Annotated in this window: 114 protein-coding genes, 4 tRNA genes, 3 pseudogenes and 1 riboswitch (2 of these 122 running past the window's edge); of the genes and pseudogenes, 32 read left to right on the forward strand and 89 right to left on the reverse strand. The window is 45.1% G+C overall.

Translation table 11 applies throughout. From position 1 onward, the window contains the following. Positions 1-1172, reverse strand: partial view of a molecular chaperone HtpG gene (htpG, locus tag AADZ70_RS14380; RefSeq protein WP_016937414.1) — the 5' portion only. The gene continues 709 nt to the left of window position 1, outside the view; the window shows 1172 of its 1881 coding nt (coding positions 1-1172); it begins with the start codon at positions 1170-1172; the stop codon falls past the left edge of the window. Between the two features lie 547 nt (positions 1173-1719). Here htpG and AADZ70_RS14385 point away from each other — a divergent pair. Then, positions 1720-2541 (forward strand): SDR family oxidoreductase, encoded by an 822-nt coding sequence (locus AADZ70_RS14385; protein WP_045925586.1) that lies wholly within the window; start codon positions 1720-1722, stop codon positions 2539-2541. Positions 2542-2593: 52 nt separating this feature from the next. On the opposite strand, the gene AADZ70_RS14390 is transcribed toward AADZ70_RS14385, so the two are convergent. The 4 genes from AADZ70_RS14390 to AADZ70_RS14405 all read right to left on the reverse strand — a co-directional run bounded on the left by AADZ70_RS14390 (position 2594) and on the right by AADZ70_RS14405 (position 6871). Beyond that, a complete protein-coding gene (locus AADZ70_RS14390; RefSeq protein WP_045925587.1) occupies positions 2594-3193 on the reverse strand; it encodes a response regulator transcription factor in 600 nt (199 codons plus the stop codon). Then, entirely contained in the window at positions 3190-4326 is a 1137-nt protein-coding gene (locus tag AADZ70_RS14395; protein ID WP_064779183.1) for a sensor histidine kinase, read from the reverse strand. The genes AADZ70_RS14390 and AADZ70_RS14395 overlap by 4 nt, the downstream gene beginning before the upstream one ends. 118 nt (positions 4327-4444) lie before the next feature. Further along, entirely contained in the window at positions 4445-5494 is a 1050-nt protein-coding gene (locus tag AADZ70_RS14400) for a fatty acid desaturase (RefSeq protein WP_016937409.1), read from the reverse strand. A gap of 219 nt (positions 5495-5713) precedes the next feature. Next, positions 5714-6871: a TetR family transcriptional regulator gene (locus tag AADZ70_RS14405; protein WP_342007247.1), complete on the reverse strand. Its 1158-nt coding sequence runs from the start codon at positions 6869-6871 to the stop codon at positions 5714-5716. A gap of 141 nt (positions 6872-7012) precedes the next feature. On the opposite strand from AADZ70_RS14405, the gene AADZ70_RS14410 reads away from it, so the two are divergent. After that, positions 7013-8350, forward strand: a complete 1338-nt coding sequence (locus tag AADZ70_RS14410) for an aldehyde dehydrogenase family protein (protein ID WP_188154240.1) — start codon at positions 7013-7015, stop codon at positions 8348-8350. A 37-nt stretch (positions 8351-8387) separates the two neighbouring features. Here AADZ70_RS14410 and AADZ70_RS14415 read toward each other — a convergent pair whose 3' ends face one another. Next, complete coding sequence (locus tag AADZ70_RS14415; protein ID WP_188154527.1) at positions 8388-9608, reverse strand: PQQ-binding-like beta-propeller repeat protein; 1221 nt, start codon at positions 9606-9608, stop codon at positions 8388-8390. Between the two features lie 130 nt (positions 9609-9738). After that, the gene (locus tag AADZ70_RS14420; RefSeq protein ID WP_016937405.1) at positions 9739-10161 is read right to left on the reverse strand and encodes a DUF5391 family protein; all 423 of its coding nucleotides are present in this window, start codon (positions 10159-10161) and stop codon (positions 9739-9741) included. Positions 10162-10303: 142 nt separating this feature from the next. Here AADZ70_RS14420 and AADZ70_RS14425 point away from each other — a divergent pair, with 142 nt between their 5' ends. The 3 genes from AADZ70_RS14425 to AADZ70_RS14435 all read left to right on the forward strand — a co-directional run bounded on the left by AADZ70_RS14425 (position 10304) and on the right by AADZ70_RS14435 (position 12385). After that, positions 10304-10615, forward strand: a complete 312-nt coding sequence (locus AADZ70_RS14425; protein WP_015240918.1) for a helix-turn-helix transcriptional regulator — start codon at positions 10304-10306, stop codon at positions 10613-10615. A 78-nt stretch (positions 10616-10693) separates the two neighbouring features. Next, positions 10694-11860 carry an MFS transporter gene (locus AADZ70_RS14430; protein ID WP_016937404.1) on the forward strand — a complete coding sequence of 389 codons (1167 nt, stop codon included), beginning with the start codon at positions 10694-10696 and terminating at the stop codon, positions 11858-11860. A 69-nt stretch (positions 11861-11929) separates the two neighbouring features. After that, positions 11930-12385, forward strand: a complete 456-nt coding sequence (locus AADZ70_RS14435; protein WP_188154239.1) for an RDD family protein — start codon at positions 11930-11932, stop codon at positions 12383-12385. 36 nt (positions 12386-12421) lie between these two features. Here AADZ70_RS14435 and AADZ70_RS14440 read toward each other — a convergent pair whose 3' ends face one another. Beyond that, positions 12422-13108 carry a VOC family protein gene (locus tag AADZ70_RS14440; protein WP_016937402.1) on the reverse strand — a complete coding sequence of 229 codons (687 nt, stop codon included), beginning with the start codon at positions 13106-13108 and terminating at the stop codon, positions 12422-12424. 299 nt (positions 13109-13407) lie between these two features. Here AADZ70_RS14440 and ahpC point away from each other — a divergent pair, with 299 nt between their 5' ends. Both ahpC and ahpF read left to right on the forward strand, forming a co-directional pair. Then, positions 13408-13971 (forward strand): alkyl hydroperoxide reductase subunit C, encoded by a 564-nt coding sequence (gene ahpC, locus AADZ70_RS14445; RefSeq protein WP_004393188.1) that lies wholly within the window; start codon positions 13408-13410, stop codon positions 13969-13971. 13 nt (positions 13972-13984) lie between these two features. After that, positions 13985-15514 carry an alkyl hydroperoxide reductase subunit F gene (ahpF, locus tag AADZ70_RS14450; RefSeq protein WP_342007248.1) on the forward strand — a complete coding sequence of 510 codons (1530 nt, stop codon included), beginning with the start codon at positions 13985-13987 and terminating at the stop codon, positions 15512-15514. Positions 15515-15990: 476 nt separating this feature from the next. Here the strand turns inward: ahpF and AADZ70_RS14455 are convergent, their stop codons facing one another. Next, on the reverse strand, positions 15991-17334 hold the full coding sequence (locus AADZ70_RS14455; RefSeq protein ID WP_342007249.1) for an amino acid permease: 1344 nt from the start codon (positions 17332-17334) through the stop codon (positions 15991-15993). A gap of 144 nt (positions 17335-17478) precedes the next feature. Beyond that, positions 17479-17559: riboswitch (glycine riboswitch) on the reverse strand. 292 nt (positions 17560-17851) lie between these two features. Between AADZ70_RS14455 and fbp the strand changes: the two genes are divergently transcribed. Next, positions 17852-19777 carry a fructose-1,6-bisphosphatase gene (fbp, locus tag AADZ70_RS14460; protein WP_342007250.1) on the forward strand — a complete coding sequence of 642 codons (1926 nt, stop codon included), beginning with the start codon at positions 17852-17854 and terminating at the stop codon, positions 19775-19777. A gap of 60 nt (positions 19778-19837) precedes the next feature. On the opposite strand, the gene AADZ70_RS14465 is transcribed toward fbp, so the two are convergent. The 6 genes from AADZ70_RS14465 to AADZ70_RS14490 form a co-directional block, all read right to left on the reverse strand. Next, positions 19838-20302 (reverse strand): (2Fe-2S)-binding protein, encoded by a 465-nt coding sequence (locus tag AADZ70_RS14465; protein ID WP_016937398.1) that lies wholly within the window; start codon positions 20300-20302, stop codon positions 19838-19840. Then, positions 20295-21137 (reverse strand): FAD binding domain-containing protein, encoded by an 843-nt coding sequence (locus AADZ70_RS14470; RefSeq protein ID WP_342007251.1) that lies wholly within the window; start codon positions 21135-21137, stop codon positions 20295-20297. The genes AADZ70_RS14465 and AADZ70_RS14470 overlap by 8 nt, the downstream gene beginning before the upstream one ends. Further along, on the reverse strand, positions 21124-23454 hold the full coding sequence (locus AADZ70_RS14475; protein ID WP_342007252.1) for a xanthine dehydrogenase family protein molybdopterin-binding subunit: 2331 nt from the start codon (positions 23452-23454) through the stop codon (positions 21124-21126). The genes AADZ70_RS14470 and AADZ70_RS14475 overlap by 14 nt, the downstream gene beginning before the upstream one ends. A gap of 5 nt (positions 23455-23459) precedes the next feature. Further along, complete coding sequence (locus AADZ70_RS14480; RefSeq protein WP_342007253.1) at positions 23460-24080, reverse strand: NTP transferase domain-containing protein; 621 nt, start codon at positions 24078-24080, stop codon at positions 23460-23462. Next, positions 24077-25090 (reverse strand): XdhC/CoxI family protein, encoded by a 1014-nt coding sequence (locus tag AADZ70_RS14485; protein ID WP_264819426.1) that lies wholly within the window; start codon positions 25088-25090, stop codon positions 24077-24079. Before AADZ70_RS14485 ends, AADZ70_RS14480 begins: the two co-directional genes overlap by 4 nt. Positions 25091-25151: 61 nt before the next feature. After that, the gene (locus tag AADZ70_RS14490) at positions 25152-26168 is read right to left on the reverse strand and encodes an FUSC family protein (RefSeq protein WP_327814935.1); all 1017 of its coding nucleotides are present in this window, start codon (positions 26166-26168) and stop codon (positions 25152-25154) included. Positions 26169-26512: 344 nt separating this feature from the next. Here AADZ70_RS14490 and AADZ70_RS14495 point away from each other — a divergent pair, with 344 nt between their 5' ends. After that, entirely contained in the window at positions 26513-26971 is a 459-nt protein-coding gene (locus tag AADZ70_RS14495; protein ID WP_342007254.1) for a hypothetical protein, read from the forward strand. Between the two features lie 141 nt (positions 26972-27112). Here the strand turns inward: AADZ70_RS14495 and radC are convergent. Continuing rightward, positions 27113-27561, reverse strand: a pseudogene (gene radC / locus AADZ70_RS14500) (DNA repair protein RadC). 183 nt (positions 27562-27744) lie between these two features. Here radC and AADZ70_RS14505 point away from each other — a divergent pair. Further along, the gene (locus AADZ70_RS14505) at positions 27745-28896 is read left to right on the forward strand and encodes a BstXI family restriction endonuclease (RefSeq protein WP_342007255.1); all 1152 of its coding nucleotides are present in this window, start codon (positions 27745-27747) and stop codon (positions 28894-28896) included. 43 nt (positions 28897-28939) lie between these two features. Here the strand turns inward: AADZ70_RS14505 and AADZ70_RS14510 are convergent, their stop codons facing one another. The 15 genes from AADZ70_RS14510 to AADZ70_RS14580 all read right to left on the reverse strand — a co-directional run bounded on the left by AADZ70_RS14510 (position 28940) and on the right by AADZ70_RS14580 (position 42463). Next, positions 28940-30118, reverse strand: coding sequence for a restriction endonuclease subunit S (locus AADZ70_RS14510; protein ID WP_342007256.1), 1179 nt, complete (start codon positions 30116-30118; stop codon positions 28940-28942). Next, entirely contained in the window at positions 30115-31641 is a 1527-nt protein-coding gene (locus AADZ70_RS14515; protein ID WP_342007257.1) for an N-6 DNA methylase, read from the reverse strand. Before AADZ70_RS14515 ends, AADZ70_RS14510 begins: the two co-directional genes overlap by 4 nt. A 227-nt stretch (positions 31642-31868) precedes the next feature. Continuing rightward, positions 31869-32348: a 23S rRNA (pseudouridine(1915)-N(3))-methyltransferase RlmH gene (gene rlmH / locus AADZ70_RS14520; protein ID WP_047477383.1), complete on the reverse strand. Its 480-nt coding sequence runs from the start codon at positions 32346-32348 to the stop codon at positions 31869-31871. An 80-nt stretch (positions 32349-32428) separates the two neighbouring features. After that, positions 32429-32599, reverse strand: coding sequence for a CxxH/CxxC protein (locus AADZ70_RS14525; RefSeq protein WP_004393147.1), 171 nt, complete (start codon positions 32597-32599; stop codon positions 32429-32431). Positions 32600-32752: 153 nt separating this feature from the next. Next, positions 32753-32923 (reverse strand): hypothetical protein, encoded by a 171-nt coding sequence (locus AADZ70_RS14530; protein ID WP_342007258.1) that lies wholly within the window; start codon positions 32921-32923, stop codon positions 32753-32755. Between the two features lie 320 nt (positions 32924-33243). Beyond that, on the reverse strand, positions 33244-34407 hold the full coding sequence (locus tag AADZ70_RS14535) for a hypothetical protein (protein WP_342007259.1): 1164 nt from the start codon (positions 34405-34407) through the stop codon (positions 33244-33246). Between the two features lie 10 nt (positions 34408-34417). Beyond that, on the reverse strand, positions 34418-35167 hold the full coding sequence (locus AADZ70_RS14540) for a hypothetical protein (protein ID WP_342007260.1): 750 nt from the start codon (positions 35165-35167) through the stop codon (positions 34418-34420). Between the two features lie 466 nt (positions 35168-35633). After that, positions 35634-36107: a GNAT family N-acetyltransferase gene (locus AADZ70_RS14545; RefSeq protein ID WP_016937383.1), complete on the reverse strand. Its 474-nt coding sequence runs from the start codon at positions 36105-36107 to the stop codon at positions 35634-35636. Between the two features lie 46 nt (positions 36108-36153). Then, positions 36154-36288 carry a hypothetical protein gene (locus tag AADZ70_RS14550; protein ID WP_007407881.1) on the reverse strand — a complete coding sequence of 45 codons (135 nt, stop codon included), beginning with the start codon at positions 36286-36288 and terminating at the stop codon, positions 36154-36156. Then, positions 36275-37390, reverse strand: coding sequence for an aspartate phosphatase (locus AADZ70_RS14555; RefSeq protein ID WP_342007261.1), 1116 nt, complete (start codon positions 37388-37390; stop codon positions 36275-36277). The genes AADZ70_RS14550 and AADZ70_RS14555 overlap by 14 nt, the downstream gene beginning before the upstream one ends. 130 nt (positions 37391-37520) lie before the next feature. Then, positions 37521-38411, reverse strand: a complete 891-nt coding sequence (gene rocF, locus AADZ70_RS14560) for an arginase (RefSeq protein ID WP_016937381.1) — start codon at positions 38409-38411, stop codon at positions 37521-37523. A 73-nt stretch (positions 38412-38484) separates the two neighbouring features. Further along, positions 38485-39885: an amino acid permease gene (locus AADZ70_RS14565; RefSeq protein WP_016937380.1), complete on the reverse strand. Its 1401-nt coding sequence runs from the start codon at positions 39883-39885 to the stop codon at positions 38485-38487. Positions 39886-40108: 223 nt separating this feature from the next. Beyond that, positions 40109-41314 (reverse strand): ornithine--oxo-acid transaminase, encoded by a 1206-nt coding sequence (locus AADZ70_RS14570; RefSeq protein WP_047477367.1) that lies wholly within the window; start codon positions 41312-41314, stop codon positions 40109-40111. Positions 41315-41543: 229 nt separating this feature from the next. Next, positions 41544-42179 (reverse strand): SdpI family protein, encoded by a 636-nt coding sequence (locus tag AADZ70_RS14575; protein ID WP_342007262.1) that lies wholly within the window; start codon positions 42177-42179, stop codon positions 41544-41546. Beyond that, complete coding sequence (locus AADZ70_RS14580; RefSeq protein WP_047477365.1) at positions 42176-42463, reverse strand: autorepressor SdpR family transcription factor; 288 nt, start codon at positions 42461-42463, stop codon at positions 42176-42178. The genes AADZ70_RS14575 and AADZ70_RS14580 overlap by 4 nt, the downstream gene beginning before the upstream one ends. Positions 42464-42667: 204 nt before the next feature. Here AADZ70_RS14580 and AADZ70_RS14585 point away from each other — a divergent pair, with 204 nt between their 5' ends. After that, entirely contained in the window at positions 42668-44053 is a 1386-nt protein-coding gene (locus AADZ70_RS14585) for a sigma-54-dependent Fis family transcriptional regulator (RefSeq protein ID WP_264820355.1), read from the forward strand. 92 nt (positions 44054-44145) lie between these two features. Here AADZ70_RS14585 and AADZ70_RS14590 read toward each other — a convergent pair. The 16 genes and pseudogenes from AADZ70_RS14590 to dnaB all read right to left on the reverse strand — a co-directional run. After that, positions 44146-44781: pseudogene (locus AADZ70_RS14590) on the reverse strand (MFS transporter); the annotation flags it as partial. A 160-nt stretch (positions 44782-44941) separates the two neighbouring features. Then, the gene (locus AADZ70_RS14595) at positions 44942-46366 is read right to left on the reverse strand and encodes a HAMP domain-containing sensor histidine kinase (RefSeq protein ID WP_342007263.1); all 1425 of its coding nucleotides are present in this window, start codon (positions 46364-46366) and stop codon (positions 44942-44944) included. Continuing rightward, positions 46363-46563, reverse strand: a complete 201-nt coding sequence (locus tag AADZ70_RS14600) for a hypothetical protein (RefSeq protein WP_342007264.1) — start codon at positions 46561-46563, stop codon at positions 46363-46365. Before AADZ70_RS14600 ends, AADZ70_RS14595 begins: the two co-directional genes overlap by 4 nt. 449 nt (positions 46564-47012) lie before the next feature. Continuing rightward, a complete protein-coding gene (locus tag AADZ70_RS14605; RefSeq protein ID WP_342007265.1) occupies positions 47013-48209 on the reverse strand; it encodes a S1C family serine protease in 1197 nt (398 codons plus the stop codon). 86 nt (positions 48210-48295) lie between these two features. Further along, complete coding sequence (locus AADZ70_RS14610; protein WP_016937374.1) at positions 48296-49090, reverse strand: MBL fold metallo-hydrolase; 795 nt, start codon at positions 49088-49090, stop codon at positions 48296-48298. Positions 49091-49104: 14 nt separating this feature from the next. Next, on the reverse strand, positions 49105-49944 hold the full coding sequence (gene yycI, locus AADZ70_RS14615) for a two-component system regulatory protein YycI (RefSeq protein ID WP_016937373.1): 840 nt from the start codon (positions 49942-49944) through the stop codon (positions 49105-49107). Beyond that, positions 49931-51289 (reverse strand): two-component system activity regulator YycH, encoded by a 1359-nt coding sequence (yycH, locus tag AADZ70_RS14620; protein ID WP_342007266.1) that lies wholly within the window; start codon positions 51287-51289, stop codon positions 49931-49933. The genes yycI and yycH overlap by 14 nt, the downstream gene beginning before the upstream one ends. Then, a complete protein-coding gene (gene walK / locus AADZ70_RS14625) occupies positions 51279-53114 on the reverse strand; it encodes a cell wall metabolism sensor histidine kinase WalK (RefSeq protein ID WP_016937371.1) in 1836 nt (611 codons plus the stop codon). Before walK ends, yycH begins: the two co-directional genes overlap by 11 nt. 6 nt (positions 53115-53120) lie before the next feature. Next, positions 53121-53828: a cell wall metabolism DNA-binding response regulator WalR gene (gene walR, locus AADZ70_RS14630; RefSeq protein WP_004393104.1), complete on the reverse strand. Its 708-nt coding sequence runs from the start codon at positions 53826-53828 to the stop codon at positions 53121-53123. Positions 53829-54164: 336 nt separating this feature from the next. After that, a tRNA-Phe gene (locus AADZ70_RS14635) sits at positions 54165-54237 on the reverse strand. 36 nt (positions 54238-54273) lie between these two features. Beyond that, positions 54274-54350, reverse strand: a tRNA-Asp gene (locus AADZ70_RS14640). 84 nt (positions 54351-54434) lie between these two features. After that, positions 54435-54506, reverse strand: a tRNA-Glu gene (locus AADZ70_RS14645). Positions 54507-54514: 8 nt separating this feature from the next. Continuing rightward, positions 54515-54590 (reverse strand) — tRNA-Lys (locus AADZ70_RS14650). Positions 54591-54792: 202 nt separating this feature from the next. After that, positions 54793-56085, reverse strand: coding sequence for an adenylosuccinate synthase (locus tag AADZ70_RS14655; protein WP_016937370.1), 1293 nt, complete (start codon positions 56083-56085; stop codon positions 54793-54795). A gap of 238 nt (positions 56086-56323) precedes the next feature. Then, on the reverse strand, positions 56324-56737 hold the full coding sequence (locus tag AADZ70_RS14660) for a VOC family protein (protein ID WP_342007267.1): 414 nt from the start codon (positions 56735-56737) through the stop codon (positions 56324-56326). A 117-nt stretch (positions 56738-56854) separates the two neighbouring features. After that, entirely contained in the window at positions 56855-58219 is a 1365-nt protein-coding gene (dnaB, locus tag AADZ70_RS14665; protein WP_016937368.1) for a replicative DNA helicase, read from the reverse strand. 170 nt (positions 58220-58389) lie between these two features. Between dnaB and AADZ70_RS14670 the strand changes: the two genes are divergently transcribed. Beyond that, on the forward strand, positions 58390-58587 hold the full coding sequence (locus tag AADZ70_RS14670) for a DUF2188 domain-containing protein (RefSeq protein ID WP_016937367.1): 198 nt from the start codon (positions 58390-58392) through the stop codon (positions 58585-58587). A gap of 30 nt (positions 58588-58617) precedes the next feature. Here the strand turns inward: AADZ70_RS14670 and AADZ70_RS14675 are convergent, their stop codons facing one another. After that, entirely contained in the window at positions 58618-58827 is a 210-nt protein-coding gene (locus tag AADZ70_RS14675) for a hypothetical protein (protein ID WP_016937366.1), read from the reverse strand. A 118-nt stretch (positions 58828-58945) separates the two neighbouring features. Here AADZ70_RS14675 and AADZ70_RS14680 point away from each other — a divergent pair, with 118 nt between their 5' ends. Then, positions 58946-59089: a YycC family protein gene (locus tag AADZ70_RS14680; RefSeq protein WP_016937365.1), complete on the forward strand. Its 144-nt coding sequence runs from the start codon at positions 58946-58948 to the stop codon at positions 59087-59089. Positions 59090-59239: 150 nt separating this feature from the next. Here AADZ70_RS14680 and AADZ70_RS14685 read toward each other — a convergent pair whose 3' ends face one another. The 10 genes from AADZ70_RS14685 to AADZ70_RS14730 form a co-directional block, all read right to left on the reverse strand. Beyond that, positions 59240-60535, reverse strand: a complete 1296-nt coding sequence (locus AADZ70_RS14685; protein WP_342007268.1) for a glycosyltransferase family 4 protein — start codon at positions 60533-60535, stop codon at positions 59240-59242. A 22-nt stretch (positions 60536-60557) separates the two neighbouring features. After that, complete coding sequence (locus AADZ70_RS14690; RefSeq protein WP_342007269.1) at positions 60558-61613, reverse strand: phosphotransferase; 1056 nt, start codon at positions 61611-61613, stop codon at positions 60558-60560. Beyond that, the gene (locus tag AADZ70_RS14695; protein WP_342007270.1) at positions 61606-62793 is read right to left on the reverse strand and encodes a carbamoyl-phosphate synthase; all 1188 of its coding nucleotides are present in this window, start codon (positions 62791-62793) and stop codon (positions 61606-61608) included. Before AADZ70_RS14695 ends, AADZ70_RS14690 begins: the two co-directional genes overlap by 8 nt. Further along, on the reverse strand, positions 62790-64118 hold the full coding sequence (locus AADZ70_RS14700; protein WP_342007271.1) for a glycosyltransferase family 4 protein: 1329 nt from the start codon (positions 64116-64118) through the stop codon (positions 62790-62792). Before AADZ70_RS14700 ends, AADZ70_RS14695 begins: the two co-directional genes overlap by 4 nt. Then, entirely contained in the window at positions 64115-64771 is a 657-nt protein-coding gene (locus AADZ70_RS14705; RefSeq protein WP_016937360.1) for a PIG-L deacetylase family protein, read from the reverse strand. Before AADZ70_RS14705 ends, AADZ70_RS14700 begins: the two co-directional genes overlap by 4 nt. Before the next feature lie 87 nt (positions 64772-64858). Continuing rightward, positions 64859-65422: an AarF/UbiB family protein gene (locus AADZ70_RS14710; protein ID WP_342007272.1), complete on the reverse strand. Its 564-nt coding sequence runs from the start codon at positions 65420-65422 to the stop codon at positions 64859-64861. 144 nt (positions 65423-65566) lie between these two features. Beyond that, positions 65567-66016, reverse strand: a complete 450-nt coding sequence (gene rplI / locus AADZ70_RS14715; protein WP_095241068.1) for a 50S ribosomal protein L9 — start codon at positions 66014-66016, stop codon at positions 65567-65569. Continuing rightward, complete coding sequence (locus tag AADZ70_RS14720; protein WP_045925622.1) at positions 66013-67992, reverse strand: DHH family phosphoesterase; 1980 nt, start codon at positions 67990-67992, stop codon at positions 66013-66015. The genes rplI and AADZ70_RS14720 overlap by 4 nt, the downstream gene beginning before the upstream one ends. Before the next feature lie 30 nt (positions 67993-68022). Beyond that, complete coding sequence (locus AADZ70_RS14725) at positions 68023-68958, reverse strand: YybS family protein (RefSeq protein WP_047477351.1); 936 nt, start codon at positions 68956-68958, stop codon at positions 68023-68025. 244 nt (positions 68959-69202) lie between these two features. Continuing rightward, positions 69203-69355 carry a hypothetical protein gene (locus AADZ70_RS14730; RefSeq protein WP_016937356.1) on the reverse strand — a complete coding sequence of 51 codons (153 nt, stop codon included), beginning with the start codon at positions 69353-69355 and terminating at the stop codon, positions 69203-69205. Between the two features lie 133 nt (positions 69356-69488). Here AADZ70_RS14730 and AADZ70_RS14735 point away from each other — a divergent pair, with 133 nt between their 5' ends. Further along, positions 69489-69974, forward strand: coding sequence for a spore coat protein (locus AADZ70_RS14735; protein WP_016937355.1), 486 nt, complete (start codon positions 69489-69491; stop codon positions 69972-69974). Between the two features lie 36 nt (positions 69975-70010). Here the strand turns inward: AADZ70_RS14735 and AADZ70_RS14740 are convergent, their stop codons facing one another. Further along, the gene (locus AADZ70_RS14740) at positions 70011-70382 is read right to left on the reverse strand and encodes a winged helix-turn-helix transcriptional regulator (protein ID WP_016937354.1); all 372 of its coding nucleotides are present in this window, start codon (positions 70380-70382) and stop codon (positions 70011-70013) included. A 206-nt stretch (positions 70383-70588) separates the two neighbouring features. Here AADZ70_RS14740 and AADZ70_RS14745 point away from each other — a divergent pair, with 206 nt between their 5' ends. From AADZ70_RS14745 to AADZ70_RS14765, 5 genes are all read left to right on the forward strand, one after another. Next, positions 70589-71518 carry a manganese-dependent inorganic pyrophosphatase gene (locus AADZ70_RS14745; RefSeq protein WP_004393053.1) on the forward strand — a complete coding sequence of 310 codons (930 nt, stop codon included), beginning with the start codon at positions 70589-70591 and terminating at the stop codon, positions 71516-71518. A 165-nt stretch (positions 71519-71683) separates the two neighbouring features. Then, positions 71684-72592 carry an EamA family transporter gene (locus AADZ70_RS14750; protein ID WP_342008066.1) on the forward strand — a complete coding sequence of 303 codons (909 nt, stop codon included), beginning with the start codon at positions 71684-71686 and terminating at the stop codon, positions 72590-72592. 347 nt (positions 72593-72939) lie between these two features. Beyond that, positions 72940-74361 carry a glycoside hydrolase family 68 protein gene (locus AADZ70_RS14755; protein ID WP_326352393.1) on the forward strand — a complete coding sequence of 474 codons (1422 nt, stop codon included), beginning with the start codon at positions 72940-72942 and terminating at the stop codon, positions 74359-74361. Between the two features lie 72 nt (positions 74362-74433). Continuing rightward, complete coding sequence (locus AADZ70_RS14760; RefSeq protein ID WP_342007273.1) at positions 74434-75978, forward strand: glycoside hydrolase family 32 protein; 1545 nt, start codon at positions 74434-74436, stop codon at positions 75976-75978. A 77-nt stretch (positions 75979-76055) separates the two neighbouring features. Then, complete coding sequence (locus AADZ70_RS14765) at positions 76056-76718, forward strand: GntR family transcriptional regulator (RefSeq protein WP_064779224.1); 663 nt, start codon at positions 76056-76058, stop codon at positions 76716-76718. 72 nt (positions 76719-76790) lie between these two features. Here AADZ70_RS14765 and AADZ70_RS14770 read toward each other — a convergent pair whose 3' ends face one another. Together AADZ70_RS14770 and AADZ70_RS14775 are read right to left on the reverse strand one after the other, a co-directional pair. Beyond that, complete coding sequence (locus AADZ70_RS14770; RefSeq protein ID WP_342007274.1) at positions 76791-77300, reverse strand: DinB family protein; 510 nt, start codon at positions 77298-77300, stop codon at positions 76791-76793. A 50-nt stretch (positions 77301-77350) separates the two neighbouring features. Then, entirely contained in the window at positions 77351-78562 is a 1212-nt protein-coding gene (locus AADZ70_RS14775) for an MFS transporter (protein ID WP_342007275.1), read from the reverse strand. Positions 78563-78849: 287 nt separating this feature from the next. On the opposite strand from AADZ70_RS14775, the gene AADZ70_RS14780 reads away from it, so the two are divergent. Continuing rightward, positions 78850-79725 (forward strand): LysR family transcriptional regulator, encoded by an 876-nt coding sequence (locus AADZ70_RS14780; RefSeq protein WP_342007276.1) that lies wholly within the window; start codon positions 78850-78852, stop codon positions 79723-79725. 115 nt (positions 79726-79840) lie between these two features. Here the strand turns inward: AADZ70_RS14780 and AADZ70_RS14785 are convergent, their stop codons facing one another. From AADZ70_RS14785 to AADZ70_RS14805, 5 genes are all read right to left on the reverse strand, one after another. Next, positions 79841-80209: a DUF1304 domain-containing protein gene (locus tag AADZ70_RS14785; protein ID WP_064778469.1), complete on the reverse strand. Its 369-nt coding sequence runs from the start codon at positions 80207-80209 to the stop codon at positions 79841-79843. A gap of 30 nt (positions 80210-80239) precedes the next feature. Beyond that, a complete protein-coding gene (locus tag AADZ70_RS14790) occupies positions 80240-80878 on the reverse strand; it encodes a nitroreductase family protein (protein WP_004393039.1) in 639 nt (212 codons plus the stop codon). A 13-nt stretch (positions 80879-80891) separates the two neighbouring features. Next, entirely contained in the window at positions 80892-81326 is a 435-nt protein-coding gene (locus tag AADZ70_RS14795; RefSeq protein WP_016937339.1) for a MarR family transcriptional regulator, read from the reverse strand. Between the two features lie 137 nt (positions 81327-81463). Then, on the reverse strand, positions 81464-82342 hold the full coding sequence (locus AADZ70_RS14800) for a YitT family protein (protein ID WP_095241059.1): 879 nt from the start codon (positions 82340-82342) through the stop codon (positions 81464-81466). Between the two features lie 184 nt (positions 82343-82526). Next, positions 82527-82979: a MarR family transcriptional regulator gene (locus tag AADZ70_RS14805; RefSeq protein ID WP_047477339.1), complete on the reverse strand. Its 453-nt coding sequence runs from the start codon at positions 82977-82979 to the stop codon at positions 82527-82529. A 120-nt stretch (positions 82980-83099) separates the two neighbouring features. On the opposite strand from AADZ70_RS14805, the gene AADZ70_RS14810 reads away from it, so the two are divergent. The 3 genes and pseudogenes from AADZ70_RS14810 (at position 83100) to AADZ70_RS14820 (ending at position 86129) form a co-directional block, all read left to right on the forward strand. After that, positions 83100-83534, forward strand: coding sequence for a GNAT family N-acetyltransferase (locus AADZ70_RS14810; RefSeq protein WP_342007277.1), 435 nt, complete (start codon positions 83100-83102; stop codon positions 83532-83534). Between the two features lie 128 nt (positions 83535-83662). Next, positions 83663-83926 (forward strand): annotated as a pseudogene (locus tag AADZ70_RS14815) (EamA family transporter); the annotation flags it as partial. Between the two features lie 133 nt (positions 83927-84059). Then, the gene (locus AADZ70_RS14820; protein WP_342007278.1) at positions 84060-86129 is read left to right on the forward strand and encodes a thioredoxin domain-containing protein; all 2070 of its coding nucleotides are present in this window, start codon (positions 84060-84062) and stop codon (positions 86127-86129) included. Here AADZ70_RS14820 and AADZ70_RS14825 read toward each other — a convergent pair. Continuing rightward, complete coding sequence (locus AADZ70_RS14825) at positions 86126-87022, reverse strand: type II CAAX endopeptidase family protein (protein WP_342007279.1); 897 nt, start codon at positions 87020-87022, stop codon at positions 86126-86128. The genes AADZ70_RS14820 and AADZ70_RS14825 overlap by 4 nt on opposite strands. 216 nt (positions 87023-87238) lie before the next feature. On the opposite strand from AADZ70_RS14825, the gene AADZ70_RS14830 reads away from it, so the two are divergent. Then, a complete protein-coding gene (locus AADZ70_RS14830) occupies positions 87239-88570 on the forward strand; it encodes an MFS transporter (RefSeq protein WP_045925741.1) in 1332 nt (443 codons plus the stop codon). Between the two features lie 32 nt (positions 88571-88602). On the opposite strand, the gene AADZ70_RS14835 is transcribed toward AADZ70_RS14830, so the two are convergent. The 12 genes from AADZ70_RS14835 to AADZ70_RS14890 all read right to left on the reverse strand — a co-directional run bounded on the left by AADZ70_RS14835 (position 88603) and on the right by AADZ70_RS14890 (position 97958). Then, complete coding sequence (locus AADZ70_RS14835; protein WP_045925740.1) at positions 88603-88983, reverse strand: VOC family protein; 381 nt, start codon at positions 88981-88983, stop codon at positions 88603-88605. A 56-nt stretch (positions 88984-89039) separates the two neighbouring features. Then, complete coding sequence (locus tag AADZ70_RS14840; protein WP_342007280.1) at positions 89040-89978, reverse strand: LacI family DNA-binding transcriptional regulator; 939 nt, start codon at positions 89976-89978, stop codon at positions 89040-89042. Positions 89979-90040: 62 nt separating this feature from the next. Beyond that, complete coding sequence (xth, locus tag AADZ70_RS14845) at positions 90041-90799, reverse strand: exodeoxyribonuclease III (protein WP_342007281.1); 759 nt, start codon at positions 90797-90799, stop codon at positions 90041-90043. A 46-nt stretch (positions 90800-90845) separates the two neighbouring features. Next, the gene (locus tag AADZ70_RS14850; protein WP_342007282.1) at positions 90846-91373 is read right to left on the reverse strand and encodes a methylated-DNA--[protein]-cysteine S-methyltransferase; all 528 of its coding nucleotides are present in this window, start codon (positions 91371-91373) and stop codon (positions 90846-90848) included. Beyond that, complete coding sequence (locus tag AADZ70_RS14855) at positions 91370-91951, reverse strand: bifunctional transcriptional activator/DNA repair enzyme AdaA (protein ID WP_342007283.1); 582 nt, start codon at positions 91949-91951, stop codon at positions 91370-91372. Before AADZ70_RS14855 ends, AADZ70_RS14850 begins: the two co-directional genes overlap by 4 nt. 192 nt (positions 91952-92143) lie before the next feature. Then, complete coding sequence (gene rpsR, locus AADZ70_RS14860; protein ID WP_004392983.1) at positions 92144-92383, reverse strand: 30S ribosomal protein S18; 240 nt, start codon at positions 92381-92383, stop codon at positions 92144-92146. 43 nt (positions 92384-92426) lie between these two features. After that, positions 92427-92945, reverse strand: coding sequence for a single-stranded DNA-binding protein SsbA (gene ssbA / locus AADZ70_RS14865; RefSeq protein WP_047477329.1), 519 nt, complete (start codon positions 92943-92945; stop codon positions 92427-92429). 39 nt (positions 92946-92984) lie between these two features. Next, positions 92985-93272 carry a 30S ribosomal protein S6 gene (gene rpsF / locus AADZ70_RS14870; RefSeq protein ID WP_004392977.1) on the reverse strand — a complete coding sequence of 96 codons (288 nt, stop codon included), beginning with the start codon at positions 93270-93272 and terminating at the stop codon, positions 92985-92987. Between the two features lie 111 nt (positions 93273-93383). Further along, complete coding sequence (ychF, locus tag AADZ70_RS14875; RefSeq protein ID WP_016937324.1) at positions 93384-94484, reverse strand: redox-regulated ATPase YchF; 1101 nt, start codon at positions 94482-94484, stop codon at positions 93384-93386. Positions 94485-94611: 127 nt separating this feature from the next. Continuing rightward, positions 94612-96615 carry a molybdopterin-dependent oxidoreductase gene (locus tag AADZ70_RS14880; RefSeq protein WP_342007284.1) on the reverse strand — a complete coding sequence of 668 codons (2004 nt, stop codon included), beginning with the start codon at positions 96613-96615 and terminating at the stop codon, positions 94612-94614. 46 nt (positions 96616-96661) lie between these two features. Further along, positions 96662-96868: a DUF951 domain-containing protein gene (locus AADZ70_RS14885; RefSeq protein WP_004392973.1), complete on the reverse strand. Its 207-nt coding sequence runs from the start codon at positions 96866-96868 to the stop codon at positions 96662-96664. 85 nt (positions 96869-96953) lie between these two features. After that, positions 96954-97958 (reverse strand): membrane protein, encoded by a 1005-nt coding sequence (locus AADZ70_RS14890; RefSeq protein ID WP_016937322.1) that lies wholly within the window; start codon positions 97956-97958, stop codon positions 96954-96956. Between the two features lie 163 nt (positions 97959-98121). On the opposite strand from AADZ70_RS14890, the gene AADZ70_RS14895 reads away from it, so the two are divergent. Both AADZ70_RS14895 and yyaC read left to right on the forward strand, forming a co-directional pair. Then, complete coding sequence (locus tag AADZ70_RS14895; RefSeq protein WP_064778480.1) at positions 98122-98625, forward strand: GNAT family N-acetyltransferase; 504 nt, start codon at positions 98122-98124, stop codon at positions 98623-98625. Between the two features lie 156 nt (positions 98626-98781). Next, positions 98782-99396, forward strand: coding sequence for a spore protease YyaC (yyaC, locus tag AADZ70_RS14900; protein WP_327814973.1), 615 nt, complete (start codon positions 98782-98784; stop codon positions 99394-99396). 29 nt (positions 99397-99425) lie between these two features. Here yyaC and AADZ70_RS14905 read toward each other — a convergent pair whose 3' ends face one another. The 10 genes from AADZ70_RS14905 to rpmH all read right to left on the reverse strand — a co-directional run bounded on the left by AADZ70_RS14905 (position 99426) and on the right by rpmH (position 108792). After that, a complete protein-coding gene (locus tag AADZ70_RS14905) occupies positions 99426-100277 on the reverse strand; it encodes a ParB/RepB/Spo0J family partition protein (RefSeq protein ID WP_016937319.1) in 852 nt (283 codons plus the stop codon). Further along, the gene (soj, locus tag AADZ70_RS14910; protein WP_007409899.1) at positions 100270-101031 is read right to left on the reverse strand and encodes a sporulation initiation inhibitor protein Soj; all 762 of its coding nucleotides are present in this window, start codon (positions 101029-101031) and stop codon (positions 100270-100272) included. The genes AADZ70_RS14905 and soj overlap by 8 nt, the downstream gene beginning before the upstream one ends. Before the next feature lie 297 nt (positions 101032-101328). Next, positions 101329-102180: a nucleoid occlusion protein gene (gene noc / locus AADZ70_RS14915; protein ID WP_016937318.1), complete on the reverse strand. Its 852-nt coding sequence runs from the start codon at positions 102178-102180 to the stop codon at positions 101329-101331. 121 nt (positions 102181-102301) lie between these two features. After that, a complete protein-coding gene (gene rsmG, locus AADZ70_RS14920) occupies positions 102302-103021 on the reverse strand; it encodes a 16S rRNA (guanine(527)-N(7))-methyltransferase RsmG (protein WP_016937317.1) in 720 nt (239 codons plus the stop codon). 13 nt (positions 103022-103034) lie between these two features. Beyond that, complete coding sequence (mnmG, locus tag AADZ70_RS14925) at positions 103035-104921, reverse strand: tRNA uridine-5-carboxymethylaminomethyl(34) synthesis enzyme MnmG (protein WP_016937316.1); 1887 nt, start codon at positions 104919-104921, stop codon at positions 103035-103037. Positions 104922-104937: 16 nt separating this feature from the next. Further along, positions 104938-106317 carry a tRNA uridine-5-carboxymethylaminomethyl(34) synthesis GTPase MnmE gene (gene mnmE / locus AADZ70_RS14930; protein WP_014419389.1) on the reverse strand — a complete coding sequence of 460 codons (1380 nt, stop codon included), beginning with the start codon at positions 106315-106317 and terminating at the stop codon, positions 104938-104940. Positions 106318-106605: 288 nt separating this feature from the next. Continuing rightward, a complete protein-coding gene (gene jag / locus AADZ70_RS14935) occupies positions 106606-107247 on the reverse strand; it encodes an RNA-binding cell elongation regulator Jag/EloR (protein WP_045925729.1) in 642 nt (213 codons plus the stop codon). After that, positions 107244-107993, reverse strand: a complete 750-nt coding sequence (spoIIIJ, locus tag AADZ70_RS14940) for a YidC family membrane integrase SpoIIIJ (RefSeq protein ID WP_014471334.1) — start codon at positions 107991-107993, stop codon at positions 107244-107246. Before spoIIIJ ends, jag begins: the two co-directional genes overlap by 4 nt. A 160-nt stretch (positions 107994-108153) precedes the next feature. Further along, positions 108154-108504, reverse strand: coding sequence for a ribonuclease P protein component (gene rnpA / locus AADZ70_RS14945; protein ID WP_016937314.1), 351 nt, complete (start codon positions 108502-108504; stop codon positions 108154-108156). A gap of 153 nt (positions 108505-108657) precedes the next feature. Then, on the reverse strand, positions 108658-108792 hold the full coding sequence (gene rpmH / locus AADZ70_RS14950; RefSeq protein WP_003178075.1) for a 50S ribosomal protein L34: 135 nt from the start codon (positions 108790-108792) through the stop codon (positions 108658-108660). A gap of 619 nt (positions 108793-109411) precedes the next feature. On the opposite strand from rpmH, the gene dnaA reads away from it, so the two are divergent. The 6 genes from dnaA to gyrB all read left to right on the forward strand — a co-directional run. Beyond that, a complete protein-coding gene (gene dnaA, locus AADZ70_RS14955) occupies positions 109412-110752 on the forward strand; it encodes a chromosomal replication initiator protein DnaA (RefSeq protein ID WP_016937312.1) in 1341 nt (446 codons plus the stop codon). Between the two features lie 184 nt (positions 110753-110936). Further along, on the forward strand, positions 110937-112073 hold the full coding sequence (gene dnaN, locus AADZ70_RS14960) for a DNA polymerase III subunit beta (protein WP_021494589.1): 1137 nt from the start codon (positions 110937-110939) through the stop codon (positions 112071-112073). Between the two features lie 135 nt (positions 112074-112208). Further along, the gene (rlbA, locus tag AADZ70_RS14965) at positions 112209-112424 is read left to right on the forward strand and encodes a ribosome maturation protein RlbA (protein ID WP_004392910.1); all 216 of its coding nucleotides are present in this window, start codon (positions 112209-112211) and stop codon (positions 112422-112424) included. Positions 112425-112439: 15 nt separating this feature from the next. Next, entirely contained in the window at positions 112440-113552 is a 1113-nt protein-coding gene (recF, locus tag AADZ70_RS14970; RefSeq protein WP_007409910.1) for a DNA replication/repair protein RecF, read from the forward strand. A gap of 17 nt (positions 113553-113569) precedes the next feature. Beyond that, positions 113570-113815: an extracellular matrix/biofilm biosynthesis regulator RemA family protein gene (locus tag AADZ70_RS14975; RefSeq protein ID WP_004392908.1), complete on the forward strand. Its 246-nt coding sequence runs from the start codon at positions 113570-113572 to the stop codon at positions 113813-113815. Positions 113816-113871: 56 nt separating this feature from the next. After that, positions 113872-115343, forward strand: the 5' portion of a protein-coding gene (gene gyrB, locus AADZ70_RS14980; RefSeq protein ID WP_029575274.1) for a DNA topoisomerase (ATP-hydrolyzing) subunit B. Its footprint extends 445 nt past the window's final position; only the first 1472 of its 1917 coding nucleotides appear in the window; the start codon lies at positions 113872-113874; its stop codon lies beyond the right edge, outside the window.

A 115343-nucleotide genomic window follows, 5' to 3' on the forward strand; every position in this document is an offset into this window, starting at 1 on the left:
ACGCCGAATTTCAGCTGTCTGCCGAAAGATTCATAGAAAGATTCGTATTTTTCCCTTTTGTTCTTCAGCAGGCTCTTCAGCTCGGCTTTGATTTTTTTATTGATGTTTTTCGCAATCAGCTTCAGCTGGCGGTCATGCTGCAGCATTTCTCTGGAAATGTTCAGCGACAGATCTTCAGAATCCACCATGCCTTTTACAAAGCTGAAATGATCCGGAAGCAGGTCCGCGCATTTGTTCATGATCAGCACGCCGTTGGAATACAGCTCCAATCCTTTTTCGAATTCCTTCGTATAATAGTCAAACGGCATGTTTTCCGGAATAAACAAAATCGAATTGTAGCGCACCGCTCCATCGACACTGATGTGCACGTGGGTCAGCGGTTTATCGAAGCCATAATGCTTCTCAGCGTAAAAAGCCTCGTAATCCTCATCCGTCAGCTCGCTTTTGTTTTTTCTCCAGATCGGCACCATGCTGTTGACCGTCTGTTCTTCCTGAACCTCTTCAAACTCGTTCTCGCTTCCCTCTTTCGGCTTGTTGACCGTCTCTTCCATTTTGATCGGGTAGCGGATAAAATCTGAGTACTTTTTCACGATCGCTTTGATGCGGTAGTTTTCTAAAAACTCATCATAGCTTTCATCTTCTGTGTTTTCTTTTATTTTCAGGGTGATTTCCGTACCGACGGTTTCCTTGTCACACGGCTCGATCGTGTAGCCGGCAGCCCCTTCCGACTCCCATACATACGCCTCGTCACTGCCGAGCGCTTTACTTTTCACCGTGACTTTATCAGCCACCATAAACGCCGCATAAAACCCGACGCCGAACTGGCCGATAATGTCATGGCCGTCTTTCGTGTCATTTTCTTGCTTGAAAGCGAGTGAACCGCTTTTCGCAATCGTTCCGAGATGCTGTTCAAGCTCGTCTTTTGTCATTCCGATACCGGTATCTGTGACAGTGAGCGTTCTTGCATCTTTGTCCGCCGTCACTTTTATGTAGTAATTGTCTTGATCAAACGTTAAAGAATCATCGGTTAGCGCCTTGTAATAGATTTTGTCAATCGCATCGCTCGCATTGGAAATTAACTCTCTGAGGAAAATTTCCTTCTGCGTATAAATGGAGTTAATCATCATATCCAGCAAACGCTTGGATTCTGCTTTAAACTTTTTTTTCCGCACTTCAGATCTCTCCTTTAATTATGCTTTGTTGGTATGTAAAATCTTTTCAGCATCTATTTATCATATGCGGTGACAATTGTCAACTGGATCAGCAGATGCATATATTGTAAATTTAACATGTTAATGGATTCATTTCACCCATTTTATCAATAAAAAAGAGAGAATGCTGATCATCCTCTCCTTTCTTCTTCTTTCCAGCGGCCGAATTCCTTCTTCATCCATATGTATGACGGGTAGAAAAACAAACTAAATAAGAGAAGAGATCCCATGTTTCGCAAAAACTCATGCAGAACATTTCTTACGGTGAGAGGAAATGTGATGTCATGAGAAAAAATAGCGATGACGATGGAGATAGCAAACCATATAGGGACAACGGTATAACAATAAAGCGCTATCTCCTTCTTATGCTGTATCTTCAAAATATGTAAGCCTCCCAATGATGTATATACATAATATTAACATATTTAATAGGTATTTAGAAATGAAGTTCTATATGTTTATCCCCCTAATCAGCGGGAACAGATATAGAAAAAGGAGGAATCGCAATATGGGAAGATTAACAGACAAAACCGCAATCATCACAGGGGCCGCGACAGGCATCGGACAAGCGACGGCACGGGTTTTCGCCGATGAAGGCGCCCGCGTGATCTGCGGTGACATCAATGAAAGCGAACTGAATGAAACCGTCAGCGCCATCAGAAAAAACGGCGGAGAAGCAGAGGCCTTTCATCTTGATGTATCAGACGAAGAAAACGTAAAGTCTTTTGCAGACGGCATTCAGCAAAAGTACGGAACAATTGATATTCTTTTTAACAATGCCGGTGTTGACCAAGAGGGCGGCAAAGTCCATGAATACCCGGTCGAGCTTTTTGACCGGATCATCGCCGTCGATCTGCGCGGCACATTTCTGTGCAGCAAATATCTCATTCCGCTTATGCTCGAAAAGGGAGGCTCTATCATTAACACCTCCTCCATGTCAGGCCGGGCCGCAGACCTTGACCGCTCCGGCTATAACGCCGCAAAAGGCGGAATCACGAACCTGACTAAAGCAATGGCCATTGATTACGCCAGAAGCGGAATCCGTGTCAATTCCTTATCGCCGGGCACGATTGAAACGCCGCTCATTGATAAATTGGCAGGCACGAAAGAAGACGAAATGGGCGAGGCGTTCCGTGAAGCCAACAAATGGATCACGCCGCTCGGCCGGCTCGGAAAACCGGAAGAAATGGCGGCTGTCGCGCTCTTCCTCGCTTCAGACGACAGTTCTTACGTCACAGGAGAAGACATCACCGCAGACGGCGGCATCATGGCATACACATGGCCGGGGAAAATGCTGATTGATAAGAAGTGGAAGGAAGAGACAGAGTGACGGCTAAAAAAATAAGCCAGTGCAAAAACACTGGCTGAACAAGGAGGGCTGGTTACTTAAACCAGCCCTTTTCCTTTGATCGGGTAATGGCCTCAATTCGATTTTTCACTTCTAATTTATCCAGAATCATCGAAACGTAATTGCGGACTGTACCGCTTTTGATGCTGAGGGCGTTTGCGATTTCTTTCGTATTTTTTCCGTCTGCGACGAGTTCGAGCACCGCTTTTTCCCGTTCAGTCAGCGGGTTTTCTTCACCATAGATGTCCTCCATTAATTCAGGGGCGTAGACGCGTCTTCCTTTCATAACACTGCGGATGGCGCTGACGAGCTCCTCACTCGGGCTGTCCTTGAGCATGTAACCGCTGACGCCCGCTTTTAGCGCCCGCTGAAAATAGCCGGAGCGGGCAAAGGTCGTCAAAATGATGATTTTCACATCCCTGTCCTTGAGCTTTTCCGCCGCCTCAAGACCTGATACCCCGGGCATTTCAATATCCATCAGACAGATATCAGGAGCGTGTTTTTCGACGAAATCGATGGCATCCTGGCCGCTTGTGCCTTGGCCGACAACCGTCATATCCTCTTCTAAATTCAACAGCGAACCGAGTGCGCCAAGCAGCATTTGCTGATCCTCGGCAATGAAGATGTTGATCATCTGCTACCATCCTTTTCTTTTGATTTTGAATCATTTGGGATTCTCATGGTCAGCTTTGTTCCGGCAGCTGTATCGATGGCTAAACTGCCATTCGCGAATTCAAGCCGTTCTCTCATTCCAAGCAGGCCGTTTCCCTGTGAAAAAAAGCGGTCTTCTCTGCATTGAAAGCTGCCGTCGTCTTCTACCGTAATGACAACCTCTTTCCAAAGCTGCTGAATGGTGATGCGGCATACTTTGGCGCCGCTGTGTTTCACGACATTGGTGACGGCTTCTTTAATGCACATGCTGACGATGTTTTCGTTCAGCAGAGAGATATGTTTTGGCGCTTCTTTTTCTTCATACACAAATTCAATTCCTGCCGCTTCAAGAATTTGCCGAACATTGCCGAGCTCATCCTTCAATCGGATGCCTTTCATCGACGAGACAATTTGTCTGACCTCATTTAAGGAGGTGCGGGCCGTCTGTTGAACGCTTTTCAGCTCAGTGCGGGCCTGTTCAGGGTCCTTGTAAATCAACTTCCGGGCAAGGTCGCTTTTCAGTCCGATTAAGGAGAGCTTTTGTCCAAGTGTATCGTGAAGGTCCCGGGCGATGCGCTGCCTTTCTTCCAGCTTCACAAGATCCGCGATTCGTTCATTTGCATATTCTAATTTCTCCTCGAGGCGCTCTCGTGCCTTTCTGCTTCGAATGCTGAGCGGGAGCAGGATGGCACTGATCAGAGTAATGACGATAAACGGGATTTGCGTCAAAAACCAGTCTTTTTTCAGAACAAGGCTGAAGTTGACGGCAATCGCCGCACTGATGATATGAATGTAATATAAGATGTAAAATGGAACTTTGTCCCGGATATGGCCGATGAAGTAGGCGATAAAGAAAGCGAAATAAATATAGCTGAACAGCATGACTGATCCGGTCGAAATGCCGATCAGAAGAAACGCCCATAAGTAAAGCGGCCAGCCTTTTGCAACAAATGCAAAGCGGTATGCGCCAAAGAAAACAAGCGTGAAAATGATGCCGGCCACGATGACAAAGGTAGAAGAGCTTTTAAAAATAAAATAAAAAGGCAAGATGAAAAAAATCGTCCATATATAAGGAGAAATCCCATTCAGTTTTTGAAATTTAAAATATTTCTTCATCCTTATTCCACCTTCTGCCGCTTGTGTCTACCATCACTTTACCAAAACGCCGCCTTTATTGCATCCTCACACATAAAGAGCAGGCCCTTTCTGATAACAGAAAGAGCCGCGCGCCATATCAGGCATTTTTCTTTAAAGGTTCTTTCGGCACCTGCTGGGGCGGCGGTGTTTTCCGCGCCTCCCGAAAGGTGACAAATTGCTTTTCATCCTCATCCCACAGACGGAATTTCATGGATTCAAGACTTGTTTTAAGCGTAATGGTCGGTACATTTTTTAAAGGCTCGTGCCCCTCGTGAGCCGCTTCCAGCTTGTAATTCGGCACTTTCGGGCTTAAGTGGTGGACATGATGGTAGCCGATATTGCCCGTCAGCCATTGCAAAAGCTTCGGAAGCTTGTAAAAGGAGCTTCCTTCTACCGCGGCCTGCACATAGTCCCAATGCTCATCGGCTTCAAAATAAGAATCCTCGAACGTATGCTGGACATAAAAGAGCCAGACGCCGATTGACCCCGAAATAAGGAAAATCGGACCCTGAACAAGCAAAAAGTTTTCCCAGCCGACAAGCAGGCACGTCGCAGCAGCCAATAAGACAATCGCCGCGTTCGTGAAATAGGTGTTCCAGCGTTCCTTGCGGCGGGCGCCTTTTACATTGAAACGGTTTTTAATCAGAAATACGTAAATCGGGCCGAGAATAAACATAATAAACGGATTGCGATAAAGTCTGTAGCGTACTTTTGTCCAGGCTGACGCTTCGTTGTATTCCTTGACGGTCATCATCCAAATATCGCCTGTTCCCCGTTTATCTAAGTTGCTGCTTGTCGCATGATGAATGGAGTGGCTGCGCTGCCATTGAGAGAACGGAAACAGTGTCAGCACACCTGAAATAAACCCAAACAGCCGGTTCAGCTTCTTTTGTTTGAAAAAGGATTGATGGCAGCAGTCGTGGAAAATAATAAAGATTCTTGTCAAAAATCCCGCTGCTATTACAGTAAAGGCGAGGGTCAGAAAATAGGAGACATCGAGGCTGAAGTAAGCAAGAAACCAAAGGGCAAAGAACGGCACAAACGTGTTGAGAAGCTGAATGACACTATGCTTTGTATCGGCACCGGAAAATGCGGCAACCTGCTTTTTTAAAGACGCTTGTTTTTGAGTTGCGGCGTGATTGATCATGAATGTCACGTCCCTTCTTTTTCATTATGATCCCAAGTATAACGGGGCGCCGGACGCTTTTGTAGTAGCAGCCATCATGCCTCGAATATGACATTTGTCATGTTTGGCAGCAGAATTTCTTTTTTTATAAGGGATAACGCCGGACACTTCATATCGGCACTTCTCAAAGAAAACAGAAAAAAAGAACTCCGCCTGTTTTGGAGTTCTTTTTCATCATCTTCACAGCAAAATCACCCGATACTTCTTCACATCCAAAAACTGCAGAAACTCCCGGGCCAGCATGTCCGGCGCGTGGTCTTGTCCTTCATGGAGGCGATATTGAATCAGACCGACGAGCATGGATGCGACATAGTATGCATAGAGCTTTTTGCCCGCCTGAATGTGCAAAGGCTGATGAAGATAAAACGATTGCAGCGCTCTGAACATTTCCGGGATGACGTCAGGCACTCCGGAACCCTCTCTCAGAAAATGGACGAGCGGCATGCCTTCCGACAGTGCGGAAAAGAGCCGGACGAGCGCAGTTTCCGCTTCTTCCATGGAGCAGTCAGCAGGATCTCCCTTTACCGTCAATAATCCGATCAGCTCCCGGCATGATTGATGGATGATCGTTTTCAGCAACGCTTCTTTGTTGGCGTAATGGTCATAAAAAGTGGCACGGCGCAGGTTGCTTTCACGGGCAATATCGGAAATCGTAATCGCCGCATAATCCTTTTTTTCTGCTGCTAAGCCGATCATAGCCTCTTGCAAGGCCTGCCTCGTCCGTGTCACCCGCCGGTCGGCGGGCTTTTTTTCTTCTTGTTCCGGCACCCGGCGGCCGAACAGCCAGTAAAACCGTTTTTGAGAAATCAAATCCCACACCTGCCCGCTGATCGCTTCCGGTGATGCCCCGGGCTCCTCATTCAGCCAGTACAACACAATGGCATACGTATATAAAGAGCGGTAATGAATGTACATATCCTGTTCGGTCGGTGAGAAATTTGCATTCACCGGTGACAAAAGCACATCATGCCGGAATACATCTTTAAAAAAAGCATGAAAGTGAAAATACGGCATTTTTTGACGATCCATCATCGTTTGGAAAAACGCCCGATGCCGGTCAACAAAAGACAGGGTCGGATGCACTTTTTGCCAGCCGCCATTTAAATGAAGCACATCTTTATGCTTCAGCGAATCATACAGCGCTTCACTCAGCCCGTCCTTCATTTCTTCCGTTATATCTTCTAAAATTGCATATTTATCCTCGTAATAAAGGTACAGTGTCCCCCGGCTCACGTGCGCCCGTTCGGCGATATCCTTCATGGTCACACGGCGGATATCCCGCTCCCCAAGCATAACCAAGAGCGCTTGTTTGATGTCAGTTGTCACAGAATCCGGCATAAGAGACACTCCTTTCATTAGACAGATCACCGCAATTTGTACGGTAACGTATAGATGCGTTTACGCTGTCTTTGCCGCAAAATCACATCACACTATAATAGGCCCTGAAGAAATAAAAAAGCAACCAGAGGAGGAAGACCGATGGATCAGCATATAAAAGCAGACATCAAACGCGTCTTTGAGCTTCAGAAAAAAAATCAAAAAACACTGCGTGCTTCAACAGCCGAGCAGCGCAAAGAAAAGCTTCAGCGCTTTTTAGATGCCGTCACCGCTCATGAAGAAGAAATCATCGAGGCGATCAGACGGGACGTCCGCAAGCCTTATCATGAGGTGAAAAGAGCGGAAACGCAGGGAACGATCAAGGCGATTAAAGATAATATGAACAATCTCGACACCTGGATGGCGCCGAAACGCGTCGGCTCATCCGTCAGCCCGGACGCTGACGGCGTATTAATGTACGAGCCAAAAGGCGTCACCTTAATTCTCGGCCCATGGAATTATCCGTTTATGCTGACGATGGCTCCGCTTGCCGCCGCCATTGCGGCCGGCAACAGCGCGATTGTGAAGCTGTCTGATTTTACGATGGAGACGAGCCATATTGCCGCGACAGTCATTCGTGAAGCATTTCATGAAAAAGAAGTCGCCATTTTTGAAGGTGAGGTTGATGTCGCGACAGAACTGCTCGATCAGCCGTTTGACCACATTTTCTTCACCGGCAGCACGAATGTCGGCAAAATCGTCATGACAGCAGCGGCGAAGCACTTGTCGTCCGTCACGCTTGAGCTTGGCGGAAAAAGCCCGACGATCATTGACAGCGACTATGATTTAATGGACGCAGCGAAAAAAATCGCCGTCGGCAAATTTGTCAATGCGGGACAAACATGTATCGCTCCTGACTATCTCCTTATGAAGGAAGATGTACAGGACACCTTTACAGATCTCCTGCAAACCATTGTCAATGCAGGTTTTATGGAGGATGATCATACGGTTGACCGCAATAAATTCACGCAGATTGTCAATGAGCGCAACTTTAACCGTGTCAAAGCTCTATATGATGATGCCATTGAAAAAGGGGCGAAAACGGCCTTCGGCGGCGTATTCGATGCGTATGACCGCACGATTTCTCCGACCGTGCTGACAAACGTCACGCCTGATATGAAGATCATGCAGGAGGAGATTTTCGCACCGATTCTGCCGATTATGAATTACGAAGATATCAGTGAAGCCGTTGATTACATCACTGACCGGGACAAGCCGCTTGCCTTATATGTATTCAGCCGTAATCAGGAGCTGATCGATTATGTCCTGCAGCACACGACGTCCGGCAACGCTTCTATCAATGATGTCGTCGTTCATTTCACTGACGTTAACCTTCCGTTCGGCGGCGTTAATACGAGCGGAATCGGTTCATATCACGGTGTGTACGGCTTTAAAGAATTTTCTCATGAAAAAGGCGTTTTTATTCAAGCCTCTAAATAAAAAAAGAATCCGCGCAGATGACGCGGATTCTTTTTTATTATTTTTTTGCCCCGAATGCGAGCAGTTTCGTATAAGTGCCGACGTAAAGCGTGCCGTCTTCAGCCAGAACCGGGGAGGAAATGACATTGCTGTCTGTTTGATAGCGCCATTTTTCATTACCGTCAGCGTCAACCGCATAGACGTTTTTATCGTCAGAGCCGAAGTACACATTGCCGTCTGCATCAATCAGCGGCGCCGTTCTCACAGGCCCGTCCGTATAGAAAGACCAGTTCATATTACCGGTTTTGCTGATGGAAAACAGCTCGCCGCTTCCCGAACCAATATACACATTGCCGTTATGGTCAATCGCTAATGAAGAGCTGGAGAAACCGTTTAACGGGAACGTCCATTTTACAGCGCCCGTTGATGTATAGGCGTATAAGCTGCCGTCCTGGTTTCCAGCGTAAACGGTGCCGTCTCTGTCAATAACCGGATAACCTTTAAACCCGTTGGACGTCGTTTTTGACCATTTCACTTGGCCCGTTCCGGAATTGATCGCGTAAAAGATATTATTGTACGTTGCCGTATACAGCGTGCCGTTTGATGCTAACACGGGAGCGGAGCCGACCACGCCGTTTGTTTTAAATTTCCACTTTTGCGTCCATGTCGAAGGCGACGTCGGTTTAATCGCATAGATATAGTTATCCAGCGTCGACACATACAGCGTGCCGTCAGAGCCGATAGCCGCATCGGAACTCGGCGCTGCGCTCAGCGGAACCGATGTTAAAATATTTCCGGTTTCTTTGTCGATGAAATACAGTTTTTTATCGTGAGAAGGAAGATAAATGACACCGTTTGTTCCGAGCACCGGAGTCAGCGTATAAGTTGTCCCGAGGTTTTCCGTCACCCATTTCACAGAACCGTCCGGATGATATGCCGTCAGCTTCCCGTCTTTTGATTGAATAAATACGGTGCCGTCTCCGTCAACCGCGGCTCCCGCACCGTTTTGAGGGTTGGCCGGGACATTCTTTTCCCATTTTAACGATCCGTCGGCAGTGCTTGTGAACCGGCTTTCCCTTGACCAGTTGAACATCGTCGGAGACATGGCCTGCGCGTCATACCGTCCCGTCAAGAAACCGGATGCCGCATGATTTTGTTTAAATACCGTTTCCGCAGCTTGAGCAGCCGCCGGATGCAGCCATTTTGCCCCCGGCAGATCAGAAACCGCTCCCACAGATAAAGCCGCAGCAACCGCAGCGCCGGCTGCCAATGTTTTCATTCGAAGTGAAGCTGTCTTTTTTTTCAATGTAAGTTCCTCCCGTTTCTATTAAAAACTGCTATACCGCTATAATCATACCATAATCATCCTATGAAATATTTGTATTTTCGGTAGATTTATAGAACAAATGTCACATAGACTGCTGCTGATGTTTCGGAGAGGAACGAAACGCGGCAATGTACCACACCACATTGACGATAAAAGCCGCGCCTGACCAAACGAGAAGACCGTAATAAAGAGACAGCTCCTGCCCTAAGGAAATGGCGGTCAATAACGCCACCAACAAGACAGCCGCGCAAATGATAAGCCCGATTCCGCAAAAAACGGCCATGATGATTTTCATGCCACGAACACCGAGAACATACATAATGAGCGGGACCGCATATATAACAAGGATCTGACCGACGGCGGCCCACATGCCCGCGGAGTTAAAACGATTCGCGTTCGGCCCCGTTTCTGCAAGCGGAGAAAGCGAGACGATGACCGGCAACAGACAAAACATCAGAGCGGACAGCAAGGTCACCGTGACCGTACCTTTTTTCTTTTGATTCATGTGAATATCCTCCTGACAAATACCCGGATTTTTTACCGGTAATCTGATAATATGTTATATTTTAACACGATATTTACTTAATTTGAGAATGTTTTACCAAAAACGAATTTACAAATCCAGAAAAATAGATATAATAAACGTTATGGAACCGATATTGATTCATAAAGCGCTATCTAACAAAACACGAAGTGATATTATGACATGGCTTAAACACCCGGAGGACCATTTTGATGAAAGGCCTTATCTTGAGCAGGGCCTCAGTTTCCGCACCGGAATTTGCGTCGGTGATATTCAGGCAAAGTCGGGGCTTGCGCAGTCCGTCATCTCCAGCTACCTGCTGACGATGCAAAAAGCCGGCCTGCTGGAATCTGAACGAATCGGAAAGTGGACCTATTACAGAAGGAATGAAAAACAAATTAAAGCCTTCGCTGACTATGTTCAGCACCAGCTATAACCATGAAAGGAGGGCTTTTTTTGTTCTAACATATCTATTTTTCTGTATATGTAGTTATAAAAGGAGGCATACATAACAATGAAAAAAAGCAGTTCCATCTTCATTCTATTTTTGGCACTAGGGGTTTTCGGGATTATCACGACCGAGATGGGCATTATCGGCGTTCTTCCGCAAGTGGCGGACAGATTTCAAATGGCCGCTTCAAAAGCGGGGTGGCTTGTCAGTATTTTCGCATTCATCGTCGCTGTGTCGGGACCGTTTTTGACCTTGCTTGCCTCAGGTATAAACCGGAAATACATTCTGCTTTTGGCGGTGCTGATGTTTGCCGTTTCTAATGCAGTCTACGCGTATACGGCGCATTTCAGTGTCATGCTTGCGTTTCGGATCATTCCGGCTTTATGCCACCCCGTGTTCTTTTCTGTAGCGCTTGCGGCCGCGGCCCGCCTTGTTCCCGCCGGCCAATCCGGAAAAGCCGTAACGAAAGTCTTTTCAGGCATCACCGCCGGCTTTGCGTTCGGCGTCCCTTTCACATCCTATCTGGCTGAGCGTCTCTCCCTTGAATCAGCCTTCCTATTCGGCGCGATCGTCAGTCTCATCGCGTTCATGGGCATTCTTCTCTTTTTGCCATCCATGCCGGTCACAGAAAAAATGTCTTTCAGAAGCCAGCTCGGCATCCTTCGCAAACCGGCCTTGTGGCTTAATATCGCTGCCGTTACCTGTCTCTTTGCGGCCATGTTTTCTGTCTACAGCTATTTTGCGGAGTACCTCGGACGGGTGTCCAATATGAACGGCACATGGGTCAGCTTCATGCTGATGAGCTTCGGGGTGATTATGATAGCCGGGAATTTCGTCTTCGGCGCTTTGTTATACAAAAATATGAAAAAGACCGTCATCCTGTTTCCGCTTCTTTATACAGCCGCCTACTTGCTCATATATGGGTTTGGGACGTCTTTCGCACCGATGGCCGTCCTTGTCTTCGTATGGGGCGCCGTTCATTCCGGCGGTCTCATTGTGAGTCAGACATGGCTTACTGCTGAAGCAAAGGAGGCCCCCGAATTCGGCAACAGCCTGTTTGTCTCCTTTTCCAACCTCGGCATCACCATCGGAACGGCGGCGGGCGGCTGGTTTATTTCACATTTGGGAATCCATCAGCTGATGTGGTGCGGCATCATGTTTGCCCTTCTGGCTTTCGGGCTGATCATGGGACGCTTAGCATGGGGAAAGAGGCCGCTCGCAGAAGCTTAAGCTCCGTTGCAAAATCCGGCATGATTACGTATAATATGGCAGATTAAAGCAAGGGAGAGAAAAAGATACATGGAAAGACCGGCAGGATTTTGGATTCGGTTTCTGGCGTATGTCATTGATCAGATCATTATAGGAATTCCGATTTTTATCATTCAATTTGCAGTCAGTTTTTTATTTGCGGCAGGCGTTGCGGCGGCTGACCCCTTCATGACCGAAAATCAGTTTAACATCTCTTTTCTGGTGTTCGGCGTCATCCCGATTCTTGTGAGCTCTTTTGTGATCAGCATCTTATATTTCAGCCTGCTCACAGCCTCAAAGATGCAGGGGACACTGGGAAAAGCATTGCTCGGCCTTAAGGTCGTCAATGAAGATGGCGGACGCGTTTCCATCGGCCAGGCCTTCGGACGCGCTTTCGCTTATATCATATCTAAGGTCATTCTTTATATCGGTTTCATTATGGGTGCCTTCGGAGAGAAAAAAGCGCTGCACGACATCATGTGCAGCACCCGGGTTGTTTATAAATAATGTCCTTAAGTCCGGGCCTTTTGAGCCCGGGCTTTTTTATGACGGCTGCGCCGGCTTGATGTCAATGCCGCCTTTTCCGTCAGCCTCAATGCGGATCGTCCCGTTCACAATGACAGACAGCGGATGAAACTCCGCATGCTGATCAGAAAAAATCCAGCGGCGCCCGTTCCGCCCTAAAAGCAAAAACGCCCCATCATTGTAATCACCCATAAAATGAAACCCGTTCTCCTTAAGAGGCGCGCCGTCTCTCACCGGTATACCGAAACGCTGCAGCTCCTTCCCGGTCGATACCACCTCGGCAGCCGTCAGATTCACCTCGCCGATATTCAGGACGGACTCAATCGAAAAACGTTCCGCGCTTGCCGGCGATGTGTCTCTCGCGATGAATTCCGCCAGATTGTTGGACGGATCTTTGAAATAAAAGGAACGCGCATGTATATGAGAGAAATACACCTCATCCTCCCCATCTTCCGTTTGAAAAACGACTTTATCCTTTATCCACGCCTTCGCCTCATCAAAACGATTATTCGGAATGTTAAACGCGAAATGATACGCCGGATGAGATTGAGAATCGGCGCGCCTGAATTCCAATTCACTTTCTCCCGCCTTGATTGTAAACGAATCATCGGACTCACCCGCTAAAGAAAAACCCAACACCCCTACGTAGAAGTCTTTCGTCTCCTCTAAAGCACAACTGTACAAAGTAATGTTATTTATTTGCATGATCATACCCCCTTTGGTTTATACTGCCATATAGAGGGGTTGAATCCCACTATTTCGTTTCACCAATTGAGAATCCCCCTTCCGCCCGGCGCTGAACATGATAAACAGCGCCAAACCGCTTATACCAAGCGATTTTTAACGTCTAAAGCAAAAAAAGCAGAAAATAATACCTCATATAGCTTGACAAAAAATAAATGTTATTTAATAATCTATATATAATTAGAATTATTATTGAAAGATAAAGTGAATGCTTTGTCTTTTTAATATATTTTAAAATCACATTTCAGGAGGAAGATATTATGTCTTTAATCGGAAAAGAAGTACTGCCATTCGAAGCAAAAGCTTTCAAAAACGGTGAATTCATCGATGTAACAAACGAAGATTTGAAAGGTCAATGGAGCGTTTTCTGCTTCTACCCAGCAGATTTCTCTTTCGTTTGCCCGACTGAACTTGAAGATCTTCAAGGACAATACGCTGCACTGAAAGAATTAGGTGTTGAAGTATACTCTGTTTCTACAGATACTCACTTCGTACACAAAGGCTGGCATGACAGCTCTGAAAAAATCGGCAAAATCACTTACGCAATGATCGGTGACCCATCTCAAACGATCTCCCGCAACTTCGACGTTCTTGACGAAGAAACTGGTCTTGCTGACCGCGGAACATTCATCATCGATCCTGATGGCGTCATCCAAACAGTTGAAATCAATGCTGGCGGTATCGGCCGTGACGCAAGCAACCTTGTAAACAAAGTAAAAGCAGCTCAATACGTTCGTCAAAACCCAGGTGAAGTCTGCCCGGCTAAATGGGAAGAAGGCGGCGAAACACTTACACCTAGCCTTGATTTGGTAGGTAAAATCTAAGGAGTGCATTCAATTGGTACTTGATGCAAATATCAAAGCACAATTAAATCAATACATGCAGCTAATTGAGAACGACATTGTTCTCAAAGTAAGCGCCGGTGATGATGACACTTCTAAGGACATGCTGGCTCTCGTTGACGAACTGGCTTCCATGTCATCTAAAATTTCAGTTGAAAAAACTGAATTGAACAGAACACCGAGCTTCAGTGTTAATCGTACCGGAGAAGACACAGGCGTTACATTCGCCGGTGTTCCTCTCGGCCACGAATTTACATCATTAGTGCTGGCATTGCTTCAAGTCAGCGGCAGAGCGCCTAAGGCTGATCAAAAGGTCATTGACCAGATTAAGAACATCAGCGGAGAATACCGTTTTGAGTCTTATATCAGCCTGACGTGCCACAACTGCCCTGATGTCGTCCAAGCATTAAACATGATGAGCGTGCTCAACCCGAATATCACTCATACAATGATTGACGGCGCGGCATTCAAAGAAGAAGTAGAAAGCAAAAACATTATGGCTGTTCCGACTGTTTTCTTAAACGGTGAATCTTTCGGAAGCGGCCGTATGACCATCGAAGAGATTCTCGCGAAAATGGGCAGCGGCGCAGATGCGTCTGAGTTTGCCGACAAAGAGCCGTTTGACGTTCTTGTTGTCGGCGGCGGACCTGCCGGCGCAAGCGCGGCGATCTACACGGCGCGTAAAGGCATCCGCACTGGTGTCGTCGCTGAACGCTTCGGCGGCCAGGTACTCGACACCATGAGCATCGAAAACTTCATCAGCATCAAAGCGACTGAAGGACCGAAGCTCGCTGCAAGCCTTGAAGAGCACGTGAAAGATTATGATATTGACGTCATGAACCTTCAGCGCGCGAAACGCCTTGAGAAAAAAGACCTCTTCGAACTTGAACTTGAAAACGGCGCTGTACTGAAAAGTAAAACAGTGATCCTGTCAACAGGTGCCCGCTGGCGCAATGTCAACGTACCTGGTGAGCAAGAGTTCAAGAACAAAGGTGTTGCATACTGCCCACACTGTGACGGACCATTATTTGAAGGCAAAGACGTAGCCGTTATCGGCGGCGGAAACTCCGGAATCGAAGCGGCGATTGACCTTGCAGGTATCGTCAATCACGTGACTGTGCTGGAGTTCGCGCCTGAACTGAAAGCAGACGAAGTCCTGCAAAAACGTCTTTACAGCCTGCCAAACGTCACTGTGCACAAAAATGCACAAACGAAAGAAATCACAGGCGACCAAAACGTAAACGGCATTACGTTCGTTGACCGTGAAACAGGCGAAGAAAAACACGTTGAACTTCAAGGTGTATTCGTCCAAATCGGTCTCGTGCCTAATACAGAATGGTTAGACGAAACTGTCGAACGCAACCGCATCGGCGAAATCATCGTCGATAAGAGCGGCGCGACAAGCGTTCCCGGCCTATTCGCCGCAGGGGACTGCACAGACGGCCCGTACAACCAAATCATTATCTCAATGGGATCAGGTGCAACTGCCGCTTTAGGCGCATTTGATTATTTGATCCGGAATTAATATAAAAAAGCCGCCATATGAATGGCGGCTTTTTATGTTATCAGTTAGGGTTTGCCCCGCCAATACATGCTTTTCCTCATCGTTTTGCAGCTGTTCCCACTTTTTCGCCTGCTTTCTATATCATTTGAATTTTAAGGGTAATGTTAACATTACCCTTGTTAAAATATCAATATATTTCCATTTATATCTATTGCTTTTTTCCTTTAATTAGAAAGGGGGTATTTGAATTGCAAAGAAAGTCTTTTACTGACTCATCCATTTTCTTTTTTTAATTTGTATTTTGGGAGGCATACTTTTTCTATTAACAAAATGATTCGAGTCTTTTTTAGTTGTTGACTCTCTAATCTATTTTTACATAAGGCTTGCTCGCTATTAAGGCCCTCTATATGCCTGGTTAACGAAAGAAAAAGACAGCGTACCGCTTGCAGTATGCTGTCTTTTTCTTGAAACTCTGATGACCATTTCATTCATAACCTTTATGTCTTTCTCCCTCTCGCCCGATAGATAAGAAACAGTCCAATAAACCATAGCGGCGTCAGCAGCAAAGCCGGGCGCGTCGCATCCGCAAACAGCATAATCACCAGAATGGCGGCAAACAGCGCCAGCACGGCGTAATTGATAAACGGCGCGAACGGCGCCTTGAAAGACGAGCTTGCGTGTAAGTCCGGACGGGTTTTCCTGTATCTGATATGACAGACAAGGATCACGCCCCACACCCAAATGAAACAAATTGCGCTGATGGTGGTCACGATGCCAAACGCTTCTTCCGGTATCAATTTGCTTAAAAGAGCGCCCGCTGACAGCACAATGACCGATACCCATAATGCGCTGCTCGGCACATGGTTTTTATTCAGCTTCGCGAAACTTGCCGGCGCCTGTTTCGTTTTGCTTAAGTTATACAAAATCCGGCTTGTAGAAAACATCCCGCTGTTACAAGCAGAAGCGGCCGACGTTAATACGACAAAATTAATGATCCCCGCGGCCACCGGAATGCCGACTAAGCTGAAGGTTTTCACAAAAGGACTTTCCGCCGCATTCAGCTGCGTCCAAGGGTTAATACATAAAAGAATGATCAATGCCCCCACGTAGAAAAATAAAATACGCAAGGGGATTTTGTTGATAGCGGACGGAATGTTTTTTTTCGGATTTGATGTCTCCGCTGCCGACACACCCACTAATTCCACACCGACATAAGCGAAGATCACCATCTGGAACGACAGCAAAAAGCCTGAAAACCCGTTTGGAAACAAGCCGCCGTGCTCCCACAGATTCGCCGCTGAAACCGTTCCGGTATGCGTTTTGAACCCAATCACCAGCAAAACTACACCGATGACAATTAACGCAAGAATCGTGATCACCTTAATTAAGGCGAACCAAAACTCCAATTCTCCAAAAATCTTGACCGTTAACAGATTAAGCCCTAATAAAATGAGCAAACAGATAAGTGCAGGAACCCACTGCGGAATGTCAAACCAATATTTCACATATACACCGACGGCGATCACATCCGCCATAGCCGTCATAATCCAGCAAAACCAATAAGTCCAGCCGGTGACAAACGCCGCACGCGGCCCTAAATACGCCTCGGCAATATCCGTTAATGATTGGTACCCCGCTTTAGATAACAGCAGTTCTCCCAGCGCCCTCATGACGAAAAAAAGCGCAATACCTACAATAAAATACGCAAAGATGATAGAAGGACCCGCCAGCTGAATCGCCTTACCAGACCCTAAAAACAATCCGGTGCCGATCGTGCCGCCAATGGCGATCAGCTGCACGTGCCGATTCGACAAGTCCCTCTTTAGCTCTCGCTGTTCCACACCTGACTCCTCCTTACTTTTTGATGAACGACGAGAAAATAAAGCCAATAAAAAAAGAGATTGGATGCCCTCCAATCTCATGGTCATAAGAATATCAAATTATATTTGCGCCGCTGACAATCAACAGCATGCCAAATACATATTCGGTACTCTTCTGTCCTTTTGCCTGAGATTGTGAACCCTTCGGCGCCGCGGAAAACCCGCGGTCTCTCCAGAAGCCGCTCCTGCTGTAGTGCGACCCACAGCAATCATAGCCTGCTACGTATTAAGTTTCCGATAGAAATAACTATCAGCTAACTTTTTATTTTAATGGAAGTTTAATCATTTGTCAATAGGGTGATGAGCTGTCTGCGGAAGGTATATGTTGATGCCTTAAGCGCCGTATTTTCTGTTTTGTTTGTCTCAAAAAGGACTTATGAGGTACTATCATATAAGGTCTAATGATGTAAACATTATGTCATACTTTAAATTCACCTTATCATGCAATCGCTCGTAAATAAAAAGGGGATGGACGAGATTGGAAACCAAATATTTAGATCTGCTCGCACAAAAATACGATTGTGAAGAAAAAGTGGTCACAGAGATCATTAATCTGAAAGCGATACTGAACCTGCCGAAAGGAACCGAGCATTTCGTCAGTGATCTGCACGGAGAGTATCAGGCATTCCAGCACGTGCTGCGGAACGGTTCAGGAAGAGTAAAAGAGAAGATCCGCGATATTTTCAGCGGCGTCATTTACGATAGAGAAATTGATGAACTGGCAGCTTTGGTTTATTATCCGGAGGACAAACTGAAGCTGATCAAACATGACTTTGATACGAAAGCGGCATTAAACGAGTGGTATAAAGAAACGATTCATCGGATGATTAAGCTCGTTTCATATTGTTCTTCCAAGTACACCCGCTCCAAATTGCGCAAAGCGCTGCCTGCCCAATTTGCTTATATTTCCGAAGAGCTGCTGTACAAAACAGAACAAGCCGCCAACAAAGAACAATATTACTCCGAAATCATAGAACAGATCATCGCGCTTGGCCAAGCTGATAAGCTGATCACCGGTCTTGCCTACAGCACGCAGCGATTGGTGGTCGACCATCTGCATGTGGTCGGCGATATTTACGACCGCGGACCGCAGCCGGATAAAATCATGGAAGAACTGATCAACTATCATTCAGTGGATATTCAATGGGGGAATCACGATGTTCTCTGGATAGGCGCCTATGCCGGTTCCAAAGTATGTCTGGCCAATATTATCCGTATCTGTGCCCGCTATGACAACCTGGACATTATTGAAGACGTCTACGGCATCAATCTGAGACCGCTATTGAACCTTGCCGAAAAATATTATGATGATAACCCGGCTTTCCGCCCGAAAGCAACCGAAAACAGACCGGAAGATGAGATTAAGCAAATCACAAAAATCCATCAGGCGATCGCGATGATTCAATTCAAGCTTGAGAGCCCGATTATTAAGAGACGGCCGAATTTTAATATGGAAGAACGGCTGTTACTGGAAAAGATTGATTATGACCGCAATGAAATCACGCTGAACGGAAAAACATATCAACTGGAAAACACCTGCTTTGCGACGGTGAATCCCAAACAGCCCGATCAGCTATTAGAAGAAGAAGCAGAAGTCATGGACAAGCTGCTGTTCTCTGTCCAGAATTCCGAAAAGCTGGGCCGCCATATGAATTTTATGATGAAAAAAGGCAGCCTGTATTTAAAATATAACGGCAACCTGTTGATTCACGGCTGTATTCCTGTTGACGAAAACGGCAATATGGAAACGATGATGATAGAGGATAAAGCCTATGCGGGCCGTGAGCTGCTAGATGTTTTTGAACGGTTCTTACGGGAAGCGTTTGCTCATCCGGAAGAAACCGATGACCTGGCGACAGACATGGTCTGGTACTTATGGACAGGCGAGTATTCCTCCCTCTTCGGAAAACGCGCCATGACCACCTTTGAGCGGTATTTCATCAAAGAGAAGGAAACGCATAAAGAAAAGAAAAACCCGTATTACTATTTGCGTGAAGATGAGGCAGCCTGCCGAAACATCCTGAAGGAATTCGGGCTCAACCCGGATCATGGCCATATCATCAACGGCCATACACCGGTAAAAGAAATCGAAGGAGAAGATCCGATCAAGGCAAACGGAAAAATGATCGTCATCGACGGCGGCTTCTCCAAAGCCTACCAATCCACAACAGGCATCGCCGGCTACACGCTCTTATACAACTCCTACGGCATGCAGCTCGTCGCCCATAAACACTTTAACTCCAAGGCCGAAGTGCTGAGCACAGGAACCGACGTCTTAACGGTGAAACGATTAGTTGACAAAGAGCTGGAGCGGAAGAAAGTGAAAGAAACGAATGTCGGTGAAGAACTGATGAAAGAAGTCGCGATTTTGGAGAAACTGCGGGAGTATCGGTATATGAATTGAGGAATATGGAGTTCAGGGACGATTCTCTGGGCTCTTTTTTATGATTCTCCGTAACAACGGCTAATGATCCCCTTTCCCTGTATGTAAAACTGATTTAACCGCTTCTTCAATCTCCTTATAACCCGTACATCTGCAAATATTGGACTCCAGCCAGTTTTTAATCGTTTCATCACTTGCATTCGGCTCAGTATTCACTAAAGCATGACAATTCATGAGAAAACCAGGTGTGCAATATCCGCATTGAAACGCAAATTTTTCAATAAAAGCCTTTTGAATCGGTGTATTGATCAGTCCTTCAATTGTCGTAATGTCCTTTCCTTCCCCTTCTGCCGCAAGCATTAAGCAAGATTTCATCGGTATCCCGTCCGTTAATACCGTACAGGCGCCGCAATCCCCATTTAAACAGCCCGGCTTTGAACCAGTTAATCCGAGACGAAGACGGAGAGCAAATAACAAAGTATCGGCCGGTCTGACCGTAATCTGTCTTTCTTCGCCATTTACTTTCAACGTAATAGGATCAGACATGGGAACCTCCTTCTAATTCTTGTAAGGCATCTAAGATTGTATGCTGCAAGACAAATATCCGATATTCACTTGAGCCTTCTGCATCATCAAGTACGGGTTTAGGTACATACTGTAAAGACCTGCGCACTCTATCTTCTGCTGTGCCGCTTTTATCGTTAAGCACAGCCTCCATTTCAGCAGAACGAAAAGGAAATGGACATACGCCGCTGAAGGCCATTCTGATCTCATCATCTTTTTTCAGCGCACAGACTGTCACCAATGGATAGCCGACATTCCACTGCTGTCTTCTTTTGATACTGACAAACGGCAAGTCAACATACGCTCGATCGACAACGATATGAAATAAAAAATCTCCTTTTCGCAACTGTATTTCCTTGTTAAATACTTTATTTATGGGACGGTAATGAATCCCCGCTCTCCCTGCAATCCCTAGCAAACTATCAGAAATCAGCAGCGGCAGCACGGCCTCACGGTAATAGATGCCCCCGCAAATGTTTCCGCCCAGGCTGATTTTATTTCGAGATGTCCGATCCGCAATTTCACTTACTGTTTTACTTAATAGCGGAAATGGATTTTCTTCCTCCAGTTTCGTTAATGACACGCCCGCTCCGATCACCAGATCATGTTCATAAAAACGGATGGCGTGAAATCCCGGAAGTGCGTTCATATCTATCACTGCATCCGTATAGACGATATTCAGCCTTCCTAACGTGGTAATTTCCGTGCCGCCGGAAAAATACATTGGTGTTTTCTTTTCAGCCGCAAGCGAGTGAAACAGACGGGTTGTTTCTTGTATGGTCTTCGGCTTAAAATAGTCGAAATCAAACGGTATCATCTTTCCACCCCATTTGCGTCCTCCATAATTGTTCGGGAATGAGAGGAAGTTGATTCAATTGGACTCCTAAAGCGGCGGAAAGGCAATTTCCCAATGCTGCAGGCATCCCCAGCAGTCCGTGTTCCCCGCCGCCGCGCGCTCCATAAGGCGCAATCACATGCGGGGTTTCAACAAATTCAATGATATATTCAGGCTGCTCTCCATAGTGAAGGGGTCTGTATGTTCTGAGTTGAGGATTTAATACTCTGCCATACGGATCAAATACAAAGGTTTCTCTTCCTCCAAATGCGATTCCCATACTCATCCCTCCCATCACTTGACCCCTTGCAGCTTTTTCATTCAGTACAGTTCCTATATCTACAACAGAATAGGCTTTTGTGATCCGATACGTATAATCCCGCTTATCCAACTCAACTTCAATTCCCTGAGCACCTACAGCCCATTCGGGTCCCGGCTTTCCTCTTCCCGTTTCCCTGTCTAAATTCGTCATCCGGGTTAATGTGTAATGGCCGCTTGCAATGATTTGGCCGCCGATGGTATTTCCATTTGGAAACGTATATCCGTAAGCAATGTCTTTTATGTCAACATGTACAGCAGGATGATCTATAAAATAAACTTTTCCGTCTGCCACTTCCAATTCCTCGACAGGAACCCGCAACACGCATGATGCCACTTCCTTAAGCTTTCGAATGGCTTCTTCCGCTGCATTCAGTACGGCTCTTCCGGCCATTAACGTCCCTCTGCTCCCCACGGTTTTCCAATGCTCGGGCGTTGTTTGGGTATCTACAAGCATTTTCACGTGAATTTTGCTTATATCCATTTTCATTCGTTCCGCCAAGATTTGGGCTAACACTGTTTTTGTCCCTGTTCCAATTTCCACTACCCCTGACATCAAATTAATGCTTCCATCGGGATTGAAGGTTAAAATCACCCCGGACGTTGCATTTGTATCAAATGTTGAGGTTTTCCAAATACAGCTGATCCCCTTCGCCCGTATCTTCCGGCCGTCGATTTCAATTCTCTGTCCCTCGGACCAATTCATTAATTCCTTCAATCTCTCAATGCATTTCGGCACATTTCCGACCGTGCTTGAATTGAGACAAACTTGAGTAGGTGTAGTATCACCGGGACGAATGGCATTTTTATAGCGGAGTTCTAACGGGTCCATGTTCAGCTTTTCCGCCAATACATCCATCGTCCGCTCAAAGGCAAATAACACTTCAGCATGGCTGTAGCCCCTGAATGCACTTGGATATGGATGATTCGTATACATACAATATGAATCACACGATATATGATCGATAGCGTACGGACCCGTACAATCAACCACCGCAGCCCGGCTGATGTCCACTCCTTTATCAGAGTATGCTCCGCCATCAAATAAAAGCTGAATGTCTGCCGCCTTTAAAATTCCATCCTTTGTGGCCCCTAATTTGACAATGGCATCCAATCCTATGTGACCAGGAGATGTGATCATATCCTCTTCTCTCGTATTAAATAATTTGACGGGCCGGCCTCCGACTGCTTTTGATGCCAAATAGGCAATGACCTCTAACTGAACGGCTGCTTTTCCCCCGTACGCCCCTCCTACTAAAGGAGTTTTGACGATAACCTTTCCGGGTTCAATTCCAAAGTACCACTCCATTAATTTTTTAATGGCAAAAGGAGCTTGAGAGGATGTAGTAATGATAATCTCCTCATCAGCCCGAATTTCAACAATCGAGCACCTTGTCTCCATAGCTGCGTGATCAGAAGGGTTAAAGGAAATTTGGAATTCTGCTGTCACATCACTTTCCTTAAACCCGTCTTCAATATTTCCTTTTCTGATTTTATCCAGGTTCGCGATATTTGTCTTCGGAACCGGGAATACACCTGCCTTCTTCTCATAGCGGTCAACATGTTCATGGACGAGGGGAGCATCCTTTTGAAAAGCCTCACGGGGGGAATTGACGACGGGAAGAGGTTTATAGGACACTTTAATGGCATCCGCGGCCTTTTTAGCTATGATTGGATTTTCCGCCACAACTACAGCAACCGGCTCCCCGTGGTACCTGACCCTTTTATAAGCAATCGGCGGCCTGTCTTTAATTTCTTCACCTGCAAGCGGAAAAGGTTCATCGCCCAATATCGCTTTCACTCCGGGAATCTTCCAAGCTTCTGAAAAATCAATAGACACAATATCGGCATGAGCATATGGGCTGATCAGCATTTTTGCGTGTAATGTGCCTGTTTCATGTAAATCATCAGTATATTTCGCCTTACCCGTCACTTTTTCAAGAGCCTCTTTCCGAATGACACTTTTCCCGATATACTCCAACTCATTCACTCCCCGAATTTATTCAGCAGGAAAGTATAATCTTCAACCGTGTCTACGTCATAAAAAAGCAAAGGGTCTTGAAAGCTGATCATTTTTCCCGTCTTGATCATACTTTCACGGATCACGTGCCGGGCGCCCTGATCTCCCTTTAACTGATGCAAGACTTGAAAACATTGATTTGAGAACAAAATGGGGGGCATAGGAAGACACTGATTTTCAGCGGCGATAAATGAATAGCGGCGCTCCTTTTGATAGGAATCAATTAACGTATTGATAATATCTGCGGTGACAAACGGCTGATCTGCAAGGAGAATGATAACGGCGTCAGCCTCGTACGCTGCCGCTTTTTTCAAACCGCATTGTATAGAATGGCCTTGGCCCTTACCCGCTTGCTCACATTCTGCCTGACTCCACTTATTTGAGATGGGATTTAAAAAGAAAAAATCCGAAAGCCAATGCAGTGAATCTCCCTTTCTCGTTACAACGAAGATATGATCTAATTCAGATAACAGGGCATGTTTAAGCGCCATACTTCCGAGGGAGACTCCATTGAGAAATAAACGGCGCTTATCCGTCCCCATGCGTCTGCTTGTACCGGCTGCCAGGTAAATGCCTGCTGTTTTCATAAGCGAGCCCTTTGTTTTCGCATTTCTTTTATCATCTCGCCAACAATGCTTACAGCAATCTCCTCAGGCCCTTGTGCTCCGATGGAAAGCCCAATAGGGGAATGAATATCCTCTGGAATCTCTGCTCCGCCTAATAGCCGCTCGGTCCGCCTTCTGGGGCCTAATACACCTTTATAAAACACATTCTTATTTTTTAATGTATGTAAAATGATCTGATCTTTTTGAAAGCTGTGCGTCATAATAACAACAAAATCCCTTTTGGTCATGCTCAAGCCTTCGATGACTTCTTCCGGTGCTCCTATTATCAAATGGTTGGCTTCGGGAAAATGGCCGTGATGACATAAAGCGGGACGCCAGTCAATCACCGTCACATGAAAGCCCGCACGAGCCGCCAACGAAACGAGCGGCCTTGCATCTTCTCCTGCTCCGAAGACGTATAGACAAGGTTTTGGAACCATCTGATGGATAAAAAATAAATCAGATGTTTGTTCATCCCTTTTGATTCCCTTTTCTGTCAGTCTCAGTTTTTGAATACAGCCTTGTTCCATATCCCCGGTTCCAAACACTCTGCCGTCCTCAGCTATATACAGATCTTCCTTCGGCTCTAACGTTTCAGTGAATCGTTTCATTCGGGTCACAGACTTTTTTTCATCTAAGCATGTCTTGACTGTCATCAGATTTCGTTCCAATTCCCCTTTTACAGGCTCAAGCAACACCGTCAAAACACCATTACAGCCAACGCCCTGCCCCCAGTATAAATCGTCCTCCGCGCTCATATCAAAGCGGACAATCAACGGCTCTCCCGCAGCCCACACCTGCTCTGACCTTTCAGCAAGATCTTCCTCCAGACAACCGGCGGATAACATTCCGACTCTTGTTTTGTCCCCTAAAATTAACATGGAGGCCCCTTCCTTCTTATAAGCGGACCCCTCTGTTTTAATGATGGTAGCCAGTACCTTAGCTTTCGCAGAAGCCGCGATGACATCCAAAATCCGGTGTATATCATCCATTTGATTTCCCCCGCTTTTACCTGATCATCTGTATATCCATATTCTTTTTTTCCAGAGAACATTACAAACTCTTCAGCAATTTCTTCGTTTCTAAAAAAAAAGAGTCTTTATAGACCTTATGACCGGGTAGCGGGTGTGACTGCATGCCGGAACGGAGAGATTCCAATAACACGTTCTGTTCCTTCTGTTTCCAATTGTCTGTTTCACCGAGCTGTACTCCTTTAAAACCCGCAAAAAATTCACTTAACACTTGTAAATCATTGCCCAGCTCCTTTTTGTCACTCGTAGATAAAGCTCCTTCCCTTTCCCATTCTTTTAACGTTTTCACGACATTGGATAAATACTCATATCCAGCATTCATCTTTTGCATCTCTGTTTGATATCTTGCAAGAATGATTTTATGTTTTTTTCTGATGGGGTTGAATTTCAAGCTCTCAGAGGCTGTTTGCAGCATCTCTTTTGCTGTATGCAGCTCCTGCAAAAGGTTGTTCATTCTATCTTCCATGAGCGTCCCTTTTCCTTGTCCCCACTCTGATTGCACCCATTGGGAAACGTCTGAAAGTGTGTCAGAAAGCTGATGAGCCAATGTTTGAAAAGAGTCCGCTGCCCTTTTTGTATAGTCCGGCGGGAAAAGGAACATATGAACCAGAATCGCGATGACGACGCCGATCACCGTATCGATGATCCGATCCATTGCATAATCTTTAGAGTGTCGTTCAAACGTAAATACCAATAAAATGGTGAGGGCTACCTGATGCAGAACCGTTTCATCTATTCGTAACCACTTTGCAACGTACGTCCCGCCTAATAGTAACAGCCCCAGCATCCAGCCATTCATTTGTAAGTAACTGACAAGATAAGAGGTTAACATGATTCCGATGACCGTTCCCGCAATCCGATGAAAAGAAAATCGAACCGACTGATCTATGGTCGATTGCAAACATAATATAACGGATAGAGGCGCCAAATACGGATGTTTAGAACCTGCCAGTTTCGCCGCTTCCCAAGAAACCGCAGAGGCAATCGCCATCTTCCAAACCAAGGATGTTTTATTTTGATTTTTTTTACTTTTCTTCATCATACGCCCCCTCCTTTCAGAAACCTTTTCCACTAGGTTTCCGTGACGGAAAGGGATTTATACTGATATATGGAAAATGCGAAAAGAAGCTGTGATTCAGAGGGGGATTCTTGAATGACGGCTTCTTTTTTGGGTTGGGGAAAGAGTAGTAAAAGCTGAGTTCTACTCCTTGATAACTTCGCATCAGATATGAACCCTGCTCTCCTATGACTTTCGAAGGGAAACATACAAACCTTGTTGGTTAATGTGATGACATTGGGTGAATTTTTTATCATTTTATATGGTAAGGGTTTAAGAAGCAGAATGCCTTTGTTAGTATGGCAACCAAAGGAGGAGGATCAATTATGCAAAGCAAAATGAAGCTAACCGCAGTGAAACTGGCAGCCTTGGTATTCCTAGCAGGTGCCTTTGCCCTCCCGGTTTTACCCCATTCTGCGGCTGCCGCAGAATCACAAGCTACATACAAAGTTGAAAACCTCAACGACAGTGAGCTGAAGATGACGTTCAATCATGCAGATGTTCATATTGACGCTAAAGGCAATGCAACCCTAAAAGACAACATAACGGGCGAGGAGCAGGCTCTTCCGAAAAGCTCTGCTGACAAAAATGGTGACCCCGTTACACTGAAATACGAAAAAATCAAAAATGGCGTTTTAGTTAAAGTCGTGAACAAAGACTCTGGAAAAACGAGCGGTTCAATCAGCATTAGATGCTACACAAACCAACCACTCATGTTCTCCTTTATTGTAGACACAAGACTGAACCAATACCATTTCAGGAGAAATACTAAGCAATTCTTCTGACACAAGATTTTCATCAAGTTCCTCTTCATACAGAAGAACTGACTCCTCTCCCACTTGTTCCTCATCAACATCGATTCCAAATTGTAAAGAAATGAAGATAGCGAAATGTTCGGCGTTATAGTAACACATTGACCTTTCCCCTTATATATATCCTTTTTCTTTCAAGGATGTGTATTTTCCCTCTCCAATAATGAGATGGTCCAACAACTCAATACCCATCAGCTTACCTGCTTCAGCAAGACGTTTTGTAACATCCACGTCTTCTCTTGATGGAGTGGTTTCACCAGAAGGGTAATTATGAGCTACCATGATGCTTGCTGCAGATGACAAGATGGCTGATTTCATAACTTCGCGAGGACTAACGATGCTGGCATTTAAACTCCCAATATGGCAGGCATTTATGGATACAGGTTGGTTCTTGGTGTCTAAGGTTACAACAATAAAGTGCTCACGGTCTTTATCTTTTAAGAATTCCTTTAGTAATTCATACGCATCCTGTGGAGACCGAATAGTTCTTTTCTTGTAAAGTACGCTAGTTTCTTAACTAATTTAACTGATACAATATTGACCCTTTTGGCTGATTTATTCATTTTTCAAATTCCCTCTAGTAGTATATTCAAAATTGTAATTCAGCTTAATAATATATATTTACACCCCCAAAAACAGAATAATTAGAATACTCCATACACAAGGTGGATATTTTATTCTACTAAGTTACAAATAATTACTGTATAATCGTTAGGAGATAAATATAAACAGGGGGTAAGGAGACTATGACTATTCGATTATGCGGAAGTGATGGTTGTCGACTTGAATATGGACATACTGGTAAGCATAATAAATTTCCTGAAAAGGTATGGACAGATTTATTTAGAAGCAAAGATACTGATAAAGTAAATAAGGCAGGATACGCAACCCCTAGAGGTGGAGATAAGGGTGCATACCAAAATCACGTTTACAGGAATAATAAGGTGATTATACCCTTCGAGAGATTGGGAAATGTTGATTTAAATAATTATAAAGATGGTTATGTAATAAGATTATTTCCCAACCAGTACTTTGAAAGTTCGGGTGTAGTAAAGCCAGAGTTTTTACATCCTGATGCATTTGTTAAAGTTGGAGTAAATGCATTTTTGCTATATCGAACTCATGCTTCTTTCAGAGAATTACCTCCATTAAGGAGCTGGGAAGTAAGGCACTTAGAAAAAAATGGACAAACGGTAACACGAAGAGGAAAAGATGTTAACGATGTGGGGCATTATGTCTTACGACTATCTTCAATTAGCACTGATAGAGAAAGAAAAGAAGGGCCACCACAAGGAATTTTCGCTCCAGAATATGCTGATGCTGAAACAAACTACCTTTCTAAAGCTTTCTTAGCCTGGTTAATAATAAAAACACATAACAGTCCATATGATGGAAGTGACTTTGAACATCTTGAAACAATACTAAATAACCATAACTTAATTAATATTTCACATTTGGAAGGTAAGTCAATATTAAATAATTCTATTACGAGCTGTCCTTTATGCGAAAAAACAATAATGTATGAACAGTTACATGAGATGGTCTCTTTTGACGGAGCTTCAGGACTAGCTAATTCACAACAACAGGTTGCAGGTGCAACAAGGTCAACTTCAGTAAACTTGTTTCATATGGTTCCATTAGTATATGAAACACTTGAACACAAACCAGAGCAAGTAGCTTGGGGTCATGCTATATGTAATACTAGATTAGGACAAAGAGAATGCCTCCCTCTTAGTGAATTAAAAGAAGAAGGTACACCCATTGGATATATCCATGAAGACTCTGGTGCAGAAGGATTTGGTTGGATTAGTAACGATGAGCAATTTATTCGTACAGAGAATGGTGATGTATGGATAAAAATTACTGATACTGAATTTGATTTAGACTCTGAAGATTAAAGTAAAAAGCGGACTAGTTTCTAGTTCGCTTTTTACTTTATAATTAAACAATGAGCCTTGGAGTTAACTTATCTCGCGTCAACTTCAGTATTCTAATCTCTTTAGTAAGCTCTTCTATCTGCTTAAAGTAATCATGCATAATACTGTTGAAGCTTGTTGTATCTTTTATTACAGGAATTTCTATCGTTTTAAAATCTTTCTTACTAATTTCTTTAAAGGTACTTCCATTAGCCATTGAAATTATTTTATTTTTATTGAGTTTTGCCCAAAAATACAATTGATATATAGAAATCTTCTCATTTGGTACAATCACAATAAAACCTTGATTTGTTGTGGTTGGCTTTTGATTAATGGCCAATTCTCCAATTGTTGCTCTACTAGATAATAATAAAGAATACGGAGGAATTAACTTTGCAGAACTATTTTCCAAGCCTTCCCTAGTTATTTTTCTTTGGGAATCTAAAACAAAAATCTCTTTGCTACTAGTTAAATCTGAGGGCGTAAACCAATTAATATCTCCATTTTCCCAATAACTTTCATTGGAAGTCTTAGGTGTCCCTCCACCCATGATTTTCACAACTTCCCCAATCTTTACATTTTCACGAACAATCATATTCTTTCTATCATCGGGGATTGTTTCATCTAAAAACCAGTACTTATATGTTCTTTCTGCTAACTTTTCTAAGTTATCTATTATGCTATAATTTAATTCAATTTTTCTATCTAAGTCTCCTAGTGTTTCGGCAACTTTTTTTTGAGCTTGCAAGTTAGGCAACTTAATTGGAATATTCTTTGTAGATGTAAGAGATAGTTCTTTAAAAGTACTCCCATTAGCCAAACTTTCTATATATTCTTTTTTAGCAATAAGAAAGTAATAAAGATATTCAGTTAAAATAATTTCCTCATTGCAAATAAAACTTTTAAATCCTTGATTTGTAGTTACCTCGTTAGCAGCAATAGCAACGTATCCTATTGGAGCTCTTGAAGAGAACAATACTGTGCCTCTAGGCAACAACTTAGTAGAACTATTTTGCAATCCTAACTGAGTAATATTACGCTCTCCTCGAGATATATTTCTAAAAGGATGACCTGATAAGTCTTTAGGAGTTATCCAAGGAATCGTTCCATTTTCATAGTACTCTATTTTTTTTGTTGACGGCGTTGAACCATTTAATATCTTAGTGATTTCACCTAATGTATAATTCTTAAACTCACTTATCATAACAAATCCTCTAGATTCTTCAATATTTTCATTTGAAGTTTATGTGATTGCTTAAATTGCTCTTCTAATAGCAGCTTATATTCTTCAACTACCTGGTTGAACCCTATTTCATTTTCCGACTCTTCTTTAATTCCGGTATATAAGCTTGGAGTTATCTTGTATTCTTTCTCTATAATTTCATCAATATGAACCTTACTATAAAAACCGCTTTCAAAATAAGCCTCATTATTATAGAATTTAAAGGAATGATAAATATCCGCGATTGCTTTTACTTCATCTTCTGAAAATATCCTACTTTTTTTATTAACTAACGTTCCTAAACTACTTGCATTAATAAATAATATCTCTTTTTCTCTTCTAGCATGATTATTACTACCATCTCTATTTTTACTTAGAAAAATTAAAGCACTCGGTATTCCTGTGCCAAAGAACATTTTTTCTGGAAGTTGTACAACACAATCAACATAGTCATTATTAACTAAGTATTTCCTTACGCTTTTCTCGGCAGCTTGATTACTTGTTAAGGCCCCATTTGCAATAACAAAACCCGCTAACCCACCATCCTTTAGATGATGTAGAAAGTGTTGAATCCACATATAATTCGCATTACTATTTGTCACAGGTCCAATCAAACGCCTATCATCAGGGGGTAAGCGTTCAGCTCCCCAATCTTTCATATTAAAGGGTGGATTAGATACTACAGTTTCAGCTTTCAAATCCGGAAATTGGTCATTAAGTAAAGTATCACCTTGTTTAATCTTTGGAAAAATACCATGAAGAATACCATTCATTTTTGCTAATTTTATTGTAAGTTCATTCTGTTCCTGTCCAATAAAAGTCAGGTTTTCGCTGTTTTCACTATACTTATTAGATTGAATGAACATGCCTCCCGTACCACAAGCGGGGTCGTACACAGTACCTTTTATAGGCTCTAGCATTGCAACCAATAGTTTTACTATTGAAGAAGGTGTGAAAAATTCTCCGCCTCGATTACCTTCTGTAGATGCAAAATTACTTATAAAGTATTCATATACTCTTCCAAGCAAATCAACATTTCTGCCATTATGTGTAGAAAAGATTTCTTGTGAAAAAAGTTTTATTATATCACTAACTACTTCATTAGGAATATTAGAGTTTTTGTATATCTTAGGGAGGGCGTCTTTTAATTCATCATATTCAGATTCTAAGATTGTCATAGCTTTATCAATTAACTCTTTAATACTTTCACTATCTGCATTTTCTAAAAGGTATTCCCAGCTTGCCTCTTGAGGAATATAAAACACATTTACTTTGGTATACTCAGCCTTGTTTTCTAAGACTTTCTGAATCTCTTTCTTATCTTCACCTTTATCTTCTACCCTTTCCAAAATCTCCATTTTTCGGTGTTCATGCTTCAAGGATAAAAATTTTAGGAATAATAAAGGTAAGACATAGTTTTTGTACTCGCTAGGAGCTATTCTCCCTCTTAACTTATTTGCAGCTGAAAATAGTTCTTTATCAAATTCAATATCAGCGAATAACATTATACTCCTCCTTCATATGTCCTTCGGTGAATACAAACATATGTTCTCACACCAAACGCAATTAGTCAATAAAAATCCTGTATGCTGGTAGAATTTTATTATATCTTATATTGTCGAATTTTGCTTATTAATTTTAATAGATATAAAACTAACTTAACAAACATAAAAAAGTGACTAAATAGGGAAAACACAGCTCATTTAGTCACTAGAATTAATTAAAACCTCATTTACTTATGATAAGGTTCCCCACGATTAATCCGAAATGCCCGGTAAATCTGCTCTACTAAAATCAGCCGCATGAGCTGATGAGGAAATGTCATTTTTGAGAATGACAGTTTGTCGTCTGCGCGTTTCATGACGGCGTCGCTTAAGCCGAGTGAGCCGCCGATGACGAAGGTGATTTTGCTTTTTCCATAAGTCGCCAGCTTATCTATTGTATCGGCCAGTTCTTCGGATGTTTTCATTTTTCCTTCGATAGCGAGGGCGATGACGTGGCTATCCGGGCTGATTTTGGCCAGGATGCGTTCGCCTTCTTTGTCTTTGACGATTTTCATGTCTTGGTCGCTCAAGTTTTCCGGAGCTTTTTCGTCCGGGAGTTCGATGATGTCGATTTTTGCGTAGGCTGAGAGTCGTTTTTTGTATTCTTCAATGCCTTGCTTGAGGTATTTTTCTTTTAGTTTTCCGATGGTCACAATATTGATATTCACAGGTCATCCCCACTTTAGAAACAAGTTATTCATATATATTGTCCACAATTGTGGATATCTTTTCTGTATTTTGTGTAGGATCATTCGTTCCCTACTAGATATGTTGCAGTGTCCCCACATAATTCACAGGCTGTGGATAAACTGTTAGTATGTTCGATTTTTCTGATTTCGGGCGGAAGCTCATGATCATCTATGTACATGTCCAGTACGGTTTCGATATGTTCTTCACAAGAATAATAAGCGGTTTTCATTGTTACATCCTCCGGTTTTCTTTTGCGCGCGGCAATTGTTCTCTTCTCAATATAACCTATTTATACACATGTTAGTAGTGCTTCGGGCTGAGTTTTATCCACAATTCGGCAAATCACGCGCAAAAAGAGCCGGCGTTTGCAGCATCCGGCTCTTTACGTGTTTTCTCTTTTTTCTAAGCGAAGGACGAACAGAATTCCTAATAGACACGCCAGCAGCGTACAGCATATATCAATCCAGTCCGGCTTTCCGCCGTTTAAAAAAGAGTTGGTTATCACGGAAACCAGGAGAATGGTGACGGTTACCGCGGCAAGCTTTTTCTTCATCGGCTCCCTCCTTCACCGGACTGTCTTTCTGCTTTTACTGTGCAAATTCCTCTATTTCTATGTTCGGTCGGTTTTTTTCTTGTTATATAGCCTGATTATGAGGGTCACAACGATATATACAATCATAATCAATGTTCCGTTGCTCACATCAGGGTATCCAATCAACATATTCATTATGACAAAAACAATGGTTATACAAATGACGGACAACAATAAGAAGAGACTGAATGATTTCAAATGAACACCTTCTTTCTTGCAGTAACGTTTCATTATAAAAAGCTTACCAAAAGCGGCAAGCTCTTCCCACATGTTCATACTCTTCAAAACCCGCCCATCACCTGCACATCATACAGCTTGAGATGGCTTTTCGGCGTGATGATGTCTTTCAGGCTGGGGATGGTCCGGTCGTTCAGTTTTTTGCCCGTTTTCAGGTCGAAGGATTCGATTTTGGCGGGCTTTTTGTAGCTGTACGTGAACAGATACAGCTTTCCGTTTTGATGCGTCAGGTCTTTGAAATCGGCTTTAATTCGTGATGCGGGGAGGGTGAAGGCCCTTTTGCTTTTTCCGGTCTCAGGGTTGATGCGGTAGACGGTTCCGAAGCCGTCAACGAAATAGAAGCTGCGCTGCTCCATGAAAAAGCTTTTTTTGAAGCTGAACGGCATGGAGTCATAGATCGTCTGTTCGTCATTTTTATAAGCGGCGATGTCATACGTTTTGATAATGCCGCTCTTTCTCATAACTTTCACCATTTGGTAGATGTGTTCTGCTTTTTCCCCTCTGGTGACAAAGCAGACGGCGCCGTCGTCCGCGGCGAGCTGGGATTCGACTGACGTGCCTTCTTTATACGTCCATGTCGCAATTGATTTTGTATGGAGCTTTTCTTTATCGGCCTGAATGTCTTCTATGTGATAGCCTTTTTCGTCATCTGTCGGCGTGAGCGCGAAAAGATGATCTTTAAAAAAGCCTGAAGCGCGGATATAGTGCGGGATGACGTCTTGCTTCCACCTGCCGTCAATCTGGCGGTACAGCTCTGAGCGATAGCTGCCGCCGCTCTTGTCGTAGCCCGAATTGTACAGCGTGTAAAAGCCTTTCGTCCGCTCGATATACCCGGCGCTGTCTCCCGTATGCTGATACGTTCTTTTATATGTGTGAAGACCATTTTGAACGGTGTAGATTCCTTTTTTGTCCTCCAGCAGCACGCTGCCGTCATGCACTTTGGCCGATCCGAGCTCAAGCCCCTTCATTTGATAAGAAGAGAGCCGCCCCTTTTTATCGGCGAAGAGGGCATAGCTTTTTCCGCCGCCGAATGTGTCTTGATCAGCCGCAGTGGAGAAATACAGCAGCGCTTCTTTATCTTTCAGAAAATCAGGGTCATTTAATGTTTCCCTATCAACCTCCGCAGGTTCTTCCGTGCGGAAATAGAAGAAGCATAAGACCGCTGCGGCAAGGATGAACACTAAGGGTATCCAGATGATTTTTTTCACGTTGTTCTCCTTAGCGAATGGTCAGAATCGTGGTCGTGTAAGACGAGCTTGTGATGTCGCGCGGATATACACCTAAGCCGCCGTTAGAGTCGATATCAATCCCGGCTTTTAAAAGGAATGCCGACCACAGCAGTTTTGAGCAGTTTTTGGCGCCTTCATGGCCCGTATTTCTGTTATTGACGAAGTTGAAGGAGTACTCATCACCCACTCTTGATACGGCCCAGTCAGCGGCGGCTTGTTTTTGGGCATCGGTAACTTTCACGGTCTGAACGATTGAATTGTCTTCGACTTCTCTTCCGTTATAAGCAATCTGGCGGACGCCGTCTCCCGGCACGGATTCGACAATTTTATCAGCGGATGAATACATGCCGACATGCCCGTGGTTGTAAAAAGCCGTGTATGAGTTCGTGTAATAAATATTGCCTTTTGTGCTTTTCGGAAGTTTTTTTGTGCCTGATGATCCGCCCATTGCAGAGAGTTCGTCTTTGGAAGCGATTACATTTCCTTGCACCTTATCTGCTGTGATTTCTTGATGAAACTGCTTGAGAATCGCTTCTGTTGAAACGTGCTTCTGCTCGGCAAGCTCTTGGGCGGATCGGAGAACGTCTTGCGGGGTTGTGCCCTGCTGAAGCTCTGCGATTTCTTTTGCGTAGCGGGCTGCTTCTGTTTCTTTCGCTTTGACATTCGTACCGGAGAACGACAGAACCATGGTGAACGACAGGGCAAACGGGAGGACAGCTTTGAATAGCTTTTTACACATATTACTTCGCCTCTTTTCTCAAAGTATAATTTTTCCACATTTGCATTATATGACGGAATTGCGATAAAAAAATATAAAATTTACAGATTTTTAAAAATTTTATAACAATAGTAAAAGATATGCATAATCGTCTTATCAAATACATAACAATCGGGTCGTTGCGGTTTCCTCATTGAGGTTAGGGTGCATGGGCATGCAGGAAGGACTACGGCAGCCAGAGTGAGTCATGCCGTTCATCTCGCGGTGACCAATGTGGATTGGATTGGATCTGCATAGGTTGATCCGCGGGTGCCGAATGAAGAAACCGTCTGCGCCAGGAAGGAGGACGGCGAATCAGCTTGATGCCGATGAGTACAGAAGAGAACGCCGCGATTTCATTTAGCTGTCAATACGGCATCCGTCCAAAACCTTACCGCCATTGCCCGGGAAATGAATAACAAAAGAGGCCCATCGTGCGGGCCTCTTTTCATGACAGCTTTTTGCTCATGATCACATCGGTCTCCAGGAATCCCGTCTTCTCATACAGCTTCCGCGCCGTTTCGTTATGAGCGAATACATGGAGAGAAATCTTGCGGACACCCAGATCTTTGGCTTTGTCCTCCAGCCTTGCGAGTGCCTCTTTTGCATAGCCTTTGCCGCGGAAAGGCGGATGAAGGCCGAAATCATAAATAAATGCGTCGTGCTGCGGGTGGTCCGGATCGGCGTGCAGCCACAGCCAGCCGGCATTTTCCTTACCGTCTAATGTCAGCGTCCATAAATAGTGATCGGCCGTTTCCAGGCCGTCAGGAAGCAGGTCTTCAAACGCCAGCTCCGCTAATTCCGGCGCTTCATCAGGCAGCCACGTTCCTGCTTTTACCTTATCTTCAGCGTAATGCTTTGTTGAATGAGCGAGATAGGACTGAAATTCTTGTCCTGTCATCGGCTGCAGCGTGATAGCCATTGAATCACTCCTTACAAAACACAGACTGAAAGCGGTTCATGAAGTATTATCCGAAGGCTCCGTTTTCTGCCGGTTTTATGATTTGTTCGGCTTGTGCCGTTGAACCAGTTTGCGCAAATAATCCAATCGAAATGAGACTTGCCAAAGCTGCTGAGAGTACAATGAATTTACATGTTTTCATTACGAATCCCCTCCGTCAATCTCAAAATTTGGTCATTGGCATCAATTGATTCCTGAAAATACTTCGCCGCCAGTTTGTAATTCTCCTGTTTTTTAAAATGCGCTGCGGCTTGATACGATAAATCGGAAACGTCACTCCACAGCTCTTTCCTTCTTAACTCGGCGAAAGCTAATTCAAGCGCTTCTTCACTGTGGTCAATAAATACATGCTGTAAGATGCGCAGCTTTTGGGTATATACGGGCTCGTTTTTGTCTTCTGCGGCATTCAGCGCTTTATGCAGCCAAAACCGGCCCTCATCCGTCTGTTCCTGCTTCAATAATACTCTGGCCAGCATGTACAGACTCCGCACCGAATACGCTGATCGCAAATGCTCCTTTTGATCGAGAGCCATTTCAAATTCGACTCGTGCCTCCTCCAATTTCTCCTGTCTTTCATAGCAAATGCCTGCGTTAAAGTGGGCGAGCGCTTCAATGTGCGGATCGCCCGCTTTGGCGGCTTGATGGACTGCCGTCTGCAGGAGCTCTTCAGCTTTCTGGTAGTGAAACAGGTCCATTCTGTTACAGCCGATCACCATTAAACACTGTGCTTCTCTGACCGCGTACATTTCGTTCGCTTTGTAGATCTCTAATGCTTTTTCCGCATGGTTCATCGCAAAGTAGTTTTGGCGGATTTCATAATAGGCAATCGCCACTTGATAATTAAACTCGGCTCTTTCAATCTCATTCGGTATGTGCCGGAGCCTGCTTTCAGCAATCCGGTAAAAATTAATGGCGTTCATGAACCGTTTTTGGTAAAACTCGTGCATTCCGGAAAAAAAGTAATAATAGTATTGAATCATCTGGTCTGTTTTTTCTTTATCGGCGGTCAGCTGGATCGTTTTTAAAATGCCGTCTGTTTTCTCATACTCTTCCATCAATAGCTTATAGCGGGAATCAATTAAATTAAAATAAAGGAGCACCGTTTGATTTTGTGTCATATTTTGCAGATCTGTAAGCAGTTGTTCTCTTAATGCCTCAGCCGATTCGGTGTTGTGCTTTTTGATTTCTTCATACCAGTCACTGATTTTTTTCGCAACAGTTTCGTGGGCCATCACCTCAGCCATCTGTCAGGACACCTCCCTTTCCCATTTTGTGTAATAAATATATCATATTTACAGGGTCAAAAAGAGGGTGACAGCCTGCTAGTTTCCTCGTGGCAACAAAAAAACCTCCGCAGGTGCGGAGGCGCATATTTTATAATAGTTTTTTTCCCAACAAAGATTCCACCAGCTCAACCGCTGTTTTGCCGGTTTTGTTTTTGTGATCGAGGATCGGGTTGACTTCGACAAATTCAGCTGAGGTGATAATGTCGGCATCATGCAGCATTTCCATTGCCAAATGGCTTTCACGGTAGCTGATGCCGCCGACGACAGGCGTCCCTACGCCGGGCGCGTCGCTCGGATCGAGGCCGTCGAGATCAAGGCTGAGGTGAACGCCGTCACAGTCTGACAGGTAGTCAATGGTTTCTTCAATGACCTTCGTCATGCCGAGGCGGTCAATCTCATGCATCGTATAAACCTTCATGCCTGTTTCCTTAATGTATTCACGCTCGCCTTCGTCAAGCGATCTCGCGCCGATGATGACGACGTTTTCCGGCTTGATTTTCGGGGCATAGCCGCCCAGGTTCACCAATGTGTCGTGCCCGACGCCGAGGCTGACGGCCAGCGGCATTCCGTGAATATTGCCTGACGGCGATGTTTCCAGCGTGTTTAAATCGCCGTGCGCATCGTACCAGATGACGCCGAGCTGTTTATAGTGCTTGGCCGTTCCTGTCAGCGTTCCGATCGCGATGCTGTGATCGCCGCCCAAGACGAGTGGGAACCGCTCATTCTCAATGACGCTGTCCACCTTGTGGGCGAGCTGCTCGTTCCCCGAAAGCACAGAGTTCAGATTTTTCAGCTCTTCATCATTTTTGAGTTTTTCACGATTGACGGGGATGTCGCCTAAGTCTTCCACCGCATACCCCATGTCAGATAACCGTTCAATGAGATGCGCGTAGCGGATGGCGCTCGGGCCCATGTCCACTCCGCGTCGTGCTTGTCCTAAATCCATCGGCATTCCAATAACTGAGATATTCTTGTTCATCCGTTTTTCCACCTCAACATGTTGTATGTTGTCCTGTGCGGGTTTCTCAAAGATGACTTGGACACGAAAAGATTTAAAGCTCTATCTGTTTTTCTGACTGTTTATGCTTTTTTACATACAGATGATAGACGATAACGCACACCGCCATGAACGGGATGCCGCAATAAAGGGCGAGCCGCTGTTCTGAATCAAATGCGAGACTGATCAGAACGACCGTATTTAATGTCAGCCCGACAATAGGCAGCACCGGGTACAGCGGTGTTTTAAACTTAAGGTCTTTCACTTTGCCGCCTTCGCGGATGTATTTCCGTCTGAACATCAGCTGCGACAGAGAAATCGTAATCCAGCCGACCTGCGCGCTTAGTCCGGCTAATGATAAAAGAAACATATAAACGGTTTCCGGCGCTGCCACTTTAGACAGCAGCGACAGGCAGGCGACGGCCAGCGTCACGATCAGCGCGTTCATCGGCACGCCGCGTTTATTTGTTTTGCCGAGCGCTTTAAAAGCTTGTCCTTCGTTCGCCATGGCATATAGGATACGCGTCGATGCAAACAGGCCTGAGTTGGCCACTGACAGCAGCGCAATTAAGATAACAAAGTTCATGATATCGGCGGCATACGGGATTCCGATTTGTTCAAACACCACGACAAACGGGCTTTCGACCACTCCCGCCTGCTTCCACGGAATCATGCCGGCAATGACGATGATAGAGAGAACGAAGAAGACAAGCGTTCTCCATACCGTCTGCCGGATAGAGCGCGGAATCGTTTTCTCGGGGTCTTCACTTTCTCCCGCGGCAACCCCGATCAGCTCCGTTCCCTGGAACGCGAAGTTTACGGTAATCATCGTAACAAGCATCGCCTTCATGCCGTTCGGAAACAATCCATCCTCATAAAAATGAGAGAAGAAAGGTGCCTGCTCGCCGTGTTTCAGATCGATCAGGCCGAACATGGCGGCGCCTCCCAAAATAATAAACAGCAGAATGACTAAAATTTTAATGCCGGAAAACCAAAATTCCGACTCAGCGAACGCTTTTGTGGTAATGGCGTTCAAAAGAAACATCAGCCCGACAAACACGAGGCACCACACCCATACGGGAACATGCGGAAACCAGCGGAGCATCAATTGTCCCGCAGATAAAAACTCAATGGCGCATGTCACCGCCCAGCCGAGCCAGTACAGCCAGCCGAATGCGAAACCGAAAGCGGGGCTGATAAATTTGGTGGCGTACGTCTGAAACGACCCTGATACGGGAAGGGCAACCGCAAGCTCGCCTAAGCAGAGCATTGTCAAAAACATAATAAAACCGCCGACCAGATAAGACAGAACCGCGCCCAGCGGTCCCGCCTGGTTGATTGTATATCCGGTACTCAGGAAAAACCCGGTGCCGATTACTCCGCCCAATGAAATCATAAACAAATGGCGCGATTTCATTGTGCGCTGAAGCTGATTCTCTTTTTGATTTGTATTCACTATTCTGCACCCCTTCAGCAACTTGTATTGGAACCAAGCCGGTGCTTTGAAACCGATTTGCTGTCCAAAGAGCCTCTATTTGTATATGAAAGTTATATGAAATTCATTTTCGTACATAAAGATACATTATACTAAAATACTGTCGCCGCGCAAATAGAGTGTGCTGAATTTTTTATTTGTTAATTCCATACAAGCTGAGGGAAAGCGTTTCCATATCAAGTTCCTACGCGTTTTGAAGCACATTTGTGATCTTTTGGACAGCCCAGTCCAAGTCTTCCTTGGAAATCATTAACGGCGGTGCAAAACGGATCACGGTATCATGTGTTTCTTTGCATAAAAGCCCTTCGCCTTTCAGCTTTTCACAGTACGGGCGGGCCGCTTCAGTCAGTTCCACGCCGATAAACAGGCCGCGTCCGCGCACATCTTTTATGATCGGGTTATCGATTTTCTCAAGCTCTTCTTTAAAATACCGGCCAAGCTGAAGGGAACGCTCTGCCAGCCCTTCTTCCTCTAGGACTTCAAGAGATGCGAGCGATACCGCGCAAGCGAGCGGGTTTCCGCCGAATGTCGAGCCGTGGGAACCCGGATTAAACACGCCGAGAATATCACGGTTCGCCGCAATGCACGAAATCGGGAAAACGCCGCCGCCGAGCGCTTTGCCCAAGATAAACATATCCGGTACGATATTTTCCCAGTCAACCGCGAATGTTTTCCCTGTCCGGCCGAGTCCCGTCTGAATTTCATCAGCAATCAGGAGCACATTTTCTTCCTTACAAATAGCGGCCGCTTCTTGTAAAAATCCTTCCGGCGGAATGACGATGCCCGCTTCTCCCTGAATCGGTTCGAATAAGAAAGCGGCTGTGTTCGGCGTAATCGCCCGGCGCAGCGCTTCCGCGTCTCCGTATGGAATTAATTTTATACCCGGAAGCATAGGCCCGAAACCGCGTTTATACTCATCTTCTGAAGAAAGGGATACCGCAAGCATCGTTCTGCCGTGGAAGTTGCCGATACACGCAATGATTTCCGCCTGATTATCTTCTACTCCTTTGACCTCATATGCCCAGCGTCTCGCCGCTTTGACAGCGGATTCAACAGCTTCCGCCCCCGTATTCATCGGCAGAATCATATCTTTTCCCGTCAGCTTGGCTGTTTTCTCATAAAACGGGCCGAGCTGATCGTTATGGAACGCGCGTGACGTCAAAGTGATTTTATCCGCCTGATCCTTCAGCGCCTGAATAATCTTCGGATGTCTGTGTCCCTGGTTCACGGCAGAATAAGCACTGAGCATATCCATATATTGATTGCCTTCAGGGTCTTTTACCCAAACACCCTGCGCTTCAGAAATAACGATCGGAAGAGGATGGTAGTTGTTCGCACCGTAGTGTGAAGTTTGGCTGATAATCTCTTGAGATTTTGTGAAAGCTGACATAATCTGATTCCCCCTTGTTTTGTATATCATTCAACATAAGATCTTGCTTTCCCTTTTTATAAAGCAAGTTCCGTGCCAATCCGAAAAAACGGGATATTTCGCCAGCATTCTTTCTCTTCCTGCAAAATTTTCCGGCAGTTTGCGTGCAAACTTCAGCCAAGCGCAAAATTTTTTTGCATTCCCGCTGACAAAATAGGAGCAATCCAATTAGATTGCTCCCATTCAACCGTTATTTATTCAATTGTCTCTGATATACAATGTAAGAATATAGTAAGGATAATATGATACAGCCGATTGCGGCAATGAAAATGACTGACACTCTATACACTGGAGGCAAAAAAGCTGCAAGCATCATGATAATGCCCGCTAAGACAAAAATTTTCGAACTGACCCTGTGTGTATCCTTCCAAACTCTTTCACTGCTCAGCGTCCAAGGCGTTCTTATCCCCAAAAAGAAATTAGGCTTAACGATCTGAATAAAGTTTCCAAACACAATGAAAATGACTCCCACGATAAAGTTTCCTAAATAAGATATAGGGAGATCATATCCCAGTCCGGTCAAGATGGTCATCAGATTAATGACAAACAGAACCGCAAACATTGTATTAAATATAGCCATATATGGCCGGATAAATGTGTTGTAGTTATTTTTAGGATCAATCTTAGGGATGATAACCATTAAAATATATAGAATCATCATTATGCCAATAAGCATCATCATCGCATTAGCTTTCGTTTGGTAACCATTTGCACTTCCGTTTAATCCCCAGTGTGTCGCCAAAATGTCCGGTAAAGATGAATATGTGAAAACCCATGTTAAAACAGTTAAAACAATAATTCCTGCCGAAAAGAGATATTTTTTCATGATTCCCCGCCTTTCTTATTATCATGTTCTGAATCAGCCAAAGAAAAGAACCAGCCTATAAGATCCTGTAATACAGTGGTATTTAATGAGTACATAATAAATTGGCCTTTCCTCTCATCGTGAACCAGATCAGTATTTTTCAATATGTTAAGGTGATGAGAAATACTGGGTTTTGACATTTCGAAGTGCTCCGCAATTTCTCCAGCTGTCATATCTTGTTTTTTTAATAAATCCAAAATTCTTCTCCTTGTAGGATCGGCTAGTGCTTTAAATGCTTTATTCAAGAATGTTCCCCCTCTCATACATACATGATTTAGATATTTAAGTATATATCTAAATATCAACCATTTCCCTAAAAAAGTCAATGGTTTTATTACCTTAATTACCATTTATTTTAAAATATCAGCCGAGCGCAACATTTTTTTGCGTTTCATAATCAATTTATTTTAAAATAATGAATGTTACGACGATTGGGAGGGGGAATTGACCTGCACACAACCAGCGAATTTTTCACACTCGTGTTACAAAGCATTCTGGAAGAGATTGATGTCGGGCTGCATGTGGTGGACGAAAAGGGCAGCACCGTCATTTACAATAAGAAAATGATGCAGATTGAAGATATGGATGAACGGGACGTCCTGCATAAAAACCTGACTGATGTATTTATGTTTTCCAATCAGCAGGACAGCACACTCGTCCAGGCCCTTCAGGAAGGCAAAACGATTAAAAATGTAAAGCAAAGCTATTTCAATAACAAAGGCCAGGAAATCACCACGATCAACCACACCTTCCCGATTGTGCAAAACGGCGAGATCAAAGGCGCCGTGGAGATCGCCAAAGACGTCACTAAGCTCGAACGGCTGATCAGGGAGAATATGCACAGAAAAGAACAGAACAGCTACACGTTTGACAGCATTCTCGGCAGCAGCCCGGTTATCCGGGAAGTCATCGAAAACGCGAAACGGGCAACCCGCACGTCATCGTCCGTACTTTTGGCCGGTGAGACGGGAACGGGCAAGGAACTGTTCGCCCAAAGCATTCACAACGGCAGCCAGCGCTCAGGCGCCCCGTTCATATCACAAAACTGCGCCGCCCTGCCGGACAGTCTGGTCGAAAGCATTTTATTCGGCACGAAAAAAGGCGCCTTTACCGGAGCCATCGACCAGCCGGGCTTATTTGAGCAGGCGCAGGGAGGCACCCTTCTCCTTGATGAGATCAATTCTCTCAATCTCAGCCTGCAGGCAAAGCTGCTCCGCGCCCTTCAGGAAAAGAAAATCAGGCGCATCGGATCAGCGCAGGACAAACCGATCGACGTCCGCATCATCGCCACGATGAATGAAGACCCGATCACCGCCATTTCAGAAGAGCGGCTGCGCAAAGATTTATACTACCGATTAAGCGTTGTCACGCTGATCATTCCGCCGCTCCGGGAGCGCAAAGAGGACATTCTGCCTCTGGCCGAAGTCTTTATCCAGAAAAACAATCACCTGTTTCAAATGCATGTCGATTCGATCAGTGACGATGTGCAGCGATTCTTCCTGGAATATGACTGGCCGGGCAACATTCGCGAGCTTGAACATATGATTGAAGGCGCCATGAACTTTATGACGGATGAAACGACGATTACGGCAGCCCACCTTCCTTATCAGTACCGGATGAAAATAAAACCGGCTGACACGGACGCCAAAGCCGCCGCAAGCACCCAGCCCGGCACTGATTTAAAAGATAAAATGGAGAACTTCGAAAAATATATGATCGAAAAGACCCTGAGAAAACACGGCAATAACATATCCAAAACGGCAAACGAGCTCGGAATCAGCAGACAAAGCCTGCAATACCGCCTGAAAAAATTCGGTCTGGACCGGATGAAATGAATCCAACTGAAAAAAGGCTGAGATGCTCCTCAGCCTTTCGTCAGGTTATGTCTGATTGGCGAGCCGCTCCCCGGTAAACCAAAAGTTTTCGCTCACTGCCAATGTATGTTCCGTATTCTCGACTGGATGGCGACGCTCGCTTTCAGTTTGTAAAAGCTGAGCATCATAAACAGCGACAATAAGATGGATAACACCCCGATTGCGGTCAGCAGCAAGGCTGAATCAAAATAGTCGTTAAGAATCGGATAAACGGAAAGGCAATGAACATGAAGAGCGATGTCAGCAAACTGATAATCGACAGCAGCGTGGCTCTCGTTCTTGACGGAATCTCATTGTTCACCACCTGACTGAAGACGGGTTCTATCACGTCATAGAGCGCGTTAATGACGACAAAAGCGGCTATCGTCACGTACAGGCTGCCCAAAGGTATAAACAGATAGGCTGCCCCGATGATGCAGAATGTCAGCAGAAGCACGCGCCTCGGCGTGAATTTTTCCGCCGGCTTTGAAGAAAAGATGGAGCACAGCGCCTGTAAGATGGACAGTCCCGCAAAAATAACGGATATGTGACGCACGGACAGCCCTTCCGATATAAAAAACCGATGTAATCGCAAAGAAAACAGAGAGGGACAGCACCAAATATTTAAAGGCTTTGTTCAGCCTGAAGAAGTCCTTGACTTCCTTTAGGATGTCACCGACCGTCTGCGTTTCGTGTTCACTGTTTTGAAATGGCTGACGCGGGGGACAGATACGTCCGCTCCGGCCCGCGTTCGGATAATAATCGGCATACACGATTCAGCGGCTTCCGTCCGTTTTTCCTATTCTAAAATAGTCCGGATGAATTTTATTAATCTTCTTGTATGAGCGGGATCTTTTTGAATCAGCAGGCTTACCCCTGCAGCCGGATTACGAACACGGAGCCTTTTCCCTGCTCGCTTTTCACTTCAATTGTTCCGTTATGGCTGTCGATAATGGTTTTTGTAATGGCAAGACCCAGCCCGGTGCCGCCGTATTTACGGGAGCGGGAGGTTTCTGCCCTGTAAAACCGGTCAAACAAATGAGGCACATGCTCCGGTGCGATGCCCGTCCCGTTGTCCGCCATCATGAGCATGATTCCGCCATCTTTCTGCAGGGACACGGTGATGACGCCCGTTTCTTCATCCGTATGCTGCACCGCATTGTAAAAGAGATTGAGAATGACCTGCTTCATTTTGTCTTTGTCAAAAACGGCTTCAATCTTTTGATCGACAAAAAACTCGAGCTTCCGTTTTCCCGCCAGCAGCCTCAGCTGAGCCTCCATTTCCAAAATGACGTCTCCCAGCGCGCCTTTTTTCATTTCAAAGCTCGGCTCCCGGTCCATCTTCGCGAGAAACAGAAGGTCCTCTATCAGCTTATTCGCTCTGGCGGATTCCGCGTACAGGCTTTGAAGCGCTTTTTCTTTCTGCTCCGGCTTCTCCGCCGCTCCGCGCATTAAAATTTCGATAAAGCCGTGAATGGAGGTAAGCGGTGCTCTCAGCTCATGTGACGCGTCTGATACAAACTGCCGGATGCGCTCCTTCGCTTCTTTTTCCGCCTGAAACGCGGTTTCAATCCGTCCCAGCATCTGATTGATGGATATGCCCAGCGACTCCATTTCTGCCTGCCTTTTATCAATCGGCAGCCGTTTATCGAGACTGGCGGCATTGATGTCATCCACCATACGCCCAATGCGCGATAATGGCTTGAGTGTGAGCCGGATCATCGGTAAGAAAACAAACAGTCCGATGACCAGAGCCGCAAAGGAAAGCACCGCAAAAATGCCGATCTGGCGGAAAAGCGAATCATTCAGAGGCTGTGTCAGCGTGCTCATTTGCACAACTCCCGCCGGTCTTCCGCCAACGGAAATCGCCTGAAACACGGCGATGATTTCCTTACCCGCTTTATTGTGAGCCACCTGATAGTGAAGCGCCATGGGGTCTGTCAGCGCATCCCGATACACGTTTTTCGGAAAAGATGGGGCGGCTCCCGTTTGCGGGTCTTCTGATAAAACAGACATCTTGTATGATGGATTGATAAAAGCAGCCGTCATCCCGGGGTAAATCAAATTCGGGTGGGCCGGTGTTTCGGAACGGGCAAGGGTTTTGATTGACCTCCATACACTTTGATCCATTGAATGGATATAGCTTTGGATGCTGGCCGCCTGATTTTCATACATCGTCCGTGCCATAAACATGTACTGAGTGCCGCCGATGAAGCATAACAGCAGGGCCAAAATCACCAGTGACCTGAACAGGAGCTGGAATCGCAGGGTTCTGAACAGCTTTCTCCGCTTCATCCCAGGTCCGCCCTGCATTCGGCGCCCCGCACCTTGTGCTCTTTGTCCTTCAGCTTTTCGCGTAAAGAGCGGATATGTGCCTCGATGGTATTGTCTTCCCCGAGAACCGTTCCGTGGCGAAGCCCCATCGTTATCAAATCAATGAGTACAGACCCGCCGTCTGCACTCAGCAGCCAGATGCCTTTCAACTTATTCATGATGCAGTCTCTCCTTAGATGTATCAGCCTGTGTTTATTTTTTTCGCTTCCTCTTCTATTATTCGCTTTTATCTGAAACAAAACGGAATCTAAGCTGAATTGGTTAAAGTCAACGCCTAAAACGGTGCAGTCTGCACATCACAATAATTTCACCTGCCGCTTCGATTTTGCAGCATCAGTCTGTTTCTGCCTATTATCAATTGAGCGTGTTGCGGCCCGCCTTCAGGAAAAAACGGCATAAAAAAAGCGCCCTGAAAAAGGACGTTTGATATGTCATATTTCATTTTCTTAAATTCTGCATTCTAAAATAATTCTTCCTTCGCATTCACCCTCGATTTCGTTCAATACAATAATCTTATCAGCCGTTTTCATGTGTTTCACCCCCTTTTCTTCATCATATTAACAAATAAATCAATAAAAAACAGCCCGGTTTTTTCCGGGCTGTTTTTTTATTTCTGTAATCGATCCGCTTCTGTCAGTTTGACTTCCGCTGTTTTTTTCTTTCCTGAACGGTAGAACGTGATGTTCACACGGTCGCCGATCTTTTTGCGATACAGACGTTCACGAAGATCCACAATGTCGTTGACCTTATGACCGTCAAAACCGGTGATCACGTCAAGCTTTTTCAGCCCTGCTTTGCCGGCCGGTGAAAACGCGTCGACACCCATAATGACCGCCCCGGTTTTAACACCTTTCGGAAGTTTCAGCGTCTGGCTCCAGTGGTAGCTCGCAATATCCGTTAAAGATTTCATTTCGATACCGAGGAAAGGCCGTCTGACTTCTCCGTATTTTTCTAAATCCTGAATAACGGGAATGACAAGCTTTGAAGGGATGGACAGGCCGATTCCTTCAACGGCGGATTCGGCGATCTTCATTGAGTTAATGCCGACCACCTTACCCGATATATCCATCAAAGCGCCGCCGCTGTTGCCGGGATTAATCGCGGCGTCGGTCTGCAGCACTTCCGCATTCCAGTCCGGCTGTCCGTCTCCGTTTGAGTCAACGGGCACCGCCCTTTCCTTGCCGGAAATAATTCCCTGCGTCACTGAGCCTGCAAATTCAAGCCCGAGCGGATTTCCGATCGCCACGACCGGTTCTCCGACTTTGACTTGATCGGAATTGCCGAACTGGGCGGCCGATTTGATTTTATCAGACTTCACCTTCAGCACGGCCAGATCCATCAGACGGTCGCTCCCGATCAGTTCGGCAGGCACGCGCGAGTCATCTTTCAGGCTGATCTCAATCTCAGTCGCACCTTCAATGACATGATGATTGGTTACGATATAAGAAGTGGTTCCGTTCTTTTTGTAAATGACACCGGACCCGCTTCCCGCTTCGCCGCCCTCTCCCCAAATATCGGTCTTTTGGATATTGAGAACGCCGACTACCGAATCCGATACACGGCTGACCATATTCGTGACAGCATCATTGACATTTACGTTGACTGTTTTCACTTGTTCGCTTCCGATACGCTGATTGGCGCCTCTGCTGCTTTCACCATGGTCTCCGCCTGTCCAGTACGGCAGCAGTAAAGCCATGAGCGCGGCCCCGACGATGACGCCGATCAGACTTGAAAGGAAGTATCCTCTCTTACTGCGGCGGGGCTGTTCGGGGGCGTACTGTTCATCATCGCGATTATAATCCACCCTATCTCAAATCCTTTCAAGAGAACTCAATTTGCTTATAGTGTGGGTTATATCGCGGATTAATAATCATGATTCATTTGGAAAAATTACACGGCGCACAGCGGCGTCGGGATTTTCGGATCGGTATCAAATAATTGAAACGTTTCCCCCGCGACAAATCCTTTCGCAGCCAATGTCTGCTGCACGGACATTCTCGCCAGTTCCTTCATATTGTTGTCTTGGCTCAGATGCGCCAAATAAATGCGTGATGTGCCGTCGCCGATGACATCGGTCATGGCGAGCGCCGCGTCTTCATTTGAGACGTGGCCGACATCGCTTAAAATCCGCCGCTTAATGCTCCAAGGGTATCTGCCCATTTGCAGCATGCCGACGTCATGGTTGCTTTCAAACACAAATACATTGGCCGAACGGATAATGCCTTTCATTCTGTCGCTCACATATCCGGTGTCCGTCATCAGCGCGAGCTTTCTGCCTTGGTAATGGAAAACATAAAACATCGGCTCGGCCGCGTCATGAGAGACGCCGAATGACTCAACATCAAGCCCTCCGAAAGATTTCACGCTTTCCATCGGGAACAAAAACTTTTGTCCGGTATCCAGCTTGCCGATCTGATTCTCCATCGCTTTCCACGTCTTTTCATTGGCGTAGACGGGAAGACCGTACTTTCTCGCAATGACGCCGAGCCCTTTAATATGGTCGCTGTGCTCATGAGTGACAAAGATGCCGTCCACGTCGTCTATCTTGCGGCCGATTCTCTCCATCAGCCCGTCCATCGCTTTACCGCTCAGGCCGGCATCCACCAGAAAAGAGTGCTCCTCTGTCTCCAGATAAAACGCGTTTCCGGTACTCCCGCTCGCAAGAACGCTAAATTGCAAGCTCATTTGTTCTCACTCCATTATTTATTTTGATTGTTATCAATGACTGTGCTTTCCAATGCATTCACAGTGTACGTTTGCTGTGTCTTTTTCTTCGTCCCTTTTGACTTATCTTCAATTGTGATTCTCCATACCGGCGCCAGCACCTGCGTACTTGTCAGCGGGTATTGGGCAATATAGCCGAACTTGACGCTTTTGACGGCGCAATTCGCTTTTAAGTAATTTTGAGAATACAATAATTCGACCGCATCCAGCTCAGGAATCAGGCTTTCCGTCTGGATTCGCTTGAATGACTCCAGCATGGTCTGCTCGTAAGACACGACCTCGTTTTTATCGTTCAGATGCAGAATCACCTGTCCGATCGCATCAGTGGACGAGTCAAAATCCTGATAAATAAACTGTCCGTCATACGTCTGGTAAAAAATGATCTGTTTTTGATCCTTGTCGACTTTCCACAGTTTATATTTTTCACCGCCGGTTATTTTAGAGCTCACGAGCGATTCCGCATCATCCTGCGGTTTTTGCTTCGATAAACCGACCGGATCGGTAAATTTCATTTTCAGCGTCGTGACCTTGTGATCATCCGCCGGCATCTCCATTAAAGGTTTTTGATCCTTCAAGGCATCAATATCTTCCGCGGTGAATACCTTTTGGCCCGCCGTCAGCCGGTAGCCCGTCGCGGAATCAGAAGACAGGTTGCCGAATGTGATATGATCCATCTCCATGTCTTTTTCCACATTTGAATTCTTAATCACTTCGTATTCACTGCTTGAGCGTTTTTCAAAAAACTGATAGCCGAGAAAAATATCGAGGATGAGGAAGGCAATGATGAAGATCGTTTTTGTCTTATTCCACTCCATTATCGTCCTCCTCCTTCCCCAGCAGATCTTTCGTAATCGGAACGATCTTCCCGTTGATTTTCATACTCCAGACGGGTTCCAGCTCAACAAGATCATTCGTTGACGAAGATACCATTTGATAGGACAGGAAGATCTGGTCGATTTTGTTCACATCGTATTTATCCTGCTGCTCCAGCAGAGACACAATCTCATTGCCGCTCTTCATTTTTACGTCTTTTGTTTTAATCGGATTCGGCCCGAGAACATAGTTCGGCCGCTTGTAGCTGAGAACTTCGTCATTGGCCCATTGCAGGGTCATAACAGGCCCGGACCCGAAAGGCTTAGACATGCTGTTGATGACAGGCATTTGGTCTTTAAACATGTAGAAACTCAGCTGCTGGTTATCACTCACATTGAAAAATTGATAATGATCCGTCCAGCTCCCCGTATCCTCTAAATATTTATAGCTTTTCTTAATCAGCTCTCCCGTTTGGTAAGAAGCACTTTGCGCCAGGTTCCGGTGCTGGAACTGAATCTGCCGCTGCGTCGAATTGATTTCCAGACGGCTGATTCCGTCAGTCAGCACGTTCCGATTGTAATTCGGGTCCTCTCTGACCGTGCTCGGATCATTAAAGAGTGTCTGCTTAAACAGGTTCGTCTTAATGGTTTCAGTGATAAATTCTTTTTCCTTCATATTAAACCGCGCATTCGGCATGAGAAATTCTTTGCTTTTTCCGACCGAATAGAGGTGGTATAACGGCATACTCGATTTTTTGCTGTACAGCTCATTCATCAGATTGCGGTAATTTGCAGACTCGACAGTCACTTCCAGAATCAGCTGTTTGCTGTAAGAGACCATGTAAATCTTCTTATTCGGCTTATTCTCATTAAACGGAATGACAATATGGTCAAATGAGCTGTATTCCATTGACGGATTCGACCATTTAAACATCGTTTGGAAGAAATCAATCGGAATGGTGTCATTGAATTGCAGATCGAGCTTTGCCGAATTCCCATTTCTGCCGTAAAGCCAATTTTTAAAACCGAGTTTGTCGTATTGATCAGAAATATCCTTCATTCCTTTTACTTCCCATTGCGGCAAATCCGCCCACAGGTCATTAAAGAGCGTTTCATCAACCACTTTATAATGAGAGCCGTTTGTATGAATGAACATATCCCGGGGTTTTACCGTTTGCGACATTTTTTGGCTCGTTTTATCAATTTTATGCTTTTCCCGGACAGTCGATTTGGTTGAGGCCGTGCCTTCTGAGAAATTGGGCTGGAATGTCCAAATTCCCCATGTTAAAACAAGACTAATGACGACTAGCACCGACAGTATGACTGTTTTTATATTTTCACGCCTCATCCCAATCATCCTCTTGCTCTTCTTTATATGGAAGAGTAAATGTAATCTTCGTGCCTTTGCCTTCTACACTGTCGGCCCAAATGTCACCGCCGTGCGCCTGAACCATCTCTTTTGCAATCGCAAGGCCGAGTCCGGTGCCGCCGAGCTTTCTCGTGCGCGCCTTATCCACCCTGTAGAAACGGTCAAATACTTTTTCCACATCTTTTTTCGGAATGCCGATCCCTTCATCTTTTACACTGATGTAGAGCAGCTCTTCTTTCTCATTCACATCAACTGAGAAGGTGACATGTCCGCCTTCCGGTGAGTATTTCAATGCGTTAGAAATGATATTATCGAGAACCTGCGTCACTTTATCCTGATCAATCTCCACGTACAGATTTCTGTCCGGCAGCTCGCGGATAAATTCGACATGCTGTTCTTTCGTCATTTCAAAACGGTCAATAATCAGAGACATAAAGCGGATCATATGAATCCACTCTCGATTAAACTGATAATCTTTGCTGTCGAACTTAGAAAGCTGAAGCAGATCATTTACCAATCTGATCATGCGCTCAGTTTCATTTTGGGTCACCATTAAGAAACGCGGAGCGATCTCTTTGTTTTCCCACGCGCCTTCTGCAAGCGCCTCTAAATAGCTTCGCATTGTCGTCAGCGGTGTCCGAAGTTCATGGGACACATTCGCAACGAATTCTCTGCGCTCGCGATCGAGTTTTTCCTGCTCGGTGACATCATAAAGAACCGCGATTAAACCATCAATTTTTCCGTGCTCTCTCTGAATAACGGAAAAATTGACCCGCAGCACAGTCGTTTCATCGTCACGTTCGATCTCCAGCAGCATGGAGTCCTGCTGTTCTACTAAATCCTCAAATGTAAAGTTCTCTTTTATGCCCAATAAAGACGTAATCGGCATCTCTAAAGCCGTTTCACGTGAAACATTCAGCAGCTCAAGCGCAGGGCTGTTTAACAGAATAATAGCCCCGTTGCGATTCGTGGCGATGACGCCGTCCGTCATATACGCGATAACGGAAGAAAGCTTTCTTCTCTCCCCTTCCGTCATGGCTTGGGCATCTTCAAGCTCTTTCGTCAGATGGTTGAAAGTCGTTGCGAGCTGACCGATTTCATCATGCCCGTATTTTCGAACCTTTCTGGAGAAATTCCCTTTTGCCAGTTCCATCGCCTGCTTACGCATATCCGACAGCGGATGGGTAATGGTCCGGGCGAGAAATATACCGAGAAGAGCCGTCAGAACGAGGGCTAAGCCTGTTCCTGAAGCAAGGATCGAGTTGACGGTTTTCATTTGGTTAAAAGTATCTTCCATACTGGCCACGACATATATCGCGCCGACAACTTCCTGATTCTCTGTAATGACCGGTTTTGCCGAAATCAGCACTCTGTTTTTGCTTTTAGGATCATAATATTTTTTTGAATAGGCCTGTTTTGTAGAGAAAATCCGTTTAAAAATCGGGTCAGTCGTCTGTTTCCCCGCTATTTCCTCGCCATAAGGCCTCGAAGAACCGACGACCTCATAGCTTTTATCAACAAAGGTAATTTCCCGTATTTCATTGTTTTTCGTAAAATCATTCAAAATACGCTTGACGTCATCCTTAATGACGGTGCCGTCATTGTCCCCTTTATATTCCTGCTCAATATAATAGGAAAGGTTGTCAATCCGCTGATTTAACGATAATTCATAGGACTTGAGAAGAGAATTCTCCACCTGTTTCACAAAGTACACGCCGATAATCTGCATGGCAATGATAATAAGAAGTACATAGATCAGCGTGATCTTAAATTGAATCGACCGAAAAAAACCAACCTTATTCATCGCCGGTTAGTCCTGTTCAGGGTTTCTCAAGTAATAACCGACACCCCGTCTTGTGACGATCCAGTTCGGATGGCTCGGATTATCCTCGATTTTCTCGCGAAGGCGGCGAACTGTCACATCCACCGTTCTCACGTCACCGAAATAGTCATAGCCCCATACAGTCTGCAGCAGATGCTCGCGCGTCATGACCTGTCCGATATGTTTGGCTAAGTAATGCAGCAATTCAAATTCACGATGGGTCAGCTCGATCGTTTCTTCTCTTTTTGATACGACATAAGCGTCAGGGAAGATGACGAGGGAACCGATATGAATGTCATTTGAAGCTGATTCTTCCTCAGCCGGCGCAACCGTAAGCTGGCGGCGCAGGTTTGCTTTGACGCGGGCCAGAAGCTCACGCGTGCTGAAAGGCTTAGTGACATAGTCATCCGCTCCGATTTCAAGTCCGATGACCTTGTCAATCTCCGAGTCTTTTGCCGTCAGCATAATAATCGGCATATCATATTTTTTCCGGACTTCCCGGCACACTTCAACTCCGTCTTTATTCGGAAGCATAATATCTAATAGAATTAAATCGGGCTGAAGCTCCTCCACCATTTCCACGGCTTCGTTTCCGTCATACGCACAGTGCACGTCATAGCCTTCTTTTCTTAAATTAAACTCTAATATATCTGCAATCGGTTTTTCATCATCGACTACAAGGATCTTCTTATCCATCATCTTGATTTTCCTCCTGCCAGAATGACTTCATTTCATCTATTGATGTTTCATGATGATCACAATTCGGATCGTGAAAAACGTTCCCCGTCTATTATAACGGTTTCAGGTCAAAAGATAAAAAAATTAAAGAGAACAGCGCAAAAACGTATTGAACTGCCATCCTTTTGTCATGTTTTTTATTTTCTTTTAAAAAATAATATTTTTTTGAAACCTCACGAAAAAAAACGCCGTCTACTTTTTGACGTCTTCTTCTGGGCCGGCTGAAAAGCCGGCTCTCCCTTTTTTTATCACAAAGAAAAAACGCACCTACTATTGCAGATGCGTTTGGGTAAGTGGCTCGGGACGGAATCGAACCGCCGACACACGGATTTTCAGTCCGTTGCTCTACCAACTGAGCTACCGAGCCAGATGTTTCTTTTCTATACTATAAAGTAAAGTAAAATGGCGGTCCGGACGGGACTCGAACCCGCGACCTCCTGCGTGACAGGCAGGCATTCTAACCAACTGAACTACCGGACCTTACAGTAATTTGTCCGGGAAACCGTATCGTGGCGGTCCTCCCAGGACAAATAAGGAGTTAGCAATAACGCTAAAGTAAATCAATGACCCGTACGGGATTCGAACCCGTGTTACCGCCGTGAAAGGGCGGTGTCTTAACCGCTTGACCAACGGGCCATAAAAAGTGGTGAGCCATGAAGGACTCGAACCTTCGACCCTCTGATTAAAAGTCAGATGCTCTACCAACTGAGCTAATGGCTCTTAATGTGTCGGATTATGTATCATAGAGCATTCAGACAAAAGCTTTCTTGCAGTACTCTATTGAAGCTGTTCCGTAACAACGAGATTTATAATATCATAGAACATTCGAAAGTGGCAACTACTTTTTTGAAAAAAATCTATTATTTTTTTCCTACATGAAAAAACAAGCCTCCGGTCACGGAGGCTTGTCTGCTGTAAATCCTTAGTTAGCACGGTATACACTGCGGATGACGTTCGTTTGTGAACGGTCAGGACCGACAGAGAAAATAGAAAGCGGAATACCTGTCAGCTGAGACACGCGTTCCAAATAATGGCGCGCGTTTTCAGGAAGGTCGCTTAACGTTTTTGCGCCTGTAATATCTTCCGTCCAGCCAGGCATTTCTTCATATACCGGTTCACACTCAGCGAGGGCTTTCAGGCTTGCCGGGAATTCTTCAATCACTTCACCTTTATAGCGGTAAGCGACACAGATCTTCAGCGTTTCAATGCCAGTCAGTACATCAATTGAGTTCAGAGAAAGATCTGTGATTCCGCTGACGCGGCGGGCATGGCGGACAACAACGCTGTCAAACCAGCCGACTCGGCGAGGGCGTCCTGTCGTTGTGCCGTATTCGCGTCCGACTTCACGGATTTGATCTCCGATTTCGTCTTTCAGCTCAGTCGGGAAAGGACCATCACCGACGCGGGTTGTGTACGCTTTCGATACACCGACGACGTGCTGAATTTTTGTCGGGCCTACGCCTGAACCGATCGTCACCCCTCCGGCGACCGGGTTAGATGAAGTGACAAACGGGTATGTCCCTTGGTCAATATCAAGCATAACCCCTTGAGCGCCTTCAAATAAGACGCGGCGGCCTTCATCCAGCGCGTCATTTAAGACGACGGATGTATCGCATACATACTTTTTAATCTGCTGGCCGTATTCATAATACTCATCCAGAATATCTTCAATTTTGAAGCCGTCCGTTTCATACATTTTTTCAAGCAGACGATTCTTCTCTTCAAGGTTCCGCTCAAGCTTTTCTGCAAACACGTCGCGATCTAACAGGTCCGCGATCCGAATGCCGATCCGCGCCGCTTTGTCCATATAAGCAGGTCCGATGCCTTTTTTCGTTGTGCCGATCTTATTGGCCCCTTTGCGTTCTTCCTCTACTTCATCCAGTTTCAGATGATACGGAAGAATCACGTGGGCTCTGTTGCTGATTCTCAAGTTATCCGTGCTCACATTGCGTTCATGAAGATACGCAAGCTCCGTTACGAGCGCTTTCGGATCAACAACCATTCCGTTCCCGATAACACACGCTTTTTCTTTATAAAAAATTCCTGATGGGATTAAATGAAGCTTGTACGTGACGCCATCAAACTTGATGGTATGTCCTGCATTGTTTCCGCCTTGATAACGTGCGATCACTTCTGCATTTTCTGATAGGAAATCTGTAATTTTACCTTTTCCTTCATCGCCCCACTGCGTACCTACTACGACTACTGAAGACATATATCCGTGCACCTCCGTTAACCTTTCAAAACGATATCTCATTCAAACAAATTAAGTGTATCAGTGCCGAAACAGAAAGTCAATCGTAAATCCGAACATTAAAATCTTATCATTCTATTTTTGTTCGCCTTAACTCTGTTTAAAAGCGTTTTCTCTTTCATTTGTTATCTATTACTCCTGAAACTTTCATACTTTAATATGAAAAAGAACCCGTACCCCGGGTTCTTCAGACAGTCATTTATATGCCGCTTGTATTCATTAGAACGATCCGCCAGCCGTCGGGATCTTCGATGGTCACGCCTTTTTCTTCCCAGTACGGATTTTCGGATTTTTTCTCTTCATATCCCATCTGCTTTAACCTCGTGCTGATGCGAATGACCTCCTGAGAATCCGGGATGTAAAAGACAAGCAGGCTGTCGCCGTGCGGAACGGGCGCCGGCTGAGACGCGCCCGTTTCTTCGGTAAATTCTAAATGATATTGCGTATGAGGCAGGCCGAACATGACGCCGCTGTAGCCTCTATGTCCGGAAAAGCTGCCGACCCTCTGCAGTCCGAGGTCCTCTTCATAAAACCTGATGATTTCTTTGAGCTGTCCGGTCGGCCGGGCAATCCGGATTTGCGCCGCTTGGAATTGCGGAAATTCAATTGTCATCATCATTCCTCCCTTGATGCCATTATATAAAAGCGCTTTCTTTTTATCGACTGCAGAACGGACGGCATTCTCTCATTCTTTCGGATGAAAAAAAGCCTCAAGACATCGCTTGAGGCTTTACGCACCTGCCGGAACACCGCCGTCATCAAAGCGTCTTTCCAGGTTTACGAACTTATTGTATTCCTTCACAAAAGCCAGTGAGACGGTGCCCACCGGGCCGTTACGCTGTTTGGCGATAATGATTTCGATGATGTTTTTGTTTTCGGATTCTTTATCATAGTAATCATCACGATACAGGAAGGCGACGATGTCGGCATCCTGCTCAATACTTCCTGACTCACGGATATCTGACATCATCGGACGTTTATCCTGCCGCTGCTCAACACCCCGGGAGAGCTGAGACAGGGCGATGACCGGAACTTCAAGCTCCCGTGCCAGCGATTTTAGCGCCCGTGAAATTTCCGATACCTCTTGCTGGCGGTTGTCGCTTGAACGGCCGCTTCCCTGAATGAGCTGCAAGTAGTCAATTAAAATCATGCCCAATCCGTTTTCCTGCTTCAGCCGGCGGCATTTTGAACGGATTTCGCTGACGCGGATGCCTGGGGTGTCATCTATAAAGATACCGCTGTTTGACAGGCTTCCCATCGCCATCGTCAGCTTGCCCCAATCTTCTTCCGTCAGATTTCCCGTTCTGAGATTTTGGGCGTTAATATTCCCTTCGGCGCAGAGCATACGCATGACAAGCTGCTCGGCTCCCATCTCAAGACTGAAAATCGCGACGCTCTCATCCGTTTTGGTGGCCACGTTTTGCGCAATATTTAAGGCGAACGCCGTTTTCCCCACGGATGGACGGGCTGCGACAATGATCAGATCATTTCGCTGGAAACCCGCCGTCATCCGGTCAAGCTCAATAAAGCCGGTCGGAATCCCGGTAATATCGCCTTTCCGGTTGTGAAGCTGCTCAATATTGTCATATGTTTGCACAAGCACATCTTTAATATTTTGGAAGGCGCCCGAGTTTTTTCGCTGCGCAACCTCCATAATCGTTTTTTCCGCATCGCTTAATAGATCTTCAACTTCATCCTCGCGCGTATACCCGTCTTGGGCGATCGAGGTCGCCGTTCTGATTAAACGGCGGAGAATTGATTTTTCCTCAACGATTTTCGCGTAATATTCTATATTAGCCGCTGTCGGAACGGAATTCGCGATATCCGTCAGGTAAGAAACGCCTCCCACCTCTTCTAACAAATCGGTATTCGCAAGCTCTGACGTTACCGTGATCAAATCAACCGGTTCGCCGCGGTCTCCGAGCACGAGCATGGCATTGTAAATTTTTTGATGTGACATTCTGTAGAAATCATCCGGAATCAACACTTCAGAAGCCAGTGTCAACGCAGACGGCTGTAAAAAAACAGCACCTAACACGGCCTGCTCAGCTTCTATGTTTTGCGGCGGCAGCCGATCATTCAGAAGGTCTGTCATGCTAAGCACCGTCCTCTCCTTAAAAAATATCCAAACTCCATTTTACCATTTCTCATGAAAAAGAATAGAAAAATATCACTTTCCCTGTATTTGTCAGGAGAGGGTTATGTGTTTTGCCGTTCCGAATGCCGGGAAACAAATAAACAAACCAAACCCAGGAGGGAAGAAGGATGAAGACATATGCAGTAACGCCAAGTATTGATGCAGACGGATGGTTTGTGAAGGCAGAAAATGTGGCGCCGACGGCTCTTTGTACATCAAAGGACGCGGCAATCGAAAAAGCGGAGCAGATGGCGAAAGAGAACAGCCCGGCTAAGCTTGTCATTTATGATCAGCATAAAAACATTGAAGAGGAACGTTCCTTTTAAGAAAAGCCTTCGCCCGCGCGAGGGCTTTTCTTATTCGATGAAGCGGATCTGCAGCACTGTCTGCGCCATGAGATCAGCCGTTTTTTGATACAGATCCCATTCTTCACAGGCGGCAAATACTTTCATCATTTCCTGCAATGTCTGTTTAAGTATGATAAATTCGTCAATTGTCCGCAGTTCTGCGGCCTTTTTCTGATAATCAGCCAGCTTCAGCTGTAATAACATCAATGGCGATTGCATAAAAAACCTCCCCCATTCTGTTATAAAGCCAGGCTTATCAAACCTCCATTTCTTTGTCATATCCTCTTACGATAGAATTTTGATTTTAGTACAATAAAGAAACGGAAGGAGTGATCACATGAAACCGCTGCAAATTTCCGCTGAAACGGCGCAAAAGCTTGCAGAATCACTGAATATGCCGCTTGAAAGAATCATGCACATGCCTCAGCACATTCTGCTTGCCAAATTAGCTGAAGTCCAAAAAGAGAACGATCAAAAATAAAGGCTGTTCCCTCATATATATGTGCGGGAGGCGGAAGCAATGGCTTTCCGCCTCTTTTTCTTATAGGTAAATAAGGAATGGCGGCCGGACGAGGCGAGATCAAAACATAAGACCGGAAAAAAGGCTTTGCTCTTAAAACCGTCGCCAGAATCACTCATTTAAAAATGATTGATAAATACTGTCTATTTGTGAAACCATGTTCTCCTGACGCAGATGCTGGCCGGCATAGGTCTTTGCTGCTTTTCCAAACTGTTCTCTGAGAGCTTGATCCGTAATCAGTCTTAAGAGGGCATCGGCAAGCTCCCGGATACTGCCGGGCTGACAGATAAGGCCTGTTTTCTCATGCCGGATCATCTCAGGGATCCCCCCGCAGTCAGTTGCGACAATGGCCTGACCTGAGAACATCGCCTCGATGATCGCTATGGGAAAATTATCATTCAATGTAGGCAGAACAAAAATAGACGATTCAGCCAAAAGCGCCGGCACATCACGCCGTTTTCCGAAGAAAAACACATTTGCAAGACCCAGTTTCCGCCTCTTCTCTTCCAGAAAACCCCGCATTTTCCCGTCTCCGATTATCCATATCTCGACTCCGGATAAGTGCCTCCGGATTTGTGCGAGAGCGTCCAGCAGCACGTCATGTCCTTTTCGCTCTGTCAGGCGGGAAACACATGCAATCACGAGCTTCTCAGCACGTTTTGGCTCGGGTGCATCCCGGATGTCAATGCCGGTATAAACAGTCGTCAGCTGTGTTTCTTTTGCACCGTACTCCAGAAGAGGCGCATGAAAGGAGTCGCTGATGGTAATGATTTTATCCGAAGCCCGAATGCCCTGTCTTTCTATCTCAGAGAAGTATGCCTCTTCAATTGAGCCCTTTTGGATTTTATGAAACTTCATCCGGCTTTTCGTAAAATGTCCATGCGGCGTGAAGAAAAGAGGACGCCGATACGTTCGATTAAGATGTCCCAGCAAAAATACCGCAAACAAATCCTGTGCATGAAACAGATCGTATTGCTCTAAATCCTTTTCCATCAAAAATCGTTGAAAGACACGTAAATAGCTGAGATTTTTGACGAGTTTTTCGTTTGCGGCGCCGTATCTGCCAAGAAGAAACACTCTGACTTCATCAGCCGCACGCGGAATATCTTCCTGAAAAAACGATGGCGGCATTTGAAGGGGCGAGATGACATCCGCCTGATGACCGGCGCGCTCAAAACCTGTCTTAACTGACGTGATATAGCTCGCCAATCCTCCGACATTCGGGTACTTGAGAAAAGTTGCGTACAAAATACGCAACAGCCTTTTTCGTTTGGGGGAGCTTTTTCTTTCCGCACAAAATGAATGCAGCTCTTGTTCATCTTGATGGCCGATGCCATAAAATTGATCCATGACGCGCAATAAGGCAGGAGGCACCAAACTGCACGGCCTCCCGATCTCTTCTCTCAAACCCGCTCCCCCTCTCTCAAACCTATAAACCTAATTCCCGTCCCCATTGTGACACTTTGTCTGCATGATAGGGCAGCAGCTCTCCTCCCCGATTGTCGAATATTCTCCGCAATTGGGTATGAAGCCCTTTCTCAAGTGTTCTCTGCACATAAGCCATTTTATAAAGCGTCATAGGGGGCGTCTCAAAATGAATGCCCCGCTTTTTCATTTCTTTCGCATACACTTTTACACAAAACGTCCGAATCTCTTCTGCGTGGCGGCTCCAATCTTTTCTGAAGCCGAGCAGAATCTCAACCAGAACAGTCATATCGAACCATACCGGCGCGTATTTTGCTGATTCCCAATCGATGAATTGAATGTCCCACGGTTCATGGCCGGACGCGTCATGGGTGCAGATATTCTGCATATGAAGGTCGCCATGTGTAATGGCCGAGCCGTTTTGTATCAATTCAGGGAAAAAATCCGGTCCTTTTTGCTCCAGCAAGTGAGAGATCTGCCGATAATGAGGCTTGACGATATCTTTTGTACGTTCATCTTTAAGGGCCCTATCCAATAATTCCGCTGTCTTTTTGATCTGCTTTTTACGCCCCTTCCTCATCGTTTCCGATTCATATACCGGGAGCCATGACCGCCATTTTCCGTCAGAAATTTTCTTGTTTTCAAAGGTGCGGCTGTGCAGTTCTGCGACAGACGGAATAATATATTTGAAGTGCTTAGGATGAAATGTAAGCTGTCCCCTGATCTGGCTGACAAACTCCATAAATATCCATGTTTCATGATTGCTTTCTTCTATAAGATAGATTTCCGGCAGCAAATCCCCTAAGACAGAACGGGCTTTACTGTATATATTAATCTCGACCGCGTTTTTTTCACGGGAAGATTTATACACCTTCAAAATCAGCGGTATGGTCCCGGATTTCTTTTTCACAAGCAGTTTATAAATGGCGCTTCTGTCCGTTGATTTCAGACATGTGATGCCGTCCGGATTCACAGCCGCCTTTTCGCCAAGTGAATACGATAGTTTTTCGTCAATTCTCAGTTTCTGAAACGCAGCATACAAACGATCCTTTTCATACATGCCGATCTTCCTTCCGCTTCCGTTTCCAGCTGTTTTTGAGATGGGACCAAGTGTTTCTGATAAACGGCATCGGGTCATTCCAAGCAAAAAGGGCATATTCTTTTTTTCCTTTAAATCCTCTCCAAAAATGCCGGAATGTCATGTCTCCTCTTTTTCGTTTCTTCAAAAACGTTAAGAAGTAACGCACCTCATAAATCCAACTGATTCCTTCTTTTTGTTCGAGCTGAGGCTTTACATGTTGTCCGGTCAAATACAGATAGTACATGTAAACGAAATGAACGCCTGCAGATTCCGTCAGGCTATGGCTGAGCCAAAAGCGCGGATTTATTTCTATAAACTTGTAAACATTGTCCCGCGGATCCTTTTTAAATTCCGCCATGCCTACTCCTTTGAGCTGAATCGCTTCAAAAAACGGCAGGGTCTTCTCAATTAATTCAGGAACCCGTTTGCTCACGACATGAGCCCCAGCGCCAAAATCAGCGGGAAATTGATGTTTTTTTTGCAGTGAAAACAAGCCCATTAACTTCATTTGGTCATCATAAAAAGTCGCCACTTTATAAAAACATTGATTGTCACCGGGAATGATCTCCTGCACGAGCAGTTCTCCATTTTCTCTGTAGGAGCTGAACTCCCTGCGCAATTGTGCGGCATCCTTCATCACTATTGCTTTTTTGTTTACTTTTTTTCTGTATTCATGGCCGGCCACCGGTTTTAAAATACACGGGAAGTCAATATTGGCGATGGCCTCTTCCAGTTCATCCTGATTGTTCGGAAAAAAGGTTTTCGGGCAGGGAATGTTGTGCTTCATCGCTAATTCATATGCTTTGCTTTTATCTAAAACCGTCTCTAACAGAGAGCGGCTCGGGAGCAAAAATAAAAAAAAACCGGCTAATGTGTCGCGGAATTTGGATATGAATCCCGCATAATCATCAGATCCTGCGTACAGAACCGGTTTTACTTGAAATCGCTTCCCGAAATCAGTCAGAAATGTCAGCAGTTCTTTCTCTTGTGTTAAAGGGCTGGGACAGACCCCGCAATCTGCCAATCTTGATTTTCCGATACGATAAGGTTCCTCCGTGTCAAACGCGTAAACATCTATTCCTCTTCGGGCCAGGCTTCGAATCATCCCGATCCCGTTTGCACTGAAATCAAGTACAACGGCCGCATGTTCGTGTTTCATAATCTCCCTCCGAGCTTGATGGTATTTTGATAAATGGATTCAATATTTCTTATCATCGTCTCGCTGCTTAAGTGCTTCTCTGCGTAGGCCTTTGCATTTAAAGCAGCTTTTTTCCGCGCAGATTTGTTAGAGATAAAAAACGTTAAAGCCCGGGCTAGCGCCTCTGCATTTCCCGGCTCGACAATCAGCCCTGTTTTGTTATGGCGGATCAGATCCGGGATGCCCCCGCAATCGGTCGCGATGATAGCCGTGCTGCTGAACATCGCTTCAATAATCGAAATGGGCAGACTATCATTAATGGTCGGCAGTACGAATATGTCCGTCATATTCAAAATAGCGGGAACATCGTCTCTTTTTCCTAAAAAGGAGACCATTGATAGTTTCAGTTTTCGAGCCTGTTCCTCCAGGGCTCTCCTTGTCTCTCCGTCTCCTGCGATCAGCACTTCCACATCATCAAGTACATCAGACGGAATTCGCGAGAGTGCCTCCAGCAAATACTTATGTCCCTTTCTCGGGCCTAATCTTGCAATACACGAGATGATAATCTTATTTTTCGGTAACGGGATTTTCTTTTTCCAGCCTATTTTTGTATCGTAATCAATTCCAGTGACCACCGTTGTCATGTCTTCCTGTTCGGCCCCGAGCTTCATGAGCGGCCTGCGGAACGTATCGCTGATAATAATCAGGCGGTCTGCGTATTCAATGGCTTTCATCTCTAATGTTTTATAATAAATCTCTTCTACCGAGCCTTTTTTAAATATGTGAAATTTAAGTCTGTTGAAAGTAAACATGCCATGCGGTGTAAAAAATAAAGGTTTCTTATAGATTTGATTGAACCTGCCTAACATATTGGCTGTAAATAAATCTTGAGCGTGGAACACATCATATCTTTCCAAAGGAATCTTTTGAAGCATTTGCTCGTATACAAACATCAGCCGATTATTTCTCAAAATATGATCGTTATAATCCCCGTATCTGTCTTTAAAGAAATCTTTTAATTTCGGAACAACAGCATCCCGCAGTTCTTTTACTTTGTCGGAAGGAAACAGATTAGGGGATATGACATCTACCTTATGACCTCTCTTCTTCAGGCCTTCACTAAGCGTTTTAATATAGTTTGATAAACCGCCCGTGTGCGGGTAGTCCCAAAACGTGGCAATCAAAATGGATAACTTCTTCTTTTTCCTGTATACCGGCGGAATTTGATCTGCATGTTTCATCTGTGTCTTTATGACTTTCTTTTTTTGCGGGCGCGTTTTGACCCCGTAGTAGCGGTCAAGCGTCTGGACCATATACGGATAGGGGACGGAAAATGTCTTGTTCATTTCCAGATCCTCCGCACCACTTCAAATGCTTCGGCGTATTCCACACCCGCTGTCATCCCTCTGACTCTTCCTAAATGTTTAACGCCTTCATATGAACGGGGATGAGGGTAATCCCTCATTTCTACGTCGTAGTGGTGAAGCGCCGCGAGTTTGGCATCCATCGTGTCTGTGATATTGACGAAGTAATTGGGCTTGAAGAGTTTATCAGCCGTATTCCTCTCCCACTCGCTTGAAGACAGCGTTTCAAACGTAAGCAGTTCAATCGGCTTTTGATCCGGAAGAGGTCTGGCGGCTGTTAAAACTGCTTGGAATGTTTTCTGATGGTCCATATTGATATCGCCGTAATGATGAGTAAAGATTTTATCAGGCTGATAGACGCGAATGAGCTGTTCTAATTCTTTGACAAGCTTATGAAGAGGGATACATTCCAATTCTAAATTCGTATGCTCCAAAAAGATGACTTTCTCAATTCCAAGCTCTTGATTCGCACGTTCGCCTAATTGTTTAATATGATGAGCTTCTTCTTTTCTTCCTAATGCCGTAATAACGGAAATTACTTTATATCCTTCATTGATCAGCCGTTTTATGGTGCCCGCTGATCCCAATAGTTCATCATCAGGATGAGCGCCGATAACCATAATGTATTCTTCCATTTTTTCCACACTCCACCAAACAATTGTTACAAGTATCATATGACGACCCTAAAAAAAGGAAACTTACATGTGCGGATTTTCAGAAACTTACATGTGCAGCTGCCATTCCAGGTAACGTGACGGATTTAATTTTTTTATGGTGTCCAAAAACTCATCCGCCAGGCCGTATTGGTTCAATCCTTTTAATAGTTTTACAGGAAAGCGGGCAATTGCGGAAAAGGCTCTTTTATGATCGATGACTTTAAGATTACCGCGTTCGTTGATCAGAATGTGCCTGATTTCAGCGTCCCATCTGGTAAAACCGATTTTCTTTAATTCATCCAGCATATTTAAAATATCAGCCGCCAGTTTTTCAGAAATGAATTTTTCTGTTTTAATATGGCGGGCAAGGGAGGTGCCTTGAACATATTCCATCACAATATAACGATCTCCGTATTCATACAGTTTTGGAATCACTGGGGAACCTTGTCCGATTTGCAAAGCTGCCAATTCCTTCTCGCATGTCTCTATTTCAAAGAAATACTTTAAGCATTTGTTGTGTGTTAAGCGATAGACTTCCCCGTCTTTTCCGTTCCCGATCAGCGGATAGTGTTCCAGCGTCTTTTTATTTTCCGGATCATTAAAATATGTTTCAGAAAAAAATCGCATCATACCGACACATCCTTCGTTATGTTGTAATATCATATGCAATCTGATAAGCATCGGACATGAAACATTCTCATCATTTTCTTACGCCGCATCTTATGCTGACATAAAAAAACCCGCCGGATCGGCGGGTTTTTCTATTATTATATATTACGCTTCTTCTTTTACGTGAACCTTCAGCACAGCCTGAACTTCAGGATGCAGCTTTACAGGAACGTTTGTATATCCCAATGTGCGGATACCGTCTTGGAGTTCCAGTTTCCGCTTATCCACTTTAATCTTGTGCGACTTTTGCAGCGCTTCTGCAATCTGCTTGCTTGTGACAGATCCGAACAGGCGGCCGCCTTCACCGGATTTGGCACTCAGCTCAACAGTCAGCTGTTCAAGCGTTTCTTTTAAATCTTTCGCTCTTTCAAGCTCTGCAATCGCTTCTTTTTTCTCTTTTTCTTTCTGTCCTTTCAATGCGCTGATGTTTGTCGCATTTGCTTCGACAGCGAGGCCTTTTTTAATGAGAAAGTTATGTGCATAACCGTCTGCTACGTTTTTCATTTCGCCTTTTTTCCCTTTACCTTTTACATCTTGTAAGAAAATAACCTTCATCTCTGAACGCCTCCCTCAAAATATTCATCAATGGCTTCCTTCAGCCGGACAAGCGCTTCTGAAACAGAAATGCCTGATAACTGGGTTGCCGCATTGGTTAAATGCCCTCCGCCGTCCAGCGCCTCCATAATAATCTGCACATTGACCTCGCCAAGCGATCTCGCACTGATGCACACCGTATGCTCATCCCGCCTGGCTACGGCAAATGAAGCTTCCACTTCACTCATCGACAAGAGGGAATCAGCAGCCTGCGCAATCAGCACCTGGTCAAAGTACTCCTCTTCATTTTCAGGAAGAGAAGCAATCGCGATATTTTCTTTATAAAGAGCGGTATGCTGGATCAGCTTCGCCCGCTTGATATAAGAACCGACTGATTCTTTGAGGACTTTCTGCACCAGAACCGTGTCTGCGCCTTTCGCTCTCAAATAAGAAGCGGCATCGAACGTCCGCGAGCCCGTGCGAAGGGAAAAGCTCTTCGTATCCACTATTATACCAGCTAACAGGGCCGTCGCTTCAATCATATTGATTTTGAGCCGCTTCGGCTGGTACTCAAGCAGCTCCGTCACGAGTTCTGCGGTGGATGAAGCGTATGGCTCCATATAAACGAGCAGCGGGTCTTTAATAAATTCCTCGCCTCTTCGGTGGTGGTCAATCACAACGATATGCTCGATTTTGTTCACGAGACGCTCTTCCATCACAAAGGACGGTTTATGTGTATCTACCACGACAAGCAGCGTGTCATCATTTGAAATTTCCATCGCCTCTTCCGGCGTGATAAACCGCGACCACAGCTCTTCGTATTTTTTAATTTCTTCAATCAGGCGCTGAACACTTGATCCGATCTGATTCGGATCAATGACGATGTAGCCTTCCTTGCCGTTGGCCTGCGCCACCTTTAATATTCCGATTGCGGCTCCGACTGCGTCCATATCAGGAAATTTATGACCCATAATAATGACATTGCTGCTTTCTGAGACAATTTCCTTGAGCGCGTGGGAAATCACCCGGGCGCGCACCCTTGTTCGCTTCTCCATCGGATTCGTTTTGCCGCCGTAAAATTTCACCTTGCCGTTCGGCATTTTGATCGCCACTTGGTCGCCTCCGCGGCCGAGGGCCAAATCGAGGCTGGACTGCGCCAGATCTCCAAGCTCCTTCAAGGAAGAAACCGATGCGCCGATCCCGATGCTGAGGGTCAAAGATACCGTATGAACAGATGTTTTTTCACGGATTTCATCCAAAATCGAAAATTTCGCGTTTTCAAGCTCCGTTAATATGTGCTCATTTAACACCGCGATAAACCGTTCCGAGGACGTCCGCTTCAGGAAAATGCCGTACTCTTGCGCCCACGCATTTAATAATGAGGTGACCTGGCTGTTCATCGTGCTTCTCGTCTGGTCATCCAGCCCCTGTGTGACATCATCATAGTTATCTAAAAAGACATATGCCAGCACGGTTCTCTCATTTTCGTACTGCTTTTCAATCTGAATCTGTTCCGTCACATCAAAGAAATAAAGCAGGCGCTCATCTCTTTTAATCACCACTTTAAACTTCCGCTCATTCAAGGTGATCGTTTCCGAATCGACCTCCTGCTTGATCAGCGGCACGACGGCCTCACATGTGTCATACAGCGAGCGCCCGACGAGCGTGCTTTCATTAAAGCAGGAAGACAAAAACGGATTCGCCCACTCAATGTAATATTGATCATTAAACAGCATAATCCCGATAGGCATTTCCATTAATGCCTCTTCGCCTACTTTTTTCAATCTATAGGATAGCGTGGAAATATAATTGTCAATTTCTCTTCTGATCAAAGAATCCGCACGCTTAATGAAAAACAAGATCACGGCGAGCAGCACAACGCCGACGGCTCCTATCAGCCAGTTAAAGTAAATGCTGATGAGGATTACGATGATTGACAATGCAATCAATGCATAGATGGGATACCGAAACAACGGCTTTTCATAAAAACTAGGCATTTCTATCAACTCCCCACCTGTAAGTCACACTCAATTTCGCGTCACCTTATTTCTTATGTTAAAGCCTATGTCAATGATGCCTAAGAGGAGATACACGGACATGATGAGCGGAAAAAGCACACCCAGCACAATCGCTAATACAGGAACCGCTTTTGGCATCTCCATCTCATGGCAATAGAAAAAAATAAACGCTAACCCTTGAATACAAATCAGCAAGTTGAGAATATATCCCCCATTCAATGAAACCGAATACATCATATGCCCTTTTTCTAAATGCAGAAACCCTAATATTGTCACAACAAAGTACAAAATAACAACGACTTGCGGGAGTCTGAGCTCTCTAAAAGGCTTCATCTTCGGAAGATCAGGGAAAAACCTCCTTAAAAACGGCCTTGCCATAGCATAACTGAGGAAAGCAGAAACAATGCTGGTCAATATAAGCGCAGTCGGAAAAAGATATTGAAGCGTGCTCAGCTGTCTTTCCATCAGCTTGGTCTGCTTCCCGAACTGATCTCCGTAACCCAGCTGTTTTGACATGGTTTCTGCTAAAGACAGCGACTCTCGAAGCTGGGACATCGTGTTATCAACCACGTTCATATTAAGAAACACGATGCTGAACACAAAAATAACGACACCGCACAGCATACACGCAATAGCGCCGGCCGCAACCGCATAACCGGGCTGTTTCTTTTTAAAGTAATATCCCATAGCAATCCCCGTACAGGCCGCCGTAAACGCGCCTGTAAGCCCGGCAAACGAACTCACAATAAAACTGACAGGGAGGCTGGCAAGACCCATCCAAATCCCCGGCTTCAAACCGTGCCGAATAGTATAAAGAATGATCGGCAACGGCAAAGCAAAGAGAAGAATCGCCCCCAGTAAAGGGAGATACACGACCAAAAGGGAAATGATTGCAAAAATACTGATCAAAATGGCGCCTTCTATTAGAGCCCTTGTATTCTTCACTTACTCACCTCAAACCTTGTATCATTCAGAACATACGAATAGAAAAGAGCAGCTTAGACGACTGCTCTTTTGACGCCGCAATGTCTCTTCCAAGACCTGAATTTTCCATAAACTCTCCAAAATACACGTATTTATTCTAACATAAGTCAAAATCGTAAGTAAAATGAGCACAGACGGCTCCAATGTTCCATGTGAAACATGAAAACAGACAAACGGACATCCTAGTGAAAGAATGCCCGTTGTATCAATGATCCTGATCGTCCATGAAACCAGAAGTATCTCTGTTTTTCTTTTTGGTTTTCCGTACAAATAACAAGACGATAACGATAAGTAAGAGAGTGGTTGCCTGTAAAACACCGCTGCTGAAAAGGAAGAAGTTCTTTATCATGTCCCACATATAGTTTCACCTCTGCTTCGTATTTCCTTTACATTGAGTTTCCCTTTCTGGAAACTTCAAAACATCAGGAACAACATCGGGACCGGGGCATATGCTGATAATGAAAATGAAGGATAAAGGAGATTCTCACACCATGACTGAGCGGAGAACATTAGCATGGCATGAAACGTTAGAACTGCACGAGTTAGTGGCTTTCCAGGCAAACGGGCTTGTGAAATTAAAAAGAACGGAACGTGAAGTAAGCGATGCCAGATTAAAACAGCTTTACAGATTTTCCATCCATTCGCTGGAACAAAATCTGCGTGAACTGCTTCCCTTCTTCCCTGAAGCCCCCGGCTTTCGTGAAGATGAGACAGAAGAGCGGGCTGATTCCTCCTTTTACAGCGGCGGCCTGCTGAGCATGGCCAAAACATCTGTCCGCAATTACGCCGGAGCCATTACAGAAACGGCCACACCTCAATTAAGAATCGTCTTCGTCAAGCACTTAAACGCGGCCATCAAGTGGCACCAAATGGTCTTTGAGTATATGGAAGAACGCGGTCAATATCCGGCTTATAACTTGAGCGAATTGCTGAAAAACGACGTCCGCAACGCCAGAAAAGCCATTGCCATGAAATAAAAAAAAGCAGCAAGGAATCTCATCCTTTGCTGCTTCTTATTTTTGAGCGGACTGATCTTGAGCCGACGTTTTTTCCCGGTATGTTTCGAGAAATTCCCGGTTGGCGTCTCCCCATTTCTTCATTTGCAGCACGATCGGTTCAAGTGACCTGCCGAATTCGGTGAGTGAATACTCAACCTTTGGAGGCACCTGCTGATACACCTCACGATGCACGATGCCGTCCGCCTCAAGCTCCCGAAGCTGAAGCGTCAGCATACGCTGCGTAATGCTGGGACAGATGCGCCGAAACTCATTAAACCGCTTTTTTCCGCCGATCATATGATAAAACAAAATACCCTTCCACTTTCCGCCGATAACGGAAAGTGTCAGCTCAACCGGGCAACCTTCTTTATTCGGATATATGTTCATAATTCATCCTCCATAGTACCTTTTTTGATACTACATGCTGATTAGCATCTGACTTACCCAGTATTTTACTCGCAACCTGCTCCCACTCTCAACAAAAATGCTTCTTTTTCACATCAATTTTTAAGGTTTTGAAGATTACACCCTCCGCAAGACGTGTTAAACTATAAAAAGATTGTTTACACTACAAAAAAGGACAAGGAGTTATTATGGAAAAAATTCTTATTTTCGGACATCAAAACCCAGACACAGATACCATTTGCTCTGCCATTGCCTACGCTGATCTAAAAAACAAACTCGGCTTCAATGCTGAGCCTGTCCGCCTAGGACAAGTCAACGGCGAAACACAATACGCGCTTGATTATTTCAAGCAGGAAAGCCCGCGCCTCGTGGAAACAGCCGCAAACGAAGTAAACGGCGTCATCCTTGTTGACCACAATGAACGCCAGCAAAGCATCAAGGATATCGAAGACGTTCAGGTTCTTGAAGTCATTGACCATCACCGTATCGCCAACTTCGAAACGGCGGAGCCTCTTTACTATCGTGCAGAGCCGGTCGGCTGTACGGCTACGATCTTAAACAAAATGTACAAAGAAAATAACGTGAAAATCGAGAAAGAAATTGCCGGTCTTATGCTGTCAGCGATTATTTCCGACTCACTTTTATTTAAATCTCCGACTTGCACAGAGCAGGATATCGCGGCGGCAAAAGAGCTTGCTGAAATTGCCGGCGTAGATGCGGAAGAGTACGGCTTAAACATGCTGAAAGCAGGCGCCGACTTAAGCAAAAAAACGGTGGAAGAGCTGATTTCCCTTGATGCGAAAGAGTTCACGCTCGGCAGCAAAAAAGTCGAAATCGCCCAAGTCAACACAGTTGATATTGAAGATGTCAAAAAGCGTCAGCCGGAATTAGAAGCGGCCCTTTCAAAAGTCATTGCTGAGAAAAACCTTGATCTGTTCCTTCTCGTGATTACGGACATTTTGGAAAACGATTCTCTTGCGCTTGCCATCGGCGATCAGGCTTCAAAAGTGGAAAAAGCGTTCAACGTCACTTTAGAAAACAACACGGCTCTTTTAAAAGGTGTTGTATCCAGAAAGAAACAAGTCGTTCCTGTTTTAACAGACGCGATTGCAGAATAACCAAAACACCCCGGGAACCCGCCGGGGTGTTTTTTTTTACGGCTTTTTTGTAAGCGCCAACCAAAAAAATCGCTTTGACGCGTTTTGATATGTGATATATAATATATCACATGAAAGGCGTTTTTTCTATTCATTGTAAATCAATACAGCGAGGAGGGTTCTGCGCTGGAAAAACACGCTGCTCTTTCCTATTCACGAACAACAGGAATTTGGCTTGTGCTTACAGGAGCTATCTTATGGGGTGTCTCAGGAACAGTTGCCCAGTATCTGTTTCAGGACCGCCATTTTAATACAGAATGGCTGACCTCTGTACGGCTGCTGATTTCAGGGGCGCTTCTGCTCGGAATCGCGTACCGCAAAGAAAAAGGACGCATATGGGCTGTTTGGAAAGACAGACAGGACATAGTTCCCCTTCTTTTATTCGGGATTTTCGGAATGTTAGGCGTTCAATACACTTATTTCGCGGCAATTGAGTACGGCAATGCGGCCACGGCTACCGTTCTCCAATATTTAGGGCCGGCCATTATTACATGCTTTTTAGCGATCCGCGCAAAGAGAATGCCTTCAGCGAAAGAACTGCTCGCCGTCTTATTAGCGGCTGCAGGCACATTTATTTTGGTCACGCACGGGAATGCCGGCAGCCTGTCCATATCCGCCCTGGCCGTCTTTTGGGGGATCAGCTCAGCCTTTGCGCTGGCGTTTTACACTCTTCAGCCGCATCGGCTTTTGAAGAAATGGGGATCCGCCATTATTGTCGGATGGGGCATGCTGATCGGCGGAGCCGCTCTCAGCTTAGTCCGGCCGCCTTGGAAGTTTGAAGGCCAATGGTCATTATCCGCATATGCCGCGATTGTATTTATCATCATTTTCGGAACGCTCATCGCTTTTTATTGCTACTTGGAAAGCCTGAAATATCTGAGTGCCTCTGAAACCAGCCTGCTCGCCTGTGCGGAGCCGCTGTCGGCAGCTTTTTTAGCAGTGATCTGGCTGCATGTTCCCTTCGGAATATCAGAATGGCTGGGTACTTTATTGATTTTAGCCACCATTGCTTTATTATCTATCAAGAAAAAATAACCTCTCTTTTTTTAGAGAGGTTTTTTCCTAGGCCTGGAGCACCCCTTAGTCTCAATTACCCATATATTAAAGGGCCTTTTTTCATTTTACTATCTTCCAAAAGAGGAAATTAGACCAGTTGTCAATAGATTCAGAGTCTAATAGAATGATGTCGACAAGTAAATCATGCAGGATTGTTACTGATAAAGCAGGCAAGACCTAAAATGTGTTAAGGGCAAAGTGTATTCTTTGGCGTCACCCCTTGCATATTTTAGGTCTTTTTTTCTGTAACAAACCTGCCATCCATGAATGCGGGAGGATCGAATCGGCAGATCGCAACAAAAGTACATACAAAAGGAGACATGGACATGAACATCAAAAAATTTGCAAAACGAGCCACAGTTCTAACTTTTACAACTGCACTTCTGGCAGGGGGAGCAACTCAAGCCTTCGCGAAAGAAAATACCCAAAAACCTTACAAAGAAACGTACGGCGTCTCTCATATCACACGCCATGATATGCTGCAGATCCCTAAACAGCAGCAAAATGAAAAATACCAAGTGCCTCAATTCGATCAATCAACGATTAAAAATATTGAATCTGCAAAAGGACTGGATGTGTGGGACAGCTGGCCGCTCCAAAACGCTGACGGAACAGTAGCTGAATACAACGGCTATCACGTCGTGTTTGCACTTGCGGGAAGCCCGAAAGACGCTGATGACACATCAATCTACATGTTTTATCAAAAGGTCGGCGACAACTCGATTGACAGCTGGAAAAACGCGGGCCGTGTCTTTAAAGACAGCGATAAGTTCAACGCCAACGATGAAATCCTGAAAGATCAGACACAAGAATGGTCCGGTTCTGCCACCCTTACTTCTGACGGAAAAATCCGTTTATTCTACACTGACTTTTCCGGTAAACATTACGGTAAACAAAGTCTTACAACGGCGCAGGTAAATGTGTCAAAATCCGACAGCACGCTCAACATCAACGGAGTGGAAGATCACAAAACGATTTTTGACGGCGACGGAAAAACATATCAGAACGTTCAGCAGTTTATCGATGAAGGCAACTATACATCCGGCGACAACCATACGCTGAGAGACCCTCACTACGTTGAAGACAAAGGCCATAAATACCTTGTATTCGAAGCCAATACAGGAACAGAAAACGGATACCAAGGCGAAGAATCTTTATTTAACAAAGCGTACTACGGCGGCAGCACGAACTTCTTCCGTAAAGAAAGCCAGAAGCTTCAGCAGAGTGCTAAAAAACGCGATGCTGAATTAGCGAACGGCGCCCTCGGTATGATAGAGTTAAATAATGATTACACATTGAAAAAAGTCATGAAGCCGCTGATCACTTCAAACACGGTAACTGATGAAATCGAGCGGGCGAACGTTTTCAAAATGAACGGCAAATGGTACTTGTTCACTGATTCACGCGGTTCAAAAATGACGATCGACGGTATTAATTCAAACGATATTTACATGCTTGGTTATGTATCAAACTCTTTAACAGGTCCTTACAAGCCGCTGAACAAAACAGGTCTTGTACTGCAAATGGGTCTTGATCCTAACGATGTGACGTTCACATACTCTCACTTCGCAGTGCCTCAAGCCAAAGGCAACAATGTCGTGATCACAAGCTACATGACAAACAGAGGCTTCTTTGAGGATAAAAAGGCAACTTTTGCGCCAAGCTTCTTAATGAACATCAAAGGCAAGAAAACATCCGTTGTTAAAAACAGCATCCTTGAACAAGGACAGCTTACGGTTAACAACTAATCATAATAAAAAGAAAATGCCATATTTCATTGGCATTTTCTTTTATTTCTAAACAAGATGGTGAACTCAATCATGGCACGAAAATGGCCCATTGCAATATTGATCATTCTGGGTGCGTTCCTGTTTGTCGGCTTACTGCCGGACAAAAGCAACAATTCCTCTAAAACAAACACGAAGAATAAACCGGATTACCGGGCGGCATATCATTTCACAACCCCGGACAAATGGAAAAACGACCCTCAAAAACCCATTTTTTTCGATGGGAAATATCATTACTATTATCTTTATAATCGGGATTATCCGAACGGCAACGGCACAGAATGGCGGCACGCCGTATCAGAGGACTTGGTGCACTGGACGGACGAAGGCACGGCTATTCCGAAATACACCAACCCAAACGGCGATATATGGACCGGTTCTGTCGTCATTGATAAACACAACACGGCAGGCTTCGGCAAAAACGCACTCGTCGCCATTACAACGCAGCCGACGGCCAAAACCGAAGCACAGGAACAATATTTATGGTACAGCACGGATAAAGGAAAAACATTTACATCCTATAGTGATCAGCCCGTCATGAAAAACCCGGGCACTAAAGATTTCCGGGATCCGAAGGTAATCTGGGATGAACAGGATAATAAATGGGTGATGGCCATGGCCGAGGGCGAAAAAATCGGCTTTTATGAATCACCCGATTTAAAGAATTGGCATTACACGGGCGGTTTTATCACCCAGCAGATCGGCCTCATCGAATGCCCTGACCTTTATATGATGCGTGCAGATGACGGCACGGCCAAGTGGATTCTCGGCGCAAGCGCAAACGGCAAACCTCAGGGCAAACCGAATACGTACGCTTATTGGACCGGAAACTTTGACGGAAAAGAATTTACTGCCGATCAAGCGGAACCGCAATGGCTCGATTACGGGTTTGACTGGTACGGCGGCGTCACATTTGAGGACGGCAATAGCAAAGATCCGCTGACAAAACGCTATGCGCTGGCATGGATGAACAATTGGGATTATCCCAATGAAACTCCGACACTAAAGAACGGCTTTAACGGCACGGATTCTATCGTTCGTGAAATCCGCCTTCAGCATCAGGATGGCGGCACCTACAGCCTGATGTCAGAGCCGGTTGAAGCATTGAACCAATTAACCTCTTCAACGGACGGCACTGAAGACAAACAGGTGAACGGTTCTGAAACGTTGCCGATCAAGGGTGATACGTATCAGCTTGACATGGATATCTCTTGGTCCGATATCAAAAATGCAGGCGTCAGACTCAGAGAATCAGCAGACCACAAGCGGCATATTGATGTCGGTATTTCAGCAGAAGACGGCTGTGCCTATGTGAACAGATCATTTACAGATCAGCCTGATAAAACCGGGACATATACTGAAAGCAAAGCGCCATTTGACGGAAATAAAGGGCGCGTTCATCTGAAAATTCTCGTAGATAAAACGAGTATTGAAGTATTTGCAGATGACGGAAAAACCGTTCTCACAAATGAAGTGTTTCCAAAACCCGAAGATCAGGGAATCACGCTCTATTCTGAAGGCGGTTCCGCTGAGTTTCAGCATATTGAGATAAAGCATCTCGGTTCCATTCATCCTTAGATCACTCTTCATTTCTAACCGGCGTTCAGACTGTGTTAAAATGCTTGTATGTATACTACGATTCATGAGGTGTTCCATTGGATAATCAAAACAAAGAACCTGTGCTGAAAAGAACCATCATGCGGGACGAAGTGTATCACACGCTCAGAAACTGGATCATAACGGGCAGGCTCAAACCTGAAACAAAGTTAAAGGACAAGGAACTGTCGGAAACATTGGGAATCAGCCGCACTCCGATACGGGAAGCCTTATTGCGCTTAGAAGATGACGGCTTGGTCATGACAAAGGCAAACAGATGGACGCTTGTCGCTCCGATTGAGTTAAAAGAAGCGGAAAACTTGTATTCCATTGTCTGGACGCTTGAAAAACTCGCACTGCAGCAAGCCCTCCCGCATATGGACGCTGCAGTGATTCAGGAATTGAAACAGCTTAATGAAGAGCTGCTTCAAACGGTGAAGGCCGGCGATAAAATGGCCATTCTGGAAGCGGATAATGCATTTCACCATCGCATCATTCTGCTTACAGACAATGCCGAACTCTGCAAATTGCTTGTGGGCCTGAAGGTGAAAATCCAGAGAATGGAGATCCGCTATTTCAGCGAAGATGATGCATTGACCAGATCATACAATGAACACGCTGCTATCATTCACGCATTAGAACAGCAGGATGACGCCGCTGCCCTTGCAGCGCTTGAAGCGAATTGGAAAAACAGTTTAGAACGTCTGCAGAACTTGTCTTAGCAAACGAAAAAGCCAAATCATATGATTTGGCTTTTTACGGATATAACAAGGCAGCCGACTTGGCTGTCTTGTTTACTTTTTGTTTATATATAAATAAATACCGTAATCCGTCGGCACAGAATCATCCCCCATCTGTCTGAGCATGGCTGTTATATTCCCGCGATGATACGTTCCGTGGTTCACAACATGGAGAATCATATCGGCCGCCGTGGTTTTCATGATGTCACCTGACGGATGTTCTATTTCAAGGGAGAGATTGATATTTTCCTCCTTTTGCAAAAATAGTTGATATCGGTCTGATAATTCCAAAAATAGATCTTCCAGCTCTTCTATCTCTTTAGACAAGATGTCCTCTTTTTGCTGTTCAGCTGATTTCAGCGTATCCTCCAGACGCTCTCCGGAGAACACATCAAACCACCCCTTATCCGACAGATACACATGGGTCAATACACCGGCTATCGACGGAAAGACACTTTGAATCTCTTTACGGTACACATCCTCCGGAAGCTCTTTAAGCCGGGTGAATATTTGCTGATTTGCCCAAAGATGATAATCATACAATTGCAGTGCCAGATGTCCCACAAAACCCTCTCCTCTCTCGATACAGAACGTACGTTCCTGATTATACCACGCTACATGCGGCTCTGTACCGTTTTATTCATTTGCAGCTGAGAAAATCCGATAAAGGCTGAAAATAATAAAAGAATCCCCGCGCTTATATAAATAAACCGCACGCCGAATACATCCGAGATCATCCCCGTTCCAATAATGGAAAACATAAAGATCAATTGAACGAATGCTGATCTCGCCGCTAATATATTGACCCGTGTCTGTTCAGTCGTGATGTTTTGAAGAAAGGTTTCCTGCGTCAGATCTCTTAATACGCAAGCCGGCCCCATACACAGCACCAAAAAAAGGGCCAGAACGGCACTGCTGGTCAATCCATAAATAAAAGTGAGCATTCCATATGCCAAGGCTCCCGTCAGCATAAGCGGAATGAGGCTTCGCTGAAACTTACCGGATAACCTATAGATGATCAAGCCGCCGATCATCGTCCCTGCATAATAGGCTCCGTTCACATATCCCCACCACGCTTCTCCTTTTTGAAGGACGTCATGCACATAAGTTAAGGACACAGATCCGATCCATATCATGCCTGCCCACGATTCGATCACATCCATCACTATCAGGGCCCGCAGCTGTTTTTGCTGAAATAAATACACCCAGCCGCTTGCCGCATCTGCAAAAAGTGAACGTTCCCTGACTGTTGCCGTCGCACAGATGCGTACTTGAAGAAACAGAATGATGCCTAAAACCGAAGAAACCAGTAACATTACAGTGATGATTATTGTATAGCTTTCTCCCAAAAATGCGATGATGACGCCGCCCAGAGACCATCCGGCAAACTGAACGGTCTGATCCGCCGCAGATAATAAGCCGTTCGCCTTCGCCCTTTGATCAGGAGGAATAATTTCTCCAATCAGTGCGCTTTTTATCGGAGCGAACCAGCCGTTGCAAAAAGAAATCCCTCCGATCAGACAAAACAGCAGAAAAAAGAAAGCCGATGAACCGGCTTGGATTACATAAAACAAACAGACTAACAGTGTCACCTGCATCAATTGAGAACCGATCAACAAAGACCGAAGCGTAAACCGGCCGGTGACCAGCGGCAAAACGGCGCTTCCCAATACGCGACATACAATGCTGACGAACGTCATGAGAGAGGCCGCCGCCGTCGAACCGGTTTTCGTAAACAAAAACAAGATAACAGCCATTGTATAAAGTGAGAATCCTAAATTGATAGCGGTCTGGCTGTATAAAATAGAGTAATACGCCCTCTTCATATTATCTTCTCCAAAAGCTTCACTCCCTGATTATGTAAATCATACCATATTTGCCGATCAGCTCTCTTAAAAAACAGAGTTCACTCCATCTATTAGTCTTTATGAGCAGAAAGGAAACTTTCAGCAAAAAAATAATGAAACACCCTGGCTCATAGCACAACGAAGGCAGATTTTCGGTTGTGTACATACATGCCATTGCCATACTGGCGCCTGTCCCTTATGATGTATAATGCATAATAAATATATCTATAATGCTTATCAGTAATAAAATGAAAGAGGTGACATTGATGGAATGGGAACAGCTTGAATATTTCCAAACGCTCGCACAAACTGAGCATGTCACAAAAGCCGCAAAGCTATTGTCCATCTCACAGCCCGCACTCTCCCGCTCAATTTCCCGATTGGAAAACCACTTAGGCGTCCCGCTGTTTGACAGACAGGGCCGTTCGATTACATTGAACAAATACGGAGCGATGTTTTTAAAACGGGTTCAGACCATGATGAAAGAGTATACTGACGGCCGAGAGGAAATTCAGGCTTTATTGCAGCCGGATCAAGGAGAGGTTTCACTTGGATTTTTACATACACTCGGGACAGCCATCGTTCCGGATGTCATCAAGACCTTTCGGCAAAAACACCCCGGAATCGGCATTACATTAAGACAAAACCATTCCTATTGGCTGCTCGATCAGCTGAAAGAAGGCGAGCTTGATCTCTGCCTTCTCGCATCCACTAAACCTGAAAAGTCGATTCGATGGGTGCAATTATGGAGTGAGGAACTCTTTTTATATGTACCAAAAGGACATCGGCTGGCGCATCGTGAAACCGTCACCCTGGACGAACTCGCCGAAGAACCTTTTATATTGCTGAAAGAGGGGTATGCGCTCCGAATGACGGCTGATCAGCTATTTGAACAGGCGGATATCCATCCGAAGATTATGTTCGAAAGTGAAGAGGCGGCAACTGCGGCCGGCTTCACGGCCTCCGGTCTCGGTGTTTCCATCCTGCCTGATTTAAAAGGATTGGATCAAAGCAACCTCTCAAAAATACGCATCAGCTGGCCAAAATGCCAGCGCGTGATCGGCATCGCCTGGATAGAAGGCAGATTTTTATCTCCTGTTGCTGAAACGTTCAAACAGCATGTGATTGAACATTTCGGCTGAACAATGCCGTCCTGACGAAAAAAAGCCGATGCGCGCAAGCATCGGCGGCCGAACCTGTTCTTCAAAACAAAATAAAAAAAGAGGGCTTCCGAGAAGGAAGCCCTCACTCCGTCTGCTACGCCAATAAAAGAAAAATAAGCGCTAAAACAGCCGGAAGTCCTTGTTTTACGATAATTGATTTGTTTGAAGTAAAGCCGCCGAAAAGAGCGGCGATGACCACGCAGATGACGAAAAACAATTGAATCATATGGCCAATCGGATCAGCTCCGAGGATCAGCCCCCAAATGAGGCCGGCAGCCAGAAATCCATTATACAGACCTTGATTTGCAAACATGACCGCCACATTCCGATCACCTTCTAAATGCTTCGGCAATTTGAAGGACCGCTTAGCTGCCTTCGAATTGATAAAAAACATTTCAAGTATCATGATAAATACATGTTCTAAAGCTACAATTCCGACGAAAACAGCTGCAATAATGTCCACTGTCTCTCTCCCCTCAGCTTCACTTCAACCTTATTTCCATTGTGCGATCGTTTCGATAGGAAGACGGTAGGAAGCATATCCTTCGTCCGCCGCTTTTCCGATTGATAACAGCATGACCGGTACATAACGCTCTTTATCCATTCCGAAAACCTCGGCGATCTTTTCTTTATCGTAGCCGCCGATCGGGTTTGTGTCATAGCCGTGCGCGCGTGCCGTAAGCATCAGCTGCATGGAAACAAGGCCTCCGTCGATCAGAATGGTTTCACGGTTCACTTGCTCCGGAAGTTTTTCAAAATGTGCCGTCAACGCAGCGATTTGTCTGTCTTTTACTTCCTGCGGCATGTAGCCCAGTTCGACCGCTTTTGAATAAATTTCTTCTAAATAGTCATCACTGTTCATATCTGCGAAAACCGCGATCACCGCAGATGATGTGCTGACTTGTGTTTGGTTAAAGCTGGCAAGCGGCGCGAGTTTTTCTTTTCCTTCAGGGCTGTCAATGACAAGGAAACGCCATGGCTGCGCGTTAACTGAAGACGGCGCTGTCGTTGCTTCTTCCAAGATTTGAGTCATTTCTTCTTTGCTGATTTTTACAGCCGGATCGTAATTCCGAATGGAACGGCGGCCTTTCATAATGTCCATAAAGTCGTTTGTTTTCAGTTCTGTTTTCATGTGTAATACACTCCTATGCTTTCATATTTTCTATATTATTCTGCATCTGCGATAATACGTTTTTTAACATACTGCGTTCTTCCGCGCTGACACCGGCAAGCATTTCCTTTATGAAACGCTCCTTCTCTTTTTTGGAAGTCTCAATTCTCTCCCGCCCCTGTTCAGTAAGCCGGACAAGTATAATGCGGTTGTCCTCAGGTTTGCGCCTTCTTGTGACCATTTCTTTGGTTTCAAGCTGTTTCAAGTGTCTTGTCACAGCCGCCCCATCAATATTCACCTTTTTCTGAAGATCGCTTTGACTGATCTCGTCGACGTGAAAGAGCACGGCGAGAAGCTCAAGACGGGATTGGCTGATTCCGGTGCACGCTTCAAACTTCGCTCCGATTACTTTATGCAGTGATTGAAGCTGATATAAAATCTCGCCTTCCTCTGAACAACATGCTGTCAAAACCCATCCCTACTTTCTTTTGCGCAATTAATTGACTAGTCAATGTTTGATATATCAATAATATACATCTGTTATTCTTTTTTGGCAAGTGTTTTCTCCTTTTTAAAAAAAGCTGCCGGTGAACGGCAGCTCGCTTTTTAATGATTATGAACTTTTCTGAAATTACTGCCTTTTACTTCAGCCACATCATATACCGTTACAAAGGCGTGCTTATCAATGTCATTAATAATTTCCTTCAGTTTGGTCTCTTCCAAACGGTTGATGACACATGTGATTTCTTGGAATTTTTCATGAGAAAAACCGCCGTATGCTTCTTTATAAGTAGCGCTTCGGCCTAATTCCTCACGAATGGTTTCGACCATTAATGCAGGCTCGTTGGTGATAATCTGAAATGTTTTAGAACCGCTTAAGCCTTCCTCAACCACATGAATCACCTTAGACGCAATGTAGTAAGCAATCACGGAAAGCAACGCGCCTTGCAGACCGAATACAAAAGAAACAAAAATAAACACAAAGATATTTAAAAATAAAATGAGGTCGCTCGTGCCGAACGGCAATTTCCGTGACAGCAGCACGGCCAGCATATCAATTCCGTCTAATGCGCCGCCGTTACGCAGTGCCAAGCCCATTCCCAAGCCGAGAATAATCCCGCCGACAACGGTGATTAACAGGGTGTCTCCCTCGATGATAGCCGGCGTGTGATGGAAAAAGCTTGTACCCGCGGCAAGTGAGACAATGCCGATAATGGATAGAAACGCAAAGCCTTTCCCGATTTGCTTATATCCCAACCAGACAAACGGTATATTGATCACCGCAATTAAGATCCCAAGAGGCAAATGAAACAGCTGTGAACCGACAATGCTGAGTCCGGTCACCCCGCCGTCAGATACACTATTCGGAATCAATACGGTTTCCAGCCCATACGCGGCAATGATTCCGCCGATGATGACCATGATGGCCCGTACGATGGATTTTGCTTTAAATTTCTTACGTTTTTGTTTTTCGATTGTATTCATATCATTCCCCGCTTCAATTATTTTATCTTATTTAAATATACCATAATTGATACTTTTCGTTAAAAATAAGCCGATCAGCCGATTGTGAAGCAGGAACCGAGGAAGGTGATTTTACAGATAAAGTATCCATTTACGGCTTTAATCATTCAAAACACCACCACACAGTAAAAGGAATTATTATCCATTAATAATCCCTTTTGTTTCCCTTCTTCACATATTCCCAATCATGTTCTATATTTTTTCTCACCCGCTGAAGAAGGCTGGAAATGGTTTCTTTTTCTTCAGATGTAAAGCCGGCCAAGGCTACTTCCGCAGAGTGCTCTCCTTCTCTTTGCAATAACGGATAAACCTTTCTTCCTTTTTCGGTCGGGAACAGTTTTTTTATTTTTTTATTTTGATCATCAGGACGCTTTTCAATAAACCCTTGTATTTCCAGTTTTTTTATCGCTCTCGCCGCTGTTGTTCGGTCAACTTTAATCATTTCCGCCAATTTTTCCTGTATCATTCCCGGGTTTTCACATATACGAACAAGATAGAGATACTGCCCTTTTGTTAAGTCTAATTCTTTAAATTCTATATTGCTGATGGAATCCAATGCCCGTGCAATCATGCCGATTTCCCGCAAAATATCAGTCATATCTTTTCAAACCCTTCGTATTTTTGTTGCATTTACAATATAATTGTTTTATCGTTACTTCTATAAGACCACAAGCAAGCCGTGCAGTCCAGACTAATATGTGAAAAGGATTGGTTAATGATGAGGGTAAAAAGAATAACGACGGAAATTGATTTACAAGCAGCGCTCGAGATTAGAAAAGCAGTATTCATTGAGGAACAGCAAGTACCCGAATCCGATGAGTTTGATCAGTTTGATACGCTTCAGGAACAGTGCGGGCATGTCTTGGTTTATCATGAAAATCAGCCTGCCGGCACAGGACGCGTCCGCATCGTAAACCATACAGGCAAGCTCGAACGAATCTGCATCCTGAAGCCTTACCGCAAATACGGGTTGGGCAAAGTAATCATACGCGAATTAGAAAACATGATAAAAGAAAAAGGCATCACCCATTGTAAACTGCATGGACAAACACAAGCGGAAGGCTTTTATCACAAACTGGGATATCAGACAGATTCACCGGAATTTATGGAAGACGGCATTCCGCATGTTTTAATGACAAAAGAGTTGGTTTAACCGAATAACAGCAAAACGGCTGTATGAATTATTTACCGAAAGCCTTCTATAAAGGCTTTTTTTCTTATCCTGAAACCCACAACTAAAAGGAATGTATTCGCAGCCGGTGCTTGTCACAAATGGCCGCCCCAACGGTTATCCCATACTTTGCACTTGCATACGTCACTTCAATCGTCGGCGCTTCAGAAGCATCCATTTCACTTTACGCAACACCCGCTTTATCCTTACTCATTTCCTGGTTTTGGATAGGTGAAGCGCCCGCCTTTATTTCTCTTTTGGGCGGAGCAGTCACAGTCATCGGGGTGTGTTTTATCTATTTAAAAGCAGATAAAATGAAAATGATTTCAATTCCCATTTCTCTTCCAAAAAGCAATAAGGTGGATAAAGCTTAACCTTGAAAATGGAGTCATAAGCAGCTCTATTTTTAATGACTTGCGTTTAGTGCACAAAGGTAGACGAAATGAATTACTTTTGAGAATTGTGGTATGTTAATCGTACAAATAATAAGAGAAATCAGGTGATCCCATGCCAAACAATAGCAAACCCAACAGTTTAATCACGGAGAAGTCACCGTACTTACTTCAACACGCCCACAACCCAGTAAACTGGCACCCTTGGGGAGAAGAAGCCTTCGAAAAAGCGAAACGCGAAAACAAGCCGGTTCTTGTCAGCATCGGCTATTCGACTTGTCACTGGTGTCACGTAATGGCTCACGAGTCCTTTGAGGACGAAGAGATCGCCGGTATTCTAAATGATAAATTTATAGCCATCAAGGTTGATCGTGAGGAGCGGCCTGATGTGGATTCCGTGTATATGAGAATCTGCCAGCTGATGACGGGGCAGGGCGGGTGGCCGCTGAATGTGTTCATCACACCTGATCAGAAGCCGTTTTATGCGGGGACGTATTTTCCGAAGACGAGCAAATTTAACCGCCCTGGCTTTATCGATGTGCTTGAACATCTGTCCGAAACGTTTGCAAATGACCGGCAGCATGTCGAGGATATTGCTGAAAACGCCGCCGCTCATCTTGAAGTCAAGGTGCACCCGGCTGAGGGCATGCTTGGCGAACAGGCGGTTCATGACACGTATCGCCAGCTGGCCGGCGGGTTTGACACGGTGTACGGCGGGTTCGGCCAGGCTCCGAAGTTTCCGATGCCGCATATGCTCATGTTTCTGCTTCGCTACTACAGCTATACGGGTAAGGAACAGGCATTGGCAGGCGTAACCAAGACACTCGACGGCATGGCGAACGGCGGTATTTTTGATCACATCGGGTTCGGCTTTGCCCGCTACTCGACTGATAATGAATGGCTCGTGCCGCACTTTGAGAAAATGCTGTATGACAACGCCCTTCTCCTGACCGCATATACCGAAGCCTATCAGGTCACGGGCAATGAGCGCTACAAACAGGTTGCGATGCAGATCGTGACGTTTATTCAGCGGGAAATGATGCATGAAGACGGCAGCTTTTTCTCAGCCTTAGACGCTGATACCGAAGGCCGTGAGGGGAAATATTACATATGGTCAAAAAAAGAAATCATGGATCTTCTCGGTGATGAACTCGGCTCGCTTTATTGCAAAGTATATAACATCACAGATCAAGGCAATTTCGAAGGAGAAAACATCCCGAACCTTATTTTCACGCGGCGTGAGGCCATCCTCGAAGAGACCGGCCTCACCGGACATGAGCTGACCGAACGTCTTGAAGGCGCAAGAAAAAAATTGCTGGAGGCGCGGGAAAACAGAAGCTATCCGCACACAGATGACAAAGTGCTGACCTCATGGAACGCGCTCATGATTGCCGGACTGGCAAAAGCCGCAAAGGTATTTCACGAGCCGAACTTTCTCAGCATGGCTGAAACAGCGATCCGCTTTCTCGAACGTCACCTCATGCCGGACGGGCGCGTCATGGTCCGCTACCGTGAGGGCGAAGTGAAAAACAAAGGATTTATCGATGATTACGCTTTTCTCATCTGGGCCTACCTTGAACTGTATGAAGCGGATTTTGATGCGTCTTATCTGCAAAAAGCGAAAACGTTATGTACAAGCATGCTGGATCTGTTCTGGGATGAAGGACACGGAGGTTTCTTCTTTACGGGGAATGACGCCGAGACTCTTCTTGTCAGGGAAAAAGAAGTTTATGACGGAGCCGTGCCTTCCGGAAACAGCGCGGCTGCCGTCCAGCTGCCTCGCCTCGGCCGCCTGACGGGTGATGTATCACTGATCGAAAAAGCTGAAGCCATGTTTTCTGTTTTCAAACGGGAAATAGAGGCCTACCCGAGCAGCAACGCTTTCTTCATGCAAAGCGTACTGGCGTATACAATGCCGCAAAAAGAAATCGTTGTGTTCGGAAGCAAAGATGATCCGGACAGAAAGCGTTTCATTGAGGCGCTTCAGGAACATTTCACTCCCGCCTATACGATTCTCGCCGCGGAACATCCGTCAGAGCTTGCAGGCATTTCTGATTTTGCCGCGGGTTATCAAATGATTGACGGTAAAACGACGGTTTACATTTGTGAAAATTTCACCTGCCGCAGGCCGACGACGGATATTGATGAAGCGATGAACACATTACAAATCAGCAGCAGAGCCTAGGCGGCCTGCTGCTTTTCTTTTTTCACAAAACGGAACGCGAGCCATGCGAAGATGACATTGATCACCAGAGTCGATATGCAATCATATATTTCATAGCCGCCGGCTGCTGTTGCAAATAGCGACGGAATGTCGCTGTACACCGAATGATCCTCTGTGAGAAAGATAAATAAAAACATATTATTGGCAGCGTGACCGCCCAAGGACATCTCCAGACTGCCTGTTTTAATCGTGATAAAGGTCCAGATCATGCCGATGGTGACATATCCGATTCCCGCCCAGAGAGCCCCGTTTTCCATCTCCGGATTTCCGAAATGAAGTGCGCCGAATAATCCGCCGACGATGACAGTCAAAACCACCGCATTTGCCGTCAGTTTTCCGGCGAACTGAAGCAGAAAACCCCGAAAGAGAAATTCCTCCGCGGAGGTTTGAATCGGCACCAAAAAGATGGATGCCGCTAACAGCAGCAGAAAGCGTGAAGCATGGAATTCCTGAAGCGAGAAGCGACCCGGATGGATTAAAAAATCAATCAGCCCTGCCATAAACATCAACAAAAAGTAAGTGCCGAATCCAAAGAAAATCCGCTTCCAGTTCAGCGACTGATTCGGTGTGATGATGGATAAAAACCGCCGTTTCATAATGAAACGAACCGCTATCCAAATGCCCGGGATGGCTATGAAATAGACGATATGCTGTAAATAAATATCCGCCAGCGGGTCACTTAATGCCGCTTCATCCCAATCTATCGTCAATGAAGGATTGAACTCGGACGTGAGAAACATATAAAACACGGTCAATATGCTTCCAAAAAAGAACAAACCCGCAATGACCCACAGAGAAAGGAGATATCTCCACACACTATTTCTTCCTTCTGCGGGCCTTATAAACATATTCATTTTTATGCATCAACTTCCTTTCCTTCAACATTTTACAATATAAACAGAATCAGATATAGAAAATGTTATATATTTTTAAGAAGAAAGCGCTATGCCGTTTCCTTCGGCTCTGGTTATTTGCACTCTGTTTTTGCCATAAAAAGACCTTTATAATGTATTTGTCAGATGAATTTACAGTATTTTCTGATTACATTTTGCCAAGTCAGGGGGTTTTTTATGAAACATCAGACATTCTCAAATGTGGCGAACCGATTAGACCGGCTCCCCATTTCGCGTGTGCACTATCAAGTATTAACCGCTCTCGGAATCATCTATTTTTTCGATCTCGCTGATCTGTTTACGCTCAGCAACGTGGCTCCTGCGCTGATTGAGCATTGGGGCGTGAAGCTGTCCACCATTGCCGACATCACGGCTGCATCCTTCCTGGGCATGTTTTTAGGCGCCTCGCTCGGCGGCAGGCTGTCCGATCGGATCGGCAGGAAAAAAGCGCTGAATTGTTTTGTCCTTATCTTTTCGATCTCATCTTTTCTGAATGCGCTGGCATGGGACATTCCTTCCTTAATGATTTTTAGGTTTTTGACAGGTCTCGGCGTCGCGGCCGCCATGATTGTCACTAACAGCTACTTGGCGGAATTCTTCCCATCCTCCGTTCGGGGAAAATACATTTCCTTTTGCGCCATGATCGGCTTAATCGGCGTTCCCGTGACAAACGTCGTATCCGCTTTTGTCATTCCGTTAGGCTCATGGGGGTGGCGGCTCGTTTTTGTATGGGGCGCGGCCGGTCTCATTTATTTCTTTTTTATCCGCCGGCTTGAGGAATCGCCGCGCTGGCACGAAAATCGGGGGGCATATGATCAGGCAGACGCCATTATGAATCGGCTTGAAGCCCGCGTAGAGAAAGAAAAAGGTCCGCTCCCCGCGCCAAAAGAAGCAGCAGAAGTACATACAGTGAAGCACGCCGGCTACTTAGGGCTGTTTCAGGGCAGGAATTTAAAGATCACCATCATCCTGTCTGCAGTATGGATTCTTGAAACCTTTGGCTTTTACGGCTTTGCCTCATGGGTGCCCAGCCTGCTGAAAAGCAACGGCATCACCATGGAAAAAACGCTGTGGTACAATGTGCTTCACTCTGTCGGCGCCCCGCTTGGCGCGTTGCTCGGATCCATGATATCCGAAACGTTCCAAAGGAAATGGATTCTGGCCGCAAGCGCTTTTCTGACTGCCATTGCCGGACTGTTGTACGGCATGACATTTATTCCCGTGATGATTATTGTGTTTGGATTTGTCGTCAACGTCACGGAACGGGTTTTCACCTCAAATTTATACGCATACACATCAGAGCCGTATCCGACGGAATATCGTTCGGCGGGCAGCGGGCTGGCGTACGGGCTCGGCCGTTTTTCCAACATATTCGGTTCCCTGCTCGTCGGATTTATTGCCGTAAAACTCGGATACATCAGTGTCTTTTTGTTCATCGGCGGCTGCTGGCTTCTATGTTCCGTTCTGTTAATCCTCTTCGGCCCGAAAACAAATGCACAGCAAATATAATCAATAAAACAGTGCGGGTTCACCCCGCACTGTTACACTGTGATTTCTATCAAATTGCCTTCCCCATCCTCTATCACGCTCTCATAATATCCGTCACCCGTTACACGCGGGCCGCTTACAACCTGAAATCCGTCATTTTTAAACGTCTCCGTCAGTTCATTCACCCGCTCCTTGCTGCCTGTAGAAAACGCGAGATGCGCCCATCCGGTCATATTCTGTGACGGAGTTTCATCAACGCCTCCTTTTTTCATAAGTTCCAGCCTGCATCCGGAGTCAAATGAAAGAAAGTACGATTTGAAATCCTTTTTCTCATTATGGTAAAGGTCATTGGCCTTTGCCCCGAAGTATTTCTCATAAAATTCTTTCATCCGTTCTAAATCTTTGACCCATATCGCTGCATGTTCAATTCGCATATGTCCGCCTCCCTTTTTTCCTCAATCTAGTTATAAGGCATGAAATCCATTTCAGCTCAAGACTTTTTCCTCTGAAATTGATGCATAATTTGTTTTTTAGTTGTTTCTCCGTGCAAAAACAGCAAAAATGCTTCTTTTCCGACCCGTTCTAAATGAAGTTCCAGAGATGGAATATTCAAAACCCGGCTGACGCTCAAATTTCCTTCACCGATGATCTCCGCGTCCCATTTCTGTTCTTTCGCAAATTGGTACAAGCCGGCAGCCACATCATCACTATGCGCATAGACGGCCGTCGGCGGCTTGCTGAAACCCCAGAAATGCTCACCCGCACGCTTTCCATCGTCCATATCATGGCAACCGACCATAATGCGGGTTTCATCAAGAGAACCGAAAACCGCTTTATATGCATTTACCTTGTCGGCCGTACTCGGACTTTTTTCCGCTTCCCGCACACATGTAAAAGCAACATCTTGGTGCCCACGGTTTTTCAAATACATAAAGCTCTCTCTGTAAGCCGCCTGTCTGTCGTTATAAGCGCAGGGAATCTCTTCGTACTGTGTATATTCACAAGCGACAATGGGTCCGTATTCAAGGTAAGGCACGGCTGTTTCCCATTCATTCGCGCGGGAGGTGACAATCAGCCCGTCAATCTTTTTCATTTTCAGCAGTTCGAAATACGTCATCTCTATAGCGGGGTCATAATTGGTGGGGAGAAGGGTTGTCACGTAATCATGAGCAAAGGCTTCCTTCGTGATACCGTTTACAATTTTGTCAAAGCAGGGATGGTCACTATACGGCAATATTACGCCGATCGTATTGGTCTTTCCGCGAATCAGATCAATGGCAGTTCGATTAGGAGTATAATCAAGCTCCTTCATTACTTGATTCACAAGACGCCTTTTCTCCTCAGATACGTACGGGTGTTGGTTTAACACGCGTGATACAGTGGCCACCGACACATTCGCCAGTTTCGCAATCTCTTTTATATTTGCCATGTGCTCCTCCATTTTTGATAATAAAAAAGCAGCAAGAGTGGATTTCTCTTACTGCTATCTCATCATAAATCCACTGTCATTTCAACAGGGCAATGGTCAGAACCCATGATATCGGCACAAATGGCCGCTTGGCTGATCCGGTGCTTCAGCCTGTCTGAAACAATAACATAATCGAGCCGCCAGCCGATATTTTTCTCGCGTGCATTCGTCCTGTAAGACCACCAGGAATACGCGCCTTCCTGATCGGGATATAAATAGCGGAACGAGTCGGTAAATCCCGCGTTCAGCAGAGCGCTGAACGCTTCCCGCTCCTGATCCGAGAAACCGGCGTTCTTTCGGTTGGCTTTTGGATTTTTCAAGTCTATCTCCCTGTGTGCGACATTTAAATCGCCGCATAAGATCACAAGCTTCTTCCGGTCAAGCCTCTGCAGATAATCCTTAAAATCCGCTTCCCATTGAAGACGGTAATCAATTCGCTCTAATCCGCGTTTGGCATTTGGCGTGTAGCAGTTGACGACGAACACGTGCTCAAATTCAAGCGTGATCACCCGTCCTTCTTGATCATGGCTGTCAATTCCCAACCCATAGGACACGTGCAGCGGCTCTTCTTTCGAGAAAACAGCCGTGCCTGAGTAGCCTTTTTTCACCGCATAGTTCCAATAGGCGTGATATCCTTCAGGCTGTAATGATACTTGTCCGTCCTGTACTTTTGTTTCTTGCAGACATAGAATATCGGCTTTCGTTTCCTGAACGTAAGTATTGATATCTCTTTTTTTCATCACGGCACGCAAGCCGTTTACATTCCAAGAAATCAGTTTCATGTGTTCCCTCCCGCCGGCTCAGCCGGTATTAACATTCAGCATGTGTCTATTTCCATGTTTTATTGTGCCTGCCCTCTAATGCCAACAGCTGTTTTTTCATTTCTAAACCGCCTCTGAATCCGGTCAGTTTTCCGTTTTTCCCGATGACACGATGGCACGGAACCGTAATCAATACCGGATTTTTCCCGATTGCGGCGCCCACGGCTCTTACGGCTGACGGTTTCCGGATCATTTCTGCTATATCCGAATAGGAGTATATCTCGCCATACGGTATGTCCATAAGCGCTTTCCATACAGCAAGCTGAAATTCCGTCCCATAAAGATCGAGCGGGACGGAAAATACCGCTCTGCCATTTTTGATGTACTCAGACAGCTCTGCTGTGTAAGACGCCAGTTTTTCATCATCACGCACCAATCGGTATTCCGGCATGGCTTTTCCTGCCCACTGCACAAGTTCTTCAAAGTTACCATGATTTGAACCTATGAAGCAAAGCCCCTTGGAAGTAGCGGCTGTATACAGTCGCCAATCATTCCACGTGAAGCGTGTCCAATAGATCATCGTCTCTTTACTCATAATGAACCTCCCTGTCTCGTTCCGGCAGTTTTTCTGTATTCTGTGGGCGAACTTCCGGTTCTCTTTTTGAAAAGGGTCGCAAAATGCGCTGTGTTTGGAAATCCGACAGTCAGAGCGATCTCCATAACTGTCTTATCAGTATGCATTAAAAGATCCCCCGCCTTCGCGAGTCTTTTTTTCTGTATATACTCAATCGGAGATGTCCCTTTGATTTTTTTAAATGTCCGCTGTAAATGATAGGGGCTGCCGTGACACATATCTGCCAGTACGCTCAGAGGCAGGGGTTCATGATAATGGCCGTCAATATACTCAGTGATTTGCGCAACCCATTCTTCATCTGGGAGACGAAGACCGTTCGGCCGGCACCTTTTACAAGGACGAAAATGTCTCTTTAGCGCTGCTTCAGCCGTATCAAACACCAGTACGTTTTCCTTATTCGGAACTCTCGATTTACAAGAAGGGCGGCAGAAAATCCCCGTCGTTTTTACTGCATAATAAAATACCGCGTCATAGGAAACATCATTGTGTATGATTGCGTTCCACTTCTCATCTGTCAGGATATTTCTTTCCGTTTCCATCTCAGTCCCCCCCTGTTCTTCAGTATAAACAAATTCATTTTATAAGTACGCATATTTGAATAAGCGAGCAAGATAACAATGACGGATGTAAAAAGCCCTTCCATGTTTCATGTGAAACATTTCGGCAGGATGGGGACGGAATGACATAAAAAAAGAGCAGGAGCCCGCAGGCTCTTGCTCTTTTCTTTCGGCTTACTCGCCAGTTACGTATGGAAGTAAAGCCATTTGACGTGCGCGTTTGATCGCGATAGTCAATTTACGTTGGTATTTCGCATTTGTTCCAGTTACACGGCGAGGTAAGATTTTACCACGCTCAGAAACAAACTTTCTAAGAAGATCTACATCTTTGTAATCGATGTGCGTAATGCCGTTAGAAGTGAAGTAACAAACCTTACGGCGTTTCGCACGACCGCCTCTGCGTCCTCCTGCCATTGTCATTTCCCACCTTTCTTGTTATGAATATAGCGATAATCTATTAGAACGGAAGATCATCATCCGAGATGTCAATCGGCTTGCCGTCGTTGGCAAATGGATCATCATTAAAGCTGTTCCCTTGATTTCGTCTCTGGCTGTTCTGATTTCCGCCGAACGGATTATCATTTTGGCCTCCGCCAAAGTATTGGCCTCCGCCGCTGTTTCCTTCGTTGTATCCGCCTGATCCAGAACCGCCGCTGTTTTTAGGCTCAAGAAATTGAACACTTTCAGCTTGGACTTCTGTCACGAAGACACGCTGTCCCTGCTGATTTTCATAATTTCTTGTCTGGAGTCGGCCGTCTACGCCGGCAAGGCTTCCTTTTTTAAGAAAGTTTGCAACGTTTTCGGCTTGTCTTCTCCAAGTGACACAATTAATGAAATCGGCTTCACGTTCTCCGGACTGGTTCGTGAATGTACGATTCACAGCAAGAGTAAACGTGGCGACAGCCGCACCGCTTGGCGTATAACGAAGCTCTGGGTCTTTTGTCAGTCTTCCGACTAATACAACTCGGTTAAGCATATGAAAGACCACCTTTTAACATTATATATTTCAAATTGCTTATTCTTCTTCTTTAACAACGATGTGGCGAATGATATCGTCACTGATCTTAGCTAAACGGTCGAATTCAGCAACCGCTGCAGCTTCAGACTGAACGTTTAAGATTTGGTAGAAACCGTCACGGAAATCGTTGATTTCGTAAGCAAGACGACGTTTACCCCAATCTTTTGTTCCAGTGATCTCCGCTCCGTTAGAAGTCAAAACGTTGTTGAAACGCTCGATAACTGCCTTCTTTGACTCTTCGTCAATGTTTGGACGGATAATGTACATAACTTCGTACTTTTTCATCTGTTTGCACCTCCTTTTGGTCTAAGCGGCCCTTAAATGGGCAAGGAGCAATAATTCTATTACTCACAAGTTTATATTATACCAAAGCTCTTGTCCCTTTACAACTGTGTCCTATACATTAAATCGGAAATGAATGACATCTCCGTCTTGGACGATATATTCCTTACCTTCCAGACGCACTTTTCCGGCTTCTTTGGCTCCGGACATTCCGCCGCCTGCCAAGAGGTCTTCATAAGCAACCGTTTCAGCGCGGATAAAGCCGCGTTCAAAGTCAGTGTGGATGATACCCGCACACTCAGGTGCTTTCATGCCTTTTCTGAATGTCCAAGCGCGCACTTCCTGTTCGCCCGCCGTAAAGTATGTCGCAAGGCCGAGAAGAGAGTATGACGCTTTAATCAGCTGATCAAGGCCTGACTCTTCAATGCCGAGCTCTTCAAGGAACATTTGCTTTTCTTCGCCTTCCAATTCAGCAATTTCAGATTCAATTTTCGCGCAGACGACGATGACCTCGGCATTTTCACCCGCGGCGTACTCACGGATTTTCGCAACGTATTCATTGTCTGAAGGATCAGCCACTTCATCCTCGCTTACATTCGCCACATAAAGCACGGGTTTTGACGTAAGCAAATGAAGCTGCTTCACAAGCTTTTGCTGTTCTTCAGTAAATTCAACGGAACGTGCAGGCTTTTCTTGTTCGAAAGCTTCTTTTAATTTAGACAGAATGTCAAATTCAATAACCGCTTCTTTGTCTTTTTGCTTCGCAAGCTTGCTTACCCGTGTGATGCGTTTTTCGACTGTCTCCATGTCGGCAAGAATCAATTCAAGATTGATCGTTTCAATATCATCAATCGGATCGACTTTCCCTGATACGTGCGTAATATTGTCATCCGCGAATGCCCGTACAACGTGACAGATCGCGTCTACCTGACGGATATGAGAAAGAAACTTATTTCCCAGCCCTTCACCTTTAGATGCGCCTTTTACGATCCCCGCGATATCAGTGAATTCAAACGCAGTCGGCACCGTTTTTTTCGGGTTCACCAATTCAGTCAGCTTTTGCAGACGTTCATCAGGCACTTCCACGATTCCCACGTTCGGATCAATTGTACAGAACGGGTAGTTGGCTGATTCGGCACCAGCCTGGGTAATTGCATTAAATAACGTCGATTTTCCCACATTCGGCAAACCGACAATTCCAGCAGTTAAAGCCATTCTTTCATCTCCTCTATATCAAACCATCATCGTATTAAACGTATTGTAAACCTAGAGCAATTATAAGGAGGTTCATAGGAAAAGACAAGCTGAGAAAAAAGCATTTCCCGCCCTCTCTCTCCTTAGATTATCCTTTTTTAACCGCGACCAGACAGTCAAAAAGCGTACTTCCCATTCCATTATCGGAATTTGAATCTTTTGTAAGCATGTTGACCGAGCCTCCGAATGCCGACCACATGCCTTCATCTATATTCACCGTCTTCGGGTGAGCCTGCTTCATGATTTTCACCCTGCCGCGCAGACGTCCGCGGTCATTGTATACCTCTGCCGTATCTCCGTCCTGAAGAGAAAGCTCCTCGGCGATATCCGGCGACAGATCCACCTGAATCTGCTGAAGCTTTTCAATAAACGGCACGTGCTGTGAATGATTGGAGCGCTGCGGGTGAATGGACAGCAGCGTATACGGATATTTCCCGGCCAGCCCGGCGTCGTGATAAACGGATTCTTCCGGCACTTCCAATTGAGGGAGGCCGCTGTATCCTTTCTGTTCTGCCAATGACGAGACGAATTCAAACTTTCCGCTCGGGGTTAAAAATTGGAAATCATTCCACGGAACCTGTTTGACCGGAAGCGGCATATGGCCTTTTTCCTTTAATCGCTCAAGGGTGATTCCTTCTTTCTCCAAAGAAGAAAGCCCCATTTTCAAGAAATCTTCCGTACTGTAATCAAACAGCTCTCCGAATCCGAGACGCTTGGCGAGCTCCGTCCAGATCCAGCGGTCTGATTTCGCCTCTCCCTGCGGTTCCGCAAGCTTTCTGCCATACTGAACATAGTGATGGTACATGCTGGAGTAATAAATATCTTCTTCTTCAAAAACAACGGCCGTCGGCAGTACATAGTCACAGAGCTTCGCCGTATCGGTCATGACCGAATCAATGGCCACTGTGACCGGTGTTTTTTCAAACGCTTCCTTCACTTTTTTTGTATTCGGCACCTGTGTCAGCGGATTGCCGCACGTCACGATAATCATCTCAATCGGCGGGTCGGCTGCGTTCAGCGCCTCTTCGGCCTGTGTCATCATCGAAAACGTTCTCGTGTTTTTCTTCAGGTCAGGACGGGTGAGTTCGGTCTTTGCAAAGCTTTCACCGACTTGGACATTTCCAAAGTTGGCTCCGCCGCCTTTAATACCGACATTTCCGCTCGCTGCCGCTAAAGCGTCAATCCAGCGTATCGTCCCGCCGCCGTTTTTATATCTCTGCATCCCAAGACCCATAAAAGTAGAAGCGGGACCGTCAGCATATAGATCAGCAAGATATTCAAGCACTTCTAAAGACGTTTCGGTTTTCTCAATGATCTCATCCAAAGAAATCGTGTGCAGCAGCTTTTCTATTTCTTCAAAACCGATCGAATGCTTTTGAATGAAATCGGCATCCGTTCTGCCGGTTTGGCATAATATTTTCAAAACACCCGCCGCAAGCCAGCCATCCATTCCGGGTTTAACGGATATATACCGGTCGGCAAGCTTTGCAGTCGGGTTAAAAATAGGGTCAATGACCGTCAGTGTCGCTCCTTTTTTCTTCACCTGCTGCAAATGATGATAGAGGTGCATATTCGTCCGTGACACGTTTCTGCCCCATACGATCACATGCTTGCTGTGATAAATATCAAGCGGTCCATGCCCGTAAGAACGGCCGAAATCCCAGCGCTGCGCCTCAATTCCGGATCCCCAGCAAATGCTGCCCGCAATCTCTGTCACACCGCCGTATCCATTGAAAAAACGCTGGTCGAGCGCTTTCAAAAGACCGTTATTGGCGTAGTCATGACTGTGCAGCACAGCGGCAGTGCCCAGCGTTTCCTTAATCTCCGCCATTTTTTCCGCAATTTCATCTAACGCCTGCTCCCAGGAAATGCGGACAAATTCGCCGTCTTTCTTTTTTAAAGGAAAACGAAGCCGCTCCGGTGCATTCGTTTTTGTCTCCAGCATTCTGCCCCGGCCGCAAATTTTCCCTTCTGTGATGGGGTGATTCGGGTCTCCGTCTACTTTCGTCACCTTTCCATCCTCAACTGTCACCAAAAAGCCGCAGCTGTCCCAGCAATTCAGCGGACACGCTGACTGATGCACTTTGCTCATCTGGCCTCTTCCTCTCCTCTATATGAAAAAGCATGAGCGTCAGCCTTTATGATGTAGGCTCCTCATGCTTGACGAGTACTTTTTTCAGCTTTCTCTCAAAATCTCTTCTCGGAATCATGACACTGTGGGAACAACCCGTGCATTTGATCCGAATATCCATTCCCATCCGAATGATTTTCCATCTGTTTTCACCGCAAGGGTGCGGCTTCTTCATTTCAACAATATCATTCAGGCCAAAGTCTTTATCCGCCAAGACCCTTCACCTCTCTCCATAGACTGCTTTATTCATTGTACAAAAAAAGTCAGGATAAGAGCAACGGCCGCACTCAAAATGAGCATTATACTTTTTTCCATCTCCCTAATACAGGGTAAAGAAGAAGACATACCAGCAAATAAAGACTTAAGAGCCCGTAAATGGGATACAAAATGGCGATTAAATCTGAAAAGCCGATTGTCGTAAAGGGCACCATCACAGCTAAAAGAAGAAGAACGAGCGTCCATCTCGGCAATTTCACAAAAACAAGCATGCGGCTGGACAGCCCGAACAGACCGGTCACGGTTGTCGTATAAATGGCTAAAAAAAGCACGGCTGTCATACAAAGAAACAACGGATAAGGAGCACCTTCAAGTACGGCAAAGAGAGGAATCTCATAATGTGTGAGACTGCCTGAGAGCTGTACAAGCGTTTCATTGTAGACAAATGAAATCACACCGAAAATCAGCCCGCTGACAACACTGGCGATTTTCGCTTCCCCAAGTCCTTTCATATCCTTCCCGACAGAAGAAAGAACCGCCACAACAGAAAGGATGTTTAATGACGTAAAGGTAATGCTTGCCGGCCAATTATATTGACGGGTTAAATCTATCGTCCACGTATAGTGATGGGTTGTCTGAAAAAAGATCAATGCATATAACAGCCCCGCTACAAGAATCGGTATCAAAATGCTATTCAGAGATAATATTCCTTTTATATCCCAAAAGAATAAACAGATGGTCACAATGCAAAGAAGAAAAATACCGATCCAAAACGGCAGCTTGTACATTTGCAGCGTCACACCGCCGCCGGCAATCATGACCGTCGTCGTTGAAAATAAATAAAACATGATAAGAATATCATAGATTTTGGCAAGAGCCGGCCCCATCAAATGCTCAAGCACAGGTAAAAAGTGCGTTGATTGGACCTGATAGCTGATCTTCAGCACAATATAAGCCGAAATGGTGAACATGACTGTAAACAATACAATGGCCAGTCCGCTTTCAACACCGAAAAACTGCCATATTTCCTGCCCGCTTGCATACCCGGCTCCAATCTGGCTGCTTAATATGAGCAGCATCCACCTCATTCCGGCTCTCCACAACCTTATCACCTCATAAAATTTCTGATAATCTCCGCATATTGCTACTATATTGAGCGACAGCGGCAATCATTCATACAAACGGGACAAATATGGTACGATAAAGATGATTGACTACTCAGAAAATTCATTCGTGTAAGGAGCTCAAATCATGTACATCAGGCGTTTAAGCGCAAGTGACACCCAGCTTTACTCCAGCATCAGGCTCAAAGCATTAAAAGATCACCCGGACGCATTTGCGGTCAGCTATGATGAGGAGAAAGAATGGCCGCCCGAAAAATTCAAAGCCAGGCTTGAAGCCGACAATGCTATAGTGCTTGGCGCCATTGAGAATGGCAGTCTTATAGGCATCATTAAAATATCCAATCATCCGCTTTATAAACTAAGACACATTGCGGTTATCGGTTCTATGTATGTTTCTCCTAAACATCGAGGATCAGGCGCAGGAAAAGCCTTAATGACTGAAGCCATCAGCCAAGCAAAAAAGATGAAAGATACGGAACAGCTCCACCTCTCGGTTACTTCAACCAATGAACCTGCAAAAAAACTCTACGCTCAGTTAGGTTTTATCCTCTTCTCTACAGAAAAAAGAGCGCTGAAATTAGATCACCAACAATATGTCGATGTAGATCATATGGTCTTATACCTTTCATGAACTTGAAGAACAACAGCTTCAGGTTCATTTTTTTACCCGGCAGATTGATTATGACATAAGCATAAAAAAAGACAGTGCTGGATATACTGTAAACAACCATACATCACCACAAACATCAGTGTAATACTCGTATGACATGACAAGGAAGTGAACCCTATGAATCGAAAAGGCGGGCTTTTTTCTCAGGAACGGGCAAAACAATATGTTTCTCATACGGATTCCTCTGCCGCGAATCAAATACAAGCGATCCTTGCTTCATCTTTACGTAAAGCAGGCGGCAGACCGTTAGTCATCGTGTGTATCGGTACAGATCGATCAACCGGAGATTCATTAGGTCCGCTTGTGGGAACAAAGTTGGAAAACATGAAGTTAGGCAGATTACACGTTTACGGAACACTGTCAGACCCCGTTCACGCCGTAAATATGAAAGACAAACTGAAACATATTCAACATATACATAAAAATCCGTTTATTATAGCGGTTGACGCTTGTTTAGGCCGCGTTAAAAGCGTAGGGTCATTTCAAATCGGCGATGGACCGCTGAAGCCCGGAGCCGGTGTTCAAAAAGACCTTCCTGAGATAGGTGACGTTCATATTAATGGAATCGTCAATGTCAGCGGGTTTATGGAGTATTTTGTCCTGCAGAATACGAGGCTTCATCTTGTGATGAGCATGGCGAATGTTTTGGCAGAGGGATTACAGCTGACGGATAAATCAGAAGGACGGCAGGAACGTCTCAGTCCGTTTCATAAGCTGACAAGACGTATATAAAAAAACCATCTTTTATAAAAAGATGGTTTTTATGCTTCTCTTTCTGACAACAGTTCGAGGATACGTTCAAGGTCTTCATTTGAGAAAAACTCAATCTCAATTTTCCCTTTTTTCTTTTGTCTCTTAATATTGACTGTTGTTCCGAAGTAATTTTGCAAATATGATTCCCGCTCTTTTAACACCACATCTTGAACAGGTTCTTTTTTCTTTGTTTCACGTGGAACATTATTGTTTAACTGCTGAATGAGCTGTTCAAGCTGACGGACGTTCAGCTGTTCTTCAACCACTTTCTTCACCAGCGGTTCAAGCTTGTTTTTATTTTTCAAACCGAGCAAGGTCCTGCCGTGCCCCATGGATAACGTACCTTCTGCAATAAGGTTTTGGATGCTTTCAGGCAGTGTCAGCAGTCTCAAATGGTTGGCAATATGAGGTCTGCTTTTCCCGAGACGTTTAGCGAGCTGTTCCTGGGTAATATCCAAATGTTTCAGCAGTGAATCATATGCCAGAGCTTCTTCAAGCGGTGATAAATCTTCACGCTGAAGGTTCTCCAAAAGAGCGATTTCCCGCATCAGCGATTCAGATAACTCCCGCACGATAGCCGGCACTGTTTCTTTCCCGGCAAGCTTTGCAGCACGATAACGGCGTTCCCCGGCTACAATATCGTAGCCTTTAAGTGATTTTCTCACGATAATGGGCTGAAGAATGCCATGCTGAATGATGGATTCCTTCAGTTCAGCTAATGACTCATCATCAAATTGTTTTCTTGGCTGATAAGGATTGGGGCGCAAATCACTGATTTTAATCTCTTCCACTGTCTCTTCAGACAAATCAACTTGATTAAACAACGCATTAATCCCTTTTCCGAGCCCGCCTTTAGCCATTCGCTGCCACTTCCTTTGCTAAATCTAAATATACTTCCGCACCTCTCGAACGCGGATCGTATAATATGATCGGCTTGCCGTGACTCGGCGCCTCACTTAAACGGACATTACGAGGAATAATGGTTTGATACACCTTATCTCTAAAGTATTTCTTCACCTCTTCTATCACTTGAATGCCGAGATTCGTTCTGGCATCAAGCATCGTCAGAAGCACTCCTTCTATCATTAAGTCTGTATTTAAATGTTTTTGCACAAGCCGAACTGTATTTAATAATTGACTCAATCCTTCAAGAGCGTAGTATTCGCACTGAACCGGGATAACAACTGAATCTGATGCGGTAAGCGCATTAATCGTTAATAACCCGAGCGACGGAGGACAATCAATAATCATGTAGTCGTAATTTTGTTTCACTGATTCTAATGCTCTTTTCAGCCTTACCTCCCGTGAGATCGTCGGAACCAATTCGATTTCCGCTCCCGCAAGCTGGATCGTGGCTGGAATGACATCTAAGTTCTCTACTGAAGTCGGTTTAATAATATCTGTTACATCTGCGTCATCTACTAAAATGTCGTACACACAATGATCCACATCGGCTTTTTCAATCCCTAATCCGCTCGTTGCGTTGCCCTGCGGATCAATATCAACAAGAAGAACCCTTTTACCTATGTAAGCTAAGCAAGCCCCCAGATTAACAGAAGTCGTTGTTTTCCCGACTCCGCCTTTTTGGTTCGTAATTGCTATGATTTTTCCCACGATGTCACCTACCTTCACATGAACATGTACTGTCTTGTTTCTATCTTATCAAAAAAAGAGTAAAGCGTTTTATTTTTTTCATAATTTGTTTATCAGCAAGTGAAAAAAACGCAAACAAAAAAGACACTTTCTCTTATAAATTCTCCGATAAAGTGACTTTTTTGACTGTAAAAAGACAATTCGCGACACAAAAAGATAAATTTTTACATTTATAATACATAGTGCAGAATACATCTATTATTATCTCAAAATAGTTTTTTGGCTAAATAAAAACTCCCCTGCTGATCAGGAGAGTTTTTATTTAGGTATCCGAATGGTAAGCTGAATGTACTCTTCGAATTCTTCTTCCTCAGTATTCAGTCTGACGCCGCTGTCTTCCACCATGGACAGGGACTGGCGAATCGTATTCATCGCAATTCTTGTATCCCTGCTGAACGCTTTGCGTCTCGGCTTCGGTTTCTGCTTATTCTGTTCAAGCATTTTCACCACTCGGTCTTCCGTCTGCTTGACGTTTAAGCTTTTCTCGATGATTTCCGCAAGCAATGTGACCTGAAGCTCAGGCTGTTTGAGCGGGATCAGGGCTCTTGCATGGCGTTCCGTGATTTTTTTCTCCATAATCGCATCCTGGACGGGTTCAGGGAGCTTTAACAATCGGAGCTTGTTCGCAATCGTTGACTGGCCTTTTCCTAAGCGCTGCGCCAAGGCTTCCTGTGTTAAATCATGAAGTTCTAACAGCCTTGCGTACGCATGAGCTTCCTCAATGGAGGACAATTCTTCTCTCTGCAGGTTTTCAATCAAAGCGACAGAAGCTGTTTCCGTATCAGAGAAGTTCTTTATAATCGCAGGGATATTTTCCCATTCAAGCGTCTGTACCGCTCTCCAGCGCCTTTCACCCGCAATGAGCTCATATTGTCCTTCATCTTCTGTATGTCTGACAACAATCGGCTGAATGATGCCGTGTGTATGGATAGTCATTGCTAACTCTTTGATCTTTTCATCTGAGAAAATGGTGCGTGGCTGAAAACGGTTGGGAACGATAGCATGTACCGGTATTTCGAGTATCTCTTCTTTGTTTGTATCATGCTCTGCTATCTCCGGTTCCTCTTCCTTCTCACCAAACCCGAAGAAACGAGAGAATGAATGCTTCATGTACCTACACCACCTTTAAAAACTGCCATTTTTATAATTCTATTTTCTCATGGTTTTTCCTGCTGTATCTTCATCAATTTTGCAGAAAATATGATGGAATTGTCACATCAGGCTGTCTAAATTACCCTTCAATTGGCGATTTATTCGGAGTACCCGGTTTTCTCGGATATTTTTTCGGAGTGCTTTTCGTCTTGCGAATGATCATAATGTTCCGTTCACTTTCTTCGACGGGAAGTGTAAATGAATGAACTTGTTCAAGCTCTCCTCCCAATACTTTAATCGCCTTTTGCCCCGCTTTCAGCTCTTCATCAGCGGCTGCTGCTTTTAGTGCCGCAAATACGCCGTTTTTCTTGACAAGCGGCAGACAAAGCTCACTGAGGACTGACAGACGCGCCACCGCACGAGCGGTCACGAGATCAAAGCTTTCCCGGACGTCCTTCCGCTGTCCGAATGTCTCTGCCCTGTCATGGACAAATGTCGTATGCTCTAATTGTAAAGCATCAGAGAGAGTTTCCAAAAACGTAATCCGCTTATTCAGTGAATCGACGATGGTGACATGCAGATGCGGGAAGCAGATTTTGACGGGCAGGCTTGGAAAACCGGCACCGGCGCCAACGTCACAAAGGGTGGTGATCTTTTCAAAATCAATATAAAATGCCGCCGTAATCGAATCATAAAAATGCTTTAGATATACTTCCTTTTTCTCAGTGATGGACGTCAGATTCATTTTTTCGTTCCATTCCACGAGCATCTGGTAATACAACTCGAATTGCTCCAGCTGGCGGTCAGAAAGGGAAATCCCTTTCTCCGCTAAACTGGATGTAAATTCCTCTATATTCATGCCGTCATCCTTTCTATTCAGCTACCTTGGCAATACGGCCCTGCTCCAGGTAAACCAGCAGGATTGAAATGTCTGCCGGATTGACCCCGGAAATACGGGAGGCTTGAGCAACTGATAAAGGACGTACTTCTTTCAGCTTTTGACGGGCTTCAGTAGCAATTCCTTTAATGGCGTCATAATCAATCCGATCAGGGATTTTTTTGTTTTCCATCTTCTTCAGCTTCTCCACTTGCTGCAAGGATTTTTCGATATATCCTTCATATTTCACTTGGATTTCCACTTGTTCCGCCACATCTTGCGGAACCGGAGAATCAGCAGGCGCAAGTTTTGTCACTGTTTCATAGTTCATTTCCGGACGTTTCATTAAATCTGTGCCGCGCACTCCATCTTTCAGCTCGCTTCCGCCGAGTGAACGGATATATTCCTGATTCTCAGGAGACGGCTTGATAATAACAGACCAGAGACGTTTTTTCTCAGCCTCGATCGCCGCTTTTTTCTTTTCAAACGCTTCATAGCGCTCATCCGAAATTAAGCCGATCTCATGGCCGATTTCCGTCAGACGAAGATCCGCGTTGTCATGGCGGAGCAGCAGTCTGTATTCCGCCCGTGAAGTCAGCAGACGATACGGTTCATTGGTTCCTTTCGTTACCAAATCATCAATCAATACGCCGATATACGCATCGGAACGGCTGAGGATAACCTCTTCTTTTCCAAGCGCTTTGCGGCCTGCGTTAATTCCTGCCATAATTCCTTGCCCGGCTGCTTCCTCATAGCCTGATGTACCGTTAATTTGACCGGCCGTGTACAGGTTAGGGATTTTTTTCGTCTCCAGTGTAGGCCAAAGCTGCGTCGGTACGATCGCGTCATACTCAATCGCGTATCCGGCTCTCATCATCTGCACCTTTTCCAGTCCCGGAATGGTCGCCAGCATCCGCTGCTGAACGTCCTCAGGAAGGCTCGTGGATAAACCTTGAACGTATACTTCCTGCGTATTTCTGCCTTCCGGCTCAAGGAAAATCTGGTGACGCGGTTTATCATTAAAGCGAACGACTTTATCTTCAATGGAAGGGCAATATCTCGGTCCTGTTCCCTTAATCATACCGGAATACATTGGTGAACGATGCAGGTTGCTGTCAATGATCTCATGAGTCTCAGGACTCGTGTAAGTCAGCCAGCAAGGCAGCTGATCGGTAATGTATTCAACCGTTTCATATGAGAAAGCGCGCGGAACCGGATCTCCCGGCTGGATTTCTGTTTTGCTGTAATCAATGGAATCGCTTGAGACGCGAGGAGGCGTTCCCGTTTTAAAACGAACGAGATCAAAACCAAGCTCCTCTAAGTGCTCAGAAAGTTTAATAGACGGCTGCTGGTTATTCGGGCCGCTTGAGTAAGACAGATCTCCGAGAATGATCCGCCCTCTTAAATACGTTCCGGTTGTCAGCACGACCGATTTTGCCTTATATTCAGCACCGGTTTGCGTAATGACACCGCGGCACTCACCGTCTTCAATGATTAAACGCTCGGCAATCCCTTGAAGAAGTGTCAGATTCGGTGTTTTTTCCAGTGTATGCTTCATTTCATGCTGATATTGGAATTTATCCGCCTGCGCACGCAGCGCCCGTACGGCCGGACCTTTCCCTGTATTCAGCATTCTCATTTGAATATGAGTTTTATCTATATTTCTAGCCATTTCTCCGCCGAGCGCGTCAATTTCGCGGACGACAATCCCTTTTGCGGGGCCGCCGACAGACGGATTACATGGCATAAACGCAACCATATCAAGATTAATCGTCAAAACAAGCGTTTTAGCTCCCTGACGGGCGGATGCGAGGGCAGCCTCAACACCGGCATGCCCGGCGCCGATGACGATTACGTCGTATTGGCCTGCTTCATACCCCATGGTTTTTTCCTCCCTTTTATTTACCTAAACAAAATTGTGAAAAGAGCTGATCAATTAAGCTTTCGTGGACGGCATCACCGATGATTTCGCCCAGCAGCTCCCAGCACCTTGTCAGATCAATTTGCACCATATCAATCGGAACATCCTGTTCAATTCCGTTCAGCGCATCATCAATCGCTTGCTTTGCCTGATGCAGAATCGAGATATGACGGGTATTGCTGACATATGTGAGATCTCCGCTTTCGATCGCTCCTGTATAAAATAGCGACTGAATCGCTTCCTCTAAATCTTGTATGCCTTCTTCTTTCAGCAATGAGGTCGTGACGACAGGCCGGCCTTTCGCAAGCTCCTTGACGCGCTCAGCGTCAATCTTAGCCTCAAGATCCGTCTTATTCATAATGACTATGACGTCCATTCCCTCAACCGCTTCAAATAATTTCACATCTTCTTCAGAAAGCTCTTCGCTGTGGTTAAGCACAAGCAAAATGAGATCCGCTTCCTTCAGAACCTGGCGTGAGCGTTCTACACCGATTCTTTCGACGATGTCTTCGGTCTCACGGATTCCGGCGGTGTCGACAAGCCGGAGCGGCACGCCTCGGACATTGACATATTCCTCAATCACATCACGCGTCGTTCCCGGAATATCCGTTACGATCGCCTTCGTTTCATGGACAAGACTGTTAAGCAAAGAAGATTTCCCGACGTTCGGACGACCGATGATTACGGTAGACAATCCCTCGCGTAAAATTTTCCCCTGCTCAGACGTACGAAGCAGCGCTTCAATTTCTTTCTTCACGCCGCCCGCCTTCTCTACTAGAAGCTGATGCGTCATTTCTTCGACGTCATCATATTCCGGATAATCTATATTAACCTCAACATGGGCAAGTGTTTCTAACAATTCATCCCGAAGACGGCGGACTAGTGCGGAAAGCCGTCCTTCCATCTGGTTCATGGCGACATTCATGGCACGGTCCGTTTTGGCCCTGATCAGATCCATCACCGCTTCCGCCTGTGAAAGGTCAATCCGTCCGTTTAAAAATGCGCGCTTCGTAAACTCACCGGGTTCCGCCAGTCTCGCACCTTCTCTTAAAGCAAGCTGGAGCACCTGATTAACCGTCACAATTCCTCCGTGACAATTGATTTCAATGACATCTTCCCTTGTGAATGTTCTGGGCGCTCTTAAAACAGACACCATCACTTCCTCAATAATCCGTCCCGTCGTGCTGTCTGCGATATGCCCGTAATGAATGGTATGCGATTCTGCCGAACTGAGCGTTTTGCCTTTCGGACCCTTGTACATTTTGTCGGCAATTTTCACGGCTTCCGGCCCGCTCAGCCGAACGATCGCGATCGCGCCTTCACCCATCGGAGTTGAAATCGCTGCAATTGTATCCATGCTGTTCACCTCTCTTTATCTCTGTTTCCATCTATATAAAAAATTGATTTACGCCAAAATTAAAAGATAACATAGTTTGGTTTGAAGTGGAAGATACGTTATCCACAAAGACAGAAATTCATCCCTTATTACTTTAACTTATCCACATGTGAATAACAATTAATTTTATTTCCTAAAACCTTTTTTATCAACAGCATACACCGAAAAAGAAAAAACTTAAACGCAAAAAATGCGATTCTGCTTAGGAATAGAGCCATTTTCGCCAATAAAAAAACCGAAGTTCCGATTTTATCCGGACTTCGGTTTTCTGCTATCTTTATGGGAAATAACGAGATGGCGGTACCGGCCTTCACCGGTAGAAAAAGTTTTGATATTTGGGTGTCTCGACAGAGCGTCATGGATGATTTTTCTTTCGCCTGACGGCATCGGTTCTAAATGCACATCTTTTTTTGTTTTCGACACCTGCTTGGCCAGCCTGTTTGCCAGCTGATCCAGAATTTCTCTTCTTTTCAGACGATAATTTTCAGCGTCGACAACGGCGTGGCGATACTGGCCGGAGCCGCGGTTCAAAACAAGCTGCGTCAATGTTTCCAGAGCATTGAGTGTTTGTCCTCTTTTGCCAATAAGCAGCGCTGCTTTTTCACCTTTAATATGAAAACAAACTGTTTTTTTGTTTTCTTCCGTGACAATCTCAGAAGGCCCCGCAATGGAATTGATGATTTCTTCCAGATACGCTTTCGCTTCCTGAACAGGATTTTTTTTCTCTTCCAGTTCTACGATCGCATTCTTTTTTCCGAAAATACCCAAAAATCCTTTAGATTCTTCCTGCACCACCGTTATTTCTACTTGATCTTCCGTCAGTTGAAGTTCCTGAAGGCCTGATTGAACTGCTTCTTTGACATTCCGTCCCGCAGCAGTCACCTTCTTCACTTTTTCTTTCCTCCCGCTTTCTGCGTTTCCGGATCGTGTTTAATGTCAGGCCCTTTAATAAGGAATGTCTGAGCAATCATAAACAGGTTTCCGACTACCCAATAAAGAGAAAGCGCACTCGGGAAGTTGATCGCAAATACGATGATCATGATCGGCATAATCCATACCATCATTGCCATTTGAGGATTCTGAGATGGATTTCCGGCCATCATCAGCTTCTGTTGGACAAAAGTGGCCACACCGGCAACGATAGGAAGAATATAGTAAGGATCTTTCTCTCCTAAATCAAACCATAAAAAGCTGTGCTGTGAAATGGCTTGCGTACGCATAATCGCGTGGTAGAATCCGATCAAAATCGGCATTTGAATCAGGATCGGAAAACATCCCGCCAGAGGGTTTACCCCGTGCTTTGAAAACAGGGCCATTGTTTCCTGCTGAAGCTTCTGCTGTGTTTTTTGATCTTTTGAGCTGTATTTTTCTCTAAGCTTCTGCATTTCCGGCTGAAGCGCCTGCATCGCTTTTGAGCTTCGAAGCTGCTTGATCATCAGCGGCAGAATCAGCAGACGGATTAAAATCGTAACGATGATGATCGATAAACCATAGTTATCGCCCGTCAGTTTCGCTACGTACGTAATGACTTCTGACAATGGGTACACAACATATTTGTCCCAGAAATGCGGGCTATTCGCCGTAATCGGCTCTTTTACACTCGAGCATCCGGCCAGCAGGACGAGCATACCGACCATACTCAATAGTAACCATATTCTCCTTTTCAAGAACGTTTCCTCCTATACCATTCTTTATAAACCTTGTATGTATTTTAGCATCTTTCAGTTTTAAATGGCGGTCATTTTTCGCCAAACAAAAGGAAGCGCTTTTAAAAACGTGAAGAAAACAAAATATGAGCTATTTTGACGAAGATTTCTTATATAAAGAGGTTTTTCTGAATAAGTGCTGCAGACTTTTTTTTGTTTCTTCAAAACTGAGGTCGGCGGCGGGTTTTCTGGCGATAATAATAAAATCTTTCGGCTTGAGCAGCTCTTTTTCCTCCTGAACCGCCTGTCTGATTAACCGCTTCACCCGGTTGCGCACGACGGCGTTGCCGATTTTTTTACTGACAGAAAGCCCTACCCGGAGCTCTTCCTGCTGCGGCTGATCAAGCGTATACAGCACGAACTGGCGGTTTGCCATAGACGTTCCGCGTTTAAACACTTTTTGAAAATCTTCATTTTTCTTTAACCGATTTCGCTTCTTCACTTTGATTCACTCCGATATTCACTCGCAGAAACTTTTATTACTATCTAAAAAAAACGGGCCGCCGGAATACTGAAGAAAATTTCTCCAGTACCGGGCGACGCATGATCTCTTTTCTCTTAATGTGAAAAAAGACCACTGACATTATTCAGTGGCCTAAGCTGATAATACTTTTCTGCCTTTGCGGCGACGGCGTGCTAATACTAGACGACCGTTTTTTGAACTCATACGGCTTCTGAAGCCATGAACTTTACTGCGTTTACGGTTATTCGGTTGGAATGTTCTTTTCATTTATGACACCTCCCTCGAGGAATAGCTGTTAAAGACAGTCTTACTTATTATATTTGTGCTGCCTATTCATTGTCAACTTCAGCAGTGCTTTTATTTCTTACAACCATAATAGGATAACATACCTTAACCAGATTAGAAACCTTAATTTTCATATTCCTTTTTTTAACGCAAAAACGCCGCGCGCCCTCCGGAAAAAATGGTATGTGGATAATTTTTCGGCCTTTTTTTAATATCCACAACCGTTATCGACAACATTTTCACATTGCTAACCCCTGTGGACAAAGATTTTTCAACAAGTTGTCAGGTTTGTGGATAAGATTACGAGAACCATTGCAAGTCCTCGCTTAATTTGATATTATATTTGTGTTTTAACTCTTAATTACTTATTCACTCCGTTCTCTTTATCCACAAAGTGTGGATAAGTTGTGGATTGTTTTCACACAGCTTGTGTAGATTGTTGTCCACAACTTGTGGAATTTGTCGAAAAGCTATTTTTCTACTATACTATATGTTTTCAACATTTCGTGTGTACGAATGGTCAGAGCCATATGCTCTTTTTTTGTGTTCTATAACAGGGGAAGAGCGCTGATTTTAAAGAAAAGGAGGGCTGTGCCGGATAATGGAGAATATATTAGATCTTTGGAATCAAGCTTTAGCTCAGATAGAGAAAAAGTTAAGCAAACCGAGCTTCGAAACTTGGATGAAGTCGACGAAAGCCCATTCGCTGCAAGGAGATACCTTAACCATCACCGCTCCCAATGAATTTGCCAGAGACTGGCTGGAGTCCAGGTACTTACATCTCATTGCAGATACCATATATGAATTGACCGGGGAAGAATTGAGCGTCAAATTTGTCATTCCTCAAAATCAGGATGCGGAAGACTTTTTGCCGAAACCGCAAGTGAAAAAAGCGGCAAAAGAGGAACCGTCTGATTTTCCCCAAAGCATGCTCAACCCGAAATATACATTCGACACATTTGTCATCGGATCGGGAAACCGATTCGCCCATGCAGCATCACTGGCTGTAGCGGAAGCACCCGCTAAAGCGTACAACCCTTTATTTATTTACGGGGGAGTCGGTTTAGGAAAAACCCACTTAATGCACGCAATCGGCCATTATGTCATTGATCATAATCCTTCAGCCAAAGTGGTGTACCTGTCTTCTGAAAAATTCACAAATGAATTCATCAACTCAATCCGCGACAATAAAGCCGTTGATTTTCGCAACCGCTACCGGAATGTTGATGTACTTTTGATAGATGATATTCAATTTTTAGCCGGAAAAGAACAAACACAGGAAGAGTTTTTCCATACATTCAATACGCTTCATGAAGAAAGCAAACAAATCGTGATTTCCAGCGACAGACCGCCGAAAGAAATTCCGACCCTTGAAGACCGTCTGCGTTCGCGGTTCGAATGGGGATTGATTACGGATATCACGCCGCCTGATCTGGAAACGCGGATTGCCATCCTGAGAAAGAAAGCGAAGGCGGAAGGCCTTGATATTCCGAACGAGGTCATGCTTTACATCGCGAATCAGATTGACAGCAACATCCGTGAACTGGAAGGGGCATTAATCCGGGTTGTTGCCTATTCATCTTTAATCAATAAAGACATTAATGCGGACCTGGCTGCAGAGGCATTGAAAGATATTATTCCTTCCGCAAAGCCTAAGGTCATCACGATAAAAGAGATTCAGCGGATTGTCGGACAGCAGTTCAACATTAAGCTTGAAGATTTCAAAGCGAAAAAGCGTACGAAATCGGTTGCGTTCCCAAGGCAGATTGCCATGTATCTTTCCAGAGAAATGACAGACTCTTCTTTGCCTAAAATCGGGGAAGAATTTGGCGGAAGAGACCATACAACCGTCATTCATGCTCATGAAAAGATTTCAAAACTGCTGATTGATGACGAGCAGCTTCAGCAGCAGGTAAAAGAAATAAAAGAACAGCTTAAATAAAAGAGCCCTCGGATGAATCGGGGAAAGTGTGAATAACTTTTCGCTAGCCATGCACAGTCTGTCCACATGTGGATAGGCTGTGTTTCCTGTCTTTTTCACAACTTATCCACAAATCCACAGGCCCTACTATTACTACTGCTATTTTTAAAATATATTAATTATATTATCCGTTAGGAGGATAAACATGAAATTTACGATTCAAAAAGATCGTTTAGTTGAAAGTGTACAAGACGTTCTAAAAGCCGTTTCATCCAGAACCACAATTCCCATTCTCACCGGTATTAAGATCGTAGCCTCAGATGAAGGAGTATCTTTTACGGGAAGCGATTCTGATATTTCAATCGAGTCATTCATTCCGAAAGAAGAAGATGACAAAGAAATCGTGACGATTGATCAGCCTGGTAGTATCGTGCTGCAAGCGCGTTTCTTCAGCGAAATCGTTAAAAAACTGCCGATGGCGACGGTTGAAATCGAAGTTCAAAATCAATATTTAACAATTATCCGTTCCGGAAAAGCGGAATTTAATTTGAACGGTCTTGATGCAGATGAATATCCGCATCTTCCGCAAATCGAAGAGCACCATGCCATTCAGATTCCGACGGATCTTTTGAAAAACTTAATCCGTCAAACCGTGTTTGCTGTGTCCGCCTCAGAAACACGCCCTATCTTGACAGGTGTAAACTGGAAAGTGGAAAACGGTGAATTATTATGCACTGCCACGGATAGCCATCGGCTCGCTTTAAGAAAGGCAAAGCTTGATATTCCGGAAGACAGCTCTTACAACGTCGTCATCCCTGGAAAAAGTTTAACCGAGCTGAGCAAAATTCTTGATGACAATCAAGAGCTGGTGGATATCGTCATTACAGAAACCCAAGTTCTGTTTAAAGCGAAAAACGTCTTGTTCTTCTCAAGGCTGCTTGACGGAAACTATCCGGATACGACCAGCTTGATTCCGCAGGAAAGCAAAACGGAAATCGTCGTGAACACAAAAGAATTTTTACAAGCGATAGACCGTGCTTCTTTATTGGCGAGAGAAGGCCGCAACAACGTTGTAAAGCTTTCTGCCAAACCGGCGGACTCGCTTGAAATTTCATCAAATTCTCCTGAAATCGGGAAAGTGGTCGAAGCTGTGCTCGCTGACCGGATTGACGGTGAGGAATTAAATATTTCATTCAGTCCAAAATATATGATGGACGCACTGAAAGTACTTGAAGGAGCGGACATCCGTATCAGCTTTACGGGAGCGATGAGACCGTTTCTTATCCGTACGCCGAATGATGAAACCATCGTTCAGCTCATCCTTCCGGTCCGAACGTATTAATCAAACAGAATGTGCTGCCGGCTTAGTTCGGCAGCTTTTCTGTTCATCAGCCTGCTCCCTCAAGTTTTCCCTTTCCTTATTTCAGGATTTTTTAGTACAATTAGATATTAGTGATATTTGAAAGAGGTCGATATTATGGCAAATCCGATTTCGATTGACACAGAAATGATTACGCTTGGCCAGTTTTTAAAATTAGCCGATGTGATTCAGTCCGGCGGTATGGCGAAATGGTTTCTGAGCGAGCATGAGGTGACAGTCAACAATGAACCTGACAATCGCCGCGGCAGAAAGCTTTATGTTGGAGACGTGGTCGCGATTGAAGGATTTGGTTCATTTCAAGTCGTCAATTAAAGCGGGTGACAGCGGTTGTATATCCAAAATTTAGAATTAACATCCTACCGTAATTATGAGCGCGCTGAGCTTCAATTCGAAAACAAGGTGAATGTGATCATCGGAGAGAACGCCCAAGGCAAAACCAATCTGATGGAAGCCATCTATGTCCTTTCGATGGCAAAATCACACCGCACCTCAAATGATAAAGAACTTATACGGTGGGACGAAGACTATGCTAAAATAGAAGGAAGAGTGATGAAGCGCAACGGGGACATCCCGATGCAGTTAGTCATCTCCAAAAAAGGTAAAAAGGGCAAGGTCAATCACATAGAACAGCAAAAACTCAGTCAGTATGTCGGAGCGCTGAACACCATTATGTTTGCCCCGGAGGACTTAAATCTCGTCAAAGGCAGCCCGCAGGTCAGGAGGAGATTTCTTGATATGGAGATCGGGCAGGTTTCTGCTGTTTATCTGTATGATTTATCTCTTTATCAAAAAATCCTTTCCCAGCGGAATCATTTTCTGAAACAGCTGCAAAGCCGGAAACAGACTGACCGGACTATGCTTGACGTTCTCACTGATCAGCTGATTGAGGCAGCCGCAAAAGTTGTCGCCAAACGTCTGCAGTTTACGGCGCAGCTTGAAAAATGGGCGCAGCCGATCCATTCGGGCATTTCCCGGGGGCTTGAGGAACTGACGCTTAAGTATCACACGGCGCTTGATGTATCAGATCCTAAAGATTTGTCGAAAATAGGTAACAGCTACCAGGAGTCTTTTTCGAAATTAAAAGAAAAAGAAATAGAACGGGGCGTCACCTTATTCGGACCGCATCGGGATGATGTCCTTTTTTATGTGAACGGACGCGATGTGCAGACTTACGGTTCGCAGGGACAGCAGCGTACGACGGCTTTGTCTTTGAAACTGGCCGAAATAGATTTGATTCATGAAGAAATCGGAGAATATCCCATTTTACTTTTGGATGATGTACTAAGCGAGCTGGATGATTACCGCCAGTCCCATTTGCTTCATACAATCCAAGGCCGTGTGCAGACATTTGTCACCACGACGAGCGTGGATGGCATTGACCACGATACCTTACATCAAGCAGGAATGTTCCGTGTGGAAAACGGTACGTTAGTGAAGTGAAGAAATGAGGTGAGCGATTGTATATTCATTTAGGTGACGACTTTGTCGTTTCAACACGCGATATCGTCGGCATTTTTGACTGCAAGGTCAATGTATCGCCGATTGTTGAAGAATTTCTGGACAGACAGAAAGAAAAAGTAGTGCCGTCCGTAAACGGCACGCCAAAGTCTATCGTAGTCACGACTGAGAATATATATTACTCTCCCTTATCTTCCGGCACACTGAAGAAACGTGCGCAATTTATGTTAGAAATAGATTCTTAGCGGATCTTTACAATGAATATATCGTTTAAGAAAAGTGTAGGTGAATGTGCATGGCTATGGAACAGCAGCAAAATAGTTATGATGAGAATCAGATACAGGTATTAGAAGGTTTGGAAGCTGTTCGAAAGAGACCGGGGATGTACATCGGATCAACTAACAGCAAAGGCCTTCACCATTTGGTATGGGAAATCGTCGACAACAGTATTGACGAAGCCCTGGCCGGTTATTGTACAGATATTAACATTGTGATTGAGAAAGATAACAGCATTACTGTTACAGACAACGGGCGCGGAATTCCGGTCGGTATCCAAGAGAAGATGGGCCGCCCTGCGGTTGAAGTCATCATGACCGTTCTTCACGCCGGCGGTAAATTTGACGGAAGCGGATATAAAGTATCCGGCGGTCTTCACGGTGTAGGGGCGTCTGTCGTAAACGCCTTGTCGACCACTCTTGATGTTACGGTTCATCGTGACGGGAAAATCCATTATCAGGCGTATGAACGCGGTGTTCCGGCGGCTGATCTTGAAGTGATCGGTGACACTGACAAGACCGGGACGATTACGCACTTCGTTCCCGATCCGGAAATTTTCAAAGAAACAACTGTATATGACTATGATCTGCTTTCAAACCGTGTCCGCGAATTGGCCTTCCTGACAAAAGGCGTAAACATCACGATTGAAGACAAACGTGAAGGACAAGAACGGAAAAACGAGTACCACTACGAAGGCGGAATCAAGAGCTACGTTGAGTACTTAAACCGTTCCAAAGAAGTCGTGCACGAAGAGCCGATTTATATCGAAGGCGAGAAAGACGGCATCACGGTTGAAGTTGCATTGCAATACAACGACAGCTATACAAGCAATATTTATTCTTTCGCGAATAATATCAACACATACGAAGGCGGCACGCACGAGGCCGGATTTAAAACCGGTCTGACCCGTGTCATAAACGACTATGCAAGAAGAAAAGGGATTTTCAAAGAAAATGATCCGAATTTAAGCGGGGATGATGTGAGAGAAGGGCTGACTGCCATTATTTCAATTAAGCACCCTGATCCGCAATTTGAAGGGCAGACGAAAACGAAGCTCGGCAACTCTGAAGCAAGAACGATCACTGATACGCTGTTTTCTGCTGCGCTGGAAACATTCCTTCTTGAAAATCCGGATTCAGCCCGCAAAATCGTTGAAAAAGGCTTAATGGCCGCAAGAGCGCGGATGGCGGCGAAAAAAGCGCGGGAATTGACCCGCCGCAAAAGCGCGCTTGAGATTTCCAATCTGCCGGGCAAACTGGCGGACTGTTCTTCTAAAGATCCGAGCATTTCCGAGCTCTATATCGTAGAGGGTGACTCTGCGGGCGGATCAGCGAAACAGGGACGGGACCGCCATTTCCAAGCCATTCTGCCGCTGCGCGGTAAGATTCTGAACGTTGAGAAAGCCAGACTTGATAAGATTCTCTCAAATAACGAGGTCAGATCAATGATTACGGCTCTCGGCACGGGTATCGGAGAAGATTTTAATCTTGAAAAAGC

The sequence above is a fragment of the Bacillus sp. YBsi01 genome, assembly GCF_038406745.1.
GTDB lineage: Bacteria > Bacillota > Bacilli > Bacillales > Bacillaceae > Bacillus > Bacillus siamensis.

What these genes read in the sequence shown, in the direction of transcription:
- AADZ70_RS14410 (WP_188154240.1), top strand. Translation starts at nt 7,013, where the DNA reads ATGGATCAGCATATAAAAGCAGACATCAAACGCGTCTTTGAGCTTCAG.
- AADZ70_RS14555 (WP_342007261.1), bottom strand. Translation starts at nt 37,390, where the DNA reads ATGGCTGAGGTGATGGCCCACGAAACTGTTGCGAAAAAAATCAGTGAC.
- AADZ70_RS14810 (WP_342007277.1), top strand. Translation starts at nt 83,100, where the DNA reads ATGAGGGTAAAAAGAATAACGACGGAAATTGATTTACAAGCAGCGCTC.
- AADZ70_RS14840 (WP_342007280.1), bottom strand. Translation starts at nt 89,978, where the DNA reads ATGGCAAATATAAAAGAGATTGCGAAACTGGCGAATGTGTCGGTGGCC.
- AADZ70_RS14465 (WP_016937398.1), bottom strand. Translation starts at nt 20,302, where the DNA reads ATGTCTGATCCTATTACGTTGAAAGTAAATGGCGAAGAAAGACAGATT.
- AADZ70_RS14855 (WP_342007283.1), bottom strand. Translation starts at nt 91,951, where the DNA reads ATGGAAACGGAAAGAAATATCCTGACAGATGAGAAGTGGAACGCAATC.
- AADZ70_RS14805 (WP_047477339.1), bottom strand. Translation starts at nt 82,979, where the DNA reads ATGACTGATATTTTGCGGGAAATCGGCATGATTGCACGGGCATTGGAT.
- AADZ70_RS14420 (WP_016937405.1), bottom strand. Translation starts at nt 10,161, where the DNA reads ATGAATCAAAAGAAAAAAGGTACGGTCACGGTGACCTTGCTGTCCGCT.
- AADZ70_RS14395 (WP_064779183.1), bottom strand. Translation starts at nt 4,326, where the DNA reads ATGAAGAAATATTTTAAATTTCAAAAACTGAATGGGATTTCTCCTTAT.
- xth (WP_342007281.1), bottom strand. Translation starts at nt 90,799, where the DNA reads ATGAAACTGATTTCTTGGAATGTAAACGGCTTGCGTGCCGTGATGAAA.
- AADZ70_RS14755 (WP_326352393.1), top strand. Translation starts at nt 72,940, where the DNA reads ATGAACATCAAAAAATTTGCAAAACGAGCCACAGTTCTAACTTTTACA.
- AADZ70_RS14720 (WP_045925622.1), bottom strand. Translation starts at nt 67,992, where the DNA reads ATGCCTAGTTTTTATGAAAAGCCGTTGTTTCGGTATCCCATCTATGCA.
- AADZ70_RS14415 (WP_188154527.1), bottom strand. Translation starts at nt 9,608, where the DNA reads ATGAAAACATTGGCAGCCGGCGCTGCGGTTGCTGCGGCTTTATCTGTG.
- walK (WP_016937371.1), bottom strand. Translation starts at nt 53,114, where the DNA reads ATGAATAAGGTTGGTTTTTTTCGGTCGATTCAATTTAAGATCACGCTG.
- AADZ70_RS14505 (WP_342007255.1), top strand. Translation starts at nt 27,745, where the DNA reads ATGACTATTCGATTATGCGGAAGTGATGGTTGTCGACTTGAATATGGA.
- AADZ70_RS14680 (WP_016937365.1), top strand. Translation starts at nt 58,946, where the DNA reads ATGAAACCGCTGCAAATTTCCGCTGAAACGGCGCAAAAGCTTGCAGAA.
- ahpC (WP_004393188.1), top strand. Translation starts at nt 13,408, where the DNA reads ATGTCTTTAATCGGAAAAGAAGTACTGCCATTCGAAGCAAAAGCTTTC.
- dnaA (WP_016937312.1), top strand. Translation starts at nt 109,412, where the DNA reads ATGGAGAATATATTAGATCTTTGGAATCAAGCTTTAGCTCAGATAGAG.
- AADZ70_RS14670 (WP_016937367.1), top strand. Translation starts at nt 58,390, where the DNA reads ATGAAGACATATGCAGTAACGCCAAGTATTGATGCAGACGGATGGTTT.
- AADZ70_RS14480 (WP_342007253.1), bottom strand. Translation starts at nt 24,080, where the DNA reads ATGAAAACAGCAGGCATTTACCTGGCAGCCGGTACAAGCAGACGCATG.
- rplI (WP_095241068.1), bottom strand. Translation starts at nt 66,016, where the DNA reads ATGAAGGTTATTTTCTTACAAGATGTAAAAGGTAAAGGGAAAAAAGGC.
- AADZ70_RS14385 (WP_045925586.1), top strand. Translation starts at nt 1,720, where the DNA reads ATGGGAAGATTAACAGACAAAACCGCAATCATCACAGGGGCCGCGACA.
- AADZ70_RS14710 (WP_342007272.1), bottom strand. Translation starts at nt 65,422, where the DNA reads ATGATGCGATTTTTTTCTGAAACATATTTTAATGATCCGGAAAATAAA.
- AADZ70_RS14660 (WP_342007267.1), bottom strand. Translation starts at nt 56,737, where the DNA reads ATGACAATTGAATTTCCGCAATTCCAAGCGGCGCAAATCCGGATTGCC.
- rpmH (WP_003178075.1), bottom strand. Translation starts at nt 108,792, where the DNA reads ATGAAAAGAACATTCCAACCGAATAACCGTAAACGCAGTAAAGTTCAT.
- AADZ70_RS14735 (WP_016937355.1), top strand. Translation starts at nt 69,489, where the DNA reads ATGACTGAGCGGAGAACATTAGCATGGCATGAAACGTTAGAACTGCAC.
- rlbA (WP_004392910.1), top strand. Translation starts at nt 112,209, where the DNA reads ATGGCAAATCCGATTTCGATTGACACAGAAATGATTACGCTTGGCCAG.
- AADZ70_RS14530 (WP_342007258.1), bottom strand. Translation starts at nt 32,923, where the DNA reads ATGAAGAAAAAGCTTGCCGCGGTAACCGTCACCATTCTCCTGGTTTCC.
- ssbA (WP_047477329.1), bottom strand. Translation starts at nt 92,945, where the DNA reads ATGCTTAACCGAGTTGTATTAGTCGGAAGACTGACAAAAGACCCAGAG.
- spoIIIJ (WP_014471334.1), bottom strand. Translation starts at nt 107,993, where the DNA reads ATGGTCGGTATGCTCGTCCTGCTGGCCGGATGCTCGAGTGTAAAAGAG.
- AADZ70_RS14705 (WP_016937360.1), bottom strand. Translation starts at nt 64,771, where the DNA reads ATGGAAGAATACATTATGGTTATCGGCGCTCATCCTGATGATGAACTA.
- AADZ70_RS14435 (WP_188154239.1), top strand. Translation starts at nt 11,930, where the DNA reads ATGGAAAGACCGGCAGGATTTTGGATTCGGTTTCTGGCGTATGTCATT.
- AADZ70_RS14690 (WP_342007269.1), bottom strand. Translation starts at nt 61,613, where the DNA reads ATGTATGAAAAGGATCGTTTGTATGCTGCGTTTCAGAAACTGAGAATT.
- AADZ70_RS14390 (WP_045925587.1), bottom strand. Translation starts at nt 3,193, where the DNA reads ATGATCAACATCTTCATTGCCGAGGATCAGCAAATGCTGCTTGGCGCA.
- AADZ70_RS14830 (WP_045925741.1), top strand. Translation starts at nt 87,239, where the DNA reads ATGAAACATCAGACATTCTCAAATGTGGCGAACCGATTAGACCGGCTC.
- AADZ70_RS14610 (WP_016937374.1), bottom strand. Translation starts at nt 49,090, where the DNA reads ATGAGCTTGCAATTTAGCGTTCTTGCGAGCGGGAGTACCGGAAACGCG.
- AADZ70_RS14570 (WP_047477367.1), bottom strand. Translation starts at nt 41,314, where the DNA reads ATGTCAGCTTTCACAAAATCTCAAGAGATTATCAGCCAAACTTCACAC.
- AADZ70_RS14880 (WP_342007284.1), bottom strand. Translation starts at nt 96,615, where the DNA reads ATGAGCAAAGTGCATCAGTCAGCGTGTCCGCTGAATTGCTGGGACAGC.
- AADZ70_RS14425 (WP_015240918.1), top strand. Translation starts at nt 10,304, where the DNA reads ATGGAACCGATATTGATTCATAAAGCGCTATCTAACAAAACACGAAGT.
- AADZ70_RS14510 (WP_342007256.1), bottom strand. Translation starts at nt 30,118, where the DNA reads ATGATAAGTGAGTTTAAGAATTATACATTAGGTGAAATCACTAAGATA.
- AADZ70_RS14440 (WP_016937402.1), bottom strand. Translation starts at nt 13,108, where the DNA reads ATGCAAATAAATAACATTACTTTGTACAGTTGTGCTTTAGAGGAGACG.
- AADZ70_RS14695 (WP_342007270.1), bottom strand. Translation starts at nt 62,793, where the DNA reads ATGAAACACGAACATGCGGCCGTTGTACTTGATTTCAGTGCAAACGGG.
- AADZ70_RS14835 (WP_045925740.1), bottom strand. Translation starts at nt 88,983, where the DNA reads ATGCGAATTGAACATGCAGCGATATGGGTCAAAGATTTAGAACGGATG.
- AADZ70_RS14400 (WP_016937409.1), bottom strand. Translation starts at nt 5,494, where the DNA reads ATGATCAATCACGCCGCAACTCAAAAACAAGCGTCTTTAAAAAAGCAG.
- noc (WP_016937318.1), bottom strand. Translation starts at nt 102,180, where the DNA reads ATGAAGCATTCATTCTCTCGTTTCTTCGGGTTTGGTGAGAAGGAAGAG.
- AADZ70_RS14905 (WP_016937319.1), bottom strand. Translation starts at nt 100,277, where the DNA reads ATGGCTAAAGGCGGGCTCGGAAAAGGGATTAATGCGTTGTTTAATCAA.
- mnmG (WP_016937316.1), bottom strand. Translation starts at nt 104,921, where the DNA reads ATGGGGTATGAAGCAGGCCAATACGACGTAATCGTCATCGGCGCCGGG.
- AADZ70_RS14575 (WP_342007262.1), bottom strand. Translation starts at nt 42,179, where the DNA reads ATGAAAAAATATCTCTTTTCGGCAGGAATTATTGTTTTAACTGTTTTA.
- AADZ70_RS14470 (WP_342007251.1), bottom strand. Translation starts at nt 21,137, where the DNA reads ATGATACCGTTTGATTTCGACTATTTTAAGCCGAAGACCATACAAGAA.
- AADZ70_RS14825 (WP_342007279.1), bottom strand. Translation starts at nt 87,022, where the DNA reads ATGAATATGTTTATAAGGCCCGCAGAAGGAAGAAATAGTGTGTGGAGA.
- mnmE (WP_014419389.1), bottom strand. Translation starts at nt 106,317, where the DNA reads ATGGATACAATTGCAGCGATTTCAACTCCGATGGGTGAAGGCGCGATC.
- AADZ70_RS14540 (WP_342007260.1), bottom strand. Translation starts at nt 35,167, where the DNA reads ATGTGTAAAAAGCTATTCAAAGCTGTCCTCCCGTTTGCCCTGTCGTTC.
- AADZ70_RS14485 (WP_264819426.1), bottom strand. Translation starts at nt 25,090, where the DNA reads ATGGATGATATACACCGGATTTTGGATGTCATCGCGGCTTCTGCGAAA.
- dnaN (WP_021494589.1), top strand. Translation starts at nt 110,937, where the DNA reads ATGAAATTTACGATTCAAAAAGATCGTTTAGTTGAAAGTGTACAAGAC.
- dnaB (WP_016937368.1), bottom strand. Translation starts at nt 58,219, where the DNA reads ATGACAGACCTTCTGAATGATCGGCTGCCGCCGCAAAACATAGAAGCT.
- AADZ70_RS14515 (WP_342007257.1), bottom strand. Translation starts at nt 31,641, where the DNA reads ATGTTATTCGCTGATATTGAATTTGATAAAGAACTATTTTCAGCTGCA.
- AADZ70_RS14775 (WP_342007275.1), bottom strand. Translation starts at nt 78,562, where the DNA reads ATGAAGAGGGCGTATTACTCTATTTTATACAGCCAGACCGCTATCAAT.
- walR (WP_004393104.1), bottom strand. Translation starts at nt 53,828, where the DNA reads ATGGATAAGAAGATCCTTGTAGTCGATGATGAAAAACCGATTGCAGAT.
- AADZ70_RS14895 (WP_064778480.1), top strand. Translation starts at nt 98,122, where the DNA reads ATGTACATCAGGCGTTTAAGCGCAAGTGACACCCAGCTTTACTCCAGC.
- AADZ70_RS14850 (WP_342007282.1), bottom strand. Translation starts at nt 91,373, where the DNA reads ATGAGTAAAGAGACGATGATCTATTGGACACGCTTCACGTGGAATGAT.
- AADZ70_RS14550 (WP_007407881.1), bottom strand. Translation starts at nt 36,288, where the DNA reads ATGAAAACATGTAAATTCATTGTACTCTCAGCAGCTTTGGCAAGTCTC.
- AADZ70_RS14890 (WP_016937322.1), bottom strand. Translation starts at nt 97,958, where the DNA reads ATGAGGTGGATGCTGCTCATATTAAGCAGCCAGATTGGAGCCGGGTAT.
- AADZ70_RS14490 (WP_327814935.1), bottom strand. Translation starts at nt 26,168, where the DNA reads ATGAAGAAAAGTAAAAAAAATCAAAATAAAACATCCTTGGTTTGGAAG.
- AADZ70_RS14430 (WP_016937404.1), top strand. Translation starts at nt 10,694, where the DNA reads ATGAAAAAAAGCAGTTCCATCTTCATTCTATTTTTGGCACTAGGGGTT.
- rpsF (WP_004392977.1), bottom strand. Translation starts at nt 93,272, where the DNA reads ATGAAAAAGTACGAAGTTATGTACATTATCCGTCCAAACATTGACGAA.
- AADZ70_RS14600 (WP_342007264.1), bottom strand. Translation starts at nt 46,563, where the DNA reads ATGAATAAGTTGAAAGGCATCTGGCTGCTGAGTGCAGACGGCGGGTCT.
- rpsR (WP_004392983.1), bottom strand. Translation starts at nt 92,383, where the DNA reads ATGGCAGGAGGACGCAGAGGCGGTCGTGCGAAACGCCGTAAGGTTTGT.
- AADZ70_RS14780 (WP_342007276.1), top strand. Translation starts at nt 78,850, where the DNA reads ATGGAATGGGAACAGCTTGAATATTTCCAAACGCTCGCACAAACTGAG.
- AADZ70_RS14800 (WP_095241059.1), bottom strand. Translation starts at nt 82,342, where the DNA reads ATGAATACAATCGAAAAACAAAAACGTAAGAAATTTAAAGCAAAATCC.
- AADZ70_RS14700 (WP_342007271.1), bottom strand. Translation starts at nt 64,118, where the DNA reads ATGAACAAGACATTTTCCGTCCCCTATCCGTATATGGTCCAGACGCTT.
- rsmG (WP_016937317.1), bottom strand. Translation starts at nt 103,021, where the DNA reads ATGAATATAGAGGAATTTACATCCAGTTTAGCGGAGAAAGGGATTTCC.
- AADZ70_RS14760 (WP_342007273.1), top strand. Translation starts at nt 74,434, where the DNA reads ATGGCACGAAAATGGCCCATTGCAATATTGATCATTCTGGGTGCGTTC.
- rocF (WP_016937381.1), bottom strand. Translation starts at nt 38,411, where the DNA reads ATGAACAAGAATATCTCAGTTATTGGAATGCCGATGGATTTAGGACAA.
- yyaC (WP_327814973.1), top strand. Translation starts at nt 98,782, where the DNA reads ATGAATCGAAAAGGCGGGCTTTTTTCTCAGGAACGGGCAAAACAATAT.
- AADZ70_RS14745 (WP_004393053.1), top strand. Translation starts at nt 70,589, where the DNA reads ATGGAAAAAATTCTTATTTTCGGACATCAAAACCCAGACACAGATACC.
- AADZ70_RS14405 (WP_342007247.1), bottom strand. Translation starts at nt 6,871, where the DNA reads ATGCCGGATTCTGTGACAACTGACATCAAACAAGCGCTCTTGGTTATG.
- AADZ70_RS14495 (WP_342007254.1), top strand. Translation starts at nt 26,513, where the DNA reads ATGCAAAGCAAAATGAAGCTAACCGCAGTGAAACTGGCAGCCTTGGTA.
- yycI (WP_016937373.1), bottom strand. Translation starts at nt 49,944, where the DNA reads ATGGAGTGGAATAAGACAAAAACGATCTTCATCATTGCCTTCCTCATC.
- AADZ70_RS14545 (WP_016937383.1), bottom strand. Translation starts at nt 36,107, where the DNA reads ATGGCTATCACGCTGCAGCCGATGACAGGACAAGAATTTCAGTCCTAT.
- AADZ70_RS14730 (WP_016937356.1), bottom strand. Translation starts at nt 69,355, where the DNA reads ATGTGGGACATGATAAAGAACTTCTTCCTTTTCAGCAGCGGTGTTTTA.
- ychF (WP_016937324.1), bottom strand. Translation starts at nt 94,484, where the DNA reads ATGGCTTTAACTGCTGGAATTGTCGGTTTGCCGAATGTGGGAAAATCG.
- AADZ70_RS14655 (WP_016937370.1), bottom strand. Translation starts at nt 56,085, where the DNA reads ATGTCTTCAGTAGTCGTAGTAGGTACGCAGTGGGGCGATGAAGGAAAA.
- yycH (WP_342007266.1), bottom strand. Translation starts at nt 51,289, where the DNA reads ATGAGGCGTGAAAATATAAAAACAGTCATACTGTCGGTGCTAGTCGTC.
- AADZ70_RS14525 (WP_004393147.1), bottom strand. Translation starts at nt 32,599, where the DNA reads ATGAAAACCGCTTATTATTCTTGTGAAGAACATATCGAAACCGTACTG.
- AADZ70_RS14595 (WP_342007263.1), bottom strand. Translation starts at nt 46,366, where the DNA reads ATGAAGCGGAGAAAGCTGTTCAGAACCCTGCGATTCCAGCTCCTGTTC.
- AADZ70_RS14820 (WP_342007278.1), top strand. Translation starts at nt 84,060, where the DNA reads ATGCCAAACAATAGCAAACCCAACAGTTTAATCACGGAGAAGTCACCG.
- AADZ70_RS14675 (WP_016937366.1), bottom strand. Translation starts at nt 58,827, where the DNA reads ATGCAATCGCCATTGATGTTATTACAGCTGAAGCTGGCTGATTATCAG.
- AADZ70_RS14740 (WP_016937354.1), bottom strand. Translation starts at nt 70,382, where the DNA reads ATGAACATATATCCGAATAAAGAAGGTTGCCCGGTTGAGCTGACACTT.
- AADZ70_RS14790 (WP_004393039.1), bottom strand. Translation starts at nt 80,878, where the DNA reads ATGAAAACAGAACTGAAAACAAACGACTTTATGGACATTATGAAAGGC.